Origin of the sequence: Comamonas piscis, from assembly GCF_014109725.1 — a bacterium.
Classification (GTDB): Bacteria; Pseudomonadota; Gammaproteobacteria; order Burkholderiales; family Burkholderiaceae_C; genus Comamonas; species Comamonas piscis.
On sequence record NZ_CP058554.1, the window covers coordinates 3463836 to 3577701 of the forward strand.

At 62.6% G+C, this 113866-nt stretch carries 103 protein-coding genes, 11 tRNA genes and 2 riboswitches (2 of these 116 only partly in view); of the genes, 46 read left to right on the forward strand and 68 right to left on the reverse strand.

The window, feature by feature from the left end; all coding sequences use genetic code 11:
• From HS961_RS15640 to HS961_RS15665, 6 genes are all read right to left on the reverse strand, one after another.
• Positions 1 to 240, reverse strand: the 5' end (the start) of a protein-coding gene (locus tag HS961_RS15640) for an enoyl-CoA hydratase/isomerase family protein (protein ID WP_182323536.1). The gene continues 855 nt to the left of window position 1, outside the view; only the first 240 of its 1095 coding nucleotides appear in the window; its start codon is at positions 238 to 240; the stop codon falls past the left edge of the window.
• Positions 241 to 321: 81 nt separating this feature from the next.
• Entirely contained in the window at positions 322 to 1353 is a 1032-nt protein-coding gene (locus tag HS961_RS15645; protein WP_182323538.1) for an acyl-CoA dehydrogenase family protein, read from the reverse strand.
• Positions 1354 to 1369: 16 nt separating this feature from the next.
• Entirely contained in the window at positions 1370 to 2533 is a 1164-nt protein-coding gene (locus tag HS961_RS15650) for an acyl-CoA dehydrogenase family protein (RefSeq protein ID WP_182323540.1), read from the reverse strand.
• A gap of 15 nt (positions 2534 to 2548) precedes the next feature.
• Positions 2549 to 3526 (reverse strand): Bug family tripartite tricarboxylate transporter substrate binding protein, encoded by a 978-nt coding sequence (locus HS961_RS15655; protein ID WP_182323542.1) that lies wholly within the window; start codon positions 3524 to 3526, stop codon positions 2549 to 2551.
• 55 nt (positions 3527 to 3581) lie between these two features.
• Entirely contained in the window at positions 3582 to 4091 is a 510-nt protein-coding gene (locus HS961_RS15660) for a MaoC family dehydratase (protein ID WP_182323544.1), read from the reverse strand.
• A gap of 21 nt (positions 4092 to 4112) precedes the next feature.
• Positions 4113 to 5291 carry a CaiB/BaiF CoA transferase family protein gene (locus HS961_RS15665; RefSeq protein ID WP_182323546.1) on the reverse strand — a complete coding sequence of 393 codons (1179 nt, stop codon included), beginning with the start codon at positions 5289 to 5291 and terminating at the stop codon, positions 4113 to 4115.
• Positions 5292 to 5397: 106 nt separating this feature from the next.
• Between HS961_RS15665 and HS961_RS15670 the strand changes: the two genes are divergently transcribed.
• Complete coding sequence (locus tag HS961_RS15670) at positions 5398 to 6288, forward strand: LysR family transcriptional regulator (protein WP_182323548.1); 891 nt, start codon at positions 5398 to 5400, stop codon at positions 6286 to 6288.
• A 113-nt stretch (positions 6289 to 6401) separates the two neighbouring features.
• Here HS961_RS15670 and typA read toward each other — a convergent pair whose 3' ends face one another.
• From typA to HS961_RS15705, 7 genes are all read right to left on the reverse strand, one after another.
• Complete coding sequence (gene typA / locus HS961_RS15675) at positions 6402 to 8231, reverse strand: translational GTPase TypA (protein ID WP_182323550.1); 1830 nt, start codon at positions 8229 to 8231, stop codon at positions 6402 to 6404.
• A complete protein-coding gene (truB, locus tag HS961_RS15680; RefSeq protein WP_182323552.1) occupies positions 8228 to 9220 on the reverse strand; it encodes a tRNA pseudouridine(55) synthase TruB in 993 nt (330 codons plus the stop codon). Before truB ends, typA begins: the two co-directional genes overlap by 4 nt.
• Positions 9221 to 9224: 4 nt before the next feature.
• A complete protein-coding gene (gene rbfA / locus HS961_RS15685; protein ID WP_182323554.1) occupies positions 9225 to 9602 on the reverse strand; it encodes a 30S ribosome-binding factor RbfA in 378 nt (125 codons plus the stop codon).
• A 6-nt stretch (positions 9603 to 9608) separates the two neighbouring features.
• The gene (infB, locus tag HS961_RS15690; protein ID WP_182323555.1) at positions 9609 to 12467 is read right to left on the reverse strand and encodes a translation initiation factor IF-2; all 2859 of its coding nucleotides are present in this window, start codon (positions 12465 to 12467) and stop codon (positions 9609 to 9611) included.
• Between the two features lie 23 nt (positions 12468 to 12490).
• Entirely contained in the window at positions 12491 to 13975 is a 1485-nt protein-coding gene (gene nusA, locus HS961_RS15695) for a transcription termination factor NusA (RefSeq protein WP_182323557.1), read from the reverse strand.
• A gap of 70 nt (positions 13976 to 14045) precedes the next feature.
• Positions 14046 to 14645 (reverse strand): ribosome maturation factor RimP, encoded by a 600-nt coding sequence (gene rimP / locus HS961_RS15700; RefSeq protein ID WP_182323559.1) that lies wholly within the window; start codon positions 14643 to 14645, stop codon positions 14046 to 14048.
• 201 nt (positions 14646 to 14846) lie between these two features.
• Positions 14847 to 15215: a thioredoxin family protein gene (locus tag HS961_RS15705; RefSeq protein WP_182323561.1), complete on the reverse strand. Its 369-nt coding sequence runs from the start codon at positions 15213 to 15215 to the stop codon at positions 14847 to 14849.
• Between the two features lie 189 nt (positions 15216 to 15404).
• Between HS961_RS15705 and HS961_RS15710 the strand changes: the two genes are divergently transcribed.
• The gene (locus tag HS961_RS15710) at positions 15405 to 16358 is read left to right on the forward strand and encodes a DnaJ C-terminal domain-containing protein (RefSeq protein ID WP_182323563.1); all 954 of its coding nucleotides are present in this window, start codon (positions 15405 to 15407) and stop codon (positions 16356 to 16358) included.
• 2 nt (positions 16359 to 16360) lie between these two features.
• Positions 16361 to 16687, forward strand: a complete 327-nt coding sequence (locus HS961_RS15715) for a MerR family transcriptional regulator (RefSeq protein WP_182323565.1) — start codon at positions 16361 to 16363, stop codon at positions 16685 to 16687.
• 136 nt (positions 16688 to 16823) lie between these two features.
• On the opposite strand, the gene HS961_RS15720 is transcribed toward HS961_RS15715, so the two are convergent.
• Positions 16824 to 16994 carry a hypothetical protein gene (locus HS961_RS15720; RefSeq protein WP_182323568.1) on the reverse strand — a complete coding sequence of 57 codons (171 nt, stop codon included), beginning with the start codon at positions 16992 to 16994 and terminating at the stop codon, positions 16824 to 16826.
• Between the two features lie 221 nt (positions 16995 to 17215).
• Between HS961_RS15720 and HS961_RS15725 the strand changes: the two genes are divergently transcribed.
• Positions 17216 to 17818 (forward strand): lipocalin family protein, encoded by a 603-nt coding sequence (locus HS961_RS15725; protein WP_182323570.1) that lies wholly within the window; start codon positions 17216 to 17218, stop codon positions 17816 to 17818.
• Positions 17819 to 17907: 89 nt separating this feature from the next.
• Here HS961_RS15725 and HS961_RS15730 read toward each other — a convergent pair whose 3' ends face one another.
• The 4 genes from HS961_RS15730 to HS961_RS15745 all read right to left on the reverse strand — a co-directional run bounded on the left by HS961_RS15730 (position 17908) and on the right by HS961_RS15745 (position 22297).
• Positions 17908 to 18660: an ABC transporter ATP-binding protein gene (locus tag HS961_RS15730; RefSeq protein ID WP_182323571.1), complete on the reverse strand. Its 753-nt coding sequence runs from the start codon at positions 18658 to 18660 to the stop codon at positions 17908 to 17910.
• Positions 18660 to 19430: an ABC transporter ATP-binding protein gene (locus tag HS961_RS15735; RefSeq protein ID WP_182323573.1), complete on the reverse strand. Its 771-nt coding sequence runs from the start codon at positions 19428 to 19430 to the stop codon at positions 18660 to 18662. Before HS961_RS15735 ends, HS961_RS15730 begins: the two co-directional genes overlap by 1 nt.
• A gap of 97 nt (positions 19431 to 19527) precedes the next feature.
• On the reverse strand, positions 19528 to 21165 hold the full coding sequence (locus tag HS961_RS15740) for an ABC transporter ATP-binding protein (RefSeq protein ID WP_182323575.1): 1638 nt from the start codon (positions 21163 to 21165) through the stop codon (positions 19528 to 19530).
• Positions 21158 to 22297, reverse strand: coding sequence for an ABC transporter permease (locus tag HS961_RS15745; protein WP_182323578.1), 1140 nt, complete (start codon positions 22295 to 22297; stop codon positions 21158 to 21160). Before HS961_RS15745 ends, HS961_RS15740 begins: the two co-directional genes overlap by 8 nt.
• A gap of 170 nt (positions 22298 to 22467) precedes the next feature.
• On the opposite strand from HS961_RS15745, the gene HS961_RS15750 reads away from it, so the two are divergent.
• Positions 22468 to 22941: a DUF2127 domain-containing protein gene (locus HS961_RS15750; protein ID WP_182323581.1), complete on the forward strand. Its 474-nt coding sequence runs from the start codon at positions 22468 to 22470 to the stop codon at positions 22939 to 22941.
• Between the two features lie 58 nt (positions 22942 to 22999).
• On the opposite strand, the gene HS961_RS15755 is transcribed toward HS961_RS15750, so the two are convergent.
• Together HS961_RS15755 and HS961_RS15760 are read right to left on the reverse strand one after the other, a co-directional pair.
• Positions 23000 to 24025, reverse strand: a complete 1026-nt coding sequence (locus HS961_RS15755) for a microcin C ABC transporter permease YejB (RefSeq protein ID WP_182323584.1) — start codon at positions 24023 to 24025, stop codon at positions 23000 to 23002.
• Between the two features lie 134 nt (positions 24026 to 24159).
• Entirely contained in the window at positions 24160 to 25998 is a 1839-nt protein-coding gene (locus HS961_RS15760; RefSeq protein WP_182323587.1) for an extracellular solute-binding protein, read from the reverse strand.
• A 121-nt stretch (positions 25999 to 26119) separates the two neighbouring features.
• Between HS961_RS15760 and fabI the strand changes: the two genes are divergently transcribed.
• On the forward strand, positions 26120 to 26920 hold the full coding sequence (gene fabI, locus HS961_RS15765) for an enoyl-ACP reductase FabI (protein WP_182323589.1): 801 nt from the start codon (positions 26120 to 26122) through the stop codon (positions 26918 to 26920).
• Positions 26921 to 27147: 227 nt separating this feature from the next.
• On the opposite strand, the gene HS961_RS15770 is transcribed toward fabI, so the two are convergent.
• The 13 genes from HS961_RS15770 to HS961_RS15830 form a co-directional block, all read right to left on the reverse strand.
• The gene (locus tag HS961_RS15770) at positions 27148 to 29652 is read right to left on the reverse strand and encodes a heavy metal translocating P-type ATPase (protein WP_182323592.1); all 2505 of its coding nucleotides are present in this window, start codon (positions 29650 to 29652) and stop codon (positions 27148 to 27150) included.
• 121 nt (positions 29653 to 29773) lie between these two features.
• Complete coding sequence (locus tag HS961_RS15775) at positions 29774 to 30586, reverse strand: ankyrin repeat domain-containing protein (protein ID WP_182323595.1); 813 nt, start codon at positions 30584 to 30586, stop codon at positions 29774 to 29776.
• The gene (locus HS961_RS15780) at positions 30583 to 31389 is read right to left on the reverse strand and encodes a TatD family hydrolase (RefSeq protein ID WP_182323598.1); all 807 of its coding nucleotides are present in this window, start codon (positions 31387 to 31389) and stop codon (positions 30583 to 30585) included. The genes HS961_RS15775 and HS961_RS15780 overlap by 4 nt, the downstream gene beginning before the upstream one ends.
• Before the next feature lie 155 nt (positions 31390 to 31544).
• On the reverse strand, positions 31545 to 31919 hold the full coding sequence (locus HS961_RS15785) for a PilZ domain-containing protein (protein ID WP_182323601.1): 375 nt from the start codon (positions 31917 to 31919) through the stop codon (positions 31545 to 31547).
• A 97-nt stretch (positions 31920 to 32016) separates the two neighbouring features.
• Positions 32017 to 33060, reverse strand: coding sequence for a DNA polymerase III subunit delta' (locus tag HS961_RS15790; RefSeq protein WP_182323604.1), 1044 nt, complete (start codon positions 33058 to 33060; stop codon positions 32017 to 32019).
• A gap of 1 nt (position 33061) precedes the next feature.
• Positions 33062 to 33766, reverse strand: a complete 705-nt coding sequence (gene tmk, locus HS961_RS15795) for a dTMP kinase (protein WP_182323606.1) — start codon at positions 33764 to 33766, stop codon at positions 33062 to 33064.
• Between the two features lie 42 nt (positions 33767 to 33808).
• A complete protein-coding gene (locus HS961_RS15800) occupies positions 33809 to 34162 on the reverse strand; it encodes a single-stranded DNA-binding protein (RefSeq protein WP_182323609.1) in 354 nt (117 codons plus the stop codon).
• A gap of 104 nt (positions 34163 to 34266) precedes the next feature.
• The gene (locus tag HS961_RS15805; RefSeq protein WP_182323612.1) at positions 34267 to 35517 is read right to left on the reverse strand and encodes an MFS transporter; all 1251 of its coding nucleotides are present in this window, start codon (positions 35515 to 35517) and stop codon (positions 34267 to 34269) included.
• A 53-nt stretch (positions 35518 to 35570) separates the two neighbouring features.
• Entirely contained in the window at positions 35571 to 37145 is a 1575-nt protein-coding gene (rmuC, locus tag HS961_RS15810; RefSeq protein ID WP_182323615.1) for a DNA recombination protein RmuC, read from the reverse strand.
• An 88-nt stretch (positions 37146 to 37233) separates the two neighbouring features.
• Positions 37234 to 38229 carry a 2-hydroxyacid dehydrogenase gene (locus tag HS961_RS15815; RefSeq protein ID WP_412101600.1) on the reverse strand — a complete coding sequence of 332 codons (996 nt, stop codon included), beginning with the start codon at positions 38227 to 38229 and terminating at the stop codon, positions 37234 to 37236.
• A gap of 19 nt (positions 38230 to 38248) precedes the next feature.
• Positions 38249 to 39691, reverse strand: coding sequence for a sodium:proton antiporter (locus HS961_RS15820; RefSeq protein WP_182328288.1), 1443 nt, complete (start codon positions 39689 to 39691; stop codon positions 38249 to 38251).
• 128 nt (positions 39692 to 39819) lie between these two features.
• Entirely contained in the window at positions 39820 to 41073 is a 1254-nt protein-coding gene (gene pncB / locus HS961_RS15825) for a nicotinate phosphoribosyltransferase (RefSeq protein WP_182323617.1), read from the reverse strand.
• A 161-nt stretch (positions 41074 to 41234) separates the two neighbouring features.
• Complete coding sequence (locus HS961_RS15830; protein WP_238347626.1) at positions 41235 to 41690, reverse strand: acyl-CoA thioesterase; 456 nt, start codon at positions 41688 to 41690, stop codon at positions 41235 to 41237.
• Between the two features lie 391 nt (positions 41691 to 42081).
• Between HS961_RS15830 and HS961_RS15835 the strand changes: the two genes are divergently transcribed.
• The 3 genes from HS961_RS15835 (at position 42082) to HS961_RS15845 (ending at position 45001) form a co-directional block, all read left to right on the forward strand.
• A complete protein-coding gene (locus tag HS961_RS15835) occupies positions 42082 to 42642 on the forward strand; it encodes a phasin family protein (RefSeq protein WP_182323620.1) in 561 nt (186 codons plus the stop codon).
• Between the two features lie 450 nt (positions 42643 to 43092).
• Positions 43093 to 44136, forward strand: coding sequence for an extracellular solute-binding protein (locus tag HS961_RS15840; protein ID WP_182323623.1), 1044 nt, complete (start codon positions 43093 to 43095; stop codon positions 44134 to 44136).
• A 106-nt stretch (positions 44137 to 44242) separates the two neighbouring features.
• Complete coding sequence (locus HS961_RS15845) at positions 44243 to 45001, forward strand: 3-hydroxyacyl-CoA dehydrogenase (RefSeq protein WP_182323625.1); 759 nt, start codon at positions 44243 to 44245, stop codon at positions 44999 to 45001.
• 146 nt (positions 45002 to 45147) lie between these two features.
• On the opposite strand, the gene HS961_RS15850 is transcribed toward HS961_RS15845, so the two are convergent.
• The 17 genes from HS961_RS15850 to folC all read right to left on the reverse strand — a co-directional run bounded on the left by HS961_RS15850 (position 45148) and on the right by folC (position 53855).
• Positions 45148 to 45224, reverse strand: a tRNA-Asp gene (locus HS961_RS15850).
• 46 nt (positions 45225 to 45270) lie between these two features.
• A tRNA-Glu gene (locus tag HS961_RS15855) sits at positions 45271 to 45346 on the reverse strand.
• Between the two features lie 57 nt (positions 45347 to 45403).
• Positions 45404 to 45479: transfer RNA gene (locus tag HS961_RS15860), tRNA-Ala, on the reverse strand.
• 108 nt (positions 45480 to 45587) lie between these two features.
• A tRNA-Asp gene (locus HS961_RS15865) sits at positions 45588 to 45664 on the reverse strand.
• A 45-nt stretch (positions 45665 to 45709) separates the two neighbouring features.
• Positions 45710 to 45785, reverse strand: a tRNA-Glu gene (locus HS961_RS15870).
• 57 nt (positions 45786 to 45842) lie between these two features.
• Positions 45843 to 45918: transfer RNA gene (locus HS961_RS15875), tRNA-Ala, on the reverse strand.
• A gap of 108 nt (positions 45919 to 46026) precedes the next feature.
• A tRNA-Asp gene (locus HS961_RS15880) sits at positions 46027 to 46103 on the reverse strand.
• A 48-nt stretch (positions 46104 to 46151) separates the two neighbouring features.
• Positions 46152 to 46227 (reverse strand) — tRNA-Glu (locus HS961_RS15885).
• Between the two features lie 83 nt (positions 46228 to 46310).
• A tRNA-Asp gene (locus HS961_RS15890) sits at positions 46311 to 46387 on the reverse strand.
• Positions 46388 to 46435: 48 nt separating this feature from the next.
• A tRNA-Glu gene (locus HS961_RS15895) sits at positions 46436 to 46511 on the reverse strand.
• Between the two features lie 37 nt (positions 46512 to 46548).
• Positions 46549 to 46624 (reverse strand) — tRNA-Ala (locus HS961_RS15900).
• 63 nt (positions 46625 to 46687) lie between these two features.
• Positions 46688 to 48088 carry a glutamate--tRNA ligase gene (gene gltX, locus HS961_RS15905; protein ID WP_182323628.1) on the reverse strand — a complete coding sequence of 467 codons (1401 nt, stop codon included), beginning with the start codon at positions 48086 to 48088 and terminating at the stop codon, positions 46688 to 46690.
• Entirely contained in the window at positions 48085 to 49299 is a 1215-nt protein-coding gene (locus tag HS961_RS15910) for an O-succinylhomoserine sulfhydrylase (protein ID WP_182323631.1), read from the reverse strand. The genes gltX and HS961_RS15910 overlap by 4 nt, the downstream gene beginning before the upstream one ends.
• 30 nt (positions 49300 to 49329) lie before the next feature.
• The gene (purF, locus tag HS961_RS15915; RefSeq protein WP_182323634.1) at positions 49330 to 50841 is read right to left on the reverse strand and encodes an amidophosphoribosyltransferase; all 1512 of its coding nucleotides are present in this window, start codon (positions 50839 to 50841) and stop codon (positions 49330 to 49332) included.
• Positions 50842 to 50860: 19 nt separating this feature from the next.
• Positions 50861 to 51400: a CvpA family protein gene (locus HS961_RS15920; RefSeq protein WP_182323636.1), complete on the reverse strand. Its 540-nt coding sequence runs from the start codon at positions 51398 to 51400 to the stop codon at positions 50861 to 50863.
• 131 nt (positions 51401 to 51531) lie between these two features.
• A complete protein-coding gene (locus HS961_RS15925) occupies positions 51532 to 52473 on the reverse strand; it encodes an SPOR domain-containing protein (RefSeq protein WP_182323639.1) in 942 nt (313 codons plus the stop codon).
• Positions 52474 to 52535: 62 nt separating this feature from the next.
• On the reverse strand, positions 52536 to 53855 hold the full coding sequence (folC, locus tag HS961_RS15930; RefSeq protein ID WP_182323641.1) for a bifunctional tetrahydrofolate synthase/dihydrofolate synthase: 1320 nt from the start codon (positions 53853 to 53855) through the stop codon (positions 52536 to 52538).
• A 46-nt stretch (positions 53856 to 53901) separates the two neighbouring features.
• On the opposite strand from folC, the gene HS961_RS15935 reads away from it, so the two are divergent.
• The 4 genes from HS961_RS15935 (at position 53902) to argG (ending at position 57217) form a co-directional block, all read left to right on the forward strand.
• Positions 53902 to 54264, forward strand: a complete 363-nt coding sequence (locus HS961_RS15935; protein ID WP_182323643.1) for an ArsC family reductase — start codon at positions 53902 to 53904, stop codon at positions 54262 to 54264.
• A gap of 205 nt (positions 54265 to 54469) precedes the next feature.
• Complete coding sequence (locus tag HS961_RS15940; RefSeq protein ID WP_182323645.1) at positions 54470 to 55255, forward strand: glycine zipper 2TM domain-containing protein; 786 nt, start codon at positions 54470 to 54472, stop codon at positions 55253 to 55255.
• Between the two features lie 176 nt (positions 55256 to 55431).
• On the forward strand, positions 55432 to 55749 hold the full coding sequence (locus HS961_RS15945) for a pyrimidine/purine nucleoside phosphorylase (protein WP_182323647.1): 318 nt from the start codon (positions 55432 to 55434) through the stop codon (positions 55747 to 55749).
• A gap of 130 nt (positions 55750 to 55879) precedes the next feature.
• Positions 55880 to 57217, forward strand: coding sequence for an argininosuccinate synthase (gene argG / locus HS961_RS15950; protein WP_182323649.1), 1338 nt, complete (start codon positions 55880 to 55882; stop codon positions 57215 to 57217).
• A 99-nt stretch (positions 57218 to 57316) separates the two neighbouring features.
• Here argG and HS961_RS15955 read toward each other — a convergent pair whose 3' ends face one another.
• The 3 genes from HS961_RS15955 to HS961_RS15965 form a co-directional block, all read right to left on the reverse strand.
• Positions 57317 to 57694: a cupin domain-containing protein gene (locus tag HS961_RS15955; RefSeq protein ID WP_182323651.1), complete on the reverse strand. Its 378-nt coding sequence runs from the start codon at positions 57692 to 57694 to the stop codon at positions 57317 to 57319.
• Between the two features lie 156 nt (positions 57695 to 57850).
• Positions 57851 to 59182 (reverse strand): isocitrate lyase, encoded by a 1332-nt coding sequence (gene aceA, locus HS961_RS15960; protein ID WP_182323653.1) that lies wholly within the window; start codon positions 59180 to 59182, stop codon positions 57851 to 57853.
• 191 nt (positions 59183 to 59373) lie between these two features.
• Positions 59374 to 59601 carry a hypothetical protein gene (locus HS961_RS15965; protein ID WP_182323656.1) on the reverse strand — a complete coding sequence of 76 codons (228 nt, stop codon included), beginning with the start codon at positions 59599 to 59601 and terminating at the stop codon, positions 59374 to 59376.
• Between HS961_RS15965 and HS961_RS15970 the strand changes: the two genes are divergently transcribed.
• The 8 genes from HS961_RS15970 to hemP all read left to right on the forward strand — a co-directional run bounded on the left by HS961_RS15970 (position 59600) and on the right by hemP (position 65464).
• A complete protein-coding gene (locus HS961_RS15970; protein WP_182323659.1) occupies positions 59600 to 60556 on the forward strand; it encodes a DMT family transporter in 957 nt (318 codons plus the stop codon). The genes HS961_RS15965 and HS961_RS15970 overlap by 2 nt on opposite strands.
• A 249-nt stretch (positions 60557 to 60805) precedes the next feature.
• Positions 60806 to 61093 (forward strand): SWIB/MDM2 domain-containing protein, encoded by a 288-nt coding sequence (locus HS961_RS15975; RefSeq protein ID WP_182323662.1) that lies wholly within the window; start codon positions 60806 to 60808, stop codon positions 61091 to 61093.
• 450 nt (positions 61094 to 61543) lie between these two features.
• Complete coding sequence (locus HS961_RS15980) at positions 61544 to 61816, forward strand: (2Fe-2S)-binding protein (protein WP_182328290.1); 273 nt, start codon at positions 61544 to 61546, stop codon at positions 61814 to 61816.
• 102 nt (positions 61817 to 61918) lie between these two features.
• The gene (locus HS961_RS15985; RefSeq protein WP_182323664.1) at positions 61919 to 62647 is read left to right on the forward strand and encodes an energy transducer TonB; all 729 of its coding nucleotides are present in this window, start codon (positions 61919 to 61921) and stop codon (positions 62645 to 62647) included.
• A gap of 23 nt (positions 62648 to 62670) precedes the next feature.
• Positions 62671 to 63396 (forward strand): MotA/TolQ/ExbB proton channel family protein, encoded by a 726-nt coding sequence (locus HS961_RS15990; RefSeq protein WP_182323667.1) that lies wholly within the window; start codon positions 62671 to 62673, stop codon positions 63394 to 63396.
• A 2-nt stretch (positions 63397 to 63398) separates the two neighbouring features.
• A complete protein-coding gene (locus HS961_RS15995; protein ID WP_182323669.1) occupies positions 63399 to 63812 on the forward strand; it encodes an ExbD/TolR family protein in 414 nt (137 codons plus the stop codon).
• 235 nt (positions 63813 to 64047) lie between these two features.
• Positions 64048 to 65097: a Bug family tripartite tricarboxylate transporter substrate binding protein gene (locus HS961_RS16000; protein WP_182323673.1), complete on the forward strand. Its 1050-nt coding sequence runs from the start codon at positions 64048 to 64050 to the stop codon at positions 65095 to 65097.
• A gap of 166 nt (positions 65098 to 65263) precedes the next feature.
• Positions 65264 to 65464: a hemin uptake protein HemP gene (hemP, locus tag HS961_RS16005; RefSeq protein WP_182323675.1), complete on the forward strand. Its 201-nt coding sequence runs from the start codon at positions 65264 to 65266 to the stop codon at positions 65462 to 65464.
• A 136-nt stretch (positions 65465 to 65600) separates the two neighbouring features.
• On the opposite strand, the gene HS961_RS16010 is transcribed toward hemP, so the two are convergent.
• Positions 65601 to 66062, reverse strand: coding sequence for an Lrp/AsnC family transcriptional regulator (locus tag HS961_RS16010; protein ID WP_043341700.1), 462 nt, complete (start codon positions 66060 to 66062; stop codon positions 65601 to 65603).
• A 384-nt stretch (positions 66063 to 66446) separates the two neighbouring features.
• Here HS961_RS16010 and HS961_RS16015 point away from each other — a divergent pair, with 384 nt between their 5' ends.
• The 10 genes from HS961_RS16015 to HS961_RS16060 all read left to right on the forward strand — a co-directional run bounded on the left by HS961_RS16015 (position 66447) and on the right by HS961_RS16060 (position 79721).
• Complete coding sequence (locus tag HS961_RS16015; protein ID WP_182323676.1) at positions 66447 to 67571, forward strand: sterol desaturase family protein; 1125 nt, start codon at positions 66447 to 66449, stop codon at positions 67569 to 67571.
• Between the two features lie 48 nt (positions 67572 to 67619).
• Positions 67620 to 68375 carry a nucleotidyltransferase family protein gene (locus tag HS961_RS16020; protein ID WP_182323677.1) on the forward strand — a complete coding sequence of 252 codons (756 nt, stop codon included), beginning with the start codon at positions 67620 to 67622 and terminating at the stop codon, positions 68373 to 68375.
• A gap of 278 nt (positions 68376 to 68653) precedes the next feature.
• Positions 68654 to 69631: a TRAP transporter substrate-binding protein gene (locus HS961_RS16025; protein ID WP_182323678.1), complete on the forward strand. Its 978-nt coding sequence runs from the start codon at positions 68654 to 68656 to the stop codon at positions 69629 to 69631.
• Between the two features lie 173 nt (positions 69632 to 69804).
• On the forward strand, positions 69805 to 70299 hold the full coding sequence (locus tag HS961_RS16030) for a TRAP transporter small permease (protein ID WP_182323679.1): 495 nt from the start codon (positions 69805 to 69807) through the stop codon (positions 70297 to 70299).
• Entirely contained in the window at positions 70296 to 71570 is a 1275-nt protein-coding gene (locus HS961_RS16035; protein ID WP_182323680.1) for a TRAP transporter large permease, read from the forward strand. Before HS961_RS16030 ends, HS961_RS16035 begins: the two co-directional genes overlap by 4 nt.
• A gap of 98 nt (positions 71571 to 71668) precedes the next feature.
• Positions 71669 to 71788: riboswitch (glycine riboswitch) on the forward strand.
• Between the two features lie 18 nt (positions 71789 to 71806).
• Positions 71807 to 71918, forward strand: a riboswitch (glycine riboswitch).
• Between the two features lie 51 nt (positions 71919 to 71969).
• A complete protein-coding gene (gene gcvT / locus HS961_RS16040) occupies positions 71970 to 73103 on the forward strand; it encodes a glycine cleavage system aminomethyltransferase GcvT (protein WP_182323681.1) in 1134 nt (377 codons plus the stop codon).
• Between the two features lie 69 nt (positions 73104 to 73172).
• A complete protein-coding gene (gcvH, locus tag HS961_RS16045) occupies positions 73173 to 73547 on the forward strand; it encodes a glycine cleavage system protein GcvH (protein WP_182323683.1) in 375 nt (124 codons plus the stop codon).
• 172 nt (positions 73548 to 73719) lie between these two features.
• Complete coding sequence (gene gcvP / locus HS961_RS16050; protein ID WP_182323685.1) at positions 73720 to 76620, forward strand: aminomethyl-transferring glycine dehydrogenase; 2901 nt, start codon at positions 73720 to 73722, stop codon at positions 76618 to 76620.
• A 125-nt stretch (positions 76621 to 76745) separates the two neighbouring features.
• A complete protein-coding gene (locus tag HS961_RS16055) occupies positions 76746 to 77498 on the forward strand; it encodes a sulfite exporter TauE/SafE family protein (RefSeq protein ID WP_182323687.1) in 753 nt (250 codons plus the stop codon).
• A gap of 204 nt (positions 77499 to 77702) precedes the next feature.
• Positions 77703 to 79721: a diguanylate cyclase domain-containing protein gene (locus tag HS961_RS16060; protein WP_182323689.1), complete on the forward strand. Its 2019-nt coding sequence runs from the start codon at positions 77703 to 77705 to the stop codon at positions 79719 to 79721.
• A 97-nt stretch (positions 79722 to 79818) separates the two neighbouring features.
• Here HS961_RS16060 and mltG read toward each other — a convergent pair whose 3' ends face one another.
• Positions 79819 to 80808: an endolytic transglycosylase MltG gene (mltG, locus tag HS961_RS16065; RefSeq protein ID WP_238347627.1), complete on the reverse strand. Its 990-nt coding sequence runs from the start codon at positions 80806 to 80808 to the stop codon at positions 79819 to 79821.
• Between the two features lie 46 nt (positions 80809 to 80854).
• Here mltG and HS961_RS16070 point away from each other — a divergent pair, with 46 nt between their 5' ends.
• A complete protein-coding gene (locus HS961_RS16070; RefSeq protein WP_182323691.1) occupies positions 80855 to 81775 on the forward strand; it encodes a YgfZ/GcvT domain-containing protein in 921 nt (306 codons plus the stop codon).
• A gap of 264 nt (positions 81776 to 82039) precedes the next feature.
• Here HS961_RS16070 and HS961_RS16075 read toward each other — a convergent pair whose 3' ends face one another.
• The 3 genes from HS961_RS16075 to HS961_RS16085 form a co-directional block, all read right to left on the reverse strand.
• Positions 82040 to 82948: a YbgC/FadM family acyl-CoA thioesterase gene (locus HS961_RS16075; protein ID WP_182323693.1), complete on the reverse strand. Its 909-nt coding sequence runs from the start codon at positions 82946 to 82948 to the stop codon at positions 82040 to 82042.
• A 59-nt stretch (positions 82949 to 83007) separates the two neighbouring features.
• Positions 83008 to 83922, reverse strand: coding sequence for an alpha/beta hydrolase (locus tag HS961_RS16080; protein ID WP_182328292.1), 915 nt, complete (start codon positions 83920 to 83922; stop codon positions 83008 to 83010).
• 241 nt (positions 83923 to 84163) lie between these two features.
• Complete coding sequence (locus HS961_RS16085) at positions 84164 to 85051, reverse strand: 2-keto-4-pentenoate hydratase (protein ID WP_238347628.1); 888 nt, start codon at positions 85049 to 85051, stop codon at positions 84164 to 84166.
• Positions 85052 to 85275: 224 nt separating this feature from the next.
• On the opposite strand from HS961_RS16085, the gene HS961_RS16090 reads away from it, so the two are divergent.
• Entirely contained in the window at positions 85276 to 85809 is a 534-nt protein-coding gene (locus HS961_RS16090; protein ID WP_182323695.1) for a DUF2007 domain-containing protein, read from the forward strand.
• Between the two features lie 251 nt (positions 85810 to 86060).
• Positions 86061 to 87917 carry an AMP-dependent synthetase/ligase gene (locus HS961_RS16095; RefSeq protein WP_182323697.1) on the forward strand — a complete coding sequence of 619 codons (1857 nt, stop codon included), beginning with the start codon at positions 86061 to 86063 and terminating at the stop codon, positions 87915 to 87917.
• 112 nt (positions 87918 to 88029) lie between these two features.
• Here the strand turns inward: HS961_RS16095 and HS961_RS16100 are convergent, their stop codons facing one another.
• Entirely contained in the window at positions 88030 to 89067 is a 1038-nt protein-coding gene (locus tag HS961_RS16100; RefSeq protein WP_182323699.1) for a TRAP transporter substrate-binding protein, read from the reverse strand.
• Positions 89068 to 89568: 501 nt separating this feature from the next.
• Positions 89569 to 90729, reverse strand: a complete 1161-nt coding sequence (locus tag HS961_RS16105; RefSeq protein WP_182323701.1) for a saccharopine dehydrogenase family protein — start codon at positions 90727 to 90729, stop codon at positions 89569 to 89571.
• 249 nt (positions 90730 to 90978) lie between these two features.
• Between HS961_RS16105 and HS961_RS16110 the strand changes: the two genes are divergently transcribed.
• Both HS961_RS16110 and HS961_RS16115 read left to right on the forward strand, forming a co-directional pair.
• Positions 90979 to 91338: a hypothetical protein gene (locus HS961_RS16110; protein WP_182323703.1), complete on the forward strand. Its 360-nt coding sequence runs from the start codon at positions 90979 to 90981 to the stop codon at positions 91336 to 91338.
• Between the two features lie 325 nt (positions 91339 to 91663).
• Positions 91664 to 94105: a membrane-bound PQQ-dependent dehydrogenase, glucose/quinate/shikimate family gene (locus HS961_RS16115; protein WP_182323705.1), complete on the forward strand. Its 2442-nt coding sequence runs from the start codon at positions 91664 to 91666 to the stop codon at positions 94103 to 94105.
• 222 nt (positions 94106 to 94327) lie between these two features.
• Here HS961_RS16115 and HS961_RS16120 read toward each other — a convergent pair whose 3' ends face one another.
• The gene (locus HS961_RS16120; protein ID WP_182323707.1) at positions 94328 to 94750 is read right to left on the reverse strand and encodes an acyl-CoA thioesterase; all 423 of its coding nucleotides are present in this window, start codon (positions 94748 to 94750) and stop codon (positions 94328 to 94330) included.
• Positions 94751 to 95004: 254 nt separating this feature from the next.
• Here HS961_RS16120 and HS961_RS16125 point away from each other — a divergent pair, with 254 nt between their 5' ends.
• From HS961_RS16125 to HS961_RS16145, 5 genes are all read left to right on the forward strand, one after another.
• Entirely contained in the window at positions 95005 to 96711 is a 1707-nt protein-coding gene (locus HS961_RS16125) for an electron transfer flavoprotein-ubiquinone oxidoreductase (RefSeq protein ID WP_182323709.1), read from the forward strand.
• A gap of 153 nt (positions 96712 to 96864) precedes the next feature.
• Positions 96865 to 97566, forward strand: a complete 702-nt coding sequence (locus HS961_RS16130; RefSeq protein ID WP_182323712.1) for a lipocalin family protein — start codon at positions 96865 to 96867, stop codon at positions 97564 to 97566.
• Positions 97567 to 97930: 364 nt separating this feature from the next.
• A complete protein-coding gene (locus HS961_RS16135; protein ID WP_182323714.1) occupies positions 97931 to 98899 on the forward strand; it encodes an ABC transporter substrate-binding protein in 969 nt (322 codons plus the stop codon).
• A 116-nt stretch (positions 98900 to 99015) separates the two neighbouring features.
• Positions 99016 to 99900 carry an ABC transporter permease gene (locus tag HS961_RS16140; RefSeq protein WP_182323716.1) on the forward strand — a complete coding sequence of 295 codons (885 nt, stop codon included), beginning with the start codon at positions 99016 to 99018 and terminating at the stop codon, positions 99898 to 99900.
• A 13-nt stretch (positions 99901 to 99913) separates the two neighbouring features.
• Positions 99914 to 100708 carry an ABC transporter ATP-binding protein gene (locus HS961_RS16145; RefSeq protein ID WP_182323718.1) on the forward strand — a complete coding sequence of 265 codons (795 nt, stop codon included), beginning with the start codon at positions 99914 to 99916 and terminating at the stop codon, positions 100706 to 100708.
• A 68-nt stretch (positions 100709 to 100776) separates the two neighbouring features.
• Here the strand turns inward: HS961_RS16145 and HS961_RS16150 are convergent, their stop codons facing one another.
• Complete coding sequence (locus HS961_RS16150; RefSeq protein ID WP_182323720.1) at positions 100777 to 102231, reverse strand: MFS transporter; 1455 nt, start codon at positions 102229 to 102231, stop codon at positions 100777 to 100779.
• A gap of 88 nt (positions 102232 to 102319) precedes the next feature.
• On the opposite strand from HS961_RS16150, the gene HS961_RS16155 reads away from it, so the two are divergent.
• Positions 102320 to 102958 carry a helix-turn-helix transcriptional regulator gene (locus HS961_RS16155; RefSeq protein ID WP_182323722.1) on the forward strand — a complete coding sequence of 213 codons (639 nt, stop codon included), beginning with the start codon at positions 102320 to 102322 and terminating at the stop codon, positions 102956 to 102958.
• Positions 102959 to 102973: 15 nt separating this feature from the next.
• Here HS961_RS16155 and HS961_RS16160 read toward each other — a convergent pair whose 3' ends face one another.
• Complete coding sequence (locus HS961_RS16160; protein WP_182323723.1) at positions 102974 to 104446, reverse strand: MFS transporter; 1473 nt, start codon at positions 104444 to 104446, stop codon at positions 102974 to 102976.
• Positions 104447 to 104593: 147 nt separating this feature from the next.
• On the opposite strand from HS961_RS16160, the gene HS961_RS16165 reads away from it, so the two are divergent.
• Both HS961_RS16165 and wrbA read left to right on the forward strand, forming a co-directional pair.
• On the forward strand, positions 104594 to 105484 hold the full coding sequence (locus HS961_RS16165) for a LysR family transcriptional regulator (protein ID WP_182323725.1): 891 nt from the start codon (positions 104594 to 104596) through the stop codon (positions 105482 to 105484).
• Positions 105485 to 105659: 175 nt separating this feature from the next.
• On the forward strand, positions 105660 to 106259 hold the full coding sequence (wrbA, locus tag HS961_RS16170) for an NAD(P)H:quinone oxidoreductase (RefSeq protein ID WP_182323727.1): 600 nt from the start codon (positions 105660 to 105662) through the stop codon (positions 106257 to 106259).
• A 130-nt stretch (positions 106260 to 106389) separates the two neighbouring features.
• Here the strand turns inward: wrbA and ppsA are convergent, their stop codons facing one another.
• Positions 106390 to 108783 carry a phosphoenolpyruvate synthase gene (gene ppsA, locus HS961_RS16175; RefSeq protein WP_182323729.1) on the reverse strand — a complete coding sequence of 798 codons (2394 nt, stop codon included), beginning with the start codon at positions 108781 to 108783 and terminating at the stop codon, positions 106390 to 106392.
• A 300-nt stretch (positions 108784 to 109083) separates the two neighbouring features.
• Between ppsA and ppsR the strand changes: the two genes are divergently transcribed.
• Positions 109084 to 109896, forward strand: coding sequence for a pyruvate, water dikinase regulatory protein (gene ppsR / locus HS961_RS16180; protein WP_182323731.1), 813 nt, complete (start codon positions 109084 to 109086; stop codon positions 109894 to 109896).
• Positions 109897 to 110036: 140 nt separating this feature from the next.
• A complete protein-coding gene (locus HS961_RS16185; protein WP_182323733.1) occupies positions 110037 to 110492 on the forward strand; it encodes a hypothetical protein in 456 nt (151 codons plus the stop codon).
• Positions 110493 to 110537: 45 nt separating this feature from the next.
• On the opposite strand, the gene HS961_RS16190 is transcribed toward HS961_RS16185, so the two are convergent.
• The 4 genes from HS961_RS16190 to HS961_RS16205 form a co-directional block, all read right to left on the reverse strand.
• Entirely contained in the window at positions 110538 to 111416 is an 879-nt protein-coding gene (locus HS961_RS16190) for a heme ABC transporter ATP-binding protein (protein WP_182323735.1), read from the reverse strand.
• 12 nt (positions 111417 to 111428) lie between these two features.
• A complete protein-coding gene (locus tag HS961_RS16195; RefSeq protein ID WP_182328294.1) occupies positions 111429 to 112451 on the reverse strand; it encodes a FecCD family ABC transporter permease in 1023 nt (340 codons plus the stop codon).
• A 203-nt stretch (positions 112452 to 112654) separates the two neighbouring features.
• Positions 112655 to 113599 carry a heme/hemin ABC transporter substrate-binding protein gene (locus HS961_RS16200; protein WP_182323737.1) on the reverse strand — a complete coding sequence of 315 codons (945 nt, stop codon included), beginning with the start codon at positions 113597 to 113599 and terminating at the stop codon, positions 112655 to 112657.
• 10 nt (positions 113600 to 113609) lie between these two features.
• On the reverse strand, positions 113610 to 113866 hold the 3' end of the coding sequence (locus tag HS961_RS16205) for a hemin-degrading factor (RefSeq protein ID WP_182323739.1). It continues 922 nt past the right edge of the window; 257 of the gene's 1179 nt are visible here — the last part of the coding sequence; its start codon lies beyond the right edge, outside the window; the stop codon is at positions 113610 to 113612.

Sequence of the window (113866 nt, forward strand, 5' to 3'; positions counted from 1 at the left end):
GGCCGCATGCAAAAAGCGGATATCGCCGCCAGCGCAGAAGGCACCAAACACGCCCTCTTTGTTGCTGCCCCGGATGGCCACGGCCAGCACCTTCTCGTCTTGCTGCCAGCGCAGCAGCACATCGCGCAGCTCGCGCACCATCGCCAGAGACAGCGCGTTCAGCGCCTTGGGCCGGTTTAGCGTGATAAAGCCCAGCTGGCCGCGCACTTCGCTTTGCACATCTTCGGTGTAGACCGCCATAACATTGACTCCTGGTTCTTCTAAAAACAACCGCCACCATAGCCGATAACCGGCGCGGGCAGCGGTCAAACAGGTGCCAAATCAGGCTACCGGCGCGCTGCTGTCCGTTATCTGGCGGATTACATCCAGCGCCATGCCGTCTGCTGCCAGCAAAGCTTGCCCCGCCTGCAGCTGCCAGTAGCTTTCGCTGCCCGCTGTCTGGCGCCACAGGTGCAGGCGGCGGGTGTGCAGCTGCAAATCAAACTCGGTGGTAAAGCCAATCGCGCCGTGGATAGAATGCGCGAGCGCTGCCACCTCCACCGCTGCCTCGCTGCTGCGGGCCTTGCCCACTGCCACCTTCAGCGGATCTGCCACCACGCCATCGGCCTCGCAGGCAATCTGGGCCGCCATGCGCGCCGCGCTCACATGCTCAGCCATCACCGCCAGCTCATGCTGGATGGCCTGGAACTTGCCAATCGGCCGGCCAAACTGCTGGCGCTCATTGGCAAAGTTCAGGGTGCTTTCAAACACCGTCAGCAGGCTGCCGGCCAGCAAGGCCGACACCAGCCCGGCCTGCGCCACCAGCAGCGATGCGGGGGCGGGCACACGGGTGGCGGAAACCACGGCGCTGGCGGGCCAGTGCAGATCCGCATCCAGCACAAAAATGCTGGCACTGGCCTGCGCAGCGGCCACAGGCAGCAGCAGCACATCCGCCCCGTGCTGGCCCAGCACCCATGGCGCCACCCGGGCACCGCGCACGCCGCTGGCCCGCAGGCCGCCATCGGCAGCGGCCAGCTGCGGCGCCAGCGCAATGGCGCCTTGCGGCAGCGCCACACCGGCGGCCGCCAGCCAGGCCCGCGCCAGCATGGTTTCTGCCAGCGGCAGCGGCATGGCGTGCTGGCCCAGCAAATCCCACACCGCAAAGGCATCGCGCAGCGCCAGGCCAGCGCCGCCTGCGTCTTCGCTCAGCAGCAGGTCGGCAAAGCCGCTGTCCTCAATCTGCTGCCACAGCGCTGCAGCGGTGGGCGACGCGCCAGCGCTTGCTGCCGCTTCGCTCTCGATGGCGCGCACCACGGCGGGCGTGCATTGCCCCGTCAGCAGATCGCGCAGGGCCTCGGTAATCAAATGGTCCATGTTCTTCTCCTTGCGCTCAACGCAGGCCAAGGCCGCGCGCGATCATGCCGCGCAAAATGCTGCGGGTGCCGCCGCGCAGCGTGTAGCACGGCGAGACGAGTGTCAGGTAGTTAAGGGTCAGCAGCAGCGCATGGGGCACTGCCTCGCCCTCGCCTTCGCGCGCCATCAGGTCGTCGGCGATCGCAGCTGGGATGAACTGCTCCAGCACCGTCCCTTGGTCCTTGACCAGCGCGGCTTCCACAATCGGGCTTTGGCCTTGCACCAGCTTCTCTTGCACAGCGACGGACAGCGCGCGCAGCGGCGCGAGGCGGGTCAATATCTGACCAGCAAGCTTGATGGAGTCGGCACGCGGCGCTGCCTCGCTGCGCACAAAGGCCAGCCATTGGTCCAGCAGCACCACCGAGGAGAACAAGCGCTCGGGTCCGCTGCGCTCATAGGCCAGCTCGGCGGTCACCTGCTCCCAGCCCTGGCCTTCAGCGCCCACCAGCGCATCGGGGGCAAGCTGCACATTGTCAAAAAACACCTCGCAGAAATGGCGGTCGCCCGACATGTCCTCGATGGGCCGCACGGTCACGCCCGGCAGGCTCAGGTCCACGATCAGCTGCGACAGGCCTTTCTGCCGGTCCGCCGGCTCGCCCGAAGTGCGCACCAGCGCAATCATGTACTGGCAGTGCTCGGCGTTGGTGGTCCAGATTTTCTGGCCATTGAGCAGCCAGCCGCCATCATTGGGCACGGCGCGGGTGCGCACGCTGGCCAGGTCCGAGCCAGCATTGGGTTCGCTCATGCCGATGCAAAAAAAGCTCTCGCCCCGCGCCACCGGCGGCACATAGCGCTGCTTTTGCGCCTCGGTGCCGTATTTCAAAATCAAGGGTGCGCTCTGGCGCTCGGCAATCCAGTGCGATCCCACCGGGGCGCCAAAATTCAGCAACTCCTCGACCACCACATAGCGCGCAAAGGCGCCCTGTTCATGGCCACCGTAGGCTTTGGGGAAGGTCATGCCCAGCCAGCCCTTCTCACCCAGCTTGCGGCTGAAGGCGGGGTCATAACCACTCCAGGATTTGGCGCGGATATGGGCGGGAATGTCTTTGACCGCCTCTTGCAGAAAAGCACGCACCTCCGCGCGCAGCGCCTCGCCTTCGGGCGGGATGCGGGTCAGGGCCAGTCCGTTGAGAATCGTCATCGTCGTCGCTTTCGTTCAGTCCAGGGACACGCCGGTGCTCTTGACCACGCCGGCCCAGCGCTTGATCTCGCTCTGGATGTAGTCGCCATAGGCCTGCGGCGTGGAGCCCAAGGGCTCGGTGCCTTGCAGGCGCAGTTTCTCCAGTACGCCAGGGTCCTTCAAGGCCTTCATCAGTTCGGCGTTCAGGCGCTGTACCACTGCGTCGGGCGTCTTGGCGGGCACCATCACGCCCTGCCAGGCACCGGCCTCAAAGCCGGTCATGCCGCTTTCGGCCAGGGTGGGTGCGTCCGGAAAATTCTCGATGCGCTTGGCGGTGCTGACAGCCAGCAGCTTGAGCTTGCCGTCCTTGATAAAGGGCGCCACCGAGTTGATGGTGTCGGTCATGAACTCAATCTGGCCTGCTACCAGGTCCACATCGGCTGGCGCACTGCCTTTGTAGGGCACATGGGCGGCGTCGATGCGGTAGTGCTGCACCACCTGGAAGGCAGCCAGGTGGGTGACATTGCCGTTGCCAGCCGAGCCGTAGGAGAGCTTGCCCTTGTTGTCCTGCGCGTACTTCACAAACTCCTGCACGGTGTTGACAGGCACCTTGGGATTGACCACCAGGCCCAGCGGCACCACGGCGGTCAGTGCGACCGGGCGCAGGTCCTTGGCCACGTCATAGCTGAGCTTTTTGTACAGCGAGGGGCTGAGCGCAATCGACGAGGTGTTGTAGAGCACCGTATAGCCATCGGCGGCGGCCTTGGCCACCAGCGCATTGCCGATATTGCCGTTGGCGCCGGGCCGGTTGTCGACGATGACCGTTTGCCCCAGCTGCTGGCCGACCTGCTGGGCCAGCACCCGGGCCACCATGTCTGTCGGCCCGCCCGGCGGGAAGGGCACGACCAGGGTGATGGGCCGGCTGGGCCAGGCGTCTTGCGCCTGCACAGCGCCACAAACAGCCGCCGCTGCAACAGCCAGCAGCGCCGAACGACGTAAAAGAACATAAGTCATGCTTGTCTCCTGTATTTTTTCTCTTATCCGGCGCGGCCTGTTGGGGCCGCGTTAGCTAGGCCTCGCGTCCTGCCAGCAAGCGCACTGCCGTGTAGACCATCACCTGCTCCTGGCGCTGGTTGTAGACCTCGATGCGCGAGGTGACCACCGCCCGCCCGCCCTTGCTGGTCGGTTTGATATCGGTCACCTCCACCAGCGCCTCAATCGTGTCGCCCACCACCACCGGGGCCAGAATCTTCTGGTGCAGCTCCAGCATCGCCAGGCCCGTGCCCTGGATCATGCTTTGCAGAATGAAGCCTTCTATCAAGGTATAGGTGAGGGCACCCGGCACAGGCCGGCCCCGGATCGCACCGCCGTCGTAGCCGTCTTCGATAAAGATGGCTTCGAGCATGCCGGTGGTGTTGATGAAGTTGACCAGGTCCGTCTCCGTCACCGTGCGGCGAAAGGTGCGCAGCTGCTGGCCGACTTGCAGGTCTTGCCAGACAAAGCCCTGGCCCATGCGCGGCGTGGCCGCCAGGGCAGCGGACCGGTTGTCGGTGGAAGAGATCCAGTTATTGGCAGTCATGGTGTTTTTACTTTCAGCATTTCATTCAGCCACCGAGGGTTGCAACGCCGCAATGCGGGCATCGTCCCAACCGGCCTCGCGCAGCAGCTGCTGCGTGTGCTCGCCCAGGCGCGGCGGCATGCCAATGGGGGCCTGCGCACCGTCGATGCGCACGGATGAGCGCGGGAAGCGCACGGTGCCCATGGCGGGGTCGTGCTTTTCGACAAAAAAGCCGGTGGCTTGCAGATGTGGGTCGCGCGGCAGGTCGTCCATGCGCGCCACTGCCGCGGTCGGAATCTCCAACTCCGCACAGGTGGCCAGCCAATAGGCGGTGTCCTTTTGCGCGACATGGCTGCTCATGGTCTCCAGCAGCAGCGCAATGTTGCGGGTGCGCTGGGCCTGGGTGGTAAAGCGCTCATCCTGCGCCAACTCGGGCTGGCCCACGGCGGCAAAAAAGCGCCGCCAGTGGCCGTCGGTGTAGGGCATCATGCAGACATGGCCGTCCAGCGTCTTGTAAGGCTTGCGCCAGGGCGCCATCACGCGCGGGTAGCCAGCGCCGCTGAGCGCAGGCTCAAAATGCATGCCGTAGAAATGCTCGACCAGGTTGAAGCCGACCATGGTTTCGTACATCGGCACCTCGACAAAGCTGCCCTCCCCCGTGCGTTCGCGCTGAAACAGCGCCGCCATCACAGCATGCGCTGCCACCAGGCCGCAGGTTTTGTCTGCTGCTATCGTCGGCAGGTAACGGGCCTCGCCCGTCTGGCGCTCCATCAGGTCGGCCAGGCCGCTCATGCCCTGGATCACATCGTCATAGGCGGGCAGGCCGGCGTACGGGCCGCCCTCGCCAAAGCCATGCAGGCCCACATAGACCAGGCGCGGGTAATGGGCGCGCAGCTGCACCGGGTCCAGCCCCAGCTTGGCCAACTTTTGCGGGCGCATGCTGTGCATGAAGACATCGGTGGTCTTGAGCAGCGCATGCAAGGCCGCTTGGGCCTCGGGCGCCTTCAGGTCCAGCACCACACTTTTCTTGCTGCGGTTGGAACCCATGAACAGCGCCGACATACCGGCCTCTGCCGCCGGCCCGGTGTAGCGCGTTGAGTCGCCCGCTGGCGGCTCGATCTTGATCACCTCGGCGCCGTAATCGGCCAGCACCTGGCTGGCCAGCGGCCCAAAAATCACGCTGGATAGGTCCAGCACCCGCAGGCCTGTCAATGCACTCAAGGCTTGTCTCCGTCGTTGTGGTGATAGCGATGAATGGCATTATTTGATATGTTTCACAGCTGTGTCTATGTCGCAATTGACAGGTACTGATACACAGGAGATATCAATGGACTTGCGCCAACTGCGCCACTTCGTCACCCTGGCGCAAACCCTGAACTACCGCCAGGCGGCCGAGCAGCTGCATATGTCGCAGCCGCCGCTGTCGCAGTCGATCCGCAAGCTGGAAGACGACCTGGGCGTGCAGCTGTTTGAGCGGGATCGGCGCGGCACGGTGCTGTCGGGCGCCGGCCGGGCTGCGTTGGAGAGCGCCAAGCTCGCGCTCTACCATGCGCGCCAGGTGCAGGCCGTGTCACAGGCGACAGCCAGCGGCGAGCTGGGGCGCTTGCATATCGGCTTTATCGGCTCGGCCACGTTCTCGTTGATTCCTCAGCTGGTGCAGGCCTTTCGCGCGGCCTACCCTGCCATTGACCTGGTGCTGACCGAATCGACCACGCGCGAGATCTGCGCCCAGGTCGCCAGCGGAGATTTTGATGCCGGCCTGCTGCGCTACCCGGTGACGCAAGCCACCGACCTGTCCATCACCCTGGTCGAGCCCGATCGCCTGATTGCCGCGCTGCCCGCCGGCAACCCGCTGCTGATCAAGGACCAATTGCAGCTGATCGATCTGGCAGACCAGCCCTTTGTGAACTACCGCCCCAGCGAGGTGCCCGGCCTGCATGCGCTGGTGGTGCTGGCCTGCCAGAACGCCGGCTTTATGCCGCAGATCAAGCAGCATGCTGTGCAGGCCCAGACCTTGGTGAGCCTGGTGGGCGCCGGCCTGGGCGTGGCCCTGGTGCCCGCCGTGGTGGCCAAGGCTTCCACGCCAGGGGTCGTGTTCCGAGAGCTGGCCGATGCGCAGAACCTGCCCCAGATCGGCATTGCGCTGGCGTTGAACCAGCGCCAACCCATCGCCACCGCGCAGCGCTTGAAGGAGCTGCTGCTCCAACTTAAGCCCTGACGAAGGCTGCGACGCTGCTGGACAGCGCCAAAGCCTGAATGCTACGCAGACACAGACGCAAAAAAGGCCGCAGATGCGGCCTTGGGGGTGTTGGTCTAACGACGCAGCGCAGATTATGCGTTTTCGCGCGTTGCGCGCTTGCGGTCGTGTTCCTTCAGGTGGCGCTTGCGCACACGCAGGCTGGAGGGGGTGATTTCCAGCAGTTCGTCTTCTTCGATGAACTCCACACCATATTCCAGCGACATCTCGATAGGAGGCGTGATCTTGATCGCGTCTTCCTTGCCGCTCACGCGGAAGTTGGTCAGCTGCTTGGTACGGGTGGCGTTCACCACCAGGTCGTTGTCACGGCTGTGGATACCCACGATCATGCCTTCATACACAGGATCGTTAGGTTTCACAAACATGCGGCCACGGTCGTCCAGCTTGCCCAGGGCGTAGGTGAAGATTTCACCGTCGTCCATGGAGATCAGCACGCCGTTCTTGCGGCCGCCGATTTCGCCCTTGTGTGGCTCGTAGCTGTCGAAGATGTTGGCGATCAGGCCGGAACCACGGGTCAAGTTCAGGAACTCGTTCGTGAAACCGATCAGACCACGGGCAGGAATACGGTATTCCAGACGGACGCGACCGCGGCCATCGGGTTCCATATTCACCAGCTCGCCCTTGCGCTCGCCCAGGGCTTGCATCACGCCGCCTTGGTGCCCTTCTTCGATGTCGGCTGTCACCAGCTCGATTGGCTCGTTGCGCACGCCGTCGATCATTTGCATCACAACGCGTGGCTTGGACACGGCCAGCTCGTAGCCTTCGCGGCGCATTTCTTCCAGCAGAATGGTCAGGTGCAGTTCACCACGGCCAGCCACTTCAAAGATACCGTCTTCGTCGGTTTCCTTGACGCGCAGGGCCACGTTGGAACGCAGTTCCTTTTGCAGGCGGTCCCAGATCTGGCGGCTGGTCACGTACTTGCCTTCACGACCTGCCAGTGGCGAGGTGTTCACGCAGAAGTTCATGGTCAGCGTCGGCTCGTCAATCTTCAGCATCGGCAGAGGCTGTGGATTGGTCGGGTCGGTCACGGTCTCGCCGATACCGATGTTTTCGATACCGCTGATCAGCACGATCTCGGAAGGACCGGCTTCGCTCGCTTGCACGCGGTCAATACCTTGGAAGGTGTGGACCTGGTTGATCTTGCCGGTGTAGCTCTTGCCGTCCAGACCGGACATCACAGCCACTTGTTGGCCGGGCTTGAGGGTACCCTGGGTGATACGGCCCACGCCGATACGGCCCACGAAGGTGGAGTAATCCAGCGCGGAGACTTGCATCTGCAGCGGTGCCGAGGCGTCGCCTTGCACAGCAGGCACGTGTTCCAGCACGGTTTCGAACAGGGCCGACATGTCGGGACCCCATTGCGCGCCTGGCTCGCCTTCTTCCTTCGACGACCAGCCGTTGATGCCCGAGGCGTACACCACGGGGAAGTCCAGCTGTTCATCGGTGGCGCCGAGCTTGTCGAACAGGTCGAACGCAGCGTTCACGACCTTGTCGGGGTTGGCACCGGGCTTGTCGACCTTGTTCACCACCACGATAGGCTTCAGGCCCAGGGCCAGTGCCTTCTTGGTCACGAAACGCGTTTGGGGCATGGGGCCTTCTTGCGCGTCGATCAACAGCACCACACCGTCCACCATGGACAGCGCGCGTTCCACTTCACCGCCGAAGTCCGCGTGACCCGGGGTGTCGAGAATGTTGATGTGGGTGTCTTTCCAGGAAACGGCGCAGTTCTTGGCCAGAATCGTGATGCCGCGCTCGCGCTCGATGGCATGGTTGTCCATCACGGTGTCCACGACTTTTTCGTGTTCAGCGAAGGTACCAGACTGGCGCAGCAGCTGGTCCACCATGGTCGTCTTGCCATGGTCAACGTGGGCGATGATCGCAATATTGCGGATTTGTTTGCTCATGATGTTTCCAAAATGCCGCTGGCTTGTGGGCGCGGCGTTCCTTCCAAAATTTGTTGAATCTCGACGGGGCTTAAAAGGCGGTCGGGGATGAGCTCGCGCGCCCGGATGTGTGCCACACCCAAAAGCGCAGGAGGCTCCTCTCCATAAACGGCCACTGCATCGGCATCGGCCCATTCACCCCGCCGGCGCAAGCCGGACAGAAATCTGCCTGCATTATCACCATCGAGCGTGACACGGGTGTGCTCGGCCAGCAAGGTGTCGGCAGGCAACACGGTTTGCAGGCGCTGGTCATCCGGGAGCGCTTCGAGGGTTTGCAGGCTCACACAGCGGGACAGGTCAATCCCACCGGTTTCTATGCGGCGCAGGCTGCGCAGATGCGCGCCATAGCCGAGCGCCTGGCCAATGTCTTCGGCCAGTGTTCGCACATAGGTTCCCTTACTGCATCGCACCGTCATCTTGAGGGCGGTAAACGCCTGCTCTTCTTCCACCCTGGACAGCGCCAGGTGCAAGATGGTGACGGCACGCGGCTCACGCTCCAGCGTGATACCGGCTCGGGCATATTCGTAAAGGGCCTTGCCATCACGCTTGAGCGCGCTGTACATCGGCGGCACCTGGCTGATGGCACCAGTGAACTGGGCCGCCACAGCAGCCAGTTTCTCAGGCGTCAAGGCCAGCGCATCGACCTCCCAGATCTGCATCACCTCACCCTCGGCATCGCCGGTGGTGGTGGTGGCACCCAGGTGCACCAAGGCCTCGTAGGTCTTGGGCGCATCGAGTTGCAGTTGGCTGAACTTGGTCGCCGCGCCAAAACACAGCGGCAGCACGCCAGTCGCCAAAGGATCGAGCGTGCCGGTGTGGCCGGCTTTTTCGGCGCGCAGCAGCCACTTCACTTTTTGCAAAGCGTCGTTGCTGGACAGGCCAATGGGTTTATCAAGCAGAAACACCCCGTGCACAGGGCGCCGCTGCACCCGTGTGCGAGGGGCTTTCATGGGCTCAGCCTTCCTCAGGTCCGCGCGATGCCACAGCCTTGGCGATCAAGGCATTCATGTCGGCTGCACGCTCGGTGGTGCGGTCGTAGATGAAATGCAGGGTCGGCACGGTGTGGATATGCAGGCGCTTGAAAAGGCCATTGCGCAAGAAACCAGCAGCCTGGTTCAATGCTTCTTGGGTCTGGTCCGGGTCGCCGATCAGCAAGCTGAAATACACCTTGGCGTGGGCGTAATCCGGCGTCACCTCAACGGCTTGCAGGGTTACCATGCCAACGCGCGGGTCCTTCAACTCGCGGGCGATCAGCTCCGACAGATCCCGTTGGATCTGGTCGGAGACTTTGAAGCTGCGGTTAGGCGCAGCAGTTTTCTTTCGAGTTGCCATCGGAAATTACAGCGTACGAGCGATTTCCTTGATCTCAAAGACTTCCAACATATCACCTTCTTTGATGTCGTTGTAGTTCTTGAGCTTGATACCGCACTCGAAGCCTTCCTTGACTTCCTTGACATCGTCTTTCATGCGGCGCAGCGAATCGATCTGACCCGTGTAGATGACCACGTTGTCGCGCAGCAAACGGAAGTGTGCGTTGCGGGTAACGTGACCCTGGGTGATGTACGAACCTGCCACCGTACCGATCTTCGATGCCACGAACACGGTGCGGATCTCGGCCATACCGATGATCTCTTCGCGCTGCTCGGGTGCCAACATGCCGGACATGGCTGCCTTCAGCTCATCGACCGCATCGTAAATGATGTTGTAGTAGCGGATATCGACATCATTGCTCTCGGCGGTCTTGCGTGCTTGCGCATCGGCACGCACGTTGAAACCAATCACGATAGCCTTGGATGCCAGGGCCAGATTGACGTCCGACTCGCTGATACCACCCACACCGGTGTAGACCATCTGCACCTTGACCTCGTCGGTCGAGAGTTTGAGCAGCGAGGTCGCCAGTGCTTCTTGCGAACCCTGAGTGTCGGCCTTGATGATGATCGGCAGCGACTGAACGCTTCCGGCACCCATTTCGGCAAACATGTTTTCCAGCTTGGCTGCTTGTTGGCGGGCCAGCTTGGTGTTGCGGAACTTGCCAGCACGGTAGGTGGCGATTTCACGGGCACGGCGCTCATCGGGCAGCACCATGAAATCATCACCGGCTTGCGGCACATCCGACAGACCTTGGATCTCGACGGGCAGCGAAGGGCCGGCATGCTTGGCGACCTTGCCGTCTTCGTCGACCATGGCACGCACGCGGCCATAGGTTTGACCTGCCAGCACGATATCGCCGACCTTCAAGGTACCGGACTGCACCAGCACCGTGGCCACAGGGCCGCGACCCTTGTCCAGCTGGGCTTCGATCACGAGACCCTTGGCATTGGCTTCCACCGGTGCCTTGAGTTCCAGCACTTCGGCCTGCAGCAGCACTTGCTCCAGCAGCTCGTCAATGCCTTGACCGGTCTTGGACGACACCGCCACGAAAGGCGAATCGCCACCGTATTCTTCGGGCACCACTTGCTCAACCACCAGCTCTTGCTTGACGCGCTCTGGGTTGGCATCGGGCTTGTCCGCCTTGGTGATAGCCACCACGATTGGCACACCCGCAGCGCGTGCATGCTTGATCGCTTCCTTGGTCTGGGGCATCACGCCGTCATCGGCAGCGGCCACCAGAATCACGATGTCGGTGGACTGTGCACCACGGGCACGCATGGCCGTGAAGGCCTCGTGGCCTGGGGTGTCCAGGAAGGTGATCATGCCGCGTGGCGTTTCCACGTGGTAAGCACCAATGTGCTGGGTAATACCACCGGCTTCACCAGCGGCCACCTTGCTGCGGCGGATGTAATCCAGCAGCGAGGTCTTACCGTGGTCAACGTGGCCCATCACAGTCACCACCGGAGCGCGAGACAGCGCTTCGGATTCGGACTGGGATTCTTCTTCCAGCGTGAAGGCTTCTGGATCGTCCAGCGCAGCAACGTGCGCCTTGTGGCCCATTTCTTCCACGACAATCATCGCGGTGTCCTGGTCCAACGGCTGGTTGATGGTGACCATCTGGCCCATCTTCATCAGCGCCTTGATGACCTCAGATGCCTTGATCGCCATCTTGTGTGCCAACTCGGACACAGTGATGGTTTCTGGCACGTAGACATCGATCACGCGTGCTTCCACCGGTGCAGCCGATTGCGGGCCACGGTGGTCATTGCGGTCGTTACCACGGCGGCCACGAGGACCCGAACGCCAGTTGTTACCCCGGTTGGCCACGCCACCCGACGAGTCACCACGCGTCTTGAGTTCTTTTTTCTTGCCGTTGCTGTCGTTCTGGTTGCTCCAGCTCGACGACAGCTTGGCCGACTTGACTTCCTTGTTGCCAGGGGCGCCAGCGGCAGGCTTGGCAGCGCCAGCACCTGCGGTGGTGGCAGGCTTGTGCAAGGTGCCCTTCTTGGCGTCGGCAGGCTTGACTTCCTTCTTCTCTTCCGAAGGCTTCTTGGCCACGAGCACCTTCTTGGGTGCATTCATCATGGCGCGGATGGCTTCGGCTTCGGCCAAGGCTTTGCGGCGGCGCTCGTCCAGATCGACGGCACGCGCAGTCTCTTCAGCCTCGCGGGCCTTGGACTCGTCGTCGGCCTTTTTCTTGGCTTCAGCCTGGGCTTCGTTGCGGGCAGCCAGATCCTGGGCGTGGATGCGGGCCACTGCAGCCTTTTCCGCGACCTCTTGGGCCTTGCGCTCTTGCGTCTTCACCACGTAGGCAGCGGCGCGTTCTTCCGCTTCGCGCTCTTTGCGCTCGCGGTCTTCGCGCTCGGTGCGGTCGGCACGCTGCTGCACCAGATCAGCTTCTTGTTTGCTGATCTGATCGGCTTCGTGGCGGGCCTCTTCTTCGCGCTTGACCAGCTCAGCCTTGTGCTCGGCTTCCTTTTGCTTGGTCTCGGCGTGCTTCAGGGCTTCTTCCGAATCGGGTTCCGCCACATCGTCACGCTTGACGAAGGTACGTTTTTTACGCACTTCCACTTGGATGGTGCGCGCCCGGCCGGTGGCATCGGCTTGTTTGATCTCGCTGGTAGATTTCTTGGTCAATGTGATCTTCTTGCGGTCGGCAGCGCCGTGGGCGGCCTGCAGATGGGACAACAGCGCTTGCTTGTCTGTTTCGGTCAGTGCATCGGATGCATCTTGCTTGGACACGCCTGCGGCTTGCAGTTGTTCCAGCAATGTATCCGGTGATTTTTGGAGTTCAACAGCGAACTCGGCGACAGTATTACTCGACATATCTTGTTCCGTGCCTCCTGACCTTATTCCTGTCCATCAAACCAATGTTCGCGGGCCTTCATGATCAAGGCTTTTGCGTCATCGGCAGACTGTCCGGTCAGCTCGGTCAATTCATCAATGGCCAAATCGGCCAGGTCGTCACGCGTGTGGATTCCACCAGCTTCCAGCTGGGCTACCAACTCAGGCGTCATCCCTTCGAGATCACGCAACTCTTGGGAAACACGGGCAACACTCTCTTCGTGGACAATTTCCATCGTCAGCAGCGCATCCTTGGCGCGCGTCCGCAGTTCATTGACCGTCTCTTCATCGAAGCGCTCGATCTCCAGCATTTCCTGCAGCGGCACATAGGCCACTTCTTCCAGGCTGGAGAAACCTTCTTCGATCAAGATGTCGGCGATTTCCTCGTCCACATCCAGCTTTTCCATGAACAGTTTGCGGGAAGTGCTGGTTTCTTCTTCCTGCTTCTGGGCCGATTCGGCCGCATCCATGATGTTGATCTTCCAACCGGTCAGGTCGGAAGCCAGACGGACGTTCTGACCGCCACGGCCAATGGCGATAGCGAGGTTTTCCTCATCCACCACCACGTCCATGGCATGTTTTTCTTCGTCCACCACGATCGAGGAAACATTGGCCGGAGCCAGTGCACCGATCACGAACTGCGCGGGGTCTTCCGACCACAGCACGATGTCCACACGCTCGCCAGCCAGCTCATTGGTGACCACGTTCACGCGGCTACCGCGCACGCCGACACAAGTGCCGATCGGGTCAATCCGCTTGTCGTGGCTCAGCACGGCAATCTTGGCGCGGCTGCCTGGATCACGAGCACAGCTCTTGATCTCCAGCAGGCCTTGCTCGATTTCAGGCACTTCGTTGCGGAACAGCTCGACCATGAACTCTGGCGCCGAGCGCGAGAGCAAGATGGGAGCGCCGCGCAAGGTCAGATCCACGTCCATGATCATGGCGCGAACCCGATCACCATTGCGCAGATTTTCCTTCGGAATCATTTCACCGCGCTTCAAGCGGCCTTCCACGCGACCGGATTCGACAATGATGTCGCCCTTGTCCATGCGCTTGACGGTGCCGTTGAAGATCTTGTCGCCGCGTGCCATGAAGTCGTTGAGCAGCATTTCGCGCTCAGCATCACGGATCTTTTGCAGAATGACCTGCTTGGCAGCCATGGCGCCAATGCGGCCAATCGGCACCGATTCGATCTGTTCTTCGATGTAGTCACCGACTTCCACGTCTTCCTTGCGGTCGACGGCGTCCATCAACATTTCTTCGGCATCCGGATTTTGCAGACCCGCATCATCGGGCACCACCAACCAGCGGCGGAAAGTGTCGTAGTCGCCGGTATCGAGATCGATAGCCACACGCACATCCACTTCGCCGGAATACAGCTTCTTCGTAGCCTGGGCCAGGGCAGATTCCACAGCGCCAAACACCACATCGCGCTCTACGTTCTTTTCGCGCGCGATGGCATCCACCAGCATCAACAATTCGCGATTCATGCGACGACTCTCCTATTTCAATCTTTTAACCAGAAGGCGGCATCATCGGCGCCACCATGCGCTAGGCGATTCAGGCTTCGGCTTCGCCGGCACTGCCCGCAGCAGCTTTACCCTTGAAACTCACGATGGGCGCCAGACGCGCTTCCCGCAACTCATCGAACGTAAAACCAAGACTTTGCAAAGGTGCAGGCGGGCGCTTCTTGCTGACGCGAGCGCCGGGCTTGACAGCGGGTGCATCGCTCCAGACGATCTGCCAGCCCCCTGCTTCGGTGCGCTCAAGCGTGCCTCGAAATTTCTTGCGGTTGGCGCTGATCGCAGTGCCTTCGGCGGCTGCGCCAATGGCCTCTCTCAGCGTCAAATCCACCACTTCACCCGTAAAGCGGATGAAATCCTGCTCATGCCGCAAGGGGCGATCAATACCAGGGGACGACACTTCGAGGCGCTTGTATTCCACGCCCTCGACTTCCAGCGCAAACTGCAGCTGGCGCGTGACCTTCTCGCAATCCTCCACCGTGACAAACTGTTCTGGCACGCCTTCCGGGCGGACAGCATCCCCGCTCCATGGCAGATCGATGGTGATGCGTAAAAGGCCGCTGGCGGAGCGTTCGATCTCCACCAAGTCGTAGCCCAGGCCGCTCACCGTTTGTAGGGTGGTTTCTTGCAAGCTCACGTGTGCTATATATCCCGCAAATACAAAAAACCCGAGAACCATGGAATGTTACACATTCCACAGCACCGAGCTGAAAAACATGCGACCAAAAAAAACGGGCGGTTGGCACCGCCCGGTTGGTCGTGTAGACATCTATTATAGGGGCAAACCAGTATCGTTGCAATCACGCGCCCTGCCTTTTAGGCGTGATAACGACTCGGCCTATGCGCTGCGCGCCTGCAATATCGCTGCCGTGCGCTGCAGCAACGCATGGGCATCGTCTTGGGCAGGCAGGGCCTGTGCATCGCCTTGCGAAAAGCGCTCCAGCATGCGCTGCAGCACGCCCGGCTGGGGCAGCACCGGGCCCAGGAACATGGCTTCTTCACCGCGGCCCAGCAACACCGTGGGGAAGGTGGTGATATCCAGCTCCCCCAGCGCCTCTTCTTCGTCTTCGACATCCAGCCACACAAAGGCCATGTCTGGCCATTGCTGGGCCAAGGCCTCAAATACCGCCTGGTACTGGCCACAGGTACCACACCACTGTGCGCATAGACACACCACCAGCCAGGGCGCACGCGCAGCCTCGGTCATACAGCAAACCCCATCCACGAAGAAAGCCGTATTTTTACCACCATTGGCGCTGCCAGGCGGGCCAGGGCATTTGCAAATACGCGCTTCTCTGACTTGAATCAGTTCAAAAAGCAACTAAGTTCATAACAGTCATCAGCCATTGGGCAGTTGCCGGTACAACAGCAAATTGTCACACCATTGGGAGCAGGCATGGATTCCAAAAACTACTACGACGTTCTAGGCGTGGACAAAAAAGCCAGCGCCGACGATATCAAAAAGGCGTTTCGCAAACTCGCCCGCAAATACCACCCCGACCTGAGCAAGGAAAAAGATGCCCAGCAGCGCATGGCCGAGGTCAATGAGGCCAACGCCGTGCTGTCGGATGCGCAAAAGCGAGCGGAATACGACGAGATGCTTAATGCACCGCGCGGTTTTGACCCGCGTGCGGGCAACCCTTTCCGCAACGCCGAGGGCTTTGGCGGCGGCGATTATGAGTTCCGCCGCCAGAGCATGGGGGGCGACGCCGATTACAGCGATTTCTTCCGCGAGATGTTTGGCAATGCCGCGCGCGGCCAGCACCGTACCGGTGCGCCACCACCAATGCGCGGTGACGACCAGCATGCCAGCATCGAGCTGGACCTGATGGACAGCTACCAGGGGGCTGAGAAGACGCTGACCCTGCATGGCCAGGCCTATGACGGCGATGGCAGCCTGCGCAGCCAGGAGCGGCAGTTGCAGGTGAAAATCCCCCCTGGCGTGCGCGAGGGGCAGATGATTCGCCTGGCCGGCCAAGGCGGGCCTGGCTACCAAGGTGGCCCTGCAGGCGATCTCTTGCTGGAAGTCCATTTTCGCCCCGACAAACGCTGGCGTGCCGAAGGCAAGGATGTCTATATGCCGGTGGCGATCAGCCCCTGGGAGGCTGCATTGGGCGGCAGCGCCGAGGTGACAACCCCTGCCGGAACTTTGGAAGTGGGCATTCCCGCAGGCTGGTCTGCCGGGCGCAAGCTGCGCATCAAGGGCAAGGGCCTGCCTTCAGCCACTCCCGGGGATTTGTACCTGGAACTGCAGCTGCACATTCCGCCCGCCACCAACGAGCCGGAACGTGCCGCCTATGCAGATTTTGCCAAGGCCTTCCCCCATTACCAGCCGCGCCAAGGAGACTGACGATGCCCCACTACACGACCACCGTACACACGACGATGCTGGAGATCATCACGGACGATAGCCTCGATGCCGCCAGCCTGGCGCAGGCCTGCCAACGCAACCTGGCCTGGGTGCAGGCCCGCGTCATCGATGGCGTGCTGACACCCAGCACCGGTACGCGCAACCCTGAAGCCGTTGCGAGCTGGCGCTTTGCTGGCACTTGTATTGTTCGAGCGCGCCGCCTGGCCTCGCTGGAGCACACCTACGACGCGGATCCCCAGCTCGCGGCCATGACGGTAGACCTGATGGAAGAGGTTCTGGAATTGCGCCGCCGGCTGCGGCAGCATTGAGCCCCGCCCTTCCCGCTCAGACAGACGCAAAAAAGCCCGCAGATGCGGGCTTGTCTTGACCGAAAAAGCTCCATCCGCATGCCGCGCCTGATCGTGGCAAGCGCGGCATGCGGACGGGGCAAAACCGGTAGCGGTATTAACCGCCCTTGTGCGTGCGCTTGCCTGGGTTCTTCTTCGAACGGGTAGCGGTGCCACGGGCACGGCTAGCCTGTTGACCACGGCCAGCCGTAGGCAGGCTCTTGCCGTTAGGCAACGTGGGTTGAGGGGTGAACTTGCGGTCAGCTTCGGTAACGATTTTGTTGCCCATCCTGGGACCTCGCGATAAACAAAACCGACATTAGGCCACAGATGCTACGCAAGCAGATAAAAATACCTGCTAATTCCCGCGCCTTGGTGCGAAATTAGGCATGCAAGCCGCAAGGCAACCGCGCAAATCAGGCGCTTTGCTTACATTTCGCCCGCTCTACCAGCTTGTAAATTACGTCTATCTGGTTAGGATTCATAAAACAGAACAAGGAATAATTTCTTATGCATGAGCTCGATCATCAACAACGGCCGCAACAGCGCACCCTCTGGCTCCCCCTCGCAGCAGGTGTGGCGGCCTTGGCCGTTTACTGGTGGGCCAGCAGCAAATCTCGCAAAGTCGTACCTGTGGACCTGATCGAACCGGTGGCCGACTTTGATGTGGATCGCTTTGTCGGCGACTGGTATGAGATCGCCCGCATCGAGCGCGGCCTGGGCAAGCCGCTGACACGCTCGCGTGTGGAGTACGAACTGCTGAGCGATGGCAGCCTGGGCATCACCACCCGGGGATTCCATGCAGGCACCCACCGCTGGGTCGAGGGCCATGGTATTGCCCGCTTTGTGGGTGCACCCCACTTTGGCGCGATGAAGGCCTCGTTCATGGGCCCCTTCCATGAGGGCTACCATGTGGTTGCCATCGACCCCGATTACCGCTGGGCCATGCTGATGGGCGACACCACCGACTCCTTCAAGCTGCTCTCGCGCCAGCCAGTGCTGGATGGCAAGACCAGCGACATGCTGGTGCACCAGGCAGCGTTGATGGGCGTCGAGACCTCGCGTATTCATTGGGTGATGCAGGACGGCATCAACCCCACTGGCCACTGGTAAGCGGCTTCCGCTAGCGTCGCCTCTGGCGGCTCATCTTGCCACTTGTAAAGCCTGCGCAGTGCCGCAGGCTTTGCGCTATGAACGGTGTATCAAACGCCGATCCGCTTGGCCCCCGCCCGCTCCTCATCCATCAAGGCCTGCATGCTGCCGGCAAACTGAACCACGCCCTTTTCCAGCACATAGGCCCGGTCGCTGACCAAGCGGGCAAAGTGCAGGTTTTGCTCGCAGAGCAGAATGCTCACGCCCCGGCGCTTGAGCTGCAGCACCATCTGTACCATCTGCTCGACAATCACCGGCGCTACCCCTTCTGAAGGCTCGTCGAGCAGGACCAGATAGGGGTTGCCCATCAAGGTGCGGGCAACCGTCAGCATCTGCTGCTCGCCGCCGCTCATCTGGCCACCGGGGCGCTGCGGCATGGCCGCCAGATTGGGGAAAGCTGCCAGCAGCTCGTCCACGGTCCAGTGGCTGGCGGCGCTGCCATCAGCCCAACTGCGCGGGGGCTGGCGGCCCACCTCCAGGTTCTCCAGCACCGTCAGTTCGCTGAAAATGCGCCGGTCCTCGGGCACATAGCCCAGGCCCATGCGGGCGATCTGCCAAGCGTCAGCCTGCGCAATGCTCTGGCCCATAAAGCGCACACTGCCCTGGCGCCGCTCCACCAGCCCCATGATGGCCTTGAGCGTGGTCGATTTGCCCGCGCCATTGCGGCCCATCAAGGCCACCACCTCACCGCGCCGCACCTCCAGCGCCACATCAAACAGAATGTGGGCCTCGCCATACCAGGCGTTCAACTGGCTCACCTGCAGCAGCACATCGGCGTTTGCGTTGCTTGTCTGCGTGGTCATCACACGGGCTCCTGGCTGTCATAGGTGCTGCCTGTGCCCAGGTACACCGCCTGCACCTCGGGGTTGTGCCGCACAGCCTCCGGCGTACCCTCGGCAATCAGCCGGCCCCGCGCCAGCACGATGATGCGGTCCGCATAGGCGAACACCACATCCATGCTGTGCTCGGTAAACAGCACCGCCATGTTGCGCTCGCGGGCCAGTTGCCGGGTCAGGGCCATCAGTTGCAGCCGCTCGGCCTGGGCCATGCCGGCGGTCGGCTCATCCATGAGCAGCAACAAGGGCTTATGCGCCATGGCCATCGCCAGCTCCACCCGCTTCACATCGCCATAGGCCAGCGCATTGCAGGCGCGGTCCGCTTGGTCCTGCATGCCCACCAGCGCCAGCAAGGCCAGCGCCTGCTCGCGCTCAAACGCAGCCGCTTTTTGCCACAGCCCGAACGTGCGGCCTGCCGCAGACAACAAGGCCATCTGCACATTCTCGGCCACCGTCAGCGAGGCAAAGGTTTCGGCAATCTGGAAGGTACGCCCTACCCCCAGCCGCCATATCTCGCGCGGTAGCTTGCCGCCCAAGGCGGTGCCATTCAGCAGCATGCTGCCGGCATCAGGCCGCAGCTGGCCACCCAGCATATTGAAGGTCGTCGTCTTGCCGGCACCGTTGGGGCCAATCAGCGCCAGCACCTCGCCCGGGCGCAGCGCAAAGCCCACGTCGGCAACGGCCTGCACGCCGCCAAAGCGCTTGCCCAAACCGGTCACTTGCAGCAGTTCTGTCATGGAAATCCAGGTCATTGCGCAGACAGACCCACGCCGCCTGTCGCTTAAAAAATCTGGCCAATGGCCTTTAAAAATCTTGACGCCTTGGGCTGCAAACTCAGCTCAGCTCCAGGCTCGCAGCCATCAAGCGCTGGGTATAGGCCTCGCGGGGGGCGTCAAGCACCTGCATGACCTCGCCCGCCTCCACCACCTCGCCGTCCTTCATCACCAGCACCTCATGCGCCATCGCGCGGATCACCGCCACATCGTGGGTGATCAGCAGATAACTGAGGCCACGCTCGCGCTGCAAGCGCTGCAGCAAAGCCAGCACCTGCTGCTGGATGGTGACGTCCAGCGCGCTGGTGGGCTCATCCAGCACCAAAATCTCCGGGTCCACGATCAGCGCGCGGGCAATGGCCAGGCGCTGGCGCTGGCCGCCAGAGAACGCATGCGGGTAGCGGTCGAGCAGCTCGGGGAACTGCACCTCGGTCATGCCCACTTCGTTCAGCATGGCCAGCACCTGCTCGCGCAGTTGTGCAGCGCTCAGCCCAGGCTGCGCCAGCTGCAGGCCTTCGCCCACGATCTCTTGCACCGTCATCCGGGGCGACAGCGACGAGAACGGATCCTGGAACACCACCTGCACCTTGCGGCGCAGTTGCTGGTTGGAGGCGCTGTTGTGCTGCGGCGGTTGCTGCCAGCTCTGCTGGTCAATGCGCAGCTCGCCCTGGCTGGGCAACAGGCCCAAAATCGCCTGGGCCAAGGTGGATTTGCCCGAGCCCGACTCGCCAATCACCCCCAAGGTCTGGCCCCGGCCCAGCACCATGCTGGCGCCGCGCAGCGCATCAAACCGCCCTTTGCGAAACCAGCCGCGAATGCCTGGCAGCGGGGTGGCATAGCTGACCTGCAAGCCCTGCGTTTGCAGCACCGCCGGCGCATCGGGCTGGCGAGCCACCACCTGGCGCTGGGGCGTGCTGGCCAGCAGCTTTTGGGTGTAGGGGTGCTGGGGTGCGGCAAACACGTCGGCCACAGGCCCCTGCTCCACCAGCCGGCCTTTTTCCATCACGGCCACCCGGTCGGCAAAATGCCGCACCAGCGGCAAATCATGGGTGATCATCAGCACGGCCATGCCGGTCTGTCGCTGCAGGTCGCTCAGCAGTTCGAGAATCTGGCCTCGCAGGCTCACATCCAGCGCGGTCGTCGGCTCGTCGGCAATCAGCAGCTTGGGCCGACTGGCCAGGGCCATCGCAATCATCGCGCGCTGGCGCTGGCCACCGCTCAACTGGTGCGGGTAGCTGCCGGCGCGCCGCTCGGGCTCCCGGATGCCGGTGGTGGCCAGCAGCTCTACGGCCTGCGCCCAGGCCTCCTTGTCGCCCATGCCGCGTTTGAGCTGCAGCACCTCGGCAATCTGCGCGCCCATCGTCAACAGCGGGTTCAGCGCCGTCATCGGCTCTTGGAAGATCACCGCAATCTCATCGCCGCGCACTGCTTGAATTTCACGCTCGGAGATCTGCAGCAGGTTGCGCCCACCCATCAGCGCCTCGCCGCGCAGCTGGGCATCACCCACCAAGCGCAGCAGCGACAGCGCCGTGATGGTCTTGCCCGAGCCAGATTCGCCCACCAAGGCCAGCTTCTCGCCGGCCTGGATGGAAAAGCTCAGGTCCTTGACGACGTCCTGGCCGCCAAAGCCCACATGCAAGTGGTTGACCTGCAACAGCGGCGCAGGCACTGCAGCCGGAATGGATGCACTCTCAAGCATGCTGCGCCTCCTTGGTATTTGCCGCCGCGGTCGACGGTGCTGGTGCTGCGGCGGGCGCAACGGGCTTGTCGCCCGCGGGCGTGTTCAGCTGCTTTCTCGGGTCCAGCGCATCGCGCAGCGCATCGCCCATAAAGGTCAGCAGCAGCAAGGTGATGACCAGCACCGCAAAGGTGGCCAGCGAAATCCACCAGGCATCGATGCTGTTCTTGCCCTGGTTGAGCAGTTCACCGAGACTGGGGGTGCCGGGGGGCACGCCCAGGCCCAGAAAGTCCAGCGAGGTCAAGGTCAAGATCGCCGCGCTCATCTGGAACGGCAAGAAGGTGACCACCGGCGTCATGCTGTTGGGCAGAATGTGGCGCCACATGATTTTCCAGCTCGGCACGCCCAGCGCCTGCGCCGATTTCACATAGTCCATCTGGCGGTTGCGCAAAAACTCCACCCGCACATAGTCAGCCAGCGCCATCCAGCTGAACAGGCTCAGCAGCACCAGGAGCAAGGCCACGCTGGGGGCCAACACGGCGCTGAAGATAATGAGCAGGTACAAGGTCGGCATGGCGCTCCATATCTCGGTAAAGCGCTGGCCCACCAAATCCACCTTGCCGCCAAAAAAGCCCTGGATGGCCCCCGCCAGCACACCAATAATGGTGCCCACTACCGTCAGCGCCAGGCCAAACAGCACACTCACCCGAAAGCCATATATCAGCTGTGCGAGCAGATCCCGTCCCCGGTCATCGGTGCCCAGCCAGTTGTCGGCAGACGGGGCAGACGGCGTGGGCGACTTGGCAAAATAGTTGATGGTGCCCGGCCCAAAATGGTTAGGGGGGAACAGCACCCAGTTGCCGTCTTTGCGCAATTGCTGCTCGATAAAGGGGTCGAGGTAGTCGGTCGCGGTGTGGAAATCGCCGCCAAACGTGGTCTCCGGGTAGTCCTTGGCGAGAGGGAAATAGGTCTGCCCTTGGTAGCGCACGATGAGGGGTTTGTCGTTGCTGAGCACCTCGGCGAACAGGCTGAGCACCACCAGCACTACAAACAGCAGCAGGCTGTAAAAGCCCAGCTTGTTGGACTTGAAGCGGCGCCAGGCGCGGGCGGCGGGAGAGCGGCCGGGTGGCAATGGGGAAACAGGCTTGGTCATTGTTATGGTCTGCGGAGACGGTATGGGCACCCTCCCCCTCCTGTCACTGAATGTGGGTGCCTGGGGCCAACTGTGATGACTGTCGCAGCTGCGGCGGCGATGGCACTAGCATCCGCGATGTCGCTATTGGCCGACAGCCAAACGGCGCGCCATCGGCCATGCTCTGCGCCATGTCTGCCACCAACACCGCCCAAGCCTTGCGCACCGCGCTCAAAAGCATTGCCATTTTTGAAGCGCTCAAAGGCCTGGCCGCACTGCTGGGCCTGTTGGGGCTGCTGAGCCTGCTGCACCACGATCTGCACCGGCTCGCGCTGGAGCTGATCGGGCACTTTGGCCTGTCGCCCGAGGCGCGTTATCCGGCCGTGCTGATCACCTGGGTGGACAAGATCAATGCCACCTCCATCCACACCCTCGTGCTGCTGGGCGCGACTTATATCGCGCTGCGCTGGCTGGAGGCCTGGGGTTTGTGGCATGACAAGGCCTGGGGCGAATGGCTGGGTGCGCTGTCCTCCGGTCTGTACATTCCCCTGGAAGTGCAGCACCTGCTGGCGCACCGCCACTGGCAAGGTGCGGTGGTGCTGATTCTCAATACCGTGGTGGTGGCCGTGCTGCTGCGGCGCTTGTACCTGCGGCGCAAAGCCTGAGCCGCAGCAGAAAGCGGCTGGTGGTGTCGGTAGCGTGGCCAATGCGGGCATACGCGCCTCAGTCAAATTTGACACGCGGATCGACCCAGACATAGCACAGGTCGCTGACCAGCTTGGTGAGCAAACCGATCAAGGTGAACAGGTACAAGGTGCCCAGCACGACGGGGTAATCGCGGCGGATCACGCTCTCGTAGCTGAGCAGGCCCAGGCCGTCGAGCGAGAACAGGGTCTCGATCAGCAAGGCCCCTGTGAAGAAGGCGCCGATAAAGGCGGCGGGAAAGCCTGTGACAATCGGCAGCAAGGCATTGCGGAACACATGGCGCCACAGCACCTGGCGCTCGCTCAGGCCCTTGGCCTTGGCCGTCACCACATACTGCTTGCGGATCTCTTCCAAAAACGCATTCTTGGTGAGCATGGCGGTCACTGCAAAGCTGCCCGCCACCATGGCCGTCACCGGCAAGGTGATATGCCAGAGGTAGTCCACCACCCGGGCGGCCCAGCCCATGTCTTCCCAGCTTGATGACGTGAGGCCGCGCAGCGGAAACATCTGCAACTGCCCGCCAAAAATCACCAGCAGCGCCACCCCCAGCACAAAGCCTGGTATTGCATAGCCAACCAGCACAATGATGGTGCTCAGCAAATCAAAGCGGCTGCCCGCGCGCACTGCCTTGGCAATGCCTAGCGGCACGGCGATCAGGTAGCTTATGAAAAAGGTCCAGAGCCCCAGGCTGATGGAGACCGGCAGCTTGTCCTTGATCAGCTGCCAGACGCTCTTGTTCTGAAAAAAGCTGTTGCCCAAATCAAAGCGCGCAAACTGGCCCAGCATCTGCACAAAGCGCTCGGCGGGCGGTTTGTCAAAGCCGTACAAGGCCTTGATTTCGTCGAGCCGCTTGGGGTCGATGCCTTGCGCACCCCGGTAGGCCATGCCTGCGCCCTCGGCACCACGGCTGCCGGCCTTGGCCTCTGCCAAGTACTGCTCAACAGGGCCACCCGGCACAAACTGGATCACCAAAAACGTCAGCAGCAGGACCCCGAACAAGGTGGGAATCATCAGCAGCAGGCGTTTGAGGATGTAGGCAAACATGCGGTGCGGGCTCCAGGGTCAGCACGGGCGGGCAAGCGCCGTGGCACTGTGGCAAAAAACGCCTGGGCAGCGCGGCTGGCGCGCTTTGGCGGTGAGAGGGATCATATAACGGCTGGGCCCTGCTTCCGGGTGGGTCATGGCTTGGCCGTGTCCGCAGTGAGCGGCGGCATGCGCGCCCACCAGTAGTACATCAGCCAGGTCTCGCCGGTCACATAGGCGGGCACCTGCGGTGGCTCCACCAGGCGCCAGGCGTCATACACCACGCGGTGGCTGGCGGCATACCACTGCGGGATCAGGTAGTGGCCCGCCACAATGATGCGCTCCAGCGCATGGCAGGCGGGCAGCAGCTCTTGCTCGCTCTTGGCGCTGGCCATCTGAGCGATCATGGCATCGACCGCAGGGCTTTTGAGGCCGACAAAATTGCCCGAGCCATCCTGGTCAGCCGCCGCGCTGCCAAACAGCTCGGCGTATTCCTGGCCCGGGATATTGGTGCCCGGCACATTGATCGAGATCAGGTCAAAGTCAAACTTGTCGACCCGCTGCTGGTAGAGCGCGTAGTCGGCCACCCGCAGTTTGAGCTTGATGCCCAGCTTTTCCAGGTTGCGCATCCAGGTGGACACGGTGCGTATGCCGCCTTCGTTGCTGTCGAGGAACTCCAGCTCCAGCGCCTCGCCCTTGGGGTTGCGCAGCACGCCGCTAGCATCGACCTTCCAGCCTGCATCGGCCAGCAGCGCCTGCGCCTTGCGCAGGTTGTCGCGCAGGCTGCTGCCCTGGTCGGTACGCGGTGGGTCTTGCAGGGGCCCCAAGGTGCCGGCGGGCAGGTCTTTCTCAAACGGCTTGAGGAGCGCCAGCTCGGCATCGCTGGGGCTGCCATGCGTTTCGCAAACGGTGTTGCCAAACAGGCCATGCACCCGCTCGTAGGCGCCGTAGAACAGCTGGCGCTGCATCCACTCATAGTCAAAGGCCAGGCCCAGCGCTTCGCGCACCCGCACATCCTGCAGCACCGGCCGGCGCAGGTTTAAAAAATAGCTCTGAAAGCCGGACGGCAACTTGTTGGCAAAATCCCCCTTGCGCAGCTCGCCCCGGTCAAAACGCTTGCCATACAGGCGCCGCGCCCAGTCCCCGGCGCTGAAAAAGCGCATCACATCAAACTCACCGGCCTTCAGCGCTTCCAGCTTGGCGGTGTTGTCCTTGTAGATCTTGATGGTGATTTTTTCAAAATTGGCACTGCCCACGCGCACCGGCAGGTCCTTGCCCCAGTAGCTGGGGTCGCGCACATAGGTGATGTCGCGGCCAAAATTGACCGGGCCAATCTTGTAGGGGCCGCTGCCAATGGGCGTATCGGTCACCACCTGGTCAAAAGGCTTGGGCTTGCCGTCCGCACCCAGGCCCCAATCGCGGCTGAACACCGGCAAGCTGCCCACCGTCAGCGGCAGATCGCGGTTGGGCTTTTTGAAGCGAAAACGCACCGTGCGCGCATCGACCACATCGCAGCCCTCCACATCAGCCAGCAAGGTCTTGTAGCCGGGGCTGGCGTACTGGCTGATCAGCGCCTCATAGCTGTGCTTCACATCCTGGGCCTGCACTGGCTTGCCGTTGTGAAAGCGCGCCGCCTGCCGGATTTTGAATGTCACCGACATGCCATCGGCGGCCACATCGATATCTTCGGCCAGCAGCCCGTAGCCGGCGGTGGTCTCATCCAAGCTGGCGATCAGCAGGCTGTCAAACAGCATCTCGGCCAGGTAGGCCGGGGGCGAGCCCTTAATCGTGAACGGGTTGTACTTGTCAAAGGTGGAGTAGCGCAGCGCACTCACCAGGCGCAGCTCACCGCCTTTGGGCGCATCGGGGTTGGCATAGGCAAAATGCTTGAAATCCGCGGCATAGCGCGGCTCGCCCCACAGGGCATAGGCATGGTTGGCCCAGGCGGGTGCTGCCGCAGCAGCACACAAAATCAGCGGAAGGCAGAATCGCATGCGACAATTCTGCCCTAGCTGGCCACCTGTGCAAGCGTTTACCCCCGAGAAACGCTCTGCGCCGGTGCCCACCTCTTTTTTGGCCATTCCTCATGGCCTGGAACTTATCAGGAGAAGAACAATGGGTTTTCTGACCGGCAAGAAACTGCTGATCACGGGCGTGCTGTCCAACCGCTCTATCGCTTATGGCATTGCCAAGGCCTGCCACCAGCAAGGCGCCGAGCTGGCTTTCAGCTACGTTGGTGAACGCTTCAAGGACCGCACCAGCGACTTCGCCGCCGAGTTTGACTCCAAGCTGATATTTGATTGCGATGTGGCCGATGATGCCCAGATCGAAAAAATGTTTGCCGACCTGGCCGCCACCTGGGGCAAGTTCGATGGTTTTGTGCATTCCATCGGCTTTGCACCGCGCGAGGCGATTGCCGGCAACTTCCTCGACGGCCTGTCGCGCGAAGGTTTCCGCATTGCGCATGACATCAGCGCCTACAGCTTTCCAGCGCTGGCCAAGGCTGCCATGCCCTACCTGAATGACAAGTCGTCCCTGCTGACCCTGTCCTACCTGGGCGCCCTGCGCTCCATCCCCAACTACAACACCATGGGTCTGGCCAAGGCATCGCTCGAAGCCTCCGTGCGCTACCTGGCTGAAGCCGTGGGCCGCACCGAAGACGGCCGCGCGATCCGCGCCAACGGCATCTCCGCCGGGCCCATCAAAACCTTGGCTGCTTCGGGCATCAAGGACTTTGGCAAGCTGCTCGGCCGCGTGGCCGATGCATCCCCGCTGCGCCGCAATGTGACCATCGAAGACGTGGGCAATGTCGCCGCCTTCCTGCTGAGCGATCTGGCCTCGGGCGTGACCGCCGAGATCACCTATGTGGACGGTGGCTTTAGCCAGACGGCAGGCCTGTCGGCAGACCAGGTTTGAGCCTTTCCGCTTGAACAAGAGCCCCGCAGGCTTGGTGCCTGCGGGGCTTTTTGCATTCAATGGCGCGGTTGCATTTTGTCTCACGCTGGTGCCCTCAAGCTAACGGAGTTGTTGAGCCGACCAAAGTGCAAAACTTGCACATTGCCCTGCTTCAGGCAACCGCGGGCTAGCATCCACTCATCATCCAGGTCTTGCGGTCTCGGCGCAAAAGATGGAAGGGAGCCGGTTCATAACCCTGTACGGAAGCGCTTGAGCCGCAATGCATTCGCAAGCACAAACACGCTCGACAGCGCCATCGCCCCCGCCGCAAACACCGGCGACAGCAAGGTGCCATTGATCGGGTACAGCAAGCCTGCAGCCACCGGAATCAACGCCACGTTGTAGGCAAAGGCCCAGAACAGGTTTTGGTGGATATTGCGCATCGCCGTGCGCGACAGCACGATGGCAGTCACGACCCCGCGCAAGTCGCCGCCCATCAGCACCACATCGGCTGACTCGATGGCGATATCGGTGCCCGAGCCCACGGCAATGCCAACATCGGCCTCGGCCAGTGCGGGTGCGTCATTGATGCCATCGCCTACATAGGCAAGAGCGCCATGGGCCGCCCGCAGCCGCTTGACAGCCTCGACCTTGCCATCGGGCAGCACCTCGGCCACCACCTCGTCAATGCCCAGTTGTTGGGCAATCGCCTCGCCGGTGCGGCGGTTGTCGCCGGTGATCATCGCCACCTTCAAGCCCATCGCATGCAGGCTGTCAATCGCTGCACGGGTCGTGGGCTTGATCGGGTCGGCCACGGCAATCATCGCTGCCAGATGGCCATCGATGGCGGCATACAGCGGCGTCTTGCCTTCGGCGCCCAGGCGGGCGGCATCGTCCGCGAACACCGAGACATCGGCACCCAGCTGCGCCATCATGCGGTCCGCGCCCACCTCCACCCGCGTACTCCCCACTTGGGCACGCACGCCAAAACCGGTCACCGATTCAAAGCCGGACAGCGGCGGTATCTGCAGGGCTTCGGCCTGGGCAGCCTGCACAATGGCCTGGGCAATCGGGTGCTCGGACTGGCGCTCGACGGCTGCCACCGCCGCCAGCACGGCGGCGCGCTCAAAGCCAGAGGCCAGCACCAGGTCGGTCAGCGCAGGACGGCCTTCGGTCAAGGTGCCGGTTTTATCGACGGCCACCACCTTCGCATCCTTGAGCAACTGCAGCGCCTCGCCTTTGCGGAACAGCACACCCAACTGCGCCGCACGGCCCGTGGCCACCATGATGGACGTCGGCGTGGCCAGCCCCATCGCACAAGGGCAGGCAATGATCAGCACGGCCACCGCATTCACGAGGGCCAGGCTCAGCGCGGGCGATGGGCCCAGCAGCAGCCAGAGCACAAAGGTCAGCACGGCAGCGGCCATCACCGCAGGCACAAACCACATGGTCACCTTGTCGACCACCGCCTGGATCGGCAGCTTGCCGCCCTGGGCCTGCTCGACCATGCGGATGATCTGCGCCAGCACGGTGTTGCCGCCCACCTCAGTAGCTTCCAGCGTCAACGCGCCCTTTTGGTTGATGGTGCCGCCCACTACCTGGGCACCGCTGGTCTTGTGTACCGGCACCGGCTCGCCGCTGATCATCGATTCATCGACATAGCTCTCGCCATCCCTTACCCGGCCATCGACCGGAATGCGCTCGCCCGGGCGCACCTGCACGGCATCGCCGGGCTGCACCGCATCAATGGCCAGCGACTGCCAGGCGCCATCGCGCAGCACCCAGGCGGTTTTGGCTTGCAGCTGCACCAGGCGTTGGATCGCCGCCGAGGTATTGCCCTTGGCGCGCGCCTCCATCCAGCGGCCCAGCAGAATCAGCACCACGATGACGGCCGCCGCCTCGAAATAGACATGCACCGTGCCCGCAGGCAAAACGGCCGGCGCAAAGGTCGCCACCAGCGAGTACAGATAGGCCGACAAGGTGCCCACTGCGACGAGCGAGTTCATATCCGGCGCCGCACGCAAGAGCGCAGGCAGCCCCAGGCGGTAAAAGCGCCGGCCCGGCCCGGCCAGCACCAGGCTGGTCAGCACCCACTGCAGCAGCCAATTGCTCTGCTGGGGCAGCCATTGGCCCACCCAGTGGTGGAAGCCCGGCAGCATATGGCCGCCCATCTCCAGCACAAACACGGGCGCAGCCAGCACGGCCGCCAGCAGTAGATCGCGCAGCAAGGTTTTTTGCGCCTGCTGCTGGCGCTGGCTTTGGGCATCATGTGCATCGGCGGCATCGCTGGCCTCCGCTGCCTGGCGCAAGGGGTGGGCGGTATAGCCGGCCTTGGCTATGGCCGCCATCAACTGCTCTGCATTCACCCCAGCCGTCAGTTGCACGGTGGCGCGTTCTGTCGCCAGGTTGACCGCGGCCGTCTGCACGCCGGGGACGGCCCTCAATGCGCGCTCGACCCGGCCCACGCAGGAGGCGCAGGTCATGCCCTCCACTTCCAGCTCCAGCGCCTGGGTGGGCACCTGGTAGCCGGCTTTGTTGACAGCGGCCACCGCCTGCTCCAGCACCTGGGCGGCGGGGGCCTGATCGCCCAAAATCAGACTGGCCTGCTCGGTGGCCAAATTCACATGCGCGCTTTGCACGCCGGGGACGGCCTGCAGGGCGCGCTCAACACGGCCCACGCAGGAGGCGCAGGTCATACCCTCGATGGGCAGCTGTAGCAGCGGAGTGGCGGATGGGGTGGTGGGAGATGTCATGGCGGCGGTCTTTCTATCCATGGCAGCTAATGTAGACATTGCCATGGTGTGAAGGTCAAGCCCCTGCCGCCAGCGGCTGCAAATGCAAGGCAGGGCAACGCAGCCGGCCCCGCCAGCCGCCTTACCAGTTGCTCTGAATCTTGCGCCGGCCCTCTTGCGGGAAGGCGGGGGTTTGCGGCACATAAACACCCGGCTGGGCTTTGGGGCTGCTGCCGCCCTTGGCTGCAGCAGTTGCCCCGGCAGACCCAGAACCCGCAGGTGCTGCCCCGGCTTGCACCAGCCAGCTCACCACTTCCGAGCGGTCGGCACGGGTGGCAAAGTCGCTGGCCGTCAGGCCTTGCTGGTTCTTCAGCTTGGGGTCAGCGCCCTCTTTGATCAGTAGCTGCACGGCGCTGCGCGTGCCGTACTGGGCGGCCATCATCAAAGGCGTAGTGCCGTTGGGCGACGCGGCATCGATATAGGCATGGTGCTCCAGCAGCAAAGCAACCATCTGCAGGTCCGAGCCGTCTTCGCTCGGGGCCGATACCGCATAGTGCAGCGGTGTCCAGCCCTCGCGGTTCACATCGGCATCGCGGGCAATCAAGGCCTTGGCCAGATCGACCTGGCCCTTGATGGCGGCCATCATCAGCGGCGTCTCGCCCTTGGCATTGGCCAGGTTCACATTGGTGGACGGCAGCGCAATCATGCCCTTTGCGGCGCGGTAGGAATCGAGCTTGAAAGCCTGGGTTAGGCCCGTCTCGCCCTTTTCACTGACCGTGTTGGGGTCAAAACCGCGTTGCACCAACGCCTCGATGCCCTTGGCATCGTCACGGATGATGCGGGTGAAGAAATCGTCATACGAGCCGGCCTGCGCGGCGGCGCAAGCCAGCCACAGGGCCGCTGCACAGGCGGCGCGAAGCGGAAACAAAGAACCAGGCTTGGCAAGCAGCTTCATGACAGCACTCCGCTGAAAAGTCGGTCGAAATTGCGGTTGGTGGCTTCGGCCACCGCCTCCACGCTGGTGGCGCGCACGGCAGCAATCTGCGCGGCCACATGCGGCACATAGGCGGGGATATTGGTCTTGCCCCGAAAAGGGACCGGCGCCAGATAGGGGCTGTCGGTCTCGATCAACAAGCGGTCTTCCGGCACAAAGGCGGCCACGTCGCGCAGATCCTGGGCCTTTTTGAAGGTGATGATGCCGGAGAACGAGATGTAAAAGCCCAGGTCCAGCGCGGCGCGGGCGACGTCCATGCTCTCGGTAAAGCAGTGGAACACACCGCCTGCGGCGTTCGTGCCACCGGTCTCGCCCTCTTCGCGCAGCAGGCGCAAGGTGTCGTCCGAGGCGCTGCGGGTATGGATCACCAGCGGTTTGCGCACCTGCTGGGCGGCGCGGATATGGGTGCGAAAGCGCTCACGCTGCCATTCCAGATCGGCAATCGTGCGGCCGCCCTTGCGGTCTTCCATGCCGTAATAGTCCAGGCCGGTCTCGCCAATCGCCACCACCCGGGGCAGCGCAGCGCGCGCCACCAAGTCCTGCGCGCTGGGCTCGGTCAGCCCTTCGGTGTCGGGGTGTACGCCCACGCTGCACCAAAAATTGTCGTAGCGCATCGCCAGCGCGTGCACATCGGGGAACTCTTCCATCGTGCAGCTGATGCACAGCGCGCGGGTTACCTGGGCCTCGTCCATCTTGGCGCGGATGGCGGGCAAGTCCTGGGCAAGCTCGGGGAAATTTAGGTGGCAGTGGGAATCAGTGAACATCGGTCGTCAAAGCTGCAGGCGCGCAAACCGCCGCAGTCCAAATACAAAGAACTGCTGCCATTGTCCGCGCTCCGGCTGCCATGCCGGTCTCTGGCACCGTAAAACCCTGTCAGCCCGGCCAGCAAATCCGGGTGAGACAGGATCAATCCCAGCGATCAGATGGTCTGGGTGGCGCGGTCTGCCTGCAAGGCCGTGCCCAAGATCTGTTCAATCTTGTAACGCAGTTCGTCGGTCTTCGGGTCTTTGGGAAAACGCACGCCAATGCCCTGGGTGCGGTTGCCGCTGGCGCCGGCTGGTGTTACCCAGCCCACCTTGCCGGCGATCGGGTAGCGCTGCGGATCTTGCGGCAGGGTCAGCAGCAGGTAGACATCATCGCCCAGCGCATAGTCCTTGGGCGTGGGCACAAAAATGCCGCCTTCTTTGAACAAGGGGATGTAGGCGGCATACAGCGCTGCCTTTTCCTTGATAGCCAGTTGCAGAACGCTGGGGCGCGCGCCGGCCGTGCCCGGTGTGGGAGTGGGACTGTTCATAGACTGCAAGGATAACCAAATTTTGCGACCTCTCGCCCTGTGCGGACGCAAACATCGCTGCGCTGGCCGGCTTGTTACAGCGCAGGCCGCGTTGCCATCAGCGGCGCGATTGCAACACGCTGGCCGCTTGGGCCACCAGGGCTTCGAGCATGAGCCCCTGGTTGAAGGGGTGGGATGCCGTGCGCAGCGACTGCGTCAAGGCCTTGCTCCAGCGTGCCAATACCGCCAACGCTGGCGGTGGCGGCAAATCCGCTGCCTCAAAAAACCGTGGTGCAGCCCCCACACGCAGCATCAGCAGGTCATGGCAGAGCTTTTGCAAGGCATCGACCACCTCGGGCGCCGACAGGCTGGCCAGAGCGCCGGGCTGGCCATTGGCCAAATCCTTGGGCAGTTTTTTCCAGACCTGGGGCGAGCGGCCCGCCTGCATCTGCGCCAGCGCGTCATCGGGGCGGCCGCCCGCTGCCTGCAGCAGGGCGTCTACCTGGTCCTCGGGCACTGCTTGCGCCACCAGCCAGTTGCGGGCCGATGCAGCATCGGGCCACTGCATGGTATGGGCCAGGCAGCGGCTGCGGATGGTGGGCAGCAGCTGGTGTGCGGCCTCGGTCGCCAGCACAAAGCGCGCATCACCCGGCGGCTCTTCCAAGGTTTTGAGCAGCGCGTTGGCCGTGATGGCATTCATCTTCTCAGCGGGGAACACCAGCACCGCCTTGCCCTTGCCCCGGCCCGAAGTGCGCTGCGTGAACTCCACCGCATCGCGCATCGCATCCACCCGGATCTCCTGGCTGGGCTTGCGCTTCTTGTCGTCAATGTCGGCCTGGGCTTTTTCCGGCAAGGGCCAGCCCAAGGCCAGCATCTCCGTCTCGGGCATCAGCACACACAGGTCCGTGTGGGCATGCACATCAATCGCATGGCAGCTGGCGCAGTGGCCACAGGCGCCCTGGGGCGTGGGCGCATCGCAAAGCCAGGCCCGCACCAGGCCCATGGCCAACGAGAACTGGCCCAGGCCCGAGGGGCCTTGCAGCAGCCAGGCATGGCCACGCTGGGCCAGCAGTTGCTCGCGCTGTCGGTCAATCCAGGGCGCTGCCGGGGCCGGTGCTGCGGATACGGGCTCGGCCGCTGCGCTGTTCTTGGCGGTGGCCATCTCAGCCCTCTACCTGGCTGGCGCTCAGCCAGCCTTGGGCTTCAACCGCCTCGCGCACCGCCTGCCAGACCGCCGGCTTGGGCTGGTGCGAGTCAATGCGCGCAAAACGCTCGGGTTGCGCCAGTGCCCGCTCGGCATAGCCGGCAGCCACCCGGGCAAAAAATTGTTGGGGTTCGGCCTCAAAACGGTCGGGCGCACGGGCACCGGCCAGGCGCTCTGCCGCCACCTCGGTGGGCAGGTCAAACCAGATGGTCAGGTCAGGCTGGCGCAGCACGCCTTGGCCCAGTTCGGGCCGGGCCTGCACCATGTGCTCCAGTACCGACAGCACCTGCAGGTCAAAACCGCGCCCGGCGCCCTGGTAGGCAAAGGTGGCATCGGTAAAACGGTCGCACAGCACCACATCGCCGCGCGCCAGTGCGGGCTCAATCACCTGCTGCAGGTGGTCGCGCCGGCCGGCAAACACCAGCAAGGCCTCGGTCAGCGCATCCATGGGCTCTTGCAAAAACAGCGCGCGCAGCTTTTCGGCCAGCGGCGTGCCGCCCGGCTCGCGCGTGCTCACCACCTGGCGGCCAGCGGCCACAAAGGCATCGTGCAGGCCTTGGATGTGCGAGGATTTACCGGCGCCGTCAATGCCTTCAAAGCTGATGAACAGACCGCGCGAGGCAGGAGGTGACGCGGCAACAGAGGCGGGAGAGGATGGAGTCATGCTGCGCAAGATTGTACGTGCCCGCCAGCCCCTCGGGCCGCTTCAGGCGGCTGGGTCAAAGTCCGCATCGCCGGCCACACCGCGTTTGCGCGCCACCGCATAAGCCGTCAACACCTGGTGGGCGACCATATCCACACTCGGCCGGGTCACCCCTTCGCGGTCCACCCAGACCTTGGGGGTCAGGCTGCCCGACAGGCAGATGCTGTCGGCATCGCCCAGGCCCAGCAGCGCAGCAACCGGCGCATCGTCAAACGCAATGACATTGACGATCAGCATCTCGCCATCGCCCGCGCCGGCATTGGCACGCACCTTGGCCAGCGCATACGGCTTGCCGGTTTTACTGATGCGCTCCACCGGCTGGCCCAGTATGCGCCCGGATACCAATCCATCCATCATGCTTTGATCCCCCATTGAAGCCCTGCAGTTTAGCTGCTAGAACTGGCTATGCGCAGCAGAAAACAGACCGGAGGCAGTTCCATGGCAGGCCCAATGGCTGCACATCAAGGATGGCGAGTCGGCTTGTCTGGCGGATCGGCGTTAGTTACAGGCACCACCGGAACGCCGTCAAGCGTCCTGAAGTTGGGCAAGGGCGTTTTGCCCAGCGTCCAGGCCATGCGCGACCCCGCACCGATCAAGGCACCCATCACCCAGAAGACACCACCCACCCCGATGGCAGCCCCGGCAGCGCCAAACATCAGCGGCATGCAGACGCTGGAGCCATTGATCAGCATCAGCCGCAGACCCACGGCCTCGCCATGGCGCTCCTCGGGGGTGATCTGGTGCAGCATGCTCATGGCCATCGGCTGCACGCTGCCCAGGCCAATGCCCAGCAACGCAGAGCAAAAAGCCATGGCCCAGGCATTGGGCATCAGCGGGTAAATGGCAAAGATGGCGGCGGTCAGCACCATGGCGGCCATCACCACGGTCATCTCACGCAGGTGGCGCGAAATGGCAGGCAGCAGCACGCGGATAACAAAGGCAGCCAGTGCAAACACGCCCAGCACGGCGCCAATCTCGGAGGCCGACAGCCCCCGGTCATGGCCGAGCAAGGGCACGACAAAGGTGTGTACATCCCAGCAGGATGCGACCAGCCAGTTGACGATCAGCAGACGGCGGAAGGACTGCTCGCGCAGCAAATCCCAGGCATGGTGCGGCTGGCCATCGGTCTTGGCCGGTGCCGGTGCTATTTCCTCGGCGCTGCGCACGCACCACCAGGCGACGACCGAGAACAGCGCCAGCACCGCGAACGCGATGCGGTAGGACAGGTTGTTGCCCGCCTGGCCGGTGGAGTGGTCGATGATCAGCCCCGTGACCATGGGCCCCAGAAAATTGGCAATCGCCGGGCCCAGCGATAGCCAGCTGAAAATCTGGCGCAGCTCACTGGCCTCATGCGCGACGCGGCCGGCATGGCGCTGCAGCGCGATGATGGAGATGCCGCAGCCCGCGCCCGTCAGCAAGGCGGACAGGCACAGCACTTCAAAACGGGGAAAGGCAACGCCAATGGCGGTGCCGGCAAAGGCCAGCGCAATCGCCGCCAGCATTGGCTTCATAAAGCCATGCCGGTCGGCATAGCGGCCCGCCGGTAGCGCCAAAAATACCTGGGTCAGCGCAAAAAGGCTGAGCAAGAACCCCACGGCGCCGGGGGTGTAGCCATCGCGCAAGGCCAGCAGCGGAGCCGCCAAGCGCGTGCCTGTCATACAGGTATGGACAAAAAACTGGCCGATGATCAGCCGCATCAACTCGCGATTCACGCGTTTCCTTCAGTGCCTTGTTCACTTGGCACTTGCTTGGCCTGCATTGTCCTCTAAGAAATAGGGGTAAGGCTGTCGCCTTCGTCCGGGTCCGTGCTAATGGCCCCTATCTCGCCGGCGGTCGGTGTCTCATGCACATGCGAGAGCCGTTTTTTGATGGCCCGCGTGCGCACATCGACCTGCTCAAACTTCTTGGCCGCCTGGTCCAGCGACTTGCGCGTGGCCTCCACCACCTCGCCAAACTTGTTGAACTCGGTCTTGACCTGGCCCAGCACGGCCCAGACCTCGGAACTGCGCTTTTCGATGGCCAGGGTCTTGAAACCCATCTGCAAGCTGTTAAGCATCGCCGCCAAATTGGCAGGGCCGGACACCATCACCCGGCAGTCGTTTTGCACCGCCTCGACCAGGCCCGGCCGGCGCATCACCTCGGCAAACAGGCCCTCGGTGGGCAGATAGAGCACCGCAAAATCCGTGGTATTGGGGGGCGACACATACTTGCTGTGGATCTTTTTGGCCTCCAGGCGGATGGAGTTTTCAAAGCTGGTGCTCGCCGACTGGATGGCCGCCTTGTCCATGCTTTCCTGCGCATCCATCAGCCGCTGGTAGTGCTCGACGGGGTACTTGGAGTCAATCGGCAGCCACACCGGCTTGTCCTCGCTGTGGCCCGGCAGGCGGATGGCGAACTCCACCATCTCATCGCTGCCCGGCACGGTCTTGACATTCTTGGCGTACTGCTGTGCCGTCAGCACGTTGTCGATGATCATGCCCAGCTGCAGCTCGCCCCAGGTGCCGCGCGATTTGACATTGGTCATCACGCGCTTGAGATCGCCCACGCTGCCGGCCAGGGTCTGCATCTCGCCCAGGCCCTTGTGTACCTGCTCCAGCCGGTCGCTGACCAGCTTGAAGGATTCACCCAGGCGCTGCTCCAGGGTGGCATGCAGCTTTTCATCCACCGTCTTGCGCATCTCTTCGAGCTTGCTGGCGTTGTCGCTCTGGATGCTGGCGAGGCGCTCATTGAGCGTGCCGCGCAACTGCTCGGCCTGCTGCTGGTTGGCCTGCAGCAGCTGGGCGAGCTGGCGCCCTACCCCATCTTGCATGCCCGTCAGGTGCGACTGCACATCGGTCTTGAGCGTGGTCAGGCTGTGGTGGTTGGCGCGGGTGAGCGCATCAACGCGCTGGGTGAGCGAGGTATCGAGCACCGACAGGCGCTGGTTCACGGCAGCATCGAGGTGGGCCAGGCGCTGGGCCAGCTGGGTCTCGAACCCGGCCAGTGCCTGGGTCAGCTCCTGGCGGCCCAGGCGGGATTCGGCCAGGCTTTGCGACATGCGCGCTTCCAGCGATTCGCGGAACTCGCCCATCACATCCTGGCTGCCCTGGTTCAGCTCGCGCAGCTGCAGGCTGACGTGTTGGGACAAATGGCTAAGCGCTCCTTCGCTGCGCGCCAGCGCCTGTACTGTTTGCTGCTGGTCGCGGGCCTGGCGCTCTTGCTGCTGCGCCCAGGCCTCGCCCAGGTCCACCTTGGGCCGGCGCAGCCACAAGATCAGCAAGTTGGCCAAGGCCGCCAGCAGCAGCAAGGCCAGCAGCACCAAATGGAGCAGCGACGGATCCAGATCCAGATTCACAACCATTCCCCGTTGTTGAGAAGACTGCAAAAATAATAGCTGCTTGCGCCCGCCTGGTGGGCACAAACAGCTATGTTTATTGAAATATTTTGGTTCAGCCTGCGTTGCGGCGGCTTTGCGCCGGCGTATTGACCGGCGTGACTGGCGGCTTGCCGCCCAGGTAGGCCATCAGGTTGTCGGCCGCCAGCTGGGCCATGGCCCGGCGCGTGCCCATCGTGGAGCTGGCGATATGCGGCGTCAACACCACGTTGGACAGTGCCAGCAGATCCGGGTGCACGGCAGGCTCGCCCTCAAACACATCCAGGCCAGCGGCAGCAATGGTTTTGTTCGCCAAGGCCTTGGCCAGCGCCACATCATCGACAATGCCGCCGCGCGCGATATTGATCAGCGTGGCAGTCGGCTTCATGCTGGCGATCTCGGCCGCGCCGATCGTGTGGTGGGCTTCGGGGGTGTAAGGCAGCACCAGCACCAGGTGGTCGGCGGTGCTGAGCAGCTCTTGCTTGCTGACATAGCGGGCCTTGCAATCGGCCTCCAGCTCGGGGCTGAGACGCGAGCGGTTGTGGTAGATGACCTGCATGCCAAAGCCATGGGCGCCGCGCCGGGCAATGGCCTGGCCGATGCGGCCCATGCCCAGAATGCCCAGGGTGCTGCCATGCACCTCGGCGCCGGCAAACAGGTCATAGCGCCAATCCTTCCACTGACCGGCGCGCAAGAAATGCTCGCTCTCGGTAATGCGGCGGGCAGTGGCCATCAACAGCGCAAAGCCAAAATCGGCCGTGGTCTCGGTCAGCACATCGGGCGCATTCGTGCCCTGTACGCCAGCTGCCGTCATCGCCGCCACGTCAAAGTTGTTGTAGCCCACCGCCATGTTGGCGCAGATCTGCAGCTGCGGGCAGGCGGCCAGCAAGGCCGCATCGATGCGCTGTGAGCCGGTGGTCAGCACGCCATCCATGCCTTGCAGGCGCTCGGCCAGCTCGGCGGGCGACCAGGCGATATCGTCCTGGTTGGAGCGGACATCGAAATGTTGTTCGAGCACAGTGACCACTTCGGGAGAAATGGCGCGGGCGATCAGAATTTTCGGGCGGGACATCAGCAGTTTCCTCGGCGGTTCAGCGGAACCAGATAAAAGTCATCACGATAAACAGCGGCACCAGGATGGAGCACGACCAGGCCATATAGCCAAAGAAGCTGGGCATGCGCACCCCACGGCTCTCAGCAATGGCCTTGACCATCATATTGGGGGCATTGCCGATATAGGTGTTGGCGCCCATGAAGACCGCACCGGCAGATATCGCCGCCAAGGTCGTGCCCATCGAGGTCATCAGCACCTGGGGATCGGCCCCGGCGGTGTTGAAGAACACCAGGTAGGTGGGCGCATTGTCCAAAAAGCTGCTGAGCAGGCCTGTCGCCCAGAAGTACATCGCCGGGTCCGGCGTGCCATCGGGCCGGGTGACGGCACGCACCACGGCACCAAACGGCCCATTGATGCCGGCCTGCAGCATGGCGATGACGGGGATGATGGTCAGGAAAATGCCGGCGAACAGCTTGGCCACTTCCTGCATGGGGCCCCAGTCAAACTGGTTGGCCGCGTGCGCTGAGGCTGGCGTGAGCTTGAAGGACAGCAGTGCCACCCCGATCAGCCCCAGGTCCCGCAGCAGGGATGGCAGAGTCACCACCACACCGGCAACATCCCATTGGATATCGGACTTCCAGAACCCGCTCATCAGCACCAGCGCAATCACCGCGCCCAGCAGCACAAAATTGATCTTGCCCTCAAAGCCCAAGCCATGGGTATCGGGCGTGGGATCCGTGCGGGGCTTTTGCGCATCAAAGCGCAGCATATAGCGGTCCAGCACATAAAAGATCAGCAGCAGCGACGCGACCAGGAAGAAGGTCTCGGCAAAGATATGGCGCACCGTCCAAAAGAAATCCACGCCCTTCAAAAAACCCAGGAACAGCGGCGGATCGCCCAGCGGCGTGAGCGACCCACCGGCATTGGAGACGATGAAGATAAAGAACACGACGACGTGTGCGCAGCTTCTGCGCCCATCATTGGCGCGGATCAGCGGGCGGATCAGCAGCATCGAGGCGCCAGTGGTGCCCATGAAGCTGGCCAGCACCGCACCGATGGCCAAAATGGCCGTGTTCAATCCGGGCGCACCATGCAAATTGCCGCGAATGTAGATGCCGCCCGAGACGGTGAACAAGGCGGTGAGCAAAATCACAAACGGAATGTATTCGGCCACCAGCGCATGGGCCAGGCTACCAACTGCCAGACTCGGGCCAAACACCGCCGCAAACGGCAGCAAAAATGCCAGCGCCCAAAAAGCCGCCACCTTGCCAAAATGATGGTGCCAGAAGCTGGGCAAAAACAGCGGCATCAGCGCAATCGACAGCAAGATGCCAGCAAAAGGCACACCCCAGAGCAGCGACAAATCGGCGCCATTGAGCGTTGCTGCACTGGCCCAACCCGGGGTGGCCAGCAAAGCCGCTGCCGCTGCCCTGCCCCAGCGTCGATCCCCGCCTACATATCGCTGCCCCAACTGCGCCATTGCCTGCTCCTTGTGTTTGTACTTGTGCATGCTTGGCCACCCACCAGATATCGGGGCCTAAGCAGCCCGGTGATTTTAGTCAGCCGCCCAGGGGCAACGCGCCTCCCGCAGCGACAGCTCTCTCCCGATTAACCCGCACGTGCGGGCGCGGGTGCCACGCCCTGGGGTGGCACATGTTGGCTTGGGGCCAGGTTAAAGACTTGGCGCAGGTAGGCCAGGTACTTCTCGTCATCGCACATGCCCTTGCCCGGCGTGTCCGATATCTTGGCCACCGGCTGGCCATTGCAGCGCGTCATCTTGATGACGATCTGCAGCGGCTCATAGCCCAGGTCGTTGGTGAGGTTCGTACCCACGCCAAAGGCGAGCTGGCAACGGCCCTGGAAGCGCTCGAAAAGCGCAATCGTGCGCGGAATGGTGAGCGCGTCGCTGAAGATCAAAATCTTGGTCAAGGGATCGACCTTGTGCAGCTTGTAGTGGGCGATCAAGCGCTCGCCCCAGCTGAAAGGATCGCCGCTGTCGTGGCGCGCGCCATCAAAGAGCTTGCAGAAGTAGAGGTCGAAGTCGCGCAAAAAAGCATCCATGCCATAGACATCGGACAGCGCAATACCCAGATCACCCCGGTACTCCTTGGCCCACATGTCAAAGCCGTAGATCTGGCTCTCCCGCAAACGCGGGCCCAGCGCCTGGCAGGCCTGCAGGTATTCATGCGCCATGGTGCCCAGCGGGGTGAGGCCCAGCTGTTTGGCAAACAGGGTATTGCTGGTGCCGGCCAATTGGCCTCGGCGCTCGCCCGGCATCGCAGGATGCGTGGCCACGCCCAGCCCGCCCACGAGGCTGCCCAGCACCTCGCGCTGCCAGCGGTGGCTAAAGCGCCGGCGTGTACCGTAGTCGGCGATCTTCAGCGCCTCCAGCCCGGGCCCGCGCATGGCTTCGATCTTGCCCGCCAGGCGCCTGCGGCCCTCGGCCCAATCTGGCTCAGGCTGGGTGTTGCGAAAGTAGACCTCATTGACGATGGCCAGCACCGGAATCTCGAACAGCACGGTATGCAACCAGGGGCCTGCGATGCTGATGTCGATCTCGCCACCGGGCAGAGGCGTGACGGTGATGTACTTTTCCTTGAGCTGGTAGAGCCGCAGAAAATCGATGAAATCGCTCTTGATAAAACGCAGCGATTGCAGATAGGCCAATTCGTCATCGGCAAACCGCAGGCTGCAGAGGTGTTGGATCTCTGCGCGGATCTCATCCACATAAGGGGCCAATTGCACCCCCGGGTTGCGGCAGCGGAACTTGTATTCCACCTGGGCCCCCGGAAACTGGTGCAGCACGACCTGCATCATGGTGAACTTGTACAGGTCGGTGTCCAGCAGACTTTGGATAATCATGTTTGGCAGCACAGGGTTGCGCGCCCACACCCGCTGCAACCAACCGGCTGCCGCTGCAGACGCCATGTCTCATATTTCCAACCCAGCGCCTTTTTCATAAGGTCGCAACAGCGGCCAGTGTAGGCGATTGGCCGCTGCCCTGTGGCCGCACTGCCAACGGCCTAAGCCAACTGCAAGGTCTCCAAAGCCTCGCGGGTGGCAGCAGACAGCGCCACTGGGCGACGGCTGCCGCGATCGACATACACATGGACAAAATGCCCGCATGCGGCGCTTAGCGGCTCGCCCGCGACAAAGATGGCCAATTCGTAGCGCACACTGCTCTTGCCCAAGTGCGCCACGCGCACGCCCACATCCACATCTTGCGGGTACGACACCGGCGCAAAATAGTGGCACTGCGTCTCCACCACCAGGCCAATGCTGGTGCTCGCTTCTATATCGAGTACGCCCTTCTCGATCAGCAGGCGGTTGACGGCGGTATCGAACCAGCTGTAATAAACCACGTTGTTGACATGCCCGTAGGCATCGTTATCGGCCCAGCGCGTGGTGACGCGCACAAACTGCGCATACGCGTCGCGCGGTTGCGGCTGGGGCCGCTCGTTTTGCTGCTGAGAAGACATCTTGGCCATCCTGGTCACAAAGTTCGCAGGGATTGTAGAAGTGACGCCCCCTGGCGTCACGGCCACCATGCAGCGTTGGAGACAGCCATTAAGCCGGGCTGCCATCGTGCTGACACATGCAGCGATTACAAATTCAAAGCAGGCTGGTTTCAGTACAATTCGGTTGCCAATTCGTTACCCTATCAACGAATTAAACAATTGGTAAATGATTGAAATCAAATCAGAAAACTTTTTTGCTGCACTGCACAAAAAGGGCTTGCAAAAGGCACGCAGATGCCCAACAATAGAGTCATTGTGCAGTGCAGCAATTTAAAGCAATGCACAAACCCCCAGCGCACAGACTGTGCCTGGACTTGTACCTTCACAACTTCTTTCGAGACGGAGTATGAACATGGCATTGACCCCTGACCAAATCCTGGCTGCACACAAAGCTAATCTGGAAACCCTGATGGGCCTCACCCACAAGGCTTTCGAAGGCGTGGAAAAGCTGGTGGAACTGAATGTGGCCGCTACCCGCGCTGCACTGTCCGACGTATCGACCAACACCTCGGCCGTGCTGGACGCCAAGAACGCCCAAGACCTGATGAGCGTGCAAAGCAGCCTGCTGCAGCCCATGGCTGAAAAAACCGCTGCTTACAGCCGCCACCTGTACGAAATCGCTGCTTCGACCAGCCTGGAATTCAGCAAGGCTTTCGAAAACAAGGCCGTGGAAGCCCAGTCCAAGTTCAACGAATTTGTGGACACCGCCAGCAAGAACGCACCTGCAGGCTCCGAAAGCGCTGTGGCCGTGATGAAGACCGCTGTTGCTGCCGCCAACAACGCCTACGACTCCGTGCAAAAGGCCGTCAAGCAAGCTGGTGAAGTGGCTGAAACCAACTTCAACACCATCACCAACAACGCAGTCAATGCCGCTGGCACGGTCAGCGCTGCTGCTACCGCCAAGCGCCGTTAATCTGGTTGTTGACCAAGGGCCGTTTGTGGCGCAAGACCTACAGTTTGGTCAAATTTGTGCCCCGCCTCTGGACAAAGCCAAGGGTTAACCCTAGAATACAGATATTGCATTGACTTGTTCAGTGCACCCAGTTGTCTCCTTGGATCTTTTCGAAACCCGGTTTCATTGATCCAATTCAAGCCCGGCTTAGGCCGGGCTTTTTTTTGCCCGTAATTTGCCGCAAGCAAGATTGCGGTCGCCACGGTCTTAAAGCTAGCTCTGCAAAGTCCGCTTTGCTGGCTCCCCCGCCAGAGGCCTTTTTTCCTGGGGCAAGGGTTCCGCAGCGCCCTGCGCTGGCGAGCAGCCAACTTAAGCGCATCTGAATAAGCACAGGCTCTGCAATGGCTTGAATAAAAACAATTCTTGTTTCAATTAAGATGCAGGTCCAACTTTACAGAGACGTTTTGCCCTATGCATTCTTTCAAAATCCTTGCACTGGCTTGCGCCATCACGGCAGGTGCTGCTGCACAAGCCCAAGAAGTGGTCAACCTGTACTCTGCCCGCCACTACGCGACAGATGAGGCGCTCTATAACAACTTTACAAAAGCGACCGGCATCAAGATCAACCGTGTGGACTCGGACGACGCAGGCATTGTGGCCCGCCTCAAAGCCGAAGGCGCTGCCTCCCCCGCCGACGTGGTGCTGATGGTGGATGCCGCCCGCCTCTACCGCGGTGAGAAGGACAACCTCTTCCTGCCGATCCGCTCGGCCAAGCTCGAAGAAGTGATCCCCGCCAACCTGCGCGCCCAACCCGAAGCCGATGGCGGCATCACCTGGTTTGGTCTCTCGACCCGTGCCCGCGTGATTGCCTACAACAAGGCCAAAGTGAACGCAGAAGATGTCGACAGTTATGAAAAGCTGGCCGACCCCAAGAACAAGGGCAAGATCTGCATCCGCTCGGCCTCGCACCCCTACAACCTGAGCCTGTTTGGCGCCGTGACCGAGCATATCGGCGAGGCCAAGGCCCAGCAGTGGCTGCAAGGCGTGAAGGACAACCTGGCCCGCGCACCCAAGGGCGGCGACACCGACCAGATCAAGGCCGTGGCCGCTGGTGAATGCGATATCGCCATCACCAACAGCTACTACCTGGCCCGCCTGATGCGCTCCAGCAACCCAGCCGATGTGGAAGTGGCCAACAAGGTCAGCGTGGTGTTCCCCAACCAAAGCAGCTGGGGCACGCACCTGAACATCGCGGGTGGCGCGGTCGCCAAGTACAGCAAGAACAAGGACAATGCCGTCAAGTTCCTGGAGTACCTGGCCAGCCCTGAGGCCCAAACCTACTTTGCCAATGGCAACAACGAGTGGCCCGCTGCCAAGAATGTGCAGACCGACAACCCTGCGCTGAAGGCCATGACCATGGACAAGCCTTTCAAGAGCGAGACCATCCCGATCAGCGCCGTGGGTACCAATATGCCCAAGGTGCAGCAAATGCTGGACCGCGCTGGCTTCCAGTAAGCGCCCCACTCTGTCACTAAAAGCCCGTTCGCGGGCTTTTTTTGTGACTGCGCGGGCCGTGTGCCTCAGCTAAGATGACTTGATTCAACAAGCAGGAGACATAGCGATGCATATCGCCGACAAGGTATTTATCGTCACAGGCGGCGCTTCCGGCCTGGGAGAAGGCACGGCACGCATGCTGGCCCGTGAGGGCGCGACCGTCGTCATCGCCGACATGCAGGCCGAAAAAGGCCAAGCACTGGCGCAAGAGCTGGGCGGCGCCTTTGTGCAGTGCGATGTGTCCAATGCGGAACAAGCCCAGGCCGTGGTCGCCAAGGCGGTATCGCTGGGCAAGCTGTTTGGCCTGGTCAACTGCGCCGGCATTGCACCGGCCGAGAAGACCGTGGGCAAAAACGGCGCGCACTCGCTGGAAGTCTTCAGCAAGACCATCACGGTCAACCTGATCGGCAGCTTCAACATGATTCGCCTCTGCGCCGAAGCCATGGGCAAGAACGAGCCCGAAGCCACCGGCGAACGCGGCGTACTGATCTCGACGGCCAGCGTGGCCGCCTATGATGGCCAGATCGGCCAGGCCGCCTATGCAGCGTCCAAAGGCGGTGTTGTCGGCATGACCTTGCCGATTGCCCGCGATCTGGCGCGCAACGGCATCCGCAACATGACGATTGCCCCGGGCATTTTTGGCACCCCCATGCTTTTTGGCATGCCCCAGGAGGTGCAGGATGCCCTCGCCGCTGGCGTCCCCTTCCCCAGCCGTCTGGGCACCCCTGAGGACTATGCCAAGCTGGTCAAACACATTGTCGAGAACGATATGCTCAACGGCGAAGTGATTCGCCTGGATGGCGCCATCCGCTTGGCACCCAAGTAAGTCGATACCGCCCGGGCTCACCGGGCCAACATACAAAAAGCCGATCTGCTGAAGCCCTCAGCGATCGGCTTTTTCTTGGGCGCTGCACACTGGCGGCGGCCATGAAAAAAGCCTTCTTGTCATGCAACAAGAAGGCTTTTGGAATCTGGCGGAGTGGACGGGACTCGAACCCGCGACCCCCGGCGTGACAGGCCGGTATTCTAACCAACTGAACTACCACTCCTGGCAGGAAACTTTGCTCGCCTTGACGGCTACAAGTGCTTCAAACTTGGCGACCCTACGGGGATTCGAACCCCGGTACTCACCGTGAAAGGGTGATGTCCTAGGCCTCTAGACGATAGGGTCAATCCTAGAACGTTGTCTGCGCTGCACCCCATTGGCGGTGCCTCAGACAACTTTAATTGGTGGAGGTAAACGGGATCGAACCGATGACCTCTTGCATGCCATGCAAGCGCTCTCCCAGCTGAGCTATACCCCCCAATGCTTTCATATCAACCCAATACTTTGTCGGAGTCACTCGCTGTACCTGAGTACAGCTTCGCGACTCCTTCGCGTCTTGGCTCGATCTAAAAACATTTAACAACTGTGGCGGAGTGGACGGGACTCGAACCCGCGACCCCCGGCGTGACAGGCCGGTATTCTAACCAACTGAACTACCACTCCTGGCAGGAAACTTTGCTCGCCTGACGGCTACAAGTGCTTCAAACTTGGCGACCCTACGGGGATTCGAACCCCGGTACTCACCGTGAAAGGGTGATGTCCTAGGCCTCTAGACGATAGGGTCAATCCTAGAACGTTGTCTGCACTGCACTGCGTCGGCGGTGCCTCAGACAACTTTGATTGGTGGAGGTAAACGGGATCGAACCGATGACCTCTTGCATGCCATGCAAGCGCTCTCCCAGCTGAGCTATACCCCCCAATATTTTTATATCAACCCAATACTTTGTCGGAGTCACTCGCTGTACCTGAGTACAGCTTCGCGACTCCTTCGCGTCTTGGCTCGATCTAAAAACATTTAACAACTGTGGCGGAGTGGACGGGACTCGAACCCGCGACCCCCGGCGTGACAGGCCGGTATTCTAACCAACTGAACTACCACTCCTGGCAGGAAGCTTTGCTAGCTATTGTATAGCATCAAGCGCTTCAAACTTGGCGACCCTACGGGGATTCGAACCCCGGTACTCACCGTGAAAGGGTGATGTCCTAGGCCTCTAGACGATAGGGTCAAAACCTGGATTTGCCTTGCGGCTATCGATTAAAAAAGCGCCCTCTTAATCAAAGGCGCTTTTTGTCGAGCGACTAACCAAACTGGCGGAGTGGACGGGACTCGAACCCGCGACCCCCGGCGTGACAGGCCGGTATTCTAACCAACTGAACTACCACTCCTGGCAGGAAGCTTTGCTAGCTATTATATAGCATCAAGCGCTTCAAACTTGGCGACCCTACGGGGATTCGAACCCCGGTACTCACCGTGAAAGGGTGATGTCCTAGGCCTCTAGACGATAGGGTCATAACCTAAGAACCGATTTCTCGCTTCTGATAATCCTTGGTGGAGGTAAACGGGATCGAACCGATGACCTCTTGCATGCCATGCAAGCGCTCTCCCAGCTGAGCTATACCCCCCAATCAGCAAGCTTTACAATTACTTGTTGCTGCTCACCGAAGACTCGAATTATAGGGCGTATTTCAGCGCTTTTGCAGTCTTTCGATAATTTTTTCACGACCGAGTAATGCAAGCACCGCGTCCACCGAAGGCGTATGGGCTGTGCCCACGGCCAAAACACGCACCGGCATGGCCAGTTGCGGCATCTTCATGCCTTGTGTCTTGAGCACTTGCTTGAAGCCGGCGCTGATCGCTTCCTTGCTCCAATCACCCTCTTGCAGCACCTGCAGCAGCTCGTCGATCACGGGAATGATCTCGGGCGTTACATGGGTGGCCAGGTCTTCTGCGCTGGGCTGCACGTCTTCATAGAACACGCTGGCCCATTGCGCCAGGTCCACCAAGGTGTCGCAGCGGTCTTTGAACAGCGCGCAGATGCGCGGCAGGCGACCGTCGCTCACGGTGATGCTGTCGAGACCCAGGTTCTTCAAGAACGGGGTCAGCATGGCAGCGAGCTCATCGTCGGGCGTCAGCTTCATATGCTGGGCATTCACCCAGCGCAGCTTGGCGTCGTCAAACTGACCGGCGCTGCGGCCCAGGTGGTCCAGGTTGAACCATTCCAGGAACTGCTGGCGCGAGAAAATTTCGTCATCGCCGTGGCTCCAGCCCAGGCGTGCCAGGTAGTTCACCATGGCATCGGGCAGGTAGCCCTCGTCCCGGTACTGCGTCACCGGCTTGGCGCCATTGCGCTTGCTCATCTTCTCGCCCTGCTCGTTCAGCACGGTGGGCAAATGGGCAAACACCGGCACGTCAGCGCCCAATGCTTCAAAAATGTGAATCTGGCGCGGCGTGTTGTTCACATGGTCGTCACCGCGGATCACGTGGGTGATGGCCATGTCCATGTCATCGACGCAGACGCAGAAGTTGTAGGTGGGCGTGCCATCCGGGCGGGCAATGACCAGGTCATCGAGCTCGGTGTTCTGGAACTCGATACGGCCCTTGCACTTGTCTTCCCAAGCCACGACACCGGCCAGCGGCGTTTTGAAGCGCAGCACGGGTTTGACACCTTCGGGCACCGGCGGCAGCACCTTGCCCTCTTCCGGGCGCCAGGTGCCGTCGTAGCGTGGCTTTTCCTTGTTGGCCATCTGCTTTTCACGCAGTGCGTCCAGCGCTTCCATGCTCATGTAGCAGGGGTAGACATAGCCTTTTTCCAGCAAGGTGGCCAGCACCTCTTTGTAGCGGTCCATGCGCTGCATCTGGTAGAACGGACCCTCGTTGGGGTCCAGCTGCAGCCAGGCCATGCCTTCAAGGATCACATCGACCGACGCCTGGTTGGAGCGCTCCAGATCGGTGTCTTCAATGCGCAGAATGAAATCGCCTTGGCTGGCTCGCGCAAAAGCCCAGGGGTAGAGCGCAGAGCGGATATTGCCCAGGTGGATAAAACCGGTGGGCGACGGGGCAAAACGGGTACGTACTTTGGTGCTCATGTCAGGGTGTCCAGGCCGCGCAACAGGTCGGCTTTCAAATCATCCAGGTGTTCCAGGCCGACGGAGATGCGGACCAGACCCTGGCCCACGCCAGCGGACTGGCGCTGCTCCTCCGTCAAGCGGCCATGCGAGGTGCTGGCCGGATGCGTGATGGTGGTCTTCACATCGCCCAGGTTGGCGGTGATCGAGCACAGCAAGGTGCTGTCCACCACATGGAAGGCATTGGCACGCAGTTGCTCCGCGCCCTCTCCCACCACATCGAAGGCCAGCACGGCGCCGCCCATGCCATTTTGTTGGCGCATGGCCAGCGCATGCTGCGGATGGCTTTCCAGCCCTGGGTAGTACACCCGGGCCACCTTGGGATGGCCTTCCAGCCAACGGGCCAACTCCAGCGCGGCGGCGCTTTCGGCCTTCACCCGCAGCGACAAGGTCTCCATGCCCTTCATCACCACCCAGGCGTTGAACGGCGAGAGGTTGAGCCCGCCGCTGCGCAGGAAGGTGCCCATGACCTTGTCCACCAGCGCGACCGTGCCGCACACGGCACCGGCCATGACACGGCCCTGGCCGTCGAGAAACTTGGTGCCCGAATGCACCACCAGATCCGCACCCAGCTTGACGGGCTGCTGCAGCACCGGCGTCGCAAAGCTATTGTCCACGGCCAGCAAGGCGCCATGCGCATGGGCCACATCGGCGAGCGCAGCGATATCGCAGAGGTCGGTCAGCGGGTTGGTGGGGGTCTCGGCAAACAGCAAACGGGTGTTCGGGCGGATCGCGGCTTTCCAGGCCTCCACATCGGTCTGCGACACAAAGCTGGTTTCCACGCCAAAGCGCGCCATCTCAGTGCCCAGCAGCTTGATGGTCGAGCCGAACATGGACTGCGAGCAGATCACATGGTCGCCGGCCTTCAGCACGGTCAAGGCCACCAGCAAGATGGCGGACATACCGGTCGAGGTGGCGATGGCGCACTCGGTGCCTTCCATCGCGGCCAGGCGGCGCTCAAAGCTGGTCACCGTAGGGTTGCCGGTGCGCGTATAGGTGTAGCCCTCTTCCTGCGCGGCAAAGCGGCGCGCGGCCGTCTCAGCATTGGGCTGCACAAAGCTGCTGGCCAGGTACAGGGCTTCGCTGTGCTCGCCCCATTGGCTGCGCTCCACCGCCTCTCGGACCGCCAAGGTATCTGGGTGCAGGCCCGGCGGCAATTGCTTGTCAGTCATTCTTGTTCCCCAACGGCACTTGGGCCGCTATCAAGCCGCATCGGTCACATCTGCATTGCGCAGCGACAGACGCGAGGTATCGAGTTCATCTTCTTCGGTGGACACGCGGCCAGCATTGACCTGCGAGATGCCCTCAGGCGTGATGCCGGTGACATACACCCCGTCAAAGCAGGACGCCTCAAAACCATGCACATCGGTGTTGAGCTTGCCAATGGCGTTTTTCATGCCATCCACATCCTGGTAGATCAGCGCGTCACAGCCGATGTACTGGCGAATCTCTTCGAGGCTGCGGTCATGGGCCACCAGCTCTTTGGCGGTAGGCATGTCGATGCCATAGACATTGGGGAAACGCACCGGTGGTGCGGCGCTGGCCAGGTAGACCTTGTTGGCGCCAGCGTCGCGGGCCATCTGCACGATTTCCTTGGAGGTGGTACCGCGCACGATGGAGTCATCGACCAGCAGCACATTGCGGCCCTGGAACTCGCTGCCAATGGCGTTGAGCTTTTGGCGCACTGATTTTTTGCGCGCGCCCTGGCCCGGCATGATGAAGGTGCGGCCCACATAGCGGTTCTTCACAAAACCTTCGCGGTAGGGCTTGCCCAGCAGCTGGGCCAGTTGCATGGCGCTCGGGCGGCTCGATTCGGGGATCGGAATCACCGCATCGATTTCGTTGGGCGGCACCATCGAGATCACGCGCTTGGCCAGGGTCTCACCCAGGTTCAGACGGGCTTGGTAGACGGACATGCCGTCGAGCACCGAATCGGGACGGGCCAGGTAGACAAACTCGAAAATGCAGGGGTGCAGGCTCGGGGCTTCTGCGCACTGTGCAAAGGTCAGCGAGCCATCGTCGCCAATGAAGACTGCCTCGCCGGGGGCGATATCGCGCTCCAGCTGCTGCATCGTGCCTTCCAGTGCCACCGATTCGCTGGCCACCATGACGGTGCCATCCGCGCCACGGCCAATGCACAGCGGGCGAATGCCATTGGGGTCGCGGAAGGCGACCACGCCATGGCCGGCGATCAGCGCGATCACCGCATAGGAGCCCTGCACGCGCTTGTGTACCGCGCGGATGGCGTTGAACACATCTTCTTTTTGCAGCGGCACGCCATGGGTGGCGCGCTCCAGCTCATGCGCGAACACGTTGAGCAGCACTTCCGAATCGCTGTCGGTGTTGGTGTGGCGGTGGTCGGTGGAGAACAGCTCCTTGCGCAGCTCGACCGCATTGGTCAGGTTGCCGTTGTGTACCAGCACAATGCCGAAAGGCGCATTCACGTAGAACGGCTGGGCTTCTTCTTCGCTGTAGGCATTGCCGGCCGTAGGGTAGCGCACCTGGCCCAGGCCCACATTGCCCGGCAAAGCCCGCATATTGCGCGTGCGGAACACATCCTTGACCATGCCCTTGGCCTTGTGCATGAAGAACTTGCGTCCCTGCTGCGTTGCGATGCCGGCGGCATCCTGTCCACGGTGTTGCAGCAGCAACAGCGCGTCATAGATCAATTGATTGACCGGCGTGCTACTGACGACTCCGACGATTCCACACATATTGAGCGTTCCAAAAACGTTAACGCGGCTCTGCCGCGATGCGTGAACCAGCTTCGATGAACTGGTCCACCAGCGAAGACCAATGTCTTCCCATTTCTTGCGGCATCCAGGGCCGCAACACTGACACTGCCGACACCAAATGCGGTGCAAAGACTGAAGTGTTCCAGATTTGCGATTCCCGCATCGAGGTCAGCATAAAAACCAGAGCGATAAGTACAAGTAGTAACACGCCGCGCAGCGCGCCAAACATGGCGCCCAGCGCGCGGTCAAAGGGGCGCAAACCCACCATCTGCACCAGCTTGCCGATCATGCGGATCACCAAGCCTAAGGCGAAGATGGCGACAACAAAGACGATCACAAGGCCTGCGGCCGTCCGCACACCCTCGTCCATCTCCTGCATCGGCAACCACATGCCCACTTGCGCGCCCCAGAGCCGGGCCGCAAAAAAGGCCAGCACCCAGCTGATCAGCGACAGCACCTCGAACACCAAACCGCGCATGGCGCCGATCAGCACCGAGCCCAGCAGGATCACGATAAATACCCAATCGAGTGCCGACACCTCAGCACCCCGCCCAGCGGGCCGATGGCAAGTGAGCAGACATCAGCGCCGGCAAAGGGCTGGCAAGGGGCGGCACCGAGGCGCTGAATAGGGAGTACACGGCGGGGCGTAAGGCAGTTGAATTCCGGGTTTTACAGGGGCAGCAGCGCAGCGGGCAGGCCCTGGGCACGCACCTTGGCGGCCGCGCTGTCGGCCTCTTCCTTGCTGTTGAAGGGGCCCACCCGTACGCGAATGCGGGTGCCCGATGCCGTCTTGACCGACTGCGTAAACGCAGGCACGCCGGCCATCTGCAGCTTGGCGCGCACCTCGGCGGCCTTACTCTCTTCGGCAAAGGCCCCTACCTGGATGGCATAGCGCGCTGCGGCAGCAGGTTTGGCGGCAGGCGCAGCTGCAGGAGCGGCTGCTGCCGCGCTGGCGGTACGCCCCTCCATCATCGCGCGCACGCGGTCAGCCTCGTCATCGCGCTTGGGCTTGGCGGTTTCGGCCGGCTTAGGCTTGGGCTCTTCCTTGGGCTTGGCTTCGGGTTTGGGTTCCGGCTTGGGCTCAGGTTTGGCCGCTGGCTTGGGCTCAGGTTTCGGTTCAGGCTTGGCTGCTGGCTCGGGTTTGGCGGGCGTCGTCACAGGCTTGTCAGCGGGTTTGCTGGCCGCGGCCGCGGCTGCAGCTGCGGTGGCACCAGCCGCTAACGGGGCGGTGGCGGCCGTGCCCGAGGCATTGTTTCTTGCACCGACAATCTCTTCGCCAGCATCCAAGCCATTGTCATTGCCGCTGGGCGCCGAATGAGACGCACCCGAGGCATTGGCAGCTGGCGGCACCGCCAGCGCAGCCACCCGCTCGCGGTCCGGGATCTCGATCGAGGCATTCACCGGCACCGGGCGCGGCTGGGTGTCGAACAGCATCGGAAAACCGATGATGGCCGCCAACACCAGCACCGTGGCGCCGATCAGGCGGTGGCGGGCGCGGCGGCGCATGGCATCCACACTCTCGGCAGGATTGCTGCGCGGCGCGCGAATGACGCGCGGGCTCTCCGCTTCCTGTTGCTTTTTACCGGGCCATCGAAGATTGAAAATTGCCATGGACGATTGGAGGTGGAGCTTGAAAACAGGTCGCTGGATGCGCCCCCGCTAGAGGGCTGCTGTCAGCTCAGGTGCTTGGCATCCAGCCGAGGCACCCCATGCTTCAACACCCCGCCCACTGTAAAGAACGAGCCGAAAACGACGATTCTATCAGCGGGCCCTGCCGCTTCGACGGCGGCCTGGAATGCGGCCATGGGGTCTGGGTAACAAGCTGTAGCCACATCGCGGCGCTGGTCGGACAGCATATGCACCGCATTCCATTTGGACTGCAGGTCCACCGCCTTCTCCGCCCGCTCGGTCGGCAGATCGCAGAAATACCAGCGGTCCACCAGGGGCCCCAGCCTGCGCAGCATCGGCGTCAAATCCTTGTCGTGCATGGCGCCGAAGACCGCATGGGTGACGGGGAAGTAGCCCATCGCATCCAGGTTGGCCGTCAGCGCGGCAATCGCATGCGGGTTGTGCGCGACATCCAGCACCAGCGCGGGCTGGCCGGGCACGATCTGGAAGCGGCCCGGCAGCTCCACCATGGCCAGGCCATTGCGCACCGCCTGGGCCGTGACTGGCAGTACCTGGCGCAGCGCCTCGTAGGCGGCCAGCACGCCAGAGGCGTTGACCAGCTGGTTGGCACCGCGCAGCGCCGGGTAGGCCATGCCGGCATAGCGCCGGCCGCGCCCTGCCCAGCTCCACTGCTGCTTGTCGCCTTCGTAGTTGAAATCGCGGCCAAAGCGCCACAGGTCGGCGCCAATGCTTTGCGCATAGTCAATTACGCTTTGCGGCGGTACCGGGTCGCTGACGACAGCCGGTTTGCCCGGGCGCATGATGCCGGCCTTCTCGCGGCCGATCGATTCGCGGTCAGGGCCCAGCAAATCCATATGGTCCAGGTCAATGCTGGTAATGACGGCGCAGTCCGTATCGATGATATTGGTGGCATCGAGCCGGCCGCCCAGGCCGACTTCCAGGATCGCCACATCCAGCTTGGCTTGGCTCAACAGACGCAGGATCGCCAGGGTGGTGAACTCGAAATAGCTCAGCGAAATCTCGGGCGCCTGCAAGCGGGCGTCTTCGACGGCCTCAAAATGCGGCAGCAAATCGGCGGCCGAGACAATCTCGCCATGCACGCGGCAGCGCTCCTCAAAATGCACCAGATGCGGCGAGGTGAACACCCCCGGACGGTAGCCCGACTCCAGCGCGACGGCTTCCAGCATGGCGCAGGTGGAACCCTTGCCATTGGTGCCCGCCACGGTGATCACCGGGCAGGGAAAGCGCAGCGCCAAGCGCTCTGCCACGGCCTTGACGCGGGTCAGCCCCATGTCAATGGTTTTGGGATGAATCTGCTCGCAGTGGCTCAGCCACTGATCCAAGGTGTCGAAACGGGTTTGCATGGGGCCAGATTGTCGCGTAATTGCGGCTGTGTCATCATCGATCCCCATGAGTAACCACACCATCGCCGTCTACGGCATCCCCAACTGCAGCACCGTCAAAAAAGCCCGCACCTGGCTGGATGCGCAGGGCGTTCAGCACCAGTTCCATGATTTCAAGAAAGCCGGCGTGCCCGCCAGCCACCTGCCCGACTGGATCGCCAAGGCCAGCTGGGAAAAGCTGGTCAACCGCCAAGGCACCACCTGGCGCAAGCTGGATCCCGCCGTGCAGCAGGCTGTTGCCGATGCCGAAAGCGCCAGCGCGCTGATGATTGCCAACCCCAGCGTGATCAAGCGCCCGGTGGTGGAATGGGCCGATGGCTCCGTCACTGTGGGCTTTGATGAGGCAGTCTGGAGCAGCAAGATCGCCTGAGCGGCCAGCGCGAGGCGGCATTGACCAGCGCTTTACGCTGCGACATGGCGCAGATACATGGCGGGGGCAGCATGGGCGTATGCTGAACTTTATGCGGCCGTTGGAGTCCTAAATATTTGTGCAAGCGGTGTAAAGCCTGTAGCCCGGTCTGGGCACTGGCGCGTTGTACACCCAGCCGCGATTCAGCTTTTTTGTGGAGGCATTCATGCCGCATCTGCTCTCTTCCCGCCTCTTGGTGCTTGCCGCGCTGTCTGCCTTGGCAGCAGCCAGCCCTAGCGCCTGGGCCCAAACATACACTCCGTCGTCCGACCCTTTCTTGCCGCAGCAAGCCCCTGGCGCGCAGCCGCCGTTGCCTGCGGGCGAGCAGCCTTATGGCCGGGTGCTGTCGGTCACACCGGCCTACCGCCAGGTCAACACCCCGCAAACCGTCTGCAATGACCAGCAGGTGTATAGCGGCCAACGCACCTCCGGCGTGGGCGCCATTACCGGCGCCGTCGTCGGCGGCCTGCTGGGTAACGGGGTGGGCCACGGTTTTGGCCGCGCTGCTGCCACTGGCGTGGGCGTGATTGCCGGTTCGGCCATTGGCAACCAGCTGGAAGGCGGCACCCCCAGCTACCAAACGGTACGCCAGTGCGCCAACCAGTACACCACGCAAAACCAGCCCGATGGCTATAACGTGGAGTATGAATACGCTGGCCGCCGCTACAGCACCCGCACGGCCACCGCCCCCGGCGAATGGCTGCCGCTGAGCGTGCAGCCCGCCGCCGCCTACGACAACCCACCGCCCCAGGACTATGCCAACACGGCACCGGAGCCTGGCATTGTCGTCAGCAGCCAGCCCGTCTACCAGCAGCCGGTGTATATGGCTCCACCCCCTGTCTATGTCGCGCCTGCGCCTGTTTACTATGCGCCGCCACCGGTGATGCTGCAGCCGTCGATACAGATTGGCGTGGGCGGCTACTGGGGTGGCCACCGCGGCCACTGGCGTTAAATCGGAGCGCCAGTGCCTCCCCAGGCCGCGCATCCTGGCACGATCACCTGCAGCAGTCCTCAGGCACTGCTGCTTTTTTATGCCCGCCATGCCGCTCAACTGCCCCACCATGTTCCAGAGACGGGCAAAGGCCTCGCCTACAATGGCGGTTTTCCTCCATTTACCTGTTGTCTTCCATGATCACTGAGAGCATCGACGGCGTACGCCTCACCACCAAGGCCAATGTTTATTTTGATGGCAAGTGCGTCAGCCACAGCTACCAGCTGGCCGACGGCACCAAGCAATCGGTCGGCGTGGTGCTTGCAGCCAGCTTGACCTTTGGCACGGCTGCTGCCGAGATCATGGAATGCGTTGCCGGCGCCTGCGAGTACAAGCTCGACGGCAGCGACGAATGGCAAAAGTCCGGCCCTGGCGACAAGTTCAGCGTCCCGGCCAACAGCAAGTTCGATATCCGCGTGGCCGAGGCCTACCACTACATCTGCCACTACGCCTGATTGTGGAGCCTGCGCCGGGCCGTCCCCGCGCATGCCTCCCGCTGCATGCCGATTGCTCGGATAGTCGTTGATCCTTCAGACACCGGATACCACCGCAGCAGCGCCTGTTTTTAAAGAAAAAAGCAACACCATGGAAACCATCCTGCAACATGTTCCCGTCGGCCAGAAGGTCGGCATCGCCTTTTCCGGCGGCCTCGACACCAGCGCAGCCCTGCGTTGGATGAAGAACAAGGGTGCCCTGCCCTACGCCTACACGGCGAACCTGGGCCAGCCCGATGAGTCCGATTACGACGAGATCCCGCGCAAGGCCATGGAATACGGTGCCGAGAAGGCCCGCCTGATCGACTGCCGCAGCCAGCTGGCCAACGAAGGTATCGCAGCCATCCAGGCCGGCGCCTTCCACATCTCCACCGGTGGCATCACCTACTTCAACACCACCCCGCTGGGCCGCGCCGTGACCGGCACCATGCTGGTGGCGGCGATGAAGGAAGACGACGTCAACATCTGGGGCGATGGCTCGACCTTCAAGGGCAATGACATCGAGCGTTTCTACCGCTACGGCCTGCTCACCAACCCCGCGCTGAAGATCTACAAGCCTTGGCTGGACCAGACCTTCATCGACGAGCTGGGTGGCCGCTCCGAGATGTCGGCCTTCATGACCAAGGAAGGTTTTGGCTACAAGATGAGCGCGGAGAAGGCCTACTCGACCGACTCCAACATGCTGGGCGCCACCCACGAAGCCAAGGACCTGGAGTTCCTGAACAGCGGCATCCGCATCGTCAACCCCATCATGGGCGTGGCGTTCTGGAAGCCAGAGGTCGAAGTCAAGGCCGAGGAAGTGTCCATCACCTTTGAAGAAGGCCGCCCTGTCGCGCTGAACGGTCAGCGCATTGAAGACCCGGTCGCCTTCTTCCTGGAAGCCAACCGCATCGGCGGCCGCCACGGCCTGGGCATGAGCGACCAGATCGAGAACCGCATCATCGAAGCCAAGAGCCGCGGCATCTACGAAGCCCCCGGCATGGCCCTGCTGCACATCGCCTACGAGCGCCTGGTGACCGGCATCCACAACGAGGACACCATCGAGCAGTACCGCATCAACGGCCTGCGCCTGGGCCGTCTGCTGTACCAAGGCCGCTGGTTTGACCCGCAGGCCATCATGCTGCGCGAAACCGCCCAGCGCTGGGTGGCCCGTGCCATCACCGGCACGGTGACCCTGGAGCTGCGCCGTGGCAATGACTACTCGCTGCTGAACACCGAATCGGCCAACCTGACCTACAAGCCCGAGCGCCTGTCGATGGAAAAGGTGGAAGACGCGCCATTCAGCCCTGCCGACCGCATTGGCCAGCTGACCATGCGCAACCTGGACCTGATGGACACCCGCGACAAGCTGGCCATCTACACCCAGACCGGCCTGCTGACCGCCAGCGGCAACCATGCGCTGCCCCAGCTGGGCAACGACAAGAAGTAATTCCCGAGCGGAATCCTTCCCACAACGCAAAACCGCTGTGTGCCTACCAAGGCCACAGCGGTTTTTTTATCGCCTGAATGCGCTGGGGAAGAACGGTTTTCAGGCCTCTGCCACCAGGTAGACCTTCTTCACAAAGTTGTCCACCTCCCAGTGGCCGGTCCAGCCCTCGGGCATGATGAAATGGTCGCCCACGCCAAAGCGGTGCACGGTGCCATCAGGGTCCACCAGGCGGCAGTCGCCCTCGACGATATAGCAAAACTCGATATAGCCCTGCACATTGGAGCTGAAGTGGCCAGCGCTGGACTGCCAGGTGCCCGAGCTCACCTTGCCGCCCAAGCCCTCGAACACATTCATCGTCTGGTACTCGGTATCGCCGCTGATCGGGCGGCTGGGCTTGCCGATGACGGGGTTGACCAGGGTCTTGGCAGGCCAATGGATGATGGAGATTTTGGAGTCGGCAGGGGTGACTTGGGACATGGCGGAGATCAAGGGGCTGTGCAAATGCGCAAGGAGGCATTATCTGGCAGCGCTGTTGCTCGGCGCCTCCTGTCGGTTGAAAAGCCAAATAAAAGGCGGCCCCCATGGAGCCGCCTTGCTGCATCTGCCGCGCCTGACGGCGCGTCAGATGGATGATCAGTGGAACTGCTCTTCTTCGGTCGAGCCGGTCAGCGCCTTGACGCTGGACGAGCCGCCCTGGATAACGGTGGTCACATCGTCAAAATAGCCCGCACCCACTTCTTGCTGGTGCGACACAAAGGTGTAGCCTTGCTCGCGGGCAGCGAATTCGGGCTCCTGGATCATCTCCACATAGTGCTTCATGCCTTCGCCACGGGCATAGGCGTGGGCGAACTTGAAGGTGTTGTACCAGTTGCTGTGGATGCCAGCCAAGGTGATGAACTGGTACTTGTAGCCCAGCGCAGCCAACTCGTCCTGGAACTTGGCAATCGTCGCATCATCCAGGTTCTTCTTCCAGTTGAAGGACGGCGAGCAGTTGTAGCTCAGCAGCTTGCCGGGGCTGGAGGCATGCACGGCCTGGGCAAACTCACGGGCAAAGCCCAGGTCTGGCGTTCCGGTTTCGCACCACACCAGATCGGCATACGGGGCATAGGCCACGCCACGGCTGATGGCCTGCTCCAGACCGTTCTTGACGCGGTAGAAACCTTCTGGCGTGCGATCACCCACCAGGAAAGGCTTGTCATTGGCGTCATGGTCGCTGGTGATCAGATTGGCCGCTTCGGCATCGGTACGGGCCAGCACAATGGTCGGTACGCCCATCACGTCCGCTGCAAAACGCGCGGCAATCAGCTTCTCGCAGGCCTCATGGGTGGGCACCAGCACCTTGCCGCCCATGTGGCCGCATTTCTTCACAGCGGCCAGCTGGTCTTCAAAGTGCACGCCGGCAGCGCCTGAGGCAATCATGTTCTTCATCAGCTCGAAGGCATTGAGCACACCACCAAAGCCGGCTTCAGCATCGGCCACGATCGGCAGAAAGTAGTCGATGAACTCCTTGTCGCCCGGGTTCACGCCCTTGGCCCATTGGATCTCGTCAGCGCGCTTGAACGTGTTGTTGATGCGGCGCACCATGGTGGGCACAGAGTCATAGGCGTAGAGCGACTGGTCGGGGTACATGGTCTCCGAGGTATTGCCGTCCGCCGCCACCTGCCAGCCCGACAGGTAGACCGCTTCCAGACCGGCTTTGGCCTGCTGCATGGCCTGGCCGGCGGTGATGGCGCCGAAGGCATTCACATAGCCCTTTTTGGCGCCGCCATTGATCTTGTCCCACAGCACCTGGGCGCCGCGCTGGGCCAGGGTGTACTCAGGCTGCACGCTGCCGCGCAGACGCACCACATCGGCGGCCGAATAACCGCGCTTCACGCCTTTCCAACGGGGATTCTGCGCCCAGTCCAGTTCGAGGGCGGCAATTTGCTGGTCACGGCTGAGTTGCTGGTTCAGTGTTTGAGTCATGGGGGCTCCTGAGGGTCAAAGTGGAAGAACAAAGGGATCGAGAACCGGTGGACAAACACCGTCTGTCCTTGGCTCTAACTGTACGCTTGACCTCCGCAAATAATTTGTCTTATGTCTTATATAAGACTAATTTTTAATTATTTAAAATCAACGATCTATTTATTTAATTCCACATTACAAAATTCAATTTCTCATATTGAGAAATATTGATGCAGTGCAATATTGGCGTATTTCATAATATGAGAATCCGTTTTCACCGCTGCGGCTGTCTGGCCTGAGGCAGTGCTGCCCGCCATGCGCTGGCCAATTGCGGCATGATGCGGCTGGGCCCATTGTGCAAAGCGCATGTGACAGGTTTCTTGCACTTGCGCTTGTGCAGCCACTGCCGGCCCGGCTTTCTCTTTTGCCCCTTGACCCATGCGCATCCACAGCAAACCCCTGGCCTATTTCTACCTGGCACTCAGCATGTCGCTGGTGGGTGCTTATGTGGCGCTGTCCAAGCCGCTGGCAGCTACCTTCCCGGTGTTGCTGCTTGCCTGGCTGCGCTTTGGCATTGGCGCCATTGCCATGCTCGGTTGGCTCAAACGCCCAGCCACCGAGGCGCCCTTGCCCGCCAGAGCCAAGGGACTGCTGTTTCTGGAATCCTTTTTTGGCAACTTTCTCTTCACGCTGTGCATGATCACCGGCGTGTCGATGACCAGTGCGGTGACTGCCAGTGTCACGATGGCCACTATTCCTGCCGCCATTGCGCTGCTCAGCTGGCTGGTGCTCAAGGAACGCATCAGTGTGCGGGTGATGATCGCTATCAGCCTGGCGGTGCTGGGCATTGCACTGATGGCCTTTGCCAAGCCCGATGCGGGTGCCCATCCAGGCGCAAATGCCACGCCGGGCCAGGGTAACCATGGGCTTGGGCAGCTGCTGCTGGTGGGCGCCGTGCTCTGCGAGGCCATCTACGCCGTCATCGGCAAAAAGCTCACCGGCAGCTTGAGCCCCAAGCGCATTGCCGCGCTGATCAACCTCTGGGGCTTTGTGCTGACCCTGCCGTTTGGCATGTACCTGGCCTGGCATTTTGAGTTTGGCGGGGTGGCGATAGCCACCTGGTTACTGCTGTTGGGCTATGCCTTGGCGGCCTGCGTGGTGACGGTGTGGCTCTGGATGACAGGGTTGCAGGTGGTACCGGCCTCGCAAAGTGCAGTATTTACGGTGATGCTGCCGCTGTCCACCGCCTTGGTGGGCGTCGTCTTTCTGGGCGAATCGCTCAATGGTCTGCAAATGCTGGCCTTTGCCATTGCGGTTTCCAGCCTTGCTTTGACCACCCTTCCACTGCCTCGGCGTGGCAGAGGGCCGACAGTTTTGCGACGAGACCCCGATTGACACTGCACCCAGACCCAGTACGATGCAGCGAGGGCATTGAGCAGCAAAGCAACCAGAATCAAGGCCCTATCTCGCTGGTTGATAGCTTTGATAGATAAACAAAGGTCAGCAAAGCTAAAACAAGCAACATTTCGAGGCAAAAAAATGCCGCTCTCCCTAGGAAAGCAGTTTTTTTGCCGTTAGCATGGCTGTAACCAGCGGGGGACACCTCTGGCTGGCATAGAGATATTGACACAAGGAAACCAAAACATGGCAACCGCATCCAAGACCGCAGCGCCTGCAAAGAAGCGCACCCCGAACGCAGCTTTCATGAAGCCGTTGACCCCTAGCGCCGAACTGGGCGCCGTGGTGGGCACCGCTCCACTGCCACGCACCGAGATCATCAGCAAGCTGTGGGTCTACATCAAGGCCAACAACCTGCAAGACGCTGCCAACAAGCGCATGATCAACGCCGATGACAAGCTCAAGAAGGTGTTCGGCAAGCCCCAAGTGTCGATGTTCGAGATGGCTGGCCTGATCGGCAAGCACGTCAAGTAAGCGATTCGCCACCCTTTCAGCGCAGTTTTTTGCGCTGTCTCAAAAAACCAGCATGCACCTTGCTGGTTTTTTTTACGCCTATGCCTTCCGCAGCCTGCACCCCAGCCGGCCCGTTTCCACCCCCGCTATGTCGGCCCTGCTACTTCCCTCATTTGTACTCTATAGCGCAAGCGGCTTGCGCCTCAGCCACGACGTGGTCTTACCCAGGCATGGCCGCAGCAGCTTCATTCACAGAATTTTTCGATTTCAAAAGCTATCTACCCCATTCTTTAAGTCTATTGATTCATAACAATAAAAATAAGTTTTTAGGCAGCTGCTGCCGAGTGAGACTGTCTCTGTATGCAACAGCAGCCCCTATTGCAGTCAGGAGATTATTGCGAATGCGACAAATTCTTATTTATAATTCGCTTCAGTTATTCACTAGCCAGCCACCACGCTGTTCATCTGACTATGATCGTTTGTGTTTGCCGCAGAGTCTCGGACAAAGAGATCGCTCGCCACGCGCATGCGGGGATGTCGTTCGATGAAATCCAGTTCGAACTGGGTGTTGGACTGCAATGCGGCTGCTGCGAAGGTTGCGCCCGTGATGTGGTCGAACAATGCAGCGCGTCCCGTCCGGTTGCAGCCTTGCGCAATGAGGCAGCAGTTCACCCGGTCCAGCTTGCCACCGCCATCATGGAAAGCAAAGCATGGAACTCTTCGCCGCTGTCCTCGGTAGCCTGATTCTGGTCGCTGCCTCTCTCTGGTGGATCTTTCAAAAGTAAGCCACCAACGCATTGATTTGCCGTGCTGCGGCTCCAGGCTGCAGCATTTTTTATTGCCTTTATGCTTCCACCAGACCCTTACAGCCCCTCCAAAAATCTGGGGCGCAATATCGTGGTTACGGGTTCGGTGCTGGCAGCGCACGTTGCAGGCCTTTGGGCCTTGCAGGCGGGCCTGCTTAAAAGTGCTGCGTTTGAGCTGCCTAAACCAGAGCCAGTGATGGTGCAATTGATTGCGCCTGAGCCCATGCCCGTGGTTGCGCCGCCTCCACCTCCGACCCCCAAGCCACCGCCGCCCGCTCCACCCCCGCCGCCAAAGCCCACGCCCAAGCCAGTTCCCAAACCTGCGCCCAAGCCCCAGGCCATCAAGGATCCGACGCCTGCGCCTAACGCAGTCACCGGCACCACCGAGACCCAGCCACCGGCACCGCCCATTGAGGCACCGCCGCCAGCGCCGCCCTCGCCACCACCGGCTCCGCCCGCACCGCCAGCGCCTCCACCCCCACCGGTGATCCAGCTGCCGTCGAGCAATGCGGCCTACTTGAACAACCCCGCTCCACAGTACCCGGCCATCAGCCGGCGCATGGGTGAGACGGGCACCACGATCGTGCGCGCCTTCATCGATGAAGAAGGCAAGCCCCAGGAGCTGCAGCTGAAAAAATCCAGCGGTTATGACCGCCTGGACCAGTCTGCACTCGACACGGTACGCAAGTGGCGCTTCAAGGCAGGCACCTCCAACGGAACTCCCCGACCCATGTGGGTCAACGTGCCCATCAAGTGGGAACTCAATTAAATCGTACGGAAATAGGATCAGTTATGGAATCGCAATTCGGCATCGCCCACGTCTGGGCACAGGGAGATTTTGTGACCAAGACGGTCGCAATCATTCTGGTCGCCATGTCACTCGCCTCATGGATCGTGATCGTCATCAAGGCCATCGATATCATGCGTTTCAAGAAATACGCGCGCAATGCCCAGGATTTCTGGCACAGCGCTGATTTCGCCGCCGGCCTGAGCAAGCTGGGCGACCAGGGTGACAACCCCTTCCGCCAGCTGGCCATCGAAGGCCGCGAAGCCACTGCCCACCACCGCAAGACCGCCGAGCACCTGCATGACTCGCTGGACGTCAGCGACTGGATCACGCGCTGCCTGCGCAATGGCATCGACGAGTTCACCGCCCGCGCCCAATCCGGCCTGGCTGTGCTGGCATCGGTGGGTTCCACCGCGCCCTTCATCGGCCTGTTCGGCACCGTCTGGGGCATCTACCACGCACTGGTGGCCATCGGTATGTCGGGCCAGTCCTCTATCGACAAGGTCGCCGGCCCCATCGGTGAAGCGCTGATCATGACCGCCCTGGGCTTGGCAGTTGCCATCCCCGCCGTGCTGGGCTACAACGCACTGGTGCGTGGCAACAAGTCGGTGCTCAACCGCCTCAACAGCTTTGCCCATGACCTGCACGCCTTCTTTGTGACAGGCACCCGTCTGAATGTCGACTCCAGCAAGCCCGGCGCCGTGGTCACGCCGCTGAAGAAAGGTGCCTGATCATGGCTTTTGGAACGCAAGACGATGCCGATGAGGTCATGAACGAGATCAACATGACGCCGCTGGTGGACGTCATGTTGGTGCTGCTCATCATCTTCATCATCACCGTTCCGGTGATGAAGCACTCGGTGAACATCGACCTGCCTCGCGCTGTCAATACGCCGGAAGACGCCAAGCCCGACACCGTCCAGTTGGCCATCCTGCCCGATGGCAGCTACAACTGGAACGGCAAGGCCGTGACGGACGCCGAGCTGGAAGCCAATATGCAGGCCGAAGCCAGCAAGGAACCCCAGCCCGAGCTGCACATCCGCGGCGCCCGCGATGTGAAGTACGAAAAAGTGGCCCAGGCCATGGCCGCTGCCCAGCGCAGCAACCTCAAAAAGATCGGCTTCATCACCGACCAGGTGGGCGAGTAAACCGCGTACCGTCCCAACCAGGGCTCCAGCAGGAGCCCTTTTTTCATGCCGGATTCGTACGGGATCAGGTTTACCCGCAGTGACGCCCAAGCGACGCCACCGGCCCTCCCGCCATCCCTAAACTGGATCGCAGGACAAGCGCCATGGCGAGCTGTACTGGCCGAAGCAACGGCGGGCAAACCGACCATCACCAGCGCCTCCCCCAGCTATTACTAGATTGAGGAGACACCGATTGATGCAGACGTTCCGAACCCCGCCATCCCCCTCCGCGACCCCTGTGCGCCGCCGCCAGATGCTGCGCCTGGCCGTTGCCAGTGCCGCTGCCGCCAGTGGCCTGCCGCTGACCACCATGGCCCAAGCGGCCGCTGACAAGGCCAGCTACCCCAGCAAGCCCTTGCGCGTAATCGTGCCCTTCGCGCCCGGCGGCGCCACCGATGTGCTGGCGCGTGGGGTCAGCGACCGGCTGGGCCAACAACTGGGCCAGCCGGCCATCGTCGACAACCGCCCGGGCGCAGCAGGGTTGCTGGCCTGCGATGCCGTGGCCAAGGCAGCAGCCGATGGCCATACGCTCACCCTGGGGACGACCAGCACCATGCTGTCCAACCAGTTCATGTTCAAAAAGCTCTCCTACGATCCGCAAAAGGACCTGGTGCCCGTCGTGCGTATCTGCTGGGCGCCCATCGTGCTGGTCACCAATAGCCAGCTTCCCGCGCGCAATCTGCAAGAGCTGATTGCCTACATCGGCGCCAACAAAGGCAAGCTCTCCTACGGCAGCTATGGCATTGGCTCTCAAGGCCATCTGGTGCTCGCCAGCCTGAGCAACATGACCGGCGCCGACATGAGCCATATCGCCTACAAGGGCGAGGCACCGATGGTGCAAGACCTCGTTGGTGGCCAGCTGATGATGGGTATCGGCAGCATCCTCTCGCTCAAGCAGCACATCGACAGCGGCAAGCTGCGCGCGATCAGCTTTACCGGGCCGAGCCGCGTGCCAGCCCTGCCCGATGTGCCCACCTTTGCTGAGCTAGGCCATAAGGAAGACGCCTTCACCATCTCCGGCTGGCTGGGCATTGCGGCGACGGGTGGCACCCCGGCGCCGGTGCTGGAGCAGCTGGGCGCCGAAGTGCGCAAGGCGCTGCTGACCCGCGAGGTCAATGCGCGCGTGCTGATAGCCGGCTTTGTGCCCTTGACCGATGACAGCCCGGCGCGCTTTCAGGCCGACTGGAAGCGCGAGCTACCCATCTGGAAAAAACTCTTGCAGGATGCCGGCGTGCAGCCCACCTGAGCCGCGAACGCCCTCGCCTGCGGTTGCAAAACCGCATGCAGCCACGGCACAGCGCCCCTGTACCGTGGCTTTTTGCCTTTTACCGTGGGAAATTTCAAATAAACACTGGACTTAGCGAATACGAATCGTTATCATTTGCTTCAGTTTTATCCCTGTGAGTACTGCCATGCAAACCATCGCCCTACCCGCCACCCCGCTGGCCACCGCCAGCAAAAGTGCCAGCGTGTCCCAAGGCCATGCCACGCATTCGGCCGCATTGGAGAGCAGCGAGCTGCTCCAAGGCGCCAAAGCGGTGTCCATCGTGCACAACGGCTCTATCTATCGCCTGCAAACCACCAAGCTGGGCAAGCTGATCCTGACCAAGTAATCCCAAAGCGCTCGTTGCTAGTCGCCGCCCTCGCCTATTCCTGCGGGGCTTGCCGATAGGCGACGCACCCAGTAAAAAGCCAACTCCTCGAAGTTGGCTTTTTTATGTCCGTTCCGCCTGTAAAAGGCAAGGCCAGCTACACGCCCAGCGGCAGATCCGCATGCTTGAGAGTGCGCAGCACAAAGCTGGACTGGCTGTGGCGTATGCCCTTGATCTTGTAAAGCTTCTCGCGCAGCAGGCGCTCATAATCACGCGTGTCCTTGACGACGACCCGCAGCAGGTAGTCGTACTCGCCAGAGACCAGATGCGCCTCGACCACCTCGGGAATGGTGGCCAGCAGCTCTCCAAACTTCTCCAAGGTGTTATCGCTGTGGCTGTCGAGGGTGACCATCACCAGCACCGTATCGCCCAGGCCTAGCGCCTGCGGTGAGAGCCGCACGGAGTAGCCCTGGATGACGCCCGCCTCTTCCATCTTCTTGATGCGGCCCCAGCAGGGCGATGCGCTCAGACCCACCGCCTGGCCAATCTCTTGCAGACTGGCGCGGCTGTTGTGCTGCAGCTGGCGCAGAATTTTGCGGTCCAGGGTATCAAGAAGCATAATTTTCCACACCAATCTTAGATTCAGAATATTTTTCTATATTAACTGGCATCAACCAGAAAAACAGAATATTTTTTGCCTGTCAGGCCGGCATACTTTCTGCATCGAAACACTTTTACCGAAGTCTCTTTCTGGCAGAGCCTGCTTACCGGCAGCCCCTCTCTTCATCAGCCCCCAGGTGGTTACCGCTGCCATGGGGGCTGTTGCATTGCGGTGCCGCTCGCCGGGGATTTATGTAACAAAACTATTGCATTTACCCACCCCATTCCCTGCACGCTCTGCGCCCGCCCCATGGCATAGTGGCGCCCAGGAACCACAACAACAGACCGCTTCCAAGTACTGAGGGATTGGAGATCAGCGCATACGAACGGTCAATAAGCAGCTATGTTTAAGCGACTCAACGAACTGTCTGAAAGCCATGGCGCCTTGCGCGCAGGCCAGGGCATGGTGGCCGGGGTGATTGCCCTGATCTTGGCGGCCCTGTGTTTTTTGGGCGTGCTCGCCTTTCATTTTCCGCAGTACCTCACCACGCCGGAGCTGCGCCGCAGCTACAACGTTGATGTCATGCGCCAGCTGCTGTTTTGGAGCATGGTGATTGCCGGTGGCCTGTCGGTGGCCTTGATCGTGCTGGGCCGGGTGCGCTGGCTGGCAGCCTCGGCCTTTGCCCTGGTGGTGCTGTCGGCCATCTTGGGCGGCAACAAGGTGCCGGTGGGCAGCTTTGCCACGGATACCCCTTACATCGGGCTGGACTGGTTCATTCTGGATCTGCTGGGCAGCTCGCTGATTTTCATCTTTATCGAAAAGCTGTTTGCGCTGCGCAAGGACCAGCCCGTCTTCCGCCCGGAGTGGCAGACCGACTTCCACCACTTCCTGGTCAACCACATGGTAGTGGGCTTTGTGCTGCTGGCCACCAACCTGATGGTGCACCAGTTCTTTGGCTGGGCCGCGCATGATGGCATCCGGGGCTGGGTGGCCAATCTGAGCTTCTGGGTAGCGCTGTTCCTGATCATCCTGGTCGCCGATCTGGTGCAGTACTGGACACACCGCGCCTACCATGAGGTGCCCCTGCTCTGGCGCATCCACGCGGTACACCACAGCGTCAAAAGCATGGACTGGCTGGCAGGGTCGCGCCAGCACATTCTGGAGCTGCTGATCACCCGCACGCTGGTGCTCGCCCCCATCTATGTGCTTGGCTTCAGCAAGGAGGTGATCGATGCCTACATCATCATCGTCGGCTTCCAGGCGGTGTTCAACCATGCCAATGTCAGCGTGCGGCTGGGGCCGCTGCGCTATGTCATCGTCACGCCCAACTTCCACCACTGGCACCACAGCCAGGATGTCGAGGCGCTGGACAAGAACTACGCCGCCCACTTCGCCTTTCTGGACTACCTGTTTGGCACCGCCGTCAAAAGCGATAAAGTCTGGCCCACCGATTACGGCGTGCTCGGCGACTATGTGCCCAATGGCTTTTTCAAGCAGCTGAAGTTTCCCTTCACCTGGAAAGGCTGAGGGCCCTGCTGTCTGCTGGGGCGCCCGCCCCCTTTGCTTTGATCACCCATGCCATTCCCTCTTGATTTTCGTGCCCAGGCCATGGTGCTGGCCGCCGGCCGTGGCGAGCGCATGCGCCCGCTGACCGACCACACCCCCAAGCCCCTACTGCCCGTGCAAGGCAAGCCGCTGATGCAGCACAGCATGGAGCAACTGGCCCGCGCCGGTGTGCAGCGCCTGGTCATCAACACCGGCTGGTTGGGCCAGCAAGTGGCCGATGCCTGGCCCGCAGCACCCGCCGTTGCCCAGCTGGGTGGCGAGCAGCTGCAGATCGCCTACTCCCGCGAGGACCTGGACTTTGGCGGCGGCATCGAAACCAGCGGTGGCATCAGCCGCGCCTTGCCCGCGCTGGACGATGCCTTCTGGCTGGTCTCGGGCGATGTGTTTATCCCCGGCTTTCCGTTTGATGAGGCGCTGCGCCAGCGCTTTGCGCAGAGCGATGATCTGGCACACCTCTGGCTGGTGCCCAATGCGCTCCACCACCCCCGGGGCGATTTCGTGCTGACGGACGAGGGCCGGGCCGAGAACCCAACCGCCGATGACCCACGCCCGCGCCTGACCTACTGCTCGGTCGCGCTGCTGAAAAAAGCGCTGTTCAGCGCCCCCTACTGCGATATCCCCCCCGGCAACCCCCAGGGCAGCAAGATGCCGCTGGTGCAGCAGTTGCGCGCGGCCATGCAGGCGGGCCGCTGCAGCGCCAGCCGCTATGACGGCCGCTGGGTCGATGTCGGCACGGTGGAGCGGCTGCAAGCCCTCAACCCCTGAGGCTTTCTGGTCACGTACCCTTCCCTTTTCTGCGGGTTTCAAGCAGCCACTCTGTCGACACGGTGACAGGGTGGGCGACATTTGCAAATGTCTCTATTTATAAATTTTAATTATTTATCAAGTAGTTAGATATGCATGCGCTGCGAGTGAAATCCACTCGCCGCATAACATCATAAAAACCCCAATACCGATTGGCCCAGGCTTGCCCACAATGCAAAACGCATGCGGTCCGCCGCAAGCGCCTATAAAACCATTCGGCTCAGCCGGGGAGACAAGTCATGCAGATGAAGAAGTTGGCATGGGGTATTGGGGTGGCGATGGGCCTGATGGCCGCAGGCCCTGCGTTGGCACAGACGACGATGCGCATCAGCATCTCGGTCGCCCAGAACTCGCACCAGGGCGTAGCGATCGACACCTTTGCCAAAGAGGTGGAGCAGCGTACGGGCGGGCGCTACAAGGTCCAGACCTTCTACAACGGCTCCCTGGGCGGCGAGCGCGAATCGATTGAAGCGGTGCAGCTGGGCACGCAAGAGCTGGCCTTCAGCTCCAGCGGCCCGGTGCCCAACTTTGTGCCCGAGACCAAGATCCTCGACGTGCCCTTCCTGTTCCGCGACAAGGCCCATGCCCGCGCCGTGCTCGATGGCCCTATCGGCAATGAGTTGCTGGCCAAGTTCGACGGCAAGGGCTTCAAGGCTCTCGCCTGGGCCGAGAACGGCTTCCGCCACATGACCAACTCCAAGCGCGCGATCAACAGCCCCGATGACACCAAGGGCCTGAAGATCCGCACCATGGAGAACCCGGTACACATCCAGGCCTACAAGGCGCTGGGCATCATCACCACGCCGATGGCGTTCCCAGAAGTATTCACCGCGCTGCAGCAGGGCACGGTCGATGGCCAAGAGAATCCGCTGCCCGTCATCACCTCGGCCAAGTTCGACCAGGTGCAAAAGCACCTGAGCCTGACCGGCCACGTGTACTCGCCCTGCATTCTGGTGATGAACAAGGCCAGCTACGACAAGCTGAGCGCCGAAGACAAGACCGCCTTTGTGCAAGCCGCCCAGGCTGCCACCAAGGCCAACCGCGCCCGTGTGGACCAGGACGACGCCAATGGCGTGGCCGAGCTGCGCGCCAAGGGCATGCAGGTGGTGGAGAACGTCGACAAGGCCAAGTTTGTCGCCACCTTGACGAAGACCAATGCCGACTTTGAAAAGCAGTTCGGCAAGGCCAACCTCGACCGCATCCGCAACTTCCAGTAAGCCCTGCGCCCCAAGCGGTGCCGTCGCTGAGCCGCCGGCCCGCTGGATCGCAGCTCCTCCTTTGGTACCCAGCCGCTGCTGACGCCCCACCAGGCGCCAGCCGCTGTTGTGTCAACACGCGCAAGGAGGGTGGATTCTTGGCGGCACTGCAGCCGCCTGTCCACCCGCTCACCATGAAAAACGCCTTTCTCAATTTTGAGCGCTGGACATCGGGCATCGCCATGGCCGGCGCCTGCCTGATGCTGGCCATCGCATCCGTGCTGGGCATGTTCCAGATCCTCACCCGCTTCGTGCTGGAGCAGCCCGCCGAATGGACCGAAGTGCTGATCCGCTTCAGCCTCATCTGGATGGTCTTCCTGGCCATACCCATGGCCTTCCGCCAGGGTGCAATGGTCAGCGTCGATGTCTTGAAACGCTGGGCACCCCCTGCCATGCGCCGCCTGCTCAGCGGCTTTGTCTGCGTCGCCACGCTGGTGCTACTGGCCGTGCTGATCTGGTGGGGCTGGGACTATGCGCGCCGGGGCGGCGTGCAGACCATGGCCGGGTTGGAATCGCTGTCCATGTTCTGGGCCTACCTGGCCGTGCCCGTCGGTGCCATATTTGCCGTATTCGGCGTCATCGGCAACCTGCTGGAACCCCAAAATACTGAACTGGAGAACGCGCAATGACCGCCGTGATGCTTTCCACGATGGTGCTGTGCTTTGCGTTCACCGTCTCTGTTGCCGTCTCCATCGGCCTGGCGTCCATCCTGGGTATCCAGGCCAGCAATGCCAATATGCTCATCTCCGTCAAAGAGATGTTTGGCGCCATCAACAAATTTCCGCTGGCGGCCATTCCCTTCTTCATTCTGGCCGGTAACCTGATGGAGACCGGCGGCATCTCGCGCCGACTGGTGGAGTTTGCCAAAAGCATTGTGGGCGGCATCCAGGGCGGCTTGCCGATGACCTGCGTGCTCACCTGCATGATCTTTGCCGCCGTCTCCGGCTCCTCGGTCGCCACCACCTTTGCGATTGGCGCCATCCTGATCCCGGCGCTCATCAAGCACGGCTACCCCAAGAGCTATGCCGCCGCGCTGCAAGCCACCAGTGCCGAGCTGGGCGTGATTATTCCGCCATCCATCCCGATGATTCTCTACGGCGTCAGCGCCGAGGTGTCGATTGGTGAGCTGTTCATCGCCGGCGTTGGGCCGGGCTTGTTCATCAGTGCGATGCTGATGTTCTTTGTCTGGGCCTACTGCAAGTACAAGGGCTGGGGCAAAAACGATGGCGAGGGCCGGCTGGGTTTTGGCAAGGCCTCGCTGCAAGCCGGCTGGGCACTGCTGATGCCGGTCATCATTCTGGGCGGTATCTATGGCGGTGTCTTCACCCCCACCGAAGCCTCGGCCGTGGCCGTGTTCTACGCGCTGGTGGTGGGCATGCTGATCTACCGCGAAATCAAGATCCGTGACCTGTATGCGATCTTCCGCAAATCGGCAATCTCCTCGTCGATCATCATGTTCATCATCGCCAATGCCGGGCTGTTCGCGTTCCTGATCACGCGCGCCGGTGTGCCCGATGCGATTGGCCGCTGGCTCGAAGAAGTGCTGCAAAGCCCGGCCATGTTCCTGCTGGGCGTCAATGCCGCGCTGTTCATCATCGGCATGTTCATCGAGACCAGCGCCGCCATCATCGTGCTGGCCCCGATCCTGGCGCCCGTCGCTATGCACTTTGGCATCGACCCGGTGCATTTCGGCCTGATCATGGTGGTAAACCTGGCGCTGGGCATGATCACGCCGCCATTTGGCGTCAACCTGTTTGCCGCCTGTACTGTGGCCCGAATATCGCTGGACCAGATCATGAAACACCTGCTTCCCTTTGCCGGGGTGATCTTGCTGTGCCTGATGGTGATCACCTATGTGCCGGGCATATCGCTGGCGCTGCGCGATCTGGTCTACCGCTGATTCTGATCACTACCAGCTTCCCGGCCACCGCCAGTCGGTGGCTTTTTTACGTGCCGGACGGCCCTTTTGCAGGCGCAAGCGGCCAGTTGCCGCTAAAATCTCGGCAGTCAGGAGAGAGTCGCCCCCGTTGTCCCCCAACGCGCAGCGCGGCCGCCGAAGGCGCAGGCTACTGCCAATGCAGCTGCCGAACGCTCAGGCAAAAGGACTGGCCCCGCCGCGCAGCATATGCCTGCCCGGCGTTCCCAGCTGGAGAGAGGTGGCGCTTGGACGCCATCCACCGAAGGAGCAAGCCCCCTGGCCTCGAAGCGGCGGGTGAATCTCTCAGGTAAAGCGGACAGCAGGGCAAACAGCATGCAACCGGCAACGGCTGCATGCCTTGTTATTTGCCCTGGAGAATCCATGTCCGCCACCGCATCCGCCCTGCTGACCACCCCTTTGAATGCCCTGCACATCGAGCTGGGCGCCCGCATGGTGCCCTTTGCCGGCTATTCCATGCCCGTGCAATACCCCCAAGGCCTGATGGACGAGCACAAGCACACCCGCACGGCGGCCGGCCTGTTCGATGTCTCCCACATGGGCCAGCTGCGCCTGATCGGCCCCGATGCCGCCGCCGCCTTTGAAACCCTGGTCCCCGTCGATGTCATCGACCTGGCCATTGGCAAGCAGCGATACGGCCTGCTGCTCAATGACGAGGGCGGCATTGTCGATGACCTGATGTTCTTCCGTGTCTCCGAGCAGGAGCTGTTTGTCATCGTCAACGGCGCCTGCAAGGTGGCAGATATCGCGCTGATCACCGAACGCATCGGCCAGCGCTGCCAGGTGCTTCCCCTGCCCGACCAAGCTCTATTGGCGCTGCAAGGCCCCCAGGCCGCCACCGCGCTGGCCCGCCTGGCCCCTGGTGTTGACCAGCTGGTATTTATGACCGGTGGCGACTTTGATGTGGACGGCATCGACTGCTTTATCACCCGCAGCGGCTACACCGGCGAAGACGGATTCGAGATTTCAGTCGCGGCCCATGATGCCGAGGCCCTGGCGCGCAAGCTGCTGGCCCAGCCGGAGGTGCAACCGATTGGCCTGGGCGCCCGCAACTCGCTGCGCCTGGAAGCCGGTCTCTGCCTCTACGGCAGCGACTTGGATGCCACCACCACCCCGCCCGAAGCTGGTCTGAACTGGGCCATCCAGAAGGTGCGCCGCACCGGCGGTGCACGCGCAGGTGGCTTCCCCGGTGCAGACAAGGTGCTTGGCCAGATTGACAACCCCGCTAGCCTGAGCCGCAAGCGCGTGGGCCTGATTGCCAAAGAGCGCATCCCTGTGCGCGAGCAGGTCGAGATCCGCAACCTCGATGGCCAGGTCGTTGGCGTCACCACCAGCGGCCTGCTGGCACCGACGATCGACCAACCGATTGCGATGGCCTATGTGGAGCCGGCACTGGCGGCGATTGGCACGCAATTGCACGCGATGGTGCGCAGCAAAGCAGTGCCGGTAGAGGTGGCAGCCATGCCTTTTGTGCCTCCCCGCTATTTCCGCGGCTAAAGTAGCTGCCGGGGGCTGCTGTTGGCAGCCTCCCAACACAATTCACGCCTACAAAACTGGAGTATTCCTATGACGATCAAGTTCTCCCGCGACCACGAATGGATCAACTGCGCTGACACCAATGCTGCGATTGTCGGTATCACCGTGCATGCGCAAGACGCGCTGGGCGATGTGGTGTTTGTCGACCTGCCGGAAGTCGGTGCCTCGTTCAACCAAGGCGATGTGGCCGGTGTGGTGGAGTCCGTCAAGGCCGCTGCCGACGTCTTCATGCCCGTGACTGGCGAGATCGTTGAAGTCAACGAAGCGCTGCGCAACGACCCGTCGCTTGCTAACTCCGACCCGCTCAACAGCGGCTGGTTCTTCAAGGTCAAGCTGAGCGATGTGGCCCAGCTCGACGCGCTGCTGGACGAGACCGCCTACAACGACTTCGCCGCCAACGCCTGATGGCCCGGCCCTGCTGCTGGCCTGCCACTGCTGATTGCGCAGGCCACCAGCAGGATCAACCGGCCTAGGAGGCCCCCGGCCTCCGCCCCTTTTTTGCTTTTTCTTTTCCTCGCTGCCAGCGCTCTTTGATACCGCGCCAGCCCCACCCCATCCATTTACACCGATTCGGACCATGCTGATGCCCTCCAAAGAGCCCCTCGCTGCGCTGGAAAATGCCAGTGAATTCATCGCCCGCCACATTGGCCCGGACAGTGCCGACGAGGCCCGCATGCTGGCCGCGCTGGGCCTGCCCTCGCTCGACGCGCTGATCGACAAGGTGCTGCCCGCCTCCATCGTGCGCAGCAAGCCCATGGACCTGCCCGCACCGGTGACCGAGGCCGACGCGCTGGCGGAGCTCAAGGCCCTGGCCAGCAAGAACCAGGTGCTCAAGAGCTTTATCGGCCAGGGCTACTACGGCACCCTGACGCCCGGCGTGATTCTGCGCAACATCCTGGAGAACCCCGCCTGGTACACAGCCTACACGCCGTACCAAGCAGAAATCTCGCAAGGCCGCATGGAGGCGCTGGTCAACTTCCAGACCATGGTCTGCGACCTGACCGGCATGCCCATCGCCAATGCCTCCATGCTGGACGAAGCCACGGCTGCTGCCGAGGCCATGACCCTGGCCAAGCGCTCGGTCAAGTCCAAAAGCAACCGCATTGTGCTGGCAGGCGATCTGCACCCCCAGACCATCGAAGTCATCCAGACCCGTGCCGAGCCCCTGGGCCTGGAGGTGCTGGTGGCCAACAGCAAGGAAGAATGGGAAGCCGCGCTGGCGGGCGACATGTTTGCTGCCGTGGTCCAGTACCCCGCGTCCAGCGGCTGGATTGTGGACTGGAAGGCTGATGTCGACGCCATCCATGCCAAGCAGGCTGCCGCGATTGTCGCTACCGATCTGTTGGCGCTGACCCTGATCACGCCTCCCGGCGAATGGGGCGCCGATATCGTCGTGGGCAACAGCCAGCGCTTTGGCATGCCCATGGGCGCCGGCGGCCCGCACGCCGCTTTCATGGCCTGCCGCGATGAGTACAAGCGCTCCTTGCCCGGCCGCCTGGTGGGCGTCAGCGTTGATGTGCATGGCAACCCGGCCTACCGCTTGGCACTGCAGACGCGCGAGCAGCACATCCGCCGCGAAAAAGCCACCTCCAATATCTGTACCGCCCAGGTGCTGCCGGCAGTGATTGCCAGCATGTACGCGGTCTACCATGGTCCGGCCGGCCTCAAGCGCATTGCGCAGCGCGTGGCACGCCTCACCGCCATCCTGAGCCGTGGCCTGGCGGAGCTGGGCTTTACCGCCCGCCACCACGACAGCGCTTTCGACACCCTGTCGCTGCACACCAAAGATGCTAGCGATGCGATCCTGGCCCGTGCGCGCGCCCAGGGCGTCAACCTGCGCAAGGCCTGGAACGAGTACCTCTGCATCAGCCTGGATGAAACCTCCAGCCGCGCCGATGTGGAACTGCTGTGGAGCATCTTCGCCCAGCCCGGCCAGGCACTGCCCAATATCGAGGCAATGGACGAAGGCAGCACCTCGCTGATCCCCGAGGGCCTGCAACGCAGCAGCGCCTACCTGACCCACCCGGTCTTCAACACCCACCATTCCGAAACCGCGATGCTGCGCTACATCCGCAGCCTGTCGGACAAGGATTTGGCGCTGGACCGCAGCATGATCCCGCTGGGCAGCTGCACGATGAAGCTCAACGCGACCAGCGAGATGATCCCCATCACCTGGCCCGAATTTGCCAACATGCACCCGTTTGCCCCGGCCGACCAGCTGCAGGGCTATGCGCTGCTTGATGCCCAGCTGCGCGAATGGCTGTGCCAGGCCACCGGCTACGCCGGCATCAGCCTGCAGCCCAATGCCGGCTCGCAAGGCGAGTACGCCGGCCTGTTGGCCATCAAGGCCTACCACGCCTCCAAGGGCGAGTCGCACCGCAACATCTGCCTGATCCCCAGCAGCGCCCACGGGACCAACCCAGCCAGCGCGCAGATGGTGGGCCTGCAGGTGGTCGTCACCAAGTGCGATGAGAACGGCAATGTGGACATGGCCGATCTGAAGCTGGCCTGCGAAAAGCACAGCGCCAACCTGGCCTGCATCATGATCACCTACCCCAGCACGCACGGCGTGTTTGAGACCCAGGTGAAGGAGCTGTGCCAGCTGGTGCACAGCCATGGCGGCCGCGTCTATGTGGACGGCGCCAACATGAACGCCCAGGTCGGCCTGGCCGCACCGGGCGAGTTCGGCGGCGATGTCAGCCACCTGAACCTGCACAAGACCTTCTGCATCCCCCACGGCGGTGGCGGCCCGGGTGTCGGCCCCGTCTGCGTGGTCGAAGACCTGGTGCCCTTCCTGCCCGGCCATGCTACCGCTGGCGTGCCCGGCAAGGTGGGCGCCGTCAGCGCCGCGCCGCTGGGCAATGCCGCCGTGCTGCCGATCAGCTGGATGTACATCCGCATGATGGGCGAGCCCGGCCTCAAGCGCGCCACCGAGACCGCGATCCTGAACGCCAACTACATCAGCAAGCGCCTCGAAAAACACTTCCCGACCCTGTACGCCGGCGAGCATGGCCATGTCGCGCACGAATGCATTCTGGACCTGCGCCACTTCAAGGACAGCTGCGGCGTGATGGCCGAAGATGTCGCCAAGCGCCTGATCGACTACGGCTTCCATGCGCCGACCTTGTCCTTCCCGGTGCCCAACACCTTGATGGTCGAGCCCACCGAGAGCGAGAGCCTGTACGAGCTGGACCGCTTTATCGCGGCGATGGTCGCCATCCGTGGCGAGATCGCCGAGATTGAAGCGGGCCGTGCTGCGCAGGATGACAACCTGCTGAAGAACGCCCCCCACACCGCCGAGACCCTGCTGGCCAGCGAATGGAGCCATGGCTACAGCCGCGAAGCCGCCGCCTATCCCGTGCCAGCGCTGCGCCGCGCCAAGTACTGGAGCCCCGTGGGCCGGGTCGACAATGTCTATGGCGACCGCAACCTGTTTTGCAGCTGCGTGCCGCTGGAGAGCTATGGCAATGCGTCTTAAGTTCTAAGATAGACGCGGGCATCTTTCCAAAGCGACCCCAGCGGGTCGCTTTTTTCCGCCCTTTCACCACCAAGAACGAACAACAACAGGCTTGGGTTCTATCCCGACGCTGGAGACTTACGCGCATGGACACCCTCCTCATCATCGCCATAGGCGCCGCCCTGGCCGGCTTTGTGCAAGGTCTCTCGGGCTTTGGCTACAGCATGACGGCGATGGCGCTCTGGGCATGGACCTTGGAGCCTTCGCTGGCCGCAGTGCTGGCGGTGTTTGGGGGTTTGTGTGGGCAGATCATCCAGGCCTTGAAGGTGCGGCGCGGCTTTGACTGGCGCATGCTCTGGCCCTTCTTGCTGGGCGGGCTCTGCGGCCTGCCACTGGGCCTGCGGCTGCTGCCGATGCTCGATGCCCAGCTGTTCAAGACCGTTTTGGGCGCGCTGCTGGTCATCTTCTGCCCGCTGATGGCCTTCTCCCACCGCTTGGGTGGCTTGGCCTCGGGGCCATTGAGTGAAGGACCCGGGCGCTCGCTGGCCAATGGCTTGGCAGGGCTGGTCGGTGGCGCCATGGCCGCGCTGGGCGGCTTCTCGGGCGTGGTGCCCACGCTGTGGTGCCAGATCACCGGCATGGCGCGCGACACCCAGCGCCAGGTGATCCAGAACTTCAACCTGACGATGCTGGCCGTCACCTTCGCAAGCTATGTGGCCACCGGTCTTGTCAGCCAGCGCATGCTGCCGCAGCTGGCAGTGGCGCTGCCAGCAATGCTGCTGCCTTCGCTGTGGGGCGCCAAGCTCTATGAGCGCATCAGCGACATCGCCTTCAAGCGCGTAGTGCTGGGCCTGCTGACCCTCGCCGGCTTGGCCATGTTGGCGTCCAACTGGGCTTGAGCTGTTGTTCGCAACCGACAGCTAGCCAGCAAGCCTTCCGCATTGCTCAGGAGGCGCGACAGGCCGCTCGTATAACAATTGTCAGAACAGCGCCGTGAGCGGCAAAAAACCAAAAACACATAGGATAATCCTATCGGCTCTTGTCAGCCCAGGCTGCCCAGCCCGCCGCGCATCCGGCCATGCGCCAGCACTGAGCCCCCGCCCATGCCTTCACGTCGCCCCCTGACCCTTTTGACCGCGCCAGCCATGCCGTCCAATGGCCATGCCTTGGACGGCGCTGCCGTGGGCGCGCGCAGCCTGAGCACCTACCTGGTGCTGCTGATGCTGGCCGCTGCGCTGCCGATTCTGGCTGCCGGCATCTACACGGTGCAGCATGTCGCGCAGTCGTACCGGGACAGCAGCCTCAACCGCATGCTGGACATCACCAGTAATCTGGGCCAGGCGGCAGAGGCCGATCTGCTCAGCCGGGCGACCATGCTGCAGGCCTTTGGTGCCGAGGGCAATCTCCGCAACCCCGAGGCGCTGGACAAATGGCTGCACCTGACCGGCATGGGTGCGCACAGCAGCCTGGTGGTGATGACCCCGGGCCAGGCGCAGCCAGACACGGCGTCTTCCCATGCGTCCACTTCGCTGGCCATCCCCCAGGCATTGGCCGTGGAGGCACTGCAGGGCGGAGAACCCCGCTTCTCCCAGCTCTTTTTTCAGAATGGCACCCCCGTCATCGCGATGGCGGTACGCCCACGCCCCACATCCCGGCAAGTGCTGGTGCTGACCAGCCCGCCTGCCGACATGGTGAGCACGGCGCCGAGCCAAACCAGCGATGGGGTGCTGATCGCCATCACCGATGGCCAGGGCCAGATTCTGGCCCGCTCTGCCCATGCTGAGCGCTTTATCGGCACCACGGTGCCGGACTGGGAACGGCTGCAGGCGGTGGGCGCGCACCGGGGCAGCTTTGAAGCCCAGCGGGCCGATGGCGGCCAGGTGGTTTTCAGCTTTTACCAGCTGCCCAAAACACCCGGCTGGGTGGTGGTGGCCGGCGAACCCCTTGAGGCTTTCAACGCGCGCTGGCAAAGGCCGGTGATCGACATCGTACTGGCCAGCCTGTTGGCGCTGGCCATCGCCGGCCTGCTCTGCGCCTGGGTGTCGCGCCAGCTCTTGCGGCCTATTCGGCAGCTGACGATCTGCTCGCGCACCGGAGCTTCCTACGCCAGTAGCAACGACGACGGCCCTGTCGTCAAGGTGAGGGAGTTTGAAATGCTGCGCCAGAGCCTGGCCCAGTCGCGTGCGCAGCTGGAGTCGACCCTGGCCGCGCAGCAGCAGGTGGCCGCCGCCTTGGCCGCCAGCGAGCAACGCGCCCGCACCTTGGCGCATGCTGGCACCTCCGTGCAATGGAGTTTGGATGCCAGGGGCCGGGCGCTGTCCATCGTGGGCTGGCAGGCGCTGGGCGGCGTGCCCGATGCCCAGGCGCTGCAACTCGGTTGGCTGCGCCATATCCACCCCGACGATGCCGCGCAACTACAAAGCCAGACCGAGCCCTGCTTGCGCGACCCCAACCACAGTTTGGATGTGGAGCTGCGCTTGCGCACCGAGGACGGCGCCTGGCGCTGGATGCGGGCCCGGGGCGCCGCCATTCTGGATGCGCAGCAGCGGGTGAGCGAATGGCTGGGCGTGCTCGAAGACGTCGATGACCGCAAGCGCGCCCAGGCCGAGGTGGCCTACTTGGCGCTGCACGATCCTTTGACCGGCCTGCCCAACCGCAGCCTGCTGCAAAAGCCGATCTGCACGCCCGATGGCACCACCGGCGCCTTGCTGTACCTGGATCTGGACCGTTTCAAACAGGTCAACGACACCCACGGCCATGCCACCGGCGATGCTTTGCTCTGCGCCGTGGCCCAGCGCCTGCGCGAGCTGCTGCGCGACAGCGACCTGGTGGTACGCATGGGCGGCGACGAATTCTGCATTGTCCAAAAGGCCTCGTCGGCCCAGGCCGCTGCCAGCCTGGCGCAGCGCGTGATCGACCGCTTGAGCGCCGACTACGAGATTGACGGCCACCGGGTCCGCATTGGCGTGTCCGTCGGCATCAGCCTGCTGACCCAGCCCTCGGGCACCGAAGGCCCCGACAGCCTGCTGCGCAAGGCTGACATGGCGCTCTACCAAGCCAAGCAGCAGGGCCGGGGGCGCTACGCCTTCTACACCGAGGCGCTGGCCGGCGGCAGCCCATAAGGCAGAGGGCTTCTGCCCCACTGAAAGAAAAAGCCAGCGCTATGGCTGGCTTCCTGTCTATCACTGTACGGCGGGCATCAGCAGCCCGCGCCCGCGACTAGCGTCCGCGAATATAGGTGTTTACCGCGCGGTTGTGCTCGTCCAGGCTTTGGCTGAAATGGCTGCTGCCATCGCCCTTGGCGACAAAGTACAGCGCCTTGGTGGTTTCCGGCTGGATGGCGGCCATCAGCGAGGCCTTGCCTGGCATCGCAATGGGGGTGGGCGGCAGGCCGGCGCGGGTGTAGGTATTCCAGGGGGTATCGGTCTGCAGATCGCGCTTGCGCAGATTGCCATCAAACTTGTCGCCCAGGCCATAAATCACGGTTGGGTCGGTCTGCAGCAGCATGCCGATGCGCAGGCGGTTGATGAACACGCCCGCCACCATGGCCCGGTCCTCTGCCCGGCCGGTTTCCTTCTCGACAATGCTGGCGAGGGTCAGCAAATCCTGCGGGGTTTTGAGCGGGCTGTTCGCGGCATTGAGCGACCAGACGGCTTCAAGCCGCTTGTCCATCGCCAGCATCGCGCGGCGCATCAGAGCCAGATCGCTGCTGCCCTTGGCAAATGCATAGGTGTCGGGGAAAAACCGGCCCTCGGCGGCCACCTCAGGCCGGCCCAGCGCGGCCATGATTTCTTCGGGCGTCATCGCGGCCGTGTCGTGGCGCAGATGCTCTTCCTTGGCCAGGGCCGCGCGCATCTGGCGCAGGTTCCAGCCCTCGACAATGGTCAGCACGCGCTGGCTGTCTTCGCCGCGCACCAGGCGCGCGAGCAGGCTGCGTGGCGACGTGCCTGCAGGTATCTCGTAGTTGCCCGCACGGATCTTGCGATCCTGGCCCGAAAGCCGGAACCACCAGTACAGCAGATCCGGGTTCACCTCGATACCCACAGCCTTCACCGACTGTGCCACCGCACGCGGCGAGGTGCCGGGTTCTATCTCCAGCTCCACGGTGGGGCCGCCCTTGGCCAGCGCCAACGGCTGGTTCAACCAGACATAGCCAGCCCCGGCTGCCGCCAGCAAAACCACGACGATCAATTTCAATAAACGCTTCACAACCCTACCGCCTCAGTGCAATGGATCGAGCATCATAATTCACCCCATGACTCAAGCCATTCAGGGACACCTTTCGCTCCAGCATTTGGGCGTCATCCGCGCCGAAGGCGACGACGCCGCCAGCTTCTTGCAAGGCCAGCTCAGCCATGACGTGCAGCTGCTGCCGGTGGGCCAGGCAAGGCTAGCGGCATTTCTGTCCGCCAAGGGCCGCATGCAGGCCAGCTTTGTCGTTATCAAGCGCAGCGCCGGCGAGTTTTGGTTGATCACCAGCCGCGATGTGCTGCCGGCCACGCTCAAGCGCTTGTCGATGTTTGTGATGCGCGCCAAGTGCAAGCTGAGCGATGCGACCGACGCCGTGCAACTGCTGGGCCTCGCTGGCGATGCTGTGCCCGCCGAGGCCCGCAGCCTGGCGCCCTGGCAGGTGCTGGCGCTGGGCGATGCCTCGGTGGTGCGCCTCTATGCCGCCGAGGGTGAGAGCCGCGCCTTGCTCGCTGCTCCCGCTGCCAGCGCCCTGCCCGCGCAGATCAGCGCCAGCCCTGCCATTGCGCCAGAGGCCTGGCACCTGTCTGCTGTGCAAGCAGGGGTGGCGCTGATCACCACGCCCGTCGTGGATGCCTTTGTGCCGCAGATGCTGAACTTTGAATCGGTCGATGGCGTGAGCTTTAAAAAAGGCTGCTACCCCGGCCAGGAAGTGGTGGCACGCAGCCAGTTTCGGGGCACGCTCAAGCGCCGCATGTACCGGCTGAGCGCGGCAGAGCAGCCGCAGGTGGGGCAAGAAGTGTTTGCCGCCAGCGATGACAGCCAGCCGGTGGGCACCGTGGTGCAGGCGGCGGCCAGCGCATCCGGCTTTGAAGCGCTGGTGTCCATGCAGATTGCCGCTGCCAGCGAGCCGCTGCACCTGGGCAGCAGCACGGGCGCGGCCTTGCAGATCCTGGCCCTGCCTTACGCGCTGAAAGAAGATATTTGATGCAGACGTAACTATCTGCTTCATCACAAATACGACAATTTCTCAAGCAAAAATTCCGCTGCAGCAGCCGTTACAGAATTTTTATGGCATTTGCGCGGTAATTTGCTAAAATTGCATGACTTTGCGAGCAGGAGTCGCCAAAACGGCAGCTGCAAGCAATCAGCTACAACTACTCAAGCGCATCTTGACCATCACACTTGCCGGGTCTGGGAAACCAGACCCGGCTTTTTATTTGCCAACTGCATATGGCCATCAGGATCAGAATCAGCGCAGGTTCTTGCACATGGAAATGTGGGCAATTCCAGCTTCTTCATAAGGCTCGCCCACGACGCTAAAACCAGCGCGCAGGTAAAAGTTCTCTGCCGTGCGCTGGGCATGCAGCTCCACCTGGCGTTTGCCTTGGCGCGCAGCGGCATCCACCAGCGCATCGAGCACCTGGCGGCCCAGGCTGCTGCCTCGCAGTGGCTTGGCAACCGCCATGCGGCCAATGCGCATCACATCGGCACGGTTTTCTTCCTGCGCGCTGGGCAGCATGCGGCCGGTGGCCACGCACATGCCCAGGCCATTGAGCGCCACCGCATGCAGCGAGCTGACATCAAAAGCATCGGCCTCGATCTCAGCTGGAATGCCCTGCTCGCGCACAAAGACCTGCATGCGCAGGCGCATCGCCTCCTGGCCCAGCACATTCCAGCTGCCGGTTGTCACCTCCACCATGTCTTTGCCCGCTTCAAAGCGCTGCACCATGCTGCGGTAGGCCTCGGGCAGTGGCTGGGGCTGCTGCGCCTTGTCGGCAAACACATACACCATCGTGGCGGTGGCCAGCAAGCTGCCCGCGCAGTAGATGGCCGCTTCGTACTGCACCGAGGTATTGCCCAGCTTGGCCACGCGCAGACCAATATCGATCACATCATCGAGCCGTGCCGAGGCATGGAACTCCAGCTGCGTGGCCCGCAGAAACAGCTCGCCGCCCAGGCGCTGCATGCCCTCTTCATAAGGCACGGCCAGTTGGCGCCAGTACTCGGACATCGCAATGTCCACATAGCTCAGATAGTGGGCGTTGAAGACCACCTTCTGCAGGTCCACCTCGGACCAGCGCACGCGCTGGCGGCTGCGGCAGCGGAAATCGGCCAGGCTTTGGGCGGGGGTGTCAAACAGGATCTGGGAGGTGCTCATGGTGTTGTCGGTATTCTCAAAATTGGCAATCAATAGGCGGACTGGTTGCAGCGCCGTCCTCAGTCAAAGGCCGCCCGCAGCGCCTGGGCCATCTGCGCATGGCAGGCCCGTGCTTCCTTCAGCGCGCGGCCCATCTTCACAAACTCATGGGCCACGCCAGCATAGGTGTGCAGTTCAACATCGACGCCGGCAGCGCGCAGTCGGTCGGCATACATCACGCCCTCGTCCACCAGCGAATCGCATTGCGCCAGGTGGATGCTGGCAGGGGCGAGGCCCTGCAGATCCGGCGCCAGCAGCGGCGCAAAACGCCAGTCTTCGCGGTCAGCCAACGAACGCAGGTAGTTGCTGAACATCCAGCTGATCATCGTTTTGGTCAGAATCGGGCCCTGGCTGTAGCGCGCATGCGAGGGTGTGTCCTGGTGCGCCGCGCAGCCAGGGTAGATCAGCAACTGCAAGGCCAGGTCGATACCGGCATCGCGCGCCAGGATGGCGTTAACCGCTGCCAGGGTGCCGCCTGCGCTGTCGCCGCCCACAGCTATACGGCGGGTATCTGCGCCCAGCGCCATGCCCTCGGCCACCAGCCACTGCAAGGCATCCCAGGCATCGTTGCTGGCGGTCGGAAAGCGGTGCTCGGGCGCCAGGCGGTAGTCTACGGAGACGACCATGCAGCCTGCTTGATGCGCCAGCTCGCGGCACAGAATGTCATGCGTATCCACACTGCCGATGGTGAAACCGCCACCATGGGTGAACAGCAGCACCGGCTGCAAGGGGTCCCAGCTGCTGGCATACAGCCGCGCGGGTATCTGAAAACCATCGCGCGCAGGAATATGGAAATCCTCCACGCGCTCCAGCGTGGGTTTGGCAATCTCCAGCACCCCCGCGCCAATGCCATAGGCTTGGCGCGCCTGCTCTACCGACATCTCCCACATGGGGGTGTGCTGGGCGCGGGCCATGCGTTCGACCACGCTGCGCATCGTCGGGGTCAGCTCTGCGATCACATCGGCAGGCATGCTGAGTTCGGCGGGGAGATGGACTTTGGAGCGGGCTGGGGCGTCAGACATACATCGTTGCCCCGCAGGCATGCAGGGGCGCAGTTCAGGGAAAGGGCCGGCTGATTATCAGCCATTGCCGATTCACAACGGGGCGCGTCGGTCACCCATGTAAAAAGGCCCTGCCGATTTGGCAGAGCCCTCGTCAATGCCCGCTGCAGGCTGGTTACTCGAAGCGCAGCTCCACCGGCTCTGCACCTGGCAGCCCCTTGTAGTCCACCCGGATCTGCTGGCCGGGCTGCGGCGGCATCAGCGCCGAATACGAGCCCAGGCTGATCCAGTCCCCCACCTTGAGCCGCTGCCCTTCGGCCTGCAGCGCCTGCGCCAGCCAGACCACGGCAAGGAGGGGCTGGCCCATCAGATCACCGCCGCGCCCACCGCCCAGCCGCGCCCCGCTCTGGTCGGTGATATCCACTTGCATGCTCTGCAGCGCATTCAACAGCGCATAGCGCTCGGCGCGGAACTGCGGCACCCGCATGGCATTGCCCATCACGCCCATGCGGGCGCCCACATTCATGGCCTCAACGGCCGCGCCATCGAGCTGCGCGGGGTTCTCGACCACCAGGTCGGGCAGCTCGACAAAGGGGACGATACGGTCAATGTTGTTGAGCACCTGCAGCGGCGTGGTGGCGCGGTTGATGGCGCTGCTGGAGACGCGCACCAGCATGTCCGCCTCAAACATCGGCCGCGCGCCAAAGGCCGCTGGCACGCTGCTGCGGTTGGGCAAGAGCGCGCCTTCGTACAGCACGCCCCAGACCGGCTTGTCGGTTTGAAAACGCTTTTGCATGGCCGTGCTGGTGAGCCCGGCTTTGTAGCCGATAGGCTTTTTGCCTTGGGCCACCCAGGCAGCATTGAGCTTGTTGCGGCTGCATTTGCCATCGGCCTCGGTCATCGCAGCGGCTGCGGGCACCGGCTGCTTGGCCTCATAGGCCTGCAGCCACTGCGCCACCTGGGCATCATCGAGGCAAGCGGCCTGGGCTATGCCACTGGATGCAGCCAACCCGGCCGCCAGCCAAAGCGGGGAGAGTCGAAAACGCAAAACGGGGTGCATCATCCAAAGTCTCCTGTTCCAAAAACCTGTGCTGAATGCGGCTTAGCACGCCGCTCCCGGCACTAACATACCACCCGCCTCGCCGGGCTTGATTAGGGAAAGCGCGCAGCATGCAGGCAGCAGCGCCAAATAGCCGCCCGAACCTTGATGCCGGTCATGCCCGCCATAGCCAACAAGCCACAGGCGCTATAGTATTTGCATGACCACCCGGCGACAGGAGACCCCAGATGCGCAGTGTTTATGAGCCCGCCAACGCCGTCCAGGCCCATGTTCTGCAAGATGTGCTGCGCCAGCATGGCATCACCAGTTTTGTCAGTGGCGAGCATCTGCAAGGCGCCATTGGTGAGCTGCCCGCCGGCACCTTGCTGCGTTTGCTGGTGGATGATGCCGACTGGTCCGCCGCGCGCCGCGCGCTGGAGGACTGGGAGCGCGCACCGCTGATGGACGATGACGAGCTGGCCAGCGCCGACCCCAGCCTGGCCGCGCAGCCGCCGGCCGAGCCCGCGCATGATTCGCGCTTTGACCTGGCCTGCAACCCGCGTGAGGGCACGGCATCCTCACAAGACCGCCACCGCTCTGCACGGCGCTGGTACCCCTGCTGGTGGGCAGCCGCCGCCGCGCTGCTGGCCCTGTGCCTGAACTATGTGCTGAGCACACCCGCACAGCCTGATACGCCCGATGGCAGCGGCGCTTCGGACCCAGCGCAAAGGGAAGCAGGCGGCAACGCCCAGCAGCGCCCGGCACCGTCGATCCCAAACTGAGGCTGCGGTAGCGGCTGAGCAAGCGGACCGTTTCGTGCATCTCTTACAGCAGCGCGCTGCACCAAAGTATCAAAAATCGATACCTCATCGGTCCATAAAACGCGCTGGCATGGATTTATGCGCGACGCTCAGCCGCTGCTGCAGACAATCGCGTCGTTGCAAATCGCAGCAACCCAGCCCGGGTTTGGCCAACAAATGGCCAAGACCGAGGCGCACCGATGCGATGATGACGCCCAGGAGAAATTGAGACCATGAACGAGCCGCTTTCCACGCCACTGCCATCCGAGCTGCGTGACCTGTCTACCCTGCCCCAACTCTTTGCCTACCGCTGCACCAGCTCGCCAGCGCGCGAGGCCTACCGCTGGTTTGACGCGGGCAGCAACGCCTGGCAGTCCTTTAGCTGGGGAGATATGCAAGCCAAGGTGGCGCTTTGGGGCCAGGCGCTGCAGGGCCTGCAACTGGTGCGCGGCGCACGCATCGCCACCTTGCTGACGAACAGCGTCCACGCCATCTGCATTGACCAGGCCGGCATGGCCCAGGCCTGTGCCACCGTGCCCTTGCATGCCAATGACAACCCCGGCAATATCGCCTTTATCCTGGCCGATGCCGGTGCCTCGCTGCTGCTGATCAACCGGCTGGAGACCTGGCAACAGATCGCGGCAACCGGCACGCCGCTGCCGGCGCTGCGCTGTGTGGTGATTGATGACCCGCAGCAAGCGGCCATCTCGGTACCGACTGACAACGAAGGCTTACCACGCCTGGTCAGGCTGCAGGACTGGCTGGCCGAAGCCCAAGCCAGCGCCGCCCCAGCACCGTCCAGCCAGGGGCCAGAGGCCCAGGACATGGCCGCCATCGTCTACACCAGCGGCACGACTGGCAAGCCCAAGGGCGTGATGCTGAGCCACCAGAATGTGCTGAGCGACGTGAAGGCGGTGCTTGGCCGCGTCGTGCCTACCCAAGACGATGTGTTTCTGTCTTTCTTGCCGGTGTCGCACACCTTTGAGCGCAGCTGTGGCTACTACCTGCCGATGGCGGTGGCCAGCACGGTGGTTTATGCCCGCTCGGTCGCCTTGCTGGCCGAGGACATGCTGAGCATCCGCCCCACCATCCTGGTGTCGGTGCCACGCATCTATGAGCGCATCTACGCCAAAGTCCAAGAGAAGCTGGCCAAATCGGCCTTCAAGCGCGCGCTGTTTGCCGCCGCTGTCTCCAAAGGCTGGGCCCGCCATTGCGAAGCCCATGGCCTCGTCAACACCGATGCGCCCCAAGGCGGCTGGGCGCGCTGGCTACCCTGGTCGCTGCTGCAGAAAAAAGTCGCGCAGCCGATTTTGGATTTGTTTGGCGGCCGGCTGCGCATTGCGGTCACCGGCGGTGCACCCATACCGTCGATGGTCTCGCACAGTTTTCTGGGCCTGGGGCTGAACATGCTGCAGGGCTTTGGCATGACGGAGACCTCACCGGTGCTGACCGCCAACTCGCTGGAGCGGAATGACCCATCGACCGTCGGCAAGCCGCTCGATGGCATGGAGGTGCGGATTGGCGAGAACAAGGAGCTGCAGGCGCGCGGCCCCAACATCATGATGGGCTATTGGGGCCGGCCCGAGGACACGCGCCTGGCCTTTACCGATGACGGCTGGCTGCGCACCGGCGACCAGGCCGAGCTGGTGAACGGCGAAGTGCGCATTGTGGGCCGCATCAAGGAAATCATTGTTACCGCCACCGGCGAGAAGGTGCCGCCTTCGGACATTGAGCAAGCCCTTTGCGCCGACCCGCTGTTCGAGCAAAGCTTTGTGGTCGGCGAGCAGCAGCCCTTTATCGCCTGCATCGCCGTGGTCAACCGCGAGGAATGGAAGCAGCTGGCGCAAGGCCTGGGCCTGGATCCCGACAATGCCGTCAGCCTGCAAGCCAGCGCCGTGCGCAAGGCCGCACTGGCGCGTATTGCGGCGCAATGCCAAGGCCTTGCCAAATATGCGGTGCCACGCGCCGTCTACCTGGTGACCGAGCCCTGGAACATCGACAACGGCCTGATGACCCCCACCTTGAAGCTGCGCCGCCCCCAGCTGATGCAGAAGTTCGCCGCCGAGATCGCGAACATCTACGCCAAATAAGCAGCCCTGTCACATGCAAAAACCGCCGATGCCCTTGGCAGGCATCGGCGGTTTTTTTGTTCTCTGTTGCTCAGCGGCCTGCCATACAGGCACGCCGACACAGCTGCGGCTTTTACTTCTTCGGGAAGTAGTAGTTCAGCAAGGCGGCTGCACCATCGACGCCGGCCTTGGACGACCACTCACGGGCGAACTTTTCGCCCATCAGGTCCAGCGCGCGGCGCAGCTCGTAGGAAGGCTGGCTGATCTTGGTGCCATGCTCCACCAGCACCTTTTGTGCAGCGTCGTCGGCATCCTTGGCCAGTTGCCAGCCACGTGCCTCGGCCTGCTTGGCGGCGGTATCCAGAGCCGTCTTGGCGCCATCGGTCAGGCCCGACCAGCTCTTCTCGCTCATCAGAATCAGGTTCTTCGGAATCCAGGCGCGCATGTCAATAAACAGGCCCATGGCGTTCCAAGACTGGCTGTCCACGCCCGTGGTGCTGGATGTCAGCATGACATCGACCTTGCCGGCCTGGATGGCCTTGGCCAGGTCATTGGCGGGGGTGTCGACCGGGGTGGCACCAGCCACTTCGGCGATGTACTTCGAAGCCACGTTGTTAACGCGGAACTTCTGGCCCTTGACGTCGTCGAGCTTGTTCACGGCGTTGCGCGAGAACAGGCCTTGGCCTGGCCAAGGTGCTGTGTACAGCAAGCGGATACCCTGCTTCTTGAGCAAGGCCTCGATCGGCTCTCGGGTGGCCGCCCACAGGCGCTTGGCATCGTCAAAGCTGCGCACGATAAAGGGCAGCGAGTCGATGGCAAAGGCCGGGTACTGGTCGCTGAAATTCGACATGAAGATCTCACCGATCGCCAGATCGCCCTTGCTGAGCGCAGGCATGACCTGGTTCATCGGCATCAGCTTGGCATTGGTGACCACTTCGATCTGCATGCCGCCCTGGCTCAGCCCATTGGCCTCACGTGCAAACTGCGTCAGGTTGCGGGTGTGGAACAGCGTGTCGGTATAGGCGCCGGCGCACTTCAGCGGCGTCGCGGCCGCTCTGGCGATGTTGGGCAGCGACCAGACCAGACCCGAGCCAGCGGCCAGCCCCATGCTGGCGAGCGCCTTGCGCCGAGACGGACTGACCAGCGTTTTGTTGGTGTTGTGATCTGCCATTTGACGATTCCTTGGTATCTGGGCCAGGCATTCCCCATCCACAAGGATGCTGCAGGCCGCATGTGTACTGAAAAGCCCCACTAAGAGCGATACGCTTCCCGCTGGCACATGGCAAGCCATGCGACGCATTCAGCAACCATGCCATTCGATTTATTTGGTCACTAACGCACCACTTGTGTGAGGAGCCGACGCAATCTATCTTGGCTTGCGCAACAAAGCAATCGCTATCGATCACCGGAGAGACATTGCTTGATGCAAGTCATCTGTTGCGGGAGACAGAAGTCGGTAGCGACTAGCATTTAGTCACACCCCATACTTTCTGAAACTACAAAAATAATAGCTGCTTTCCTCCCCTCTCCGGGAAGAAAGCAGCCATTTTTTAGCGGATAGATGTGTGCGCCCCACAGCAGACTGCGCTGCTCGCGGCCGCGCTATCCCGCCGCTTGGGACGGCAGTTGGCGGTCACTCGCGGGGCACACTGCGGCAGACAAGGCGGATGCCTCAGCCCGCGAGAGCGGCGTTCAGGTCCTGCGCCCGGTAGTACTGGCCAAAACGGTTCGCGATGAAGTCGCTCAACTGGATCGACTCTTGCGCGATGAAGCCCTTTTGGGGCAGCACGCCGCTGGCCACCAAATCCAGCGCGCAGCAGATGCCGGCAGCGGTGGTCAGCTGGATGGCGGTCAGCGCATGGCCGGCCACTGTAGTGCCGACGATACGGGCCGAGTAGGACTCCTGCATCAGACGCTCACCCTTGTAGCCGCTGGCACTGGCAAAGATCACGATCACATCCTGGCGGGTGGCGGCGATGGCGTTGTCAAAAATCTCGTTGAGCAGCTCGCGCTTGTCGCGCAGCTTGAGTTCGTTGAGCAAGATCTTCAAGATGGCGCAGTGGCCGGGGTAGCGGATGGACTTGTAATCCACATTGCGCGCCTTGCCGGCCCAGGTCTCCGTCAACGTGCCCAGGCCACCGCTGGTGTTGAAGGCCTCGTACTCGATGCCATCCAGCGCAAAGGTCTCCAGGCCTTCCAGCGCGTGCACCGTCAGCGGCTGGCCATCTACCAGGGCTTCACAAGGGTTGATGTACTCGTTGATCAGGCCCTCGGTGCTCCAGGTCAGGTTGTAGCGCAGGCTGCCCTGCGGGTAACGGGGCAACGCACCCACGCGCATCTTCAGGTCGTGCAAGGTGTCGAAATGCTTGGCCACGTCATTGCCCACAATGCCGATAAAGCCAGGGGCCAGGCCGCACTGGGGCATCAGCACACTGCCTGCCTTGGCGGCGATCTTGCGGATCGCATGGGTAGACTGCACGTCTTCGGTCAGGTCAAAGTAATGCACGCCATGCGCGGCGGCCACCCCGGCCACCTCAATCGCCATGTGGAAAGGCAGCGCATTGAGCACTGCAAACTGGCCTTGCACAGCGGGCTCCAGGTCACCGCCCTTGCCGATCTGCACAGTCTCCAGGCCCAGGGCCTCTGCCGCCTTGAGTTGCGCCTGGGACTGGTCGGCAATGCGCAGCTGGTAGCCACCCGCCGCTTGCAGCAGCACGGCCATCGCAAAGCCGATTTTTCCGGCTCCCAAGATGGTGACCTTCTTATCGGCAGCGGCCGATGGGATTGCAGCTTTTGTTGCTGGTGCGGTTTTTTTGCTGGTTTTGTCGCTCATGGTTGGCTCTCTGATCAGGGTGGATGATGGAGAAATGTTACAGCCAGGCCATGTCAAAATGAATATATTAAACCGTCATATTATCTGTTTTATCTAGTCATTACGACAAAAAATGACTGCGTATTAACTGTATTAATGGTTAACCCGTAGGTTATTGCGTCATGAATCAAGGGCTTAGCGCCTGCAGGCACAATGGGCGGCTCGCGTTCTTCTCTTTCCTCCGTATTTACTGCACCCCGTTCTCAGACTATGGCCGACTCCGCATCCAACAAAGTTCTTCGCTATCTGCTGGCACGTGACATCGTCAAAGGCAAGTCACGCGAGGATCTGCTGGCCAAGCTGGAGGCCGCAGGCTTCAGTGGTGAACATGCCGAGCTGTTCATTGCACAGGCCGAGAAACGGGTGCTGGCGCGCAACCGGCGCTGCGCGGTGGTCTCGGCCATCGTCGTTGCTGTCCTGCTGGGCCGCGTGGTCTGGGGCCCGTACGGCGACCACCCGGATATGCAGCTGCTGATGGGTGTGATGTCCGCCATCTTTGCGGCAGCGGGTTTTTACTTCTGGTTTGTGGCGCGCTGGCAGGCGCCGCTGCCCAAGGCCAGCGTCTCTTGAGAGCCGGTTCCTAGACGCTGATCAAAGCCCCATCGGTTACAGCTTTGCGTACGCGATAGGCCTGCCGCGTACGAATGCCCTGGCCATAAAGCGGCGCAGTGGTTTTGTGCGGTAGTGTTGGCATGCGCTCGCTTGCAACGCAAAAAATTGCACCTACCGCCCTCCCCGGCTTTGCAGCGCACAGATAATGCGCTGTCGCGGATATGACATAGATCAAGACCGCGCCTCTCTCCAGCCCATGCGAGCGGCCTGCCCGGCTTTGCGCCCAGGCCCGCTATCCGTCTCTCCACAGCGGTGCAGCGATTCGCATAACTTAATTAGCACAATGGATAAACATAACACGCGACCCGGCTTGGCTTCCAAGGCCTGGCTGCTTCTCCTGGGCCTGTGCCTGCTGGCCGCAGGCCTGTTCTTCGCCGTCTATGGCTACCAGCTGGTGGCGCTGCAGGGCAGTTGGTACTTCCTGATCAGCGGCATTGCGCTGGCCGTCGCAGGCTTGCTGATTGCCGCTGCGCGCCCTGGTGGCGCCTGGCTGTATGCGCTGACCTTGCTGGCAACAGCGGTCTGGGCGCTCGCCGATGTGGGCCTGGATTTCTGGCCGCTGGTCTCGCGCCTGCTGCTGCTGGCCGGCATCGGCATTCTGGTGGCGCTGTCCTTCCCGCTGCTGCGCCGTGCACGCGGCCAGGCCGCTGGCAAGAGCGGCTCCATCGCCATCGCCGGCCTGCTGCTGCTGGGCTGCCTGGCAACGGTGGGCGGCATGTTCATGCCCCACGCCTCGGTGTCGGCCAAGGCCGATGCCACGGTGCTGCAACCCGTGGCCAAAGGCCAGGCACCGGCCGACTGGGCGCACTATGGCAGCACGCCGGGCGGCACCCGCTTTGCGGCGCTGGACCAGATCACGCGCAGCAACGTCAAGGACCTGCAGCAGGCCTGGAGCTACCAGACCGGTGATGTGCCCGTCAGCCCTGGCGGCGGCGGTGCTGAAGACCAGCTGACCCCCCTGCAGATTGGCAACCAGGTCTTTGTCTGCACCCCGCACAACAATGTGATCGCCCTCGACGCCACCACCGGCAAGGAGCTGTGGAAGACGGAGATCAATGCCAAGCAGAAGAAGTGGATGCGCTGCCGTGGCCTGGCTTATTTTGATGCGGCCCAACCCCTCGGCCAGCCCAGCGTGGCCGGTGCAACACCGGTACAAGCGGTGAGCGTGGCGCCCGGCGCCGCTTGCCAGCGCCGCATTCTGATGAACAGCGTGGCGCCCGAGCTGATTGCGCTGGATGCCGATACCGGCGCCTTCTGCGAAGACTTTGGCACCCACGGCCGCGTGGACCTGCGCGCCGGTATGGGCAAGGGCGCCGACAAGGGCGAGTACTACCCCACTTCCGCCCCCACCTTGGCAGGCACTACCATTGTCATTGGCGGCCGCGTGGCCGACAACGTCAGCACCGACATGCCTGGCGGCGTGGTGCGTGGCTTTGATGTGGTGAGCGGCGCGCTGCGCTGGGCCTTTGACCCGGGCAACCCCGAGGACCAGGCCGCGCCAGCAGACGGCAAGACCTATGTGCGCTCGACCCCCAATGTCTGGGCACCGATGTCCTACGACCCGCAGTCCAACACCGTGTTCATGCCCGTGGGCAGTGCGGCGGTGGACCTCTGGGGTGTGAAGCACAGCGCGCTGGACCGCAAGTACGGCGCCTCGATGCTGGCTGTGGATGCCAGCACCGGCAAGGAAAAATGGGTCTACCAGACCGTGCACGACGACCTCTGGGACTTCGATGTACCGATGCAGCCCTCGTTTGTAGACTTCCCCGGCGCCGGTGGCAAGACCACGCCTGCGCTGGTGTTTGGCACCAAGGCTGGCCAGATCTTTGTGCTGGACCGCGCGACCGGCCAGCCGCTGACCCAGGTGGAAGAGCGCCGCGTGCCCGCCGGCAAGATCGAGGGCGAGACCTATTCGCCCACGCAGCCCTTCTCGGTCGGCATGCCCAATATCGGCGCCGACGACATGCGCGAATCCGACATGTGGGGTGCGACGCCGTTTGACCAGCTGCTCTGCCGCCTGAAGTTCAAGTCCAAGCGCTACACCGGCCTGTTCACGCCGCCGGGCACCGATGCATCCCTGAACCTGCCCGGCTCGCTGGGCGGCATGAACTGGGGTGGCATCTCGGTCGATCCGACCAACAACTACCTGTTCATCAACGACATGCGCGTGGGCTTGGAAGTGCAGCTGATCAAGGCCGACCCGGCCGATGCCGGCGCCAAGTCCGACGGCAACGAAGCCGCTGCGATCACCAAGCCGGTGCCGCTGGACGGCACGCCCTATGCGATCAATGCCAAGGTGCGCTTTATGTCGCCGCTGGAGATCCCTTGCCAGAAGCCGCCTTTTGGCACGCTGACTGCCGTGAATCTGAAGACCCAGCAGATCGCCTGGCAAGTGCCGGTGGGCACCGTCAAGGACACGGGGCCCTTCGGCATCAAGATGGGCCTGCCCATCCCCATTGGCATGCCCACCATCGGTGGCACCATGGCCACGCAAGGCGGTCTGGTCTTTATCGCTGCCACGCAGGATTACTACCTGCGCGCCTATGAAACCGGCACCGGCCAGGAAGTGTGGAAAGCCCGCCTGCCTGTTGGCAGCCAGGGCACCCCTATCAGCTACCAATCGCCGGTGACCGGCCAGCAGTTTGTGCTGGTGTCCGCAGGCGGCGCCCGCAACTCGCCTGATCGTGGCGACTATGTGATCGCCTACGCGCTGCCACGCAAGTGATCTGCTGAGATCTTGGCAGGCGGCTAGCGCCTGCCAGCCCAGCCCGGTGCAAGACTTCCCGCAAGGGAAGGCCTTCACCGGGCTTTTTCATGCCGGGCCCGCTTGCCATACGCCGACTGTGCTACCGCCCAACCACAAGCTGCCACAGGTTTCCGTTTGCTATATATTGCATAGCAATCAGCCCATCTACACACCCGCTAACCGCGGCAGAATCCGGCGATGTCAGCCTTCCACCATCCCGCGCATCCAGTCCGGCAGATCCACCGCCTTCTGGCGCGCAAAATCCACCCACAGCACGGTAGCGCCACCGCTGGCATACACCTCGCCGGGGGCATCGGCTTTTTCAATGTGGTACCAGGTCTCAAAGGCGGTGCGTGCCGCATCGCTGACAAACATCTTCACGACCAGCTGGGCCGGGTACTCGATCTGCCGCAGGTAATTGCAAAAGCAGTTGACGACCACAGGGCCCTGGCCCGCGCCATGCGGCGTATCGCGCGTGGAGCGCAGCCACTCCACCCGGGCGCTTTCCATGTAGCGGAAGTACACGGTGTTGTTGACATGGCCCAGGCTGTCCATATCCCCCCAGCGAACGTCCATGGCCGAGTCATGAACCCAGCGTTTGTGGTCAGGAAGCAAGATTTTCATAGACTGGCATATTACGGCCAGGCTGCAGGCGCCAGCCACCGGCCCTTGTCGCCGACTTTCACAGCCACAAAGCCCCTGTCTCAGAAATCAGAGCGGAGAAGGCCGTAAATCTAGGGCTAACCCTAGGATCAAGGCGGTTACCGCACTGCAACATCGCCCTAAAATCCATGGCACTGCATGCAACCCAGCGCCGACCCCTCAGATCTGCTGCATGCCTGCTAGATCAGTTTCAAAAGAATTTGTACGGAGCCCCGATGACCAACCAAGAAATACTGGCCCAATATGGCCCCCGCGAGTCGATGGAATACGACGTCGTCATCGTCGGTGGCGGCCCAGGCGGTCTGGCCACGGCCATCCGTTTGAAGCAACTGGCCGCTGAAAAAGGCAGCGAAATCTCGGTTGTGGTGCTGGAAAAAGGCTCGGAGCCTGGCGCACACACCTTGTCGGGCGCCATCATGGACCCGCGCGCACTGACCGAGCTGATCCCCGACTGGAAAGCCAAGGGCGCGCCGCTGAACCAGCCGGTGACCGAAGACGCGATGATTTTCCTCAGCGAAAAATCCGGTCTGCGCACCCCCAACTGGCTGCTGCCGCCCTGCTTCCACAACGAAGGCAACTACATCGTCCAGCTGGGCTATGTCGTCAAATGGCTGGCCGAGCAGGCCGAGGGCCTAGGCGTCGAGATTTTCCCCGGCTTTGCTGCGGCCGAAGTGGTCTACAACGACGACGGCTCGGTCAAGGGCGTGGCCACCGGCAACATGGGTGTCGGCAAGAATGGCGAGCCCACCGGCGAGTTCCAGCTGGGCATGGAACTGCATGGCAAGTACACGATTTTTGCCGAAGGCTCGCGGGGCAACCTGGGCAAGCAACTGATTGCGAAGTTCAAGCTCGACGAGGGCAAGGACCCACAGACCTATGGTCTGGGTGTCAAGGAATTGTGGGAGATCGATCCCCAGCGCCACCAACCCGGCTTTGTGATGCACACTGCCGGCTGGCCGATGAACAACGACACCTACGGTGGCGCTTTCCTCTACCACCTGGACGACAACAAGGTCACCCTGGGCTTCATCACCGGCCTGGATTATTCCAACCCCTACCTGTCTCCCTTCGAGGAGATGCAGCGTTGGAAGACCCACCCCAACATCCGCTACTACCTGGAAGGCGACGAAGCCAAGGGCATCAAGCCGGCCAAGCGCATTGGTTACGGCGCGCGCGCCATCACGGCCGGCGGTCTGATGAGCCTGCCCAAGACCGTGTTCCCCGGTGGCGCACTGGTGGGCTGCGACGCCGGTTTCCTGAACGTCAGCCGCATCAAGGGCAGCCACGCCGCCATCAAGACCGGCATGCTGGCGGCCGACGCCGCTTTTGAGGCCATTGCGGCCGGCCGCCAGGGCGATGAGCTGAGCGCCTACCCGGCTGCGTTTGAAAAGAGCTGGCTGCATGAAGAGCTCAACAAGAGCCGCAACTTCAAGAGCTGGTTCAAAAAGGGCCTGGTCACCGCCTCCATCATGAACGGCCTGGAGCAATTTGTGCTGCGCGGCAATATGCCCTGGACCCTGCACCGCAACAAGCCCGACCATGCCTACCTGAAGCCGGCAGCCGAGTGCAAGCCCATCGTCTACCCCAAGCCCGATGGCAAGCTGACCTTTGACCGTCTCTCCAGCGTCTTCATCAGCAGCACCAACCATGCCGAAGACCAGCCCGCCCACCTGACCTTGAAAGATGCCAGCGTGCCGGTGCAGATCAACCTGGCCAAGTACGCCGGCCCCGAGCAGCGCTACTGCCCGGCGGGCGTGTACGAGTTTGTGCCCGATGAGAGCCAAGGTGGTGATGCCCAGCGCCTGCAGATCAATGCGCAGAACTGCGTGCACTGCAAGACCTGCGATATCAAGGACCCGACGCAGAACATCGTCTGGGTGACGCCAGAAGGCGGCGGCGGACCGAACTACGCCGGCATGTAAGCCCCCTGCGGCATTCGGGTAAGCATGGCAGGGCAAACACGGGATGTGTTGCCCTGCATTGCCGCATTTGGCCGACAGGCAATGCGGCCTGCACGCGCAGACAATGGGTCCATGCTTGCCCGGTCTCGCCTCTCCCGCTGCGCCACTCCACCCATGCCCCCCGCCGCATATGGCGCGCACAGCGCCGCCTTTCCCAGCGGCCGTGGCTGGCTGAAGGTTGGATGCAGCCTGCTCCTCAGCCTGGTCTGCGCCAGCAGCGCGTTGGCGGCCCCGGCGGCCAGCGCCAAACGCCTCGCCAAAAACCCTCCAGCCGCAGCGTCCAAAGCTGCGGCGCCTGTCGCTCCTGCGCCGCCAGCGGCGCCCGCTTCCCTCAGCTCGGCTGTTGAACTGGATCTGGAGCGCTTTATGGGTCTCTGGTACAAGGTCGCCAAGGTCGATGAACCCCAGGAGGCATTGCGCACCCGCGAGCGCTATGAGTTCCTGCAGCGTTACGACGGCGGCGTGCGGGTGATCGCCACCTCCTACGACCCGCTCTCCAACCGCTGGGACCGCCGCCAGGACTACATGGCCCCAGTCGATACCAAGGGTGCTGCCTTCAGCAGCCACTACCAGCTGGCCATGCCGGTGCATTTCAGCATCAGCCGCTTCGGCCCGTTTGGCGTCAGCTACTACGTGGTCGCCTTGGATCCGTCCTACCAGTGGGCGATGGTCAGCGGCCCAGGCCCGCAGTCTTTTTCCATCCTGAGCCGCAAAAGCGAGCTGGAACCGGAACTGCGCAGCTCGCTGGAGCAACTGGCCAACCGCATGCAGCTGCTCAAAGCACCGTTGCGCTGGCCTGGCCCGGAGCAGCAATAGACCTCTCAGTGAATACCCTGAGCGCCTGAAACCCCGGCGCGCAAGGGCCGCAGCAGCCTGAAATCGGCGCACAGTTTTATTGCCACAGCGCTGCATAATTCTCAGGCAAACACAGTTTTATTGATGCAAATAACTATTCAAAGAAATTTAACTGCATGGCCGAGCCAACCCACGCAAGCCAGCACAGCTTTTCAGGCCGCGCTGCAACTAGGGCAATCCCATAGATCACAAATCTGTCATCCCCCATGTGGCGGGGTGTAGACTGCTGCTACCTTTTCCCCCTGTGCTTACAGGGACGGATACAGCGGCATGGTGGTGATGGCACTGCCGCTTGAAATTCAACACACCTCGCGGAGATATACGCATGAAGAAATTGGCTTGGGCCCCCTTGGGCGCAGTGGCACTGGCAATCACGGCCTTCGCTCCTGCGCAGGCTGCAGACATGAAGTCCGTGGCGGTGACAGCGATCGTCGAACACCCTGCATTGGATGCGGTCCGCGACGGCGTCAAGGCAGCACTCCAGGCCGAGGGCTTTGAAGAAGGCAAGAACCTCAAGTGGCAGTACCAAAGCGCCCAGGGCAACCCTGGCACCGCTGCACAGATCGCCCGCAAGTTTGTCGGTGACAAGCCCGATGCTATCGTGGCCATCGCCACGCCATCGGCCCAGGCGGTGGTGGCTTCCACCAAGACCGTGCCCGTGGTGTTCTCCGCCGTGACCGATCCGGTTGCCGCCAAGCTGGTGCCTAGCTGGGAACCCTCGAAGACCAATGTGACCGGCGTGTCCGACCTGCTGGCGCTGGACAAGCAGATGGAGTTGCTCAAGAAAGTGGTGCCCAACGCCAAGCGCGTGGGCATGGTCTACAACCCGGGCGAGGCCAACTCTGCTGTAGTCGTCAAAGAGCTCAAGACCCTGCTGCCCAAGATGGGCATGACCCTGGTCGAAGCGGCTGCACCGCGCTCGGTCGATGTCTCCAGCGCAGCCCGCTCGCTGGTCGGCAAAGCCGATGTGATCTACACCAACACCGACAACAACGTGGTGTCCTCCTATGAAGCCTTGGTCAAGGTCGGCCAGGATTCCAAGCTGCCACTGGTCGCCTCAGACACCGACTCCGTAGCACGTGGCGCCGTGGCCGCGCTGGGCATCAACTACCGCGATCTGGGCGAGCAGACCGGCCGCATGGTGGCGCGAATCCTCAAGGGTGAAAAGCCAGGCGACATCAAGACCGAAGTCTCCAGCAAGATGGAACTGCATGTGAACCCCGGTGCCGCCGAGAAGCAAGGCATCAAGCTGTCCGACGAGCTGGTCAAGTCGGCTGCCAAAGTAATTCAGTGATGGATGCCGCCTCACCTGCGGCTGCGCAACCCGTGCAGCCCAGGGGGTGACAAAACGCAGCCCCGCCAGAAGCGGGGCTTGTTCGTTATCCAGACCCCATCAGACAAGAAAACGCCATGACTTTATTTTCATTTCTGGGAGCCATCGAGATCGGCCTGATCTTTGCGCTGGTTGCGCTCGGTGTGTTCATTTCCTTTCGCCTGCTGCGTTTTCCCGACCTCACGGTCGATGGCAGCTTCCCCTTGGGCGCCGCCGTTTGCGCGGTGATGATCACCGGTGGCTACAGTCCCTTGCTGGCCACCATCGGTGCCACCTTGGCAGGCGCAGTAGCTGGCCTGATCACCGGCTGGCTCAACGTCAAGCTCAAGATCATGGACCTGCTCGCCTCCATCTTGATGATGATCGCGCTTTACTCCATCAACCTGCGCATCATGGGCGGCCCCAATATTCCGCTGATCAACGACCCCACGCTCTTCAACCAGCTGCAACCGGCCGGCATCGAAGACTATGTGTTCCGCCCGCTGCTGATGTGCGTGATCGTGGTGCTGGCCAAGCTGGCAATGGACTGGTTCTTCCTGACCGAACGGGGCCTGGCCATTCGCGCCACCGGCACCAATGCGCGCATGGCGCGTGCCCAGGGTGTCAACACCGGCGGCATGATCCTGCTGGGCATGGCGGTATCCAATGGCCTGGTGGGTTTGGCCGGCGCACTGTTCGCCCAAACCCAGGGCGGTGCTGACAGCTCCATGGGCATCGGCACCATCGTGATCGGTCTGGCGGCAGTGATCGTTGGCGAATCCATCCTGCCGTCGCGCAAGCTGATCCTGGCCACCTTGGCCGTGGTGATTGGCGCCATCGTCTACCGCTTCTTCATCGCGCTGGCGCTGAATGTGGATTTCATCGGCCTCAAGGCCCAGGATCTGAACCTGGTCACCGCCTTGCTGGTCACGGTCGCGCTGGTGATTCCCCAGCTCAAACGTCGTTTTGCGAAAAAGCACTGACAAGGAGAGAGACATGCTGAGCGCAAAAGACCTCAAGATCACCTTCAACCCCGGCACCCCGATTGAAACCCGCGCATTGCGCGGTATGGCGCTGGAGATCCCGGCAGGCGAGTTCGTCACCGTCATCGGCTCCAACGGCGCTGGCAAATCCACCTTTTTGAACGCCATCTCCGGCGACCTGATGGTGGATTCGGGCAGCATCGTCATCGATGGCGAGGACATGACCCGCAAGCCCGTCTGGGACCGCGCCCACAAAGTGGCCCGTGTGTTCCAGGACCCGATGGCCGGCACCTGCGAAGACCTGTCGATCGAAGAAAACATGGCCCTGGCGCATGAGCGCGGCAATTTTCGCGGCCTGTCCAAGGCCGTGAAAAGCGCCAACCGTGCGCTGTACCGTGAGAAGCTCGCCACCCTGGGCCTGGGCCTGGAAAACCGCCTGAGCGACCGCATCGGCCTGCTCTCGGGCGGCCAGCGCCAGGCCGTCAGCCTGCTGATGGCGGCGCTGCAGCCCTCGCGCATTCTGCTGCTGGACGAGCACACCGCCGCGCTCGATCCGCGCACGGCAGACTTTGTGCTCAAGCTCACCGCCCGCATCGTCGAAGAAGGCCATCTGACCACCATGATGGTGACCCACAGCATGCGCCAGGCGCTCGATGTCGGCGACCGCACCGTCATGCTGCACCAAGGGCAGGTGGTCCTCGATGTCAGCGGTGAGGAGCGCGCCAAGATGGATGTGCCCGATCTGCTGCAGATGTTCGAAAAGGTGCGGGGTGAAAAGCTCGCCGATGATGCGCTGTTGCTGAGCTAAACAGCCCAGAACTCGCCCCCTAACAAACAGCGGATGCCACGCCAGTGGCTCCGCTGTTTTTTTATGCCTTAACCAAGCTGCTGGCCGCGCAAGAAGCGCCACAAGGACCAGGCACCCAGCGCAGGGAACAGCGCAAACACCGCAAACAACCAGACGGCCGAGCGCCCCAGCGCCACGGGATCTGCCAGCGCGGTCAACCCCAGCGCATTGGCGACCAGGCCGACCAGCGCTGCGCCCACTGCCATGCCGTACAACTGCACCGTCGTGATGCCCGAGGCGGCGCTGTCCGCCTCCTGCGCACTGGCGCTGTGCATGATGGCATTGAGCACATGCGGCCAGGCCATGCCCACCCCCAGACCCAGGACGGCCAGCGCGATGCCGCAGACCACCAAGGCCTCAATCCCCTGCCAAGGCATCGCCAGCGCCAGCAACACCAAAGCCAAGGTACATAGCACTGGGCCGATGACCATCAAACGCCGCCCAGCCGCACCACTCTTGCCCGAGAACAGCACCGACGCCACCGACCAGCCGCCCGCGAGCAAGGCCGTCACATAGCCCGCCGTCAAAGGCTGCAGGCCATGCAGATGCTGCAGCAGATAGGGCACAAACACCTCGGTCATCGTCCCCATCAGCAGCAGCGCGACAGCGGCATAGAGCATGCCCAGCGGCTGGCCCAGCGCCGTGCCGCCTTGGGGCAGCAAGCGGCGGCTCGCGCGGCGCTCGTGGCGTATCGCAGCCACACCGGCCAGCACCCCGGCCACGCCCACCAGCCACTGCCAAAGCGCGTCACTGACCACGCTGGCGGCGGCCACCAGCAGCACCGACAGCGCCAGCATGGCGATCTGCAACCCGGCAATGCCACCGCCCTGCGCGGGTGTGCTGCGCAGCAGACGCTGCGGTGCCAGCTGGCGGTGCACCAGCAGCATTTGCAGCACCAGCAAGGGCAGCAAAGCGCCAAAAGCCAGGCGCCAATGGCCGGCCTGGGCAAACAGCCCACCAACAGCTGGGCCGCTCAAGGTGGCCACACCCCACATGGCCGAGATCAGCCCAATCGCACGCGGCCACAGCGCGGGCGGAAACACCAGCCTAATCAAGGTATAGCTCAGCGCCCCCACTGCCCCGCCGCCCAGCCCCTGCACCGCACGCCCCAGCAGCAACATGGGCATGGTCGATGCCGTGGCGCAGAGCAAGCTGCCCAGGCCGAACACCAGCAGACCCGCCAGCATGGCACCCCGGGCGCCGCCGCGCCTGAGCAGGCGCACGGAGAGCGCCGCCCCGATGATCGAGGCCACCACAAACAAGGTAGTGCTCCAGGCATACCAGGCCAGCCCCCCAATCTCCTGCACCACCGACGGCAGGATGGTGGTGACGATATGCACATTGATCGCATGCATGGCGACCGCGCCGGTCAAGGCCAGGGCGGTCAAGCCATGGGGGCGGCCCAGCAGCTGGCCCCAGCCGGCGGGCGGCTCGGGCGCTGGCGCGGCGGCCGTGTTTGCTAATGTTGAGGGAGACAATGCCATGCCAATCCTTGTTGTGAAATAATGCAAGCATTGTCTTTGATAATTCTTCTGACAGCATAATAAAACAAGCTATTGCTTGCATAAATAAATGCCATCCACCCCTATCGATCCCTCGTCCACTATGCGCATGCTGGAGGCGCTCAAGCGCCAGGCCCCGGCCAGCACGGCCGACCTGGCGCGCGCGTTGAACATGACACCGGAGGCCGCGCGCCAGCAGATCAACAAGCTGGCGGACCAAGGTCTGGTGCAGGCCGATCTGCAAAAGGCCTCAGGCGCCGGCCGGCCGCGCCAGCTCTGGACCTTGGCCGCCGCTGGCCAGCGCTACTTTCCCGATGCCCATGCCCAGCTCACCGTGCAGCTGATTGGCGCCATCGAAAAGCTTTTTGGCCAACAGGGCATGGACGGCCTGATCAGCGAGCGCGAAGCGCAATCCCGCAGCCGCTACCGCCAGGCCTGCACCGCCCCCGGCCTGCCCGAGCGCCTGGCCCAGCTGGCCCAGGTTCGCAGCGAAGAAGGCTATATGGCCCATGTCGAGCCCCACCCTCAAGGCTGGCTGCTGGTGGAGCACCACTGCCCCATCTGCGCCGCCGCCCAAAGCTGCCGGGGCTTTTGCCGTTCGGAGCAAGCACTGTTCCAAGAGGTGGTCGACGGCCTGGCCACCCTGGAACGCAGCGAATACCTGCTGGAAGGCGGTCAGCGCTGCGTTTACCTGGTGCAGCCGCTGTAGCCGCTTAGAACAGGCTCAGGCACAAGCGCCACGGCCTTCGCCCACCGGCTGGGCATCGCTGCGCGACCGGACCTGCGGCTTGGCCATGCGCAGGCAGACCAGCCAGGCCAGCAAGGCCAGGCCCGCGGCGCCCCATTGCGCATGCTGCAAGCCCTGGGCATTGGCCTGCCGCAGGGTCTCGGCACTGCCGCCTTCCAGGCCGGCCAACGGCGCGGCCGCCAGCATTACCAGCAAGGCCAGACCCAGCGCGGCGCCCACCTGTTGCGCAGTAGCCGCCACCCCCGATGCCACGCCTTGGCGCGCCGGTGCAATGCCCTGGCCCACCAAAACCCACATGCCCGTCCAGCTCGCCCCCTGGCCCAGGCTCATCACCACAAAGCCGGGCACCAGCCAGACATAGTTGCCGGCCAGCGGCAGCACCGCCGCAATCCAGACCATGCCCAGCACACCGGCCGCCCAGCCCCGCAACAGCACGCTGCGTGTGCCCTGCTGCGCCAGGCCGCGCTCGGCCAGACGTATGCCCCAGGTGCATACCAAGGTGGGCAGCAAAAAGGCCAGCCCCGCTTGCAACGGGCTCCAGCCCAGAACCTGCTGAAAATACAGGCCCAGAAAGTAGTACTGCACGCCATAGCTGCTCATGAACAGCATGGCCAGCAGCATGCTGGTCTGCAAGCTGCCCACCCGCAGCATGGTCAGGGGCATCAGCGGGGCCGCCACCCGCGCCTCGGTGCGCCAGAACAGGCCCAGCGCCGCCAGCGCCAGCAGCAATAGGCTGGCCGTGCGTACATCGCCCCAACCCCATTGCGGGCCCTGCACCAAGGCAGCCACCAAGGCACTGGCACCCACGGTCACGCTGATGCAACCCAGCAGGTCAAAACGCCGCTGTGCAGCGGGCACTGCAGGCATGGCGGGCAGATAGCGGCCGGCGGCCAGCGCGCAGGGCAAGGCAATCGGCACCAGAACCCAGAGCACCCAGTGCCAGCCCAGGGTCTGGGTCAGCAAGCCACCCAGCAAGGCGCCGGCCGCCAGCCCGCCGGCACTGGCCATGCTCCACACGGCCAGCGCGCGGTTGCGCTCAGCTCCGGCGGCGTACAAAGTATTGATCATCGACAAGGTCGCGGGGAACAGCAGCGCCGCCGCCACGCCCTGCCCGGCACGCGCTGCCACCAGTTGCCAGGGTAGCTGCGCAAAGCCACCGGCGAAGGAGGCCAGGCCAAACAGCGCCATCGCCAGCACATACATGCGGCGCTGGCCCAGCAGATCGGCACAGCGCCCGCCCAGCAGCAGGCAGCCGCCAAAGGCCACGCTGTAGCCACTGATGACCCATTGCAGATGGCGGGCATCCAACCGCAAGTGCTGGCCCATCGCATCGAGCGCAACAAACACAATCGTCGCATCCAGCGCAATCAGCAATTGCGCCAGCGACAGCAAGGCCAGCGCGGCGCGCGGATGGCGCAATGCCGTGGCGGGGCGCAGATTCTCTTCCATATTCACTTCATCACTCCCATATCTAAAAACCTGCAGAAGGGTGATGACCGGTCAAGCAGCCATGGTATTTAAATCAATAACAAAGATAAACAGAATAAATATCTTTTACTTATGCAAAAATGAATCAATTATTTTGCGGGGACGGCTATGGATTTGAACGCGGTACAGATGCTGATCAAGGTGGCCGAGAACAAGAGCTTTACCCAGGCGGCCCACAGCCTGGGCACCACGCAATCCCGCATCTCCCGGGCCATTGCGCAGTTAGAGGCCGACCTGGGCACCCGCCTGCTCCACCGCAACACCCGCAATGTGTCCTTGACGCCCGATGGCTGCCTGCTGGTGGACCGCAGTGCCGAGCTGATTGCCGGTCTTGACGATGCCAGGCAGCAACTGCTGGACCGCCGCTGCGAGCCCAGTGGCGTGCTGCGCATGACGGCGCCCTCGGTACTGGGCCGCGTCGTGCTGACGCCCTTGCTCGGCCAGTTGATGCAGCAGCACCCGGGCCTGCAGATCGAGGCGAGCTTTACCGACCGCCTGGTCGATATGGTGGACGAGGGTTTTGATGCAGCGGTGCGCATCGGCCCCTTGCTCGACAGCCGCATGATCGCCCGACCCTTGCCGCCCTTGCACTGGGTGACCGTGGCATCGCCCGCCTACACCGCCCGCCACGGCCGGCCGCACAACCTGGAAGAGTTGGCGGCGCACCGCTGCCTCTCGGTCTACAACCACTACCGCGGTTTTGCCGTGCCCTGGCAGTTTCGACTGGCGGACGGCAGCACCATCGACTGGCCGGCACCCCATGCCATCCGCTTTGACAGTGGTGACCCTTTGATCGAAGGCGCCATCGCTGGCCTGGGCATCGCCCAGGTGATGGACTTTGCCGCGCGCGAAGCCCTGGCCGATGGCCGGCTGGAGCGCCTGCTGCCCGACCTGGAAGGCCGCAGCCGCGCGTTGTCCCTGGTGTACCCCCGCACCCGCCATGCATCGCCCAAGGTGCAGGCATTGTGCAAGCTTTTGCTGGGCCGCAGCGACTGGTGAGGCGCAGGCAGGCATGCGGCGATTGTTCAAATCCATGCAACGCTGCGTTCAAACCAGGGGCACCCCAAACCGGCAGACAGGCCCTACAGTAGATGCGGGCGCCCAGAAGAGATCGCAAGCAGGCGCCCTCCGCCGCTGTCGCGGTCCCTATTTATCGACAAAGGAAATATTCACCATGGCTAAAGTTCTGGTTCTCTACCATTCCATGTACGGTCACATCGAAACCATGGCCGCCAAGATCGCCGAAGGCGCTGCCAGCGTGGCGGGCACCGAGGTGGTCATCAAGCGCGTGCCCGAGACCATGCCCCAAGAGGCTTTCCAGGCTGCCGGCGGCAAGGCCGACCAGGCAGCGGCTGTCGCCACGCCCGCCGAGCTGGCTGAGTACGACGCCATCATCTTTGGCACCCCCACCCGTTTTGGCAATATGAGCGGCCAAATGCGCAGCTTCCTCGACCAGACCGGCGGCCTCTGGGCCAAGGGCGCGCTGTCCGGCAAGATCGGCAGCGTGTTCACTTCCACGGGCACCCTGGGCGGCCAGGAAACGACCGTGACCTCGTTCTGGAACACCCTCGCCCACCACGGCATGGTGATCGTGCCCGCCGGCTTTGGCCTGCCTTCGCAGTTTGACCTGTCGCAGGCCAAGGGCGGCTCGCCCTACGGCGCCGCTACGCTGGCCGGTGCCGATGGCTCGCGCCAGCCATCCGCCCCTGAGCTGGAACTGGCCTTTGCCCAGGGCGCCAAGGTCGCCGCGCTGGCGGCCAAGCTGAGCGCCTGAGTCTCTAGCCGGCACGCCCGGCTGCAGCAGTCTTAGAACGTAAAAAAGCCAGTCAGATGTTCTGACTGGCTTTTTAGCTTTGGCCCCTTGTGGGGAGCCTGCCAACGTGGTGGTGGCAGGGCAGTGCCGCTTACTTAGCGGCCAGGCGCTGCCAGGTGTCGATGACGCTGTCCGGGTTCAGCGAGATCGAGTTAATACCCTTGTCAGCCAGCCACAGCGCAAAGTCCGGGTGGTCCGATGGGCCTTGGCCGCAGATACCCACGTACTTGTTCTGGGCCAGGCAGGCGGTGATGGCGCGCTCCAGCATCTTCTTGACGGCAGGGTCGCGCTCGTCAAAGTCGGCAGCCAGCAGCTCCAGACCGGAGTCACGGTCTAGGCCCAGGGTCAGCTGGGTCAGGTCGTTCGAGCCAATCGAGAAGCCGTCGAAGTACTCCAGGAACTCATCGGCCAGGATGGCGTTCGAGGGCACTTCGCACATCATGATGACTTCCAGGCCGTTCTCGCCACGCTTCAACCCATTGGCGGCCAGCAGCTCGGTCACGCGCTTGGCCTGGTCCAGGGTGCGCACGAAGGGGATCATGATCTTGACGTTGCTCAGACCCATGTCGTTGCGCACGCGCTTGAGCGCCTCGCATTCCATCTTGAAGGCTTCGCCAAAATCCTTGGAGATATAGCGCGCCGCACCACGGAAGCCCAGCATCGGGTTTTCTTCATCGGGCTCGTAGCGGCTGCCACCGATCAGCTTGCGGTACTCGTTGGACTTGAAGTCCGACATGCGCACGATGACGGGCTTGGGGTAGAACGCTGCTGCAATCGTGGCCACACCTTCGGTGATCTTGTCCACGTAGAAGGCACGGGGCGAAGCATGGCCACGGGCCACCGATTCGACGGCCTTTTTCAGGTCGGCATCGACAGCCGGGTAGTCCAGGATGGCCTTGGGGTGTACACCGATGTTGTTGTTGATGATGAATTCCAGACGCGCCAGACCCACGCCATCGTTGGGCAGCTGGGCAAAGTCAAAGGCCAGCTGGGGGTTGCCCACGTTCATCATGATCTTGGTCTTGATCGGTGGCATCTCGCCGCGCTTGACCTCGGTGATCTCGGTCTCCAGCAGGCCGTCATAGATGCGGCCGGTATCGCCTTCGGCGCAGCTGACGGTGACCAGGGTGCCGTCCTTCAGCAGGTCGGTGGCATTGCCGCAACCGACGACTGCAGGAATGCCCAGCTCGCGCGCAATGATCGCCGCGTGGCAGGTACGGCCGCCCCGGTTGGTGACAATGGCCGCCGCCTTCTTCATCACCGGCTCCCAGTTCGGGTCGGTCATATCGGTCACCAGCACATCACCGGCTTGGACCTGGTCCATCTGCGAGATATCCGACACCAGGCGCACGCGGCCGGTACCGATCTTCTGGCCAATGGCGCGGCCTTCAGCCAGCACCGTGCCGCTGCCCTTGAGCTTGTAGCGCTGCTCGGCCTGGCCCTTGGACTGGCTCTTCACCGTCTCAGGGCGTGCCTGCAGGATGTAGATCTTGCCGTCGGTGCCGTCCTTGCCCCACTCGATATCCATCGGGCGGGCATAGTGCTTCTCGATCACGATGGCGTACTGCGCCAGTTCATGAACTTCGGCATCGGTCAGCGAGTAGCGGTTGCGCAGCTCGGGGCTCACGTCGGTGGTGCTGACCAGCTTGCCGGAGGCCGCTTTTTCTTCTGGCGTTGCAAACACCATCTGCAGCAGCTTGGAGCCCAGGTTGCGGCGGATCAGCGCCTGCTTGCCGGCTTCGAGCATGGGCTTGTGTACATAGAACTCGTCCGGGTTCACGGCGCCCTGCACCACGGTCTCACCCAGGCCATAGCTGGAGGTGATGAACACCACCTGGTCAAAGCCCGATTCGGTGTCGATGGTGAACATCACGCCGGCGGCGCCCTTGTCCGAGCGCACCATGCGCTGCACGCCAGCCGACAGGGCCACCACATCGTGCTCAAAGCCCTTGTGCACGCGGTAGGAGATGGCGCGGTCGTTGTAGAGCGAGGCGAACACTTCCTTCATCTTGTGCAGCACATCGTCGATGCCCACCACGTTGAGGAAGGTTTCTTGTTGGCCAGCGAACGAAGCGTCGGGCAGGTCTTCTGCCGTGGCCGACGAGCGCACCGCAAACGAGGCCTCGGTATTGCCTGCTTGCAAGGTCACAAAGGCCTCGGCAATGGCTTTTTGCAGATCGAGCGGGAAAGGCTGGGCCTCGACCATGGCGCGGATCTCGGCGCCGACCTGGGCCAGCGCGCGCACATCATCCACATCCAGCGCCGCCAGCTTGGCGCTGATCTTGCCGGCCAGGCCTTCGTGGGCCAGGAACTCGCGGAACGCGTGGGCCGTCGTGGCGAAGCCAGTGGGCACGCGCACGCCTTGCGGCAGCTGCGAGATCATTTCGCCGAGCGAGGCGTTCTTGCCGCCTACGACCTCGACGTCGGTCATTCTCAGGTTCTCAAACGGTACGACCAAGGCGGTCGCGCTGTAGAGGTTGGACATGGTAAAGCTCCGGAAGTAAAAAACTGGCTCAGGCGCCCATGGCCGCTGGAAGGGCTATGGCACGCGCGCATCAACTCCTGCCCGGCCATCAGGGGCTCGGGCATCTGGCTTTGTATTTGTACTGGTAGGCCGGAGTACATGCGGGAAATGTGAATAATGGGCGTCATTGTAGGCGTGCCGCCGCCGTTTTGCTTGCGACTTGCTGAACACGGTGGTCAACAATGACAAAGCCCATCCCTGGCTGTGCGCTGCCTGCGACAGAATTCGTTTGTTACCGCCGATGAAGCATTAGGCTTACCCATGCACCAACGCACCATTTTCTTTATCTCTGATGGCACCGGCGTGACAGCCGAAACCTTTGGCCGCGCCATCATGAAGCAGTTCGACATCACCACCCGCGCGGTGCGCCTGCCCTTTGTGGACACCGTCGACAAGGCCCACCAGGCCGTGCACCAGATCAACCACACGGCCGAGAAAGAGGGCAAAAAACCCATCGTCTTCACCACCTTGGTCGAGCCCGAGACGGTGAAAGTAGTGCATGAGCACTGCAAGGGCCTGGTGATGGACATGTTCGCCACCTTTGTGCAGCCGCTGGAAGACGAGCTGGGCGCCAAATCGCACCACCGCATTGGCCGCTTTACCGACATCAGCGAGAGCAAGGAATACTTTGACCGCATGGAGGCGATCAACTTCAGCCTGGCGCACGACGATGGCCAGACCAACCATGACCTGGCCGGTGCCGATGTGATCCTGGTGGGGGTGAGCCGCAGCGGCAAGACCCCTACCAGCCTGTACCTGGCGATGCAGTTTGGACTGAAGGTCGCCAATTACCCGCTGATCCCCGAGGATTTCGACCGCCAACAACTGCCGCCGGCGCTGATTCCGTTCAAGAAGAAGATCTTTGGCCTGACCATTGCGCCCGAGCGCCTGTCCCAGATCCGCAACGAGCGCCGGCCCGACTCGCGCTATGCCAGCCTGCAGAACTGCCGCATGGAAGTGGCCGAGGCTGAGTCGATGATGCGCCGCGCCGGCATCCAGTGGTTGTCCACCACGCACAAGTCGATCGAAGAGATTGCCGCCGTGGTGATGCAGGGATTGAAGCAGGACGAGTAAGCAAGACGCTGACCTGTGCATCCATACCGGATGCGCAGCGTTACCGTTGCTTCGCACAGCTTTACAGCAGGGCCTGTGGGCGCCTGCTATAACCAAGGGCTTGCGGCCCGGTTGATGGGCCGCCGCCGAGGAGTTCGACCATGAACACAAAATTGTCTATTTTTGCCAGCGCCTGTCTGACTGCCACGCTGCTGGCCGCCCTGCCCGCCCAGGCCGCCAAGCCGGGCGCTTTTTCCGTGACCGAGACCAAATCCGCCATTGGCAACAAAGCCGCCAAGCCGCCCCGCACCAAGGACCGCTGCATTGGCCCCGAGCTGGTCGACAAGGATGGTTTTCTCTACCCCGACCTGATCCTGTCCAAGCATTTCAGCCAGTGCCGCATCAAGGACAGCAAGCTGCTGGACAAGAACACCAAGACCTGGACCGTCGCTTGCGGCAAGATGCTGACCGCCCAGGCCAAGCAGGTCAACACCGGCGAGGATTTCCATCTGCATATCGATGCCGCCTTGCTGGGTGGCGCGATGAAGCAGACCCTGGACTACGAAGCCCAGAGTTTGAAGCGCCAATGCACGCCTGAGGACGAGCCGCTGGAATAAGCGCAGTCCCATAGTGCAGAACAGGACCCAGGCCGGGCTGCCCGCTCAGTGCTGCGCAAACAAATACTGCGCCGTGCCATCCGGTGCCTGGGCCGCATAGCAGCCCACACCCCAGACGCGGGCAATCACCTCCGGCGTCAGCACCTCGTGTACAGGCCCATGCAGGCAGCTACCGCCATGCACCAGCAGCACATCGTCGGCATAGCGCAAGGCCAGGTTCATGTCATGCACCACGGCAATCACGCCCAGGCCTGCCCCAGCCGATTGTTCGCCATGCGCCCTCTCCCGCAGCAAGGCCATGGTCTGGTGCTGCCAGGCCAGGTCCATCGCGGCCGTCGGCTCATCGAGCAGCAGCCAGCGCGCACCGCCGCAAGCCGCAGGCTCCCACAGCTGCGCCAGCACCCGTGCCAGATGGGTGCGGGCCCGCTCGCCGCCTGACAGGGTACGCACGCTGCGCTCGGCAAACTGGCTGACCTCTGTCAGCGCCATCGCGCGCGCCACAATGCCCGCCTCGTCGGTGCTGGGCCTCAGGCGGTGCGTGTAACGCCCCAGCTCCACAACCTCTTGCACCGTAAAGTCAAAAGCCACGCCGCCATCCTGCATCATCATCGCGCGGCGCTGGGCCAGTTGCTCGGATGTCCAGCGCGAGAGCGGCACACCATCAAAAAACAGCTGGCCGCCATGGGGCTGCCACTGGCCAGTCATGGTGCTGAGCAGGCTGGACTTGCCCGCGCCATTGGGCCCGACGATGGCCGTCACCCGGCCCGCCTCGATGCGGGTGTCCAGGCTGACCAAGGTATCGCCACCGGGTACACCAATGGCGAGCTGGTCCAGGTGCCAGTTGCTGGTGGGCGCGGGCTGACCCGCTGCTACGCTATGTGCAGAGCGGGCGCCAGCGCCAAAGGCTTTAAAGGGATTGAACATCTGCTGCACCCCTTACAACAGGCGCCGGAACTGGCGCAGCATGGCCAAAAACAGCGGCACCCCCACCAGCGCGGTGAGCACGCCCAGCGGCAGCTCGGCCGGCGCCACCACGGTGCGCGCAAAGGCATCGGCAAACACCACCATTGCAGCGCCCAGCAGGGCCGATGCCGGCAGCACCACGCGGTGGTCCGGCCCGGCCAGCATGCGCACCCAGTGCGGGGCCACCAGGCCGATAAAGCCGATCATGCCGCAGCCGGCCGTGATGCAACCCACGACCAGCGCCGCCAACACGACAGCCAGGCGTTTGGTGCGCTCCACCCCAACGCCCATCAGGCTGGCCTGCGCCTCGCCCAAAGCAATGGCATTGAGTGGCTGGGCCAGGCGCTGGGCCATCGCCATGGCCACCGCAACCACCACGCAGGCGGTGATCGCTACCGGCCAGCGGGTGCTGCCCAGGCTACCCATCAGCCACAGCTGCAGGTTGCGCAACTGTTCGTCGGTCGACAGAAAACTCAGCAGCCCCAAGCCCGCCATCGCCAGGGCATTGATAGCCACGCCCGCCAGCAGCATCACCCCAATGCGGGTGCCACCGCCGGTTTGGGAGAGGCCATAGATCAGAAAGGTGGTAACCAGGCCACCCGCAAAAGCGGTCAGCATCAGCGGCCAGCTGCCCAGGCTCCGCGGCAGGCTGGGAAACCACAGCGCGCCCATCACAATCAGCGCCGCCGCCGCCAGGGCCGCGCCACTGCTCACCCCTATCAAACCCGGGTCGGCCAGTGGATTGCGAAACAGCCCCTGCATCAGCGCACCGGCCAGGCCCAGGCCCGCGCCGGCCGCCAGGCCCATGATGAGGCGCGGCAAGCGGATGGTGGCAAACACCAGCTGCTCGGTGCTGGCACCCGGACTGGCTGCACCTGTGCCCTGCCACCAGTGCAGCCAGGCGTTCCAGGTGATGCCCGGCAGGCGCGCGGCGTCAATCGCAAAGGCGCCCTGCCCGGCCGCAAACACAAAGGCGGCTAGCACCAACAAGGCCATCAGGCCCAGGGTGCTGGATTTTTTTAGCCGCCGATGCGGCCGCCTGGCGCCCCGCCGCTGCACTGCCAGGCTGGCGGTGCCCGGTGGCGGCGTGGGGGTTGAAGGCGGTGGCGGCACGGCATGCAGGCCGGCTGCCCCCTGGGGGCTGTGGTGGCCGGCGTGGCCCGCAGCCACCGCAGTGGCACGCACACGCGCCGCTTCGCTCATGGCTGGATGGCCAGCAAGCCCTGGTGCAGCGCTTGGATGGCTTGGGGCAAGCGCGGGCCATAGCCCAGCAGCTGGCTCGCTTCCAGCGCCACCATGGACTTGTTCTTAAACGCAGGGGTCAGGGCGAGCTCGGGGCGTGCCCAGAACTTCTCCGCACCGCCCACAGCCTCCAGGCCCTGGGTGGTGGTCACAATCACCTGCGGAGCCGCCTGCGCCATGGCCTCGGCCGTCAGCGGCCGGTAGCCGTTAAAGCCCTGCATCACATTGGTGGCGCCGCCCAGGCGCAGCAACGCATCAGCCGCCGTGGCCTGGCCTGCCACCTGGGGCGTGCCGCTGTGCGCCAGCACAAACAATGCACGCGGTGCGCGGCCGGCGGCCACGCTGGCACGCACTTTCGCCTGGGTCTCGTCCCACTGGGTTTGCAAGCGTTGCGCCAGCTGCTCGGCCTGCGCCTGCTTGCCAGTCGCTTGGCCCACCAGGCGGATCTTGCGCAGCACCTCGTCCCAGCTGTGGTCAGACTGCACCAGCGCTACCGTCACCCCGGCTTGCGCAATCTGCTGCAACACCACCGGCGGGCCAGCCTCCGTCGTGCCGATCACCGTATCGGGCTTGAGCGAGAGCACGCCCTCGGCCGCCAGTTGGCGCACGTAGCCGACCTTGGGCGTTTTGTCGGCCGCTTCCGGGTAGTTGCTGGTGGTGTCGCTGCCCACCAGCAGTGGCTCGGCGTCCAGCAGGTAGATGATTTCGGTCAGCGCGCCACTGAGGCTGATCAGGCGCTTGGCGGCCAGTGGGGGCTGCACGCCCACAAAAGGCTGCATCACAGATTTGGCACCCGCATCGGCCACCGGCCGGGCGGGCTGTGCCCACAGCGGGCCCGCCAAGGCCGCAGCGGCAGCGCCACCCGCCCAGGCCAGGCAATCACGTCGATTCAATGATGGCATCTGGCACTCCTCAAGCGCTCACCGGCTCGGCATTCAGGCGCGGCAGGCCCGTGGCCAGCGCACGCCACGAGGCCAGCTCCGGCTTGCCGGGCTTGCGGGCGCCAAAGAACATGGCCATCAGGTCGCCGTAGGCATCGAACACCTCAACCGAGGTGACGGTGCCATCGCTGGTGGGTTTTTCCACCAGCCAGGCATGGGCAATCAGATCGCTGCGCAGATGCAGGTTAAAGCCCTGGTCCAGCACATTGATCCATTCGGCATTGGGGC

Bases quoted from the DNA above. Each gene is read 5' to 3' on its own strand.
- HS961_RS16010 (WP_043341700.1), bottom strand. From the start codon at position 66,062: ATGCTTCTTGATACCCTGGACCGCAAAATTCTGCGCCAGCTGCAGCAC.
- HS961_RS15730 (WP_182323571.1), bottom strand. From the start codon at position 18,660: ATGACCACGCAGACAAGCAACGCAAACGCCGATGTGCTGCTGCAGGTG.
- gltX (WP_182323628.1), bottom strand. From the start codon at position 48,088: ATGAGCACCAAAGTACGTACCCGTTTTGCCCCGTCGCCCACCGGTTTT.
- HS961_RS16145 (WP_182323718.1), top strand. From the start codon at position 99,914: ATGCTGAGCGCAAAAGACCTCAAGATCACCTTCAACCCCGGCACCCCG.
- HS961_RS15940 (WP_182323645.1), top strand. From the start codon at position 54,470: ATGCCGCATCTGCTCTCTTCCCGCCTCTTGGTGCTTGCCGCGCTGTCT.
- gcvT (WP_182323681.1), top strand. From the start codon at position 71,970: ATGTCCGCCACCGCATCCGCCCTGCTGACCACCCCTTTGAATGCCCTG.
- HS961_RS16060 (WP_182323689.1), top strand. From the start codon at position 77,703: ATGCCTTCACGTCGCCCCCTGACCCTTTTGACCGCGCCAGCCATGCCG.
- HS961_RS16190 (WP_182323735.1), bottom strand. From the start codon at position 111,416: ATGTTCAATCCCTTTAAAGCCTTTGGCGCTGGCGCCCGCTCTGCACAT.
- ppsR (WP_182323731.1), top strand. From the start codon at position 109,084: ATGCACCAACGCACCATTTTCTTTATCTCTGATGGCACCGGCGTGACA.
- folC (WP_182323641.1), bottom strand. From the start codon at position 53,855: ATGCAAACCCGTTTCGACACCTTGGATCAGTGGCTGAGCCACTGCGAG.
- HS961_RS15945 (WP_182323647.1), top strand. From the start codon at position 55,432: ATGATCACTGAGAGCATCGACGGCGTACGCCTCACCACCAAGGCCAAT.
- HS961_RS15785 (WP_182323601.1), bottom strand. From the start codon at position 31,919: ATGAACAGTCCCACTCCCACACCGGGCACGGCCGGCGCGCGCCCCAGC.
- HS961_RS15705 (WP_182323561.1), bottom strand. From the start codon at position 15,215: ATGACCGAGGCTGCGCGTGCGCCCTGGCTGGTGGTGTGTCTATGCGCA.
- HS961_RS15935 (WP_182323643.1), top strand. From the start codon at position 53,902: ATGAGTAACCACACCATCGCCGTCTACGGCATCCCCAACTGCAGCACC.
- HS961_RS16105 (WP_182323701.1), bottom strand. From the start codon at position 90,729: ATGAGCGACAAAACCAGCAAAAAAACCGCACCAGCAACAAAAGCTGCA.
- HS961_RS16090 (WP_182323695.1), top strand. From the start codon at position 85,276: ATGCGCAGTGTTTATGAGCCCGCCAACGCCGTCCAGGCCCATGTTCTG.
- HS961_RS16140 (WP_182323716.1), top strand. From the start codon at position 99,016: ATGACTTTATTTTCATTTCTGGGAGCCATCGAGATCGGCCTGATCTTT.
- HS961_RS15775 (WP_182323595.1), bottom strand. From the start codon at position 30,586: ATGAAGCTGCTTGCCAAGCCTGGTTCTTTGTTTCCGCTTCGCGCCGCC.
- truB (WP_182323552.1), bottom strand. From the start codon at position 9,220: ATGAAAGCCCCTCGCACACGGGTGCAGCGGCGCCCTGTGCACGGGGTG.
- HS961_RS16155 (WP_182323722.1), top strand. From the start codon at position 102,320: ATGCCATCCACCCCTATCGATCCCTCGTCCACTATGCGCATGCTGGAG.
- HS961_RS15925 (WP_182323639.1), bottom strand. From the start codon at position 52,473: ATGGCAATTTTCAATCTTCGATGGCCCGGTAAAAAGCAACAGGAAGCG.
- HS961_RS15655 (WP_182323542.1), bottom strand. From the start codon at position 3,526: ATGACTTATGTTCTTTTACGTCGTTCGGCGCTGCTGGCTGTTGCAGCG.
- HS961_RS15740 (WP_182323575.1), bottom strand. From the start codon at position 21,165: ATGCTTGAGAGTGCATCCATTCCGGCTGCAGTGCCTGCGCCGCTGTTG.
- HS961_RS15830 (WP_238347626.1), bottom strand. From the start codon at position 41,690: ATGTCTTCTCAGCAGCAAAACGAGCGGCCCCAGCCGCAACCGCGCGAC.
- HS961_RS16085 (WP_238347628.1), bottom strand. From the start codon at position 85,051: ATGATGCACCCCGTTTTGCGTTTTCGACTCTCCCCGCTTTGGCTGGCG.
- HS961_RS16080 (WP_182328292.1), bottom strand. From the start codon at position 83,922: ATGCGCAGCGTGGTCGAACGCATGGCCCGCGCCCAGCACACCCCCATG.
- HS961_RS16100 (WP_182323699.1), bottom strand. From the start codon at position 89,067: ATGGCAGATCACAACACCAACAAAACGCTGGTCAGTCCGTCTCGGCGC.
- HS961_RS16130 (WP_182323712.1), top strand. From the start codon at position 96,865: ATGCCCCCCGCCGCATATGGCGCGCACAGCGCCGCCTTTCCCAGCGGC.
- HS961_RS15760 (WP_182323587.1), bottom strand. From the start codon at position 25,998: ATGCGATTCTGCCTTCCGCTGATTTTGTGTGCTGCTGCGGCAGCACCC.
- HS961_RS16185 (WP_182323733.1), top strand. From the start codon at position 110,037: ATGAACACAAAATTGTCTATTTTTGCCAGCGCCTGTCTGACTGCCACG.
- HS961_RS15835 (WP_182323620.1), top strand. From the start codon at position 42,082: ATGGCATTGACCCCTGACCAAATCCTGGCTGCACACAAAGCTAATCTG.
- HS961_RS16070 (WP_182323691.1), top strand. From the start codon at position 80,855: ATGACTCAAGCCATTCAGGGACACCTTTCGCTCCAGCATTTGGGCGTC.
- HS961_RS15670 (WP_182323548.1), top strand. From the start codon at position 5,398: ATGGACTTGCGCCAACTGCGCCACTTCGTCACCCTGGCGCAAACCCTG.
- fabI (WP_182323589.1), top strand. From the start codon at position 26,120: ATGGGTTTTCTGACCGGCAAGAAACTGCTGATCACGGGCGTGCTGTCC.
- HS961_RS16095 (WP_182323697.1), top strand. From the start codon at position 86,061: ATGAACGAGCCGCTTTCCACGCCACTGCCATCCGAGCTGCGTGACCTG.
- HS961_RS16110 (WP_182323703.1), top strand. From the start codon at position 90,979: ATGGCCGACTCCGCATCCAACAAAGTTCTTCGCTATCTGCTGGCACGT.
- HS961_RS15965 (WP_182323656.1), bottom strand. From the start codon at position 59,601: ATGGGTCAAGGGGCAAAAGAGAAAGCCGGGCCGGCAGTGGCTGCACAA.
- HS961_RS15755 (WP_182323584.1), bottom strand. From the start codon at position 24,025: ATGTTTGCCTACATCCTCAAACGCCTGCTGCTGATGATTCCCACCTTG.
- tmk (WP_182323606.1), bottom strand. From the start codon at position 33,766: ATGACTCCATCCTCTCCCGCCTCTGTTGCCGCGTCACCTCCTGCCTCG.
- HS961_RS16025 (WP_182323678.1), top strand. From the start codon at position 68,654: ATGCAGATGAAGAAGTTGGCATGGGGTATTGGGGTGGCGATGGGCCTG.
- HS961_RS15735 (WP_182323573.1), bottom strand. From the start codon at position 19,430: ATGACAGAACTGCTGCAAGTGACCGGTTTGGGCAAGCGCTTTGGCGGC.
- HS961_RS15725 (WP_182323570.1), top strand. From the start codon at position 17,216: ATGCATGAGCTCGATCATCAACAACGGCCGCAACAGCGCACCCTCTGG.
- HS961_RS16195 (WP_182328294.1), bottom strand. From the start codon at position 112,451: ATGGCCTTGTTGGTGCTAGCCGCCTTTGTGTTTGCGGCCGGGCAGGGC.
- HS961_RS15745 (WP_182323578.1), bottom strand. From the start codon at position 22,297: ATGACCAAGCCTGTTTCCCCATTGCCACCCGGCCGCTCTCCCGCCGCC.
- HS961_RS15955 (WP_182323651.1), bottom strand. From the start codon at position 57,694: ATGTCCCAAGTCACCCCTGCCGACTCCAAAATCTCCATCATCCATTGG.
- HS961_RS15710 (WP_182323563.1), top strand. From the start codon at position 15,405: ATGGATTCCAAAAACTACTACGACGTTCTAGGCGTGGACAAAAAAGCC.
- HS961_RS15985 (WP_182323664.1), top strand. From the start codon at position 61,919: ATGCTTCCACCAGACCCTTACAGCCCCTCCAAAAATCTGGGGCGCAAT.
- HS961_RS16135 (WP_182323714.1), top strand. From the start codon at position 97,931: ATGAAGAAATTGGCTTGGGCCCCCTTGGGCGCAGTGGCACTGGCAATC.
- HS961_RS16165 (WP_182323725.1), top strand. From the start codon at position 104,594: ATGGATTTGAACGCGGTACAGATGCTGATCAAGGTGGCCGAGAACAAG.
- rbfA (WP_182323554.1), bottom strand. From the start codon at position 9,602: ATGGCAACTCGAAAGAAAACTGCTGCGCCTAACCGCAGCTTCAAAGTC.
- pncB (WP_182323617.1), bottom strand. From the start codon at position 41,073: ATGATTATCCAAAGTCTGCTGGACACCGACCTGTACAAGTTCACCATG.
- HS961_RS16000 (WP_182323673.1), top strand. From the start codon at position 64,048: ATGCAGACGTTCCGAACCCCGCCATCCCCCTCCGCGACCCCTGTGCGC.
- gcvP (WP_182323685.1), top strand. From the start codon at position 73,720: ATGCTGATGCCCTCCAAAGAGCCCCTCGCTGCGCTGGAAAATGCCAGT.
- HS961_RS16115 (WP_182323705.1), top strand. From the start codon at position 91,664: ATGGATAAACATAACACGCGACCCGGCTTGGCTTCCAAGGCCTGGCTG.
- HS961_RS15815 (WP_412101600.1), bottom strand. From the start codon at position 38,229: ATGTCCCGCCCGAAAATTCTGATCGCCCGCGCCATTTCTCCCGAAGTG.
- HS961_RS16160 (WP_182323723.1), bottom strand. From the start codon at position 104,446: ATGGAAGAGAATCTGCGCCCCGCCACGGCATTGCGCCATCCGCGCGCC.
- HS961_RS15820 (WP_182328288.1), bottom strand. From the start codon at position 39,691: ATGGCGCAGTTGGGGCAGCGATATGTAGGCGGGGATCGACGCTGGGGC.
- HS961_RS16035 (WP_182323680.1), top strand. From the start codon at position 70,296: ATGACCGCCGTGATGCTTTCCACGATGGTGCTGTGCTTTGCGTTCACC.
- ppsA (WP_182323729.1), bottom strand. From the start codon at position 108,783: ATGTCCAACCTCTACAGCGCGACCGCCTTGGTCGTACCGTTTGAGAAC.
- HS961_RS15750 (WP_182323581.1), top strand. From the start codon at position 22,468: ATGTCTGCCACCAACACCGCCCAAGCCTTGCGCACCGCGCTCAAAAGC.
- HS961_RS15660 (WP_182323544.1), bottom strand. From the start codon at position 4,091: ATGACTGCCAATAACTGGATCTCTTCCACCGACAACCGGTCCGCTGCC.
- infB (WP_182323555.1), bottom strand. From the start codon at position 12,467: ATGTCGAGTAATACTGTCGCCGAGTTCGCTGTTGAACTCCAAAAATCA.
- HS961_RS15995 (WP_182323669.1), top strand. From the start codon at position 63,399: ATGGCTTTTGGAACGCAAGACGATGCCGATGAGGTCATGAACGAGATC.
- HS961_RS15845 (WP_182323625.1), top strand. From the start codon at position 44,243: ATGCATATCGCCGACAAGGTATTTATCGTCACAGGCGGCGCTTCCGGC.
- typA (WP_182323550.1), bottom strand. From the start codon at position 8,231: ATGAGCAAACAAATCCGCAATATTGCGATCATCGCCCACGTTGACCAT.
- HS961_RS15990 (WP_182323667.1), top strand. From the start codon at position 62,671: ATGGAATCGCAATTCGGCATCGCCCACGTCTGGGCACAGGGAGATTTT.
- HS961_RS16075 (WP_182323693.1), bottom strand. From the start codon at position 82,948: ATGAGCACCTCCCAGATCCTGTTTGACACCCCCGCCCAAAGCCTGGCC.
- HS961_RS15800 (WP_182323609.1), bottom strand. From the start codon at position 34,162: ATGATGGATGGATTGGTATCCGGGCGCATACTGGGCCAGCCGGTGGAG.
- HS961_RS16150 (WP_182323720.1), bottom strand. From the start codon at position 102,231: ATGGCATTGTCTCCCTCAACATTAGCAAACACGGCCGCCGCGCCAGCG.
- HS961_RS15780 (WP_182323598.1), bottom strand. From the start codon at position 31,389: ATGTTCACTGATTCCCACTGCCACCTAAATTTCCCCGAGCTTGCCCAG.
- HS961_RS15720 (WP_182323568.1), bottom strand. From the start codon at position 16,994: ATGGGCAACAAAATCGTTACCGAAGCTGACCGCAAGTTCACCCCTCAA.
- HS961_RS15970 (WP_182323659.1), top strand. From the start codon at position 59,600: ATGCGCATCCACAGCAAACCCCTGGCCTATTTCTACCTGGCACTCAGC.
- HS961_RS15715 (WP_182323565.1), top strand. From the start codon at position 16,361: ATGCCCCACTACACGACCACCGTACACACGACGATGCTGGAGATCATC.
- aceA (WP_182323653.1), bottom strand. From the start codon at position 59,182: ATGACTCAAACACTGAACCAGCAACTCAGCCGTGACCAGCAAATTGCC.
- HS961_RS16055 (WP_182323687.1), top strand. From the start codon at position 76,746: ATGGACACCCTCCTCATCATCGCCATAGGCGCCGCCCTGGCCGGCTTT.
- HS961_RS15650 (WP_182323540.1), bottom strand. From the start codon at position 2,533: ATGACGATTCTCAACGGACTGGCCCTGACCCGCATCCCGCCCGAAGGC.
- rmuC (WP_182323615.1), bottom strand. From the start codon at position 37,145: ATGGTTGTGAATCTGGATCTGGATCCGTCGCTGCTCCATTTGGTGCTG.
- HS961_RS15770 (WP_182323592.1), bottom strand. From the start codon at position 29,652: ATGACATCTCCCACCACCCCATCCGCCACTCCGCTGCTACAGCTGCCC.
- HS961_RS15975 (WP_182323662.1), top strand. From the start codon at position 60,806: ATGGCAACCGCATCCAAGACCGCAGCGCCTGCAAAGAAGCGCACCCCG.
- HS961_RS16120 (WP_182323707.1), bottom strand. From the start codon at position 94,750: ATGAAAATCTTGCTTCCTGACCACAAACGCTGGGTTCATGACTCGGCC.
- purF (WP_182323634.1), bottom strand. From the start codon at position 50,841: ATGTGTGGAATCGTCGGAGTCGTCAGTAGCACGCCGGTCAATCAATTG.
- HS961_RS16125 (WP_182323709.1), top strand. From the start codon at position 95,005: ATGACCAACCAAGAAATACTGGCCCAATATGGCCCCCGCGAGTCGATG.
- HS961_RS15840 (WP_182323623.1), top strand. From the start codon at position 43,093: ATGCATTCTTTCAAAATCCTTGCACTGGCTTGCGCCATCACGGCAGGT.
- nusA (WP_182323557.1), bottom strand. From the start codon at position 13,975: ATGAATCGCGAATTGTTGATGCTGGTGGATGCCATCGCGCGCGAAAAG.
- HS961_RS16015 (WP_182323676.1), top strand. From the start codon at position 66,447: ATGTTTAAGCGACTCAACGAACTGTCTGAAAGCCATGGCGCCTTGCGC.
- wrbA (WP_182323727.1), top strand. From the start codon at position 105,660: ATGGCTAAAGTTCTGGTTCTCTACCATTCCATGTACGGTCACATCGAA.
- HS961_RS16200 (WP_182323737.1), bottom strand. From the start codon at position 113,599: ATGCCATCATTGAATCGACGTGATTGCCTGGCCTGGGCGGGTGGCGCT.
- HS961_RS15980 (WP_182328290.1), top strand. From the start codon at position 61,544: ATGATCGTTTGTGTTTGCCGCAGAGTCTCGGACAAAGAGATCGCTCGC.
- hemP (WP_182323675.1), top strand. From the start codon at position 65,264: ATGCAAACCATCGCCCTACCCGCCACCCCGCTGGCCACCGCCAGCAAA.
- argG (WP_182323649.1), top strand. From the start codon at position 55,880: ATGGAAACCATCCTGCAACATGTTCCCGTCGGCCAGAAGGTCGGCATC.
- HS961_RS15790 (WP_182323604.1), bottom strand. From the start codon at position 33,060: ATGGCCACCGCCAAGAACAGCGCAGCGGCCGAGCCCGTATCCGCAGCA.
- HS961_RS16030 (WP_182323679.1), top strand. From the start codon at position 69,805: ATGAAAAACGCCTTTCTCAATTTTGAGCGCTGGACATCGGGCATCGCC.
- HS961_RS15910 (WP_182323631.1), bottom strand. From the start codon at position 49,299: ATGACTGACAAGCAATTGCCGCCGGGCCTGCACCCAGATACCTTGGCG.
- HS961_RS16020 (WP_182323677.1), top strand. From the start codon at position 67,620: ATGCCATTCCCTCTTGATTTTCGTGCCCAGGCCATGGTGCTGGCCGCC.
- HS961_RS15645 (WP_182323538.1), bottom strand. From the start codon at position 1,353: ATGGACCATTTGATTACCGAGGCCCTGCGCGATCTGCTGACGGGGCAA.
- gcvH (WP_182323683.1), top strand. From the start codon at position 73,173: ATGACGATCAAGTTCTCCCGCGACCACGAATGGATCAACTGCGCTGAC.